This window comes from Candidatus Pristimantibacillus lignocellulolyticus, assembly GCA_023639215.1.
In the GTDB taxonomy this organism is placed as follows: domain Bacteria; phylum Bacillota; class Bacilli; order Paenibacillales; family Paenibacillaceae; genus Pristimantibacillus; species Pristimantibacillus lignocellulolyticus.
Genome location: CP097899.1, coordinates 3,371,374 through 3,486,716 on the forward strand (window position 1 = coordinate 3,371,374; position 115,343 = coordinate 3,486,716).

At 36.7% G+C, this 115,343-nt stretch carries 95 protein-coding genes, 2 pseudogenes and 1 riboswitch (2 of these 98 only partly in view); of the genes and pseudogenes, 73 read left to right on the forward strand and 24 right to left on the reverse strand.

Annotated features, from left to right (window positions below):
* Both NAG76_14300 and NAG76_14305 read right to left on the reverse strand, forming a co-directional pair.
* Window positions 1–1,266: the 5' portion of a HAMP domain-containing histidine kinase gene (locus NAG76_14300; protein ID URN93011.1), read on the reverse strand. 225 nt of this gene lie to the left of the window's left edge; the window shows 1,266 of its 1,491 coding nt (coding positions 1–1,266); the start codon lies at window positions 1,264–1,266; its stop codon lies beyond the left edge, outside the window.
* On the reverse strand, window positions 1,266–1,949 hold the full coding sequence (locus NAG76_14305) for a response regulator transcription factor (protein ID URN93012.1): 684 nt from the start codon (window positions 1,947–1,949) through the stop codon (window positions 1,266–1,268). Before NAG76_14305 ends, NAG76_14300 begins: the two co-directional genes overlap by 1 nt.
* A 178-nt stretch (window positions 1,950–2,127) precedes the next feature.
* Here NAG76_14305 and NAG76_14310 point away from each other — a divergent pair, with 178 nt between their 5' ends.
* From NAG76_14310 to NAG76_14355, 10 genes are all read left to right on the forward strand, one after another.
* Entirely contained in the window at window positions 2,128–3,417 is a 1,290-nt protein-coding gene (locus NAG76_14310) for a DUF445 domain-containing protein (GenBank protein ID URN93013.1), read from the forward strand.
* Window positions 3,414–4,739 carry a DUF445 domain-containing protein gene (locus tag NAG76_14315; protein URN93014.1) on the forward strand — a complete coding sequence of 442 codons (1,326 nt, stop codon included), beginning with the start codon at window positions 3,414–3,416 and terminating at the stop codon, window positions 4,737–4,739. Before NAG76_14310 ends, NAG76_14315 begins: the two co-directional genes overlap by 4 nt.
* A gap of 50 nt (window positions 4,740–4,789) precedes the next feature.
* Window positions 4,790–5,137, forward strand: coding sequence for a hypothetical protein (locus tag NAG76_14320; GenBank protein URN93015.1), 348 nt, complete (start codon window positions 4,790–4,792; stop codon window positions 5,135–5,137).
* Window positions 5,138–5,512: 375 nt separating this feature from the next.
* Window positions 5,513–6,457, forward strand: coding sequence for an ABC transporter permease subunit (locus tag NAG76_14325; GenBank protein URN93016.1), 945 nt, complete (start codon window positions 5,513–5,515; stop codon window positions 6,455–6,457).
* Between the two features lie 29 nt (window positions 6,458–6,486).
* Window positions 6,487–7,383 (forward strand): carbohydrate ABC transporter permease, encoded by an 897-nt coding sequence (locus tag NAG76_14330; GenBank protein ID URN93017.1) that lies wholly within the window; start codon window positions 6,487–6,489, stop codon window positions 7,381–7,383.
* Between the two features lie 277 nt (window positions 7,384–7,660).
* Window positions 7,661–9,448 carry an ABC transporter substrate-binding protein gene (locus NAG76_14335; GenBank protein URN93018.1) on the forward strand — a complete coding sequence of 596 codons (1,788 nt, stop codon included), beginning with the start codon at window positions 7,661–7,663 and terminating at the stop codon, window positions 9,446–9,448.
* A gap of 128 nt (window positions 9,449–9,576) precedes the next feature.
* Window positions 9,577–11,328: a histidine kinase gene (locus tag NAG76_14340; protein ID URN93019.1), complete on the forward strand. Its 1,752-nt coding sequence runs from the start codon at window positions 9,577–9,579 to the stop codon at window positions 11,326–11,328.
* Window positions 11,321–12,712 (forward strand): response regulator, encoded by a 1,392-nt coding sequence (locus NAG76_14345; protein ID URN93020.1) that lies wholly within the window; start codon window positions 11,321–11,323, stop codon window positions 12,710–12,712. The genes NAG76_14340 and NAG76_14345 overlap by 8 nt, the downstream gene beginning before the upstream one ends.
* Window positions 12,713–12,717: 5 nt before the next feature.
* A complete protein-coding gene (locus tag NAG76_14350; GenBank protein ID URN93021.1) occupies window positions 12,718–14,355 on the forward strand; it encodes an extracellular solute-binding protein in 1,638 nt (545 codons plus the stop codon).
* Window positions 14,356–14,886: 531 nt separating this feature from the next.
* Window positions 14,887–15,252 (forward strand): response regulator, encoded by a 366-nt coding sequence (locus tag NAG76_14355; protein URN93022.1) that lies wholly within the window; start codon window positions 14,887–14,889, stop codon window positions 15,250–15,252.
* Here NAG76_14355 and NAG76_14360 read toward each other — a convergent pair whose 3' ends face one another.
* Entirely contained in the window at window positions 15,253–15,915 is a 663-nt protein-coding gene (locus tag NAG76_14360) for a uracil-DNA glycosylase (protein ID URN93023.1), read from the reverse strand.
* 275 nt (window positions 15,916–16,190) lie between these two features.
* Between NAG76_14360 and NAG76_14365 the strand changes: the two genes are divergently transcribed.
* Window positions 16,191–16,622, forward strand: coding sequence for a zinc ribbon domain-containing protein (locus tag NAG76_14365; protein URN93024.1), 432 nt, complete (start codon window positions 16,191–16,193; stop codon window positions 16,620–16,622).
* A 5-nt stretch (window positions 16,623–16,627) separates the two neighbouring features.
* Window positions 16,628–17,623 (forward strand): RNA methyltransferase, encoded by a 996-nt coding sequence (locus tag NAG76_14370; GenBank protein URN93025.1) that lies wholly within the window; start codon window positions 16,628–16,630, stop codon window positions 17,621–17,623.
* 82 nt (window positions 17,624–17,705) lie between these two features.
* On the opposite strand, the gene NAG76_14375 is transcribed toward NAG76_14370, so the two are convergent.
* The 5 genes from NAG76_14375 to NAG76_14395 form a co-directional block, all read right to left on the reverse strand.
* Complete coding sequence (locus tag NAG76_14375; GenBank protein ID URN93026.1) at window positions 17,706–18,470, reverse strand: energy-coupling factor transporter transmembrane protein EcfT; 765 nt, start codon at window positions 18,468–18,470, stop codon at window positions 17,706–17,708.
* The gene (locus NAG76_14380) at window positions 18,436–19,989 is read right to left on the reverse strand and encodes an energy-coupling factor ABC transporter ATP-binding protein (protein URN93027.1); all 1,554 of its coding nucleotides are present in this window, start codon (window positions 19,987–19,989) and stop codon (window positions 18,436–18,438) included. The genes NAG76_14375 and NAG76_14380 overlap by 35 nt, the downstream gene beginning before the upstream one ends.
* Window positions 19,990–20,187: 198 nt before the next feature.
* Complete coding sequence (locus tag NAG76_14385) at window positions 20,188–20,760, reverse strand: ECF transporter S component (GenBank protein URN93028.1); 573 nt, start codon at window positions 20,758–20,760, stop codon at window positions 20,188–20,190.
* A 73-nt stretch (window positions 20,761–20,833) separates the two neighbouring features.
* A riboswitch (TPP riboswitch) is annotated at window positions 20,834–20,944 on the reverse strand.
* Between the two features lie 81 nt (window positions 20,945–21,025).
* The gene (locus NAG76_14390) at window positions 21,026–21,598 is read right to left on the reverse strand and encodes a TIGR00730 family Rossman fold protein (protein ID URN93029.1); all 573 of its coding nucleotides are present in this window, start codon (window positions 21,596–21,598) and stop codon (window positions 21,026–21,028) included.
* Between the two features lie 165 nt (window positions 21,599–21,763).
* Window positions 21,764–22,426, reverse strand: coding sequence for a hypothetical protein (locus tag NAG76_14395; GenBank protein URN93030.1), 663 nt, complete (start codon window positions 22,424–22,426; stop codon window positions 21,764–21,766).
* Between the two features lie 373 nt (window positions 22,427–22,799).
* Between NAG76_14395 and NAG76_14400 the strand changes: the two genes are divergently transcribed.
* The gene (locus NAG76_14400) at window positions 22,800–22,928 is read left to right on the forward strand and encodes an SHOCT domain-containing protein (GenBank protein URN93031.1); all 129 of its coding nucleotides are present in this window, start codon (window positions 22,800–22,802) and stop codon (window positions 22,926–22,928) included.
* 596 nt (window positions 22,929–23,524) lie between these two features.
* Window positions 23,525–24,190 carry a hypothetical protein gene (locus NAG76_14405; GenBank protein URN93032.1) on the forward strand — a complete coding sequence of 222 codons (666 nt, stop codon included), beginning with the start codon at window positions 23,525–23,527 and terminating at the stop codon, window positions 24,188–24,190.
* 180 nt (window positions 24,191–24,370) lie between these two features.
* Here the strand turns inward: NAG76_14405 and NAG76_14410 are convergent.
* Both NAG76_14410 and NAG76_14415 read right to left on the reverse strand, forming a co-directional pair.
* Window positions 24,371–24,517 (reverse strand): annotated as a pseudogene (locus NAG76_14410) (RNA polymerase subunit sigma).
* A 77-nt stretch (window positions 24,518–24,594) separates the two neighbouring features.
* Entirely contained in the window at window positions 24,595–25,398 is an 804-nt protein-coding gene (locus tag NAG76_14415; GenBank protein URN93033.1) for an AraC family transcriptional regulator, read from the reverse strand.
* A 124-nt stretch (window positions 25,399–25,522) separates the two neighbouring features.
* Between NAG76_14415 and NAG76_14420 the strand changes: the two genes are divergently transcribed.
* The gene (locus NAG76_14420) at window positions 25,523–26,731 is read left to right on the forward strand and encodes an MFS transporter (protein ID URN93034.1); all 1,209 of its coding nucleotides are present in this window, start codon (window positions 25,523–25,525) and stop codon (window positions 26,729–26,731) included.
* A 374-nt stretch (window positions 26,732–27,105) separates the two neighbouring features.
* Here the strand turns inward: NAG76_14420 and sigK (NAG76_14425) are convergent, their stop codons facing one another.
* Entirely contained in the window at window positions 27,106–27,615 is a 510-nt protein-coding gene (gene sigK / locus NAG76_14425) for an RNA polymerase sporulation sigma factor SigK (protein ID URN96846.1), read from the reverse strand.
* A 287-nt stretch (window positions 27,616–27,902) separates the two neighbouring features.
* On the opposite strand from sigK (NAG76_14425), the gene NAG76_14430 reads away from it, so the two are divergent.
* Complete coding sequence (locus tag NAG76_14430; protein URN93035.1) at window positions 27,903–28,529, forward strand: hypothetical protein; 627 nt, start codon at window positions 27,903–27,905, stop codon at window positions 28,527–28,529.
* A gap of 526 nt (window positions 28,530–29,055) precedes the next feature.
* The gene (locus NAG76_14435) at window positions 29,056–29,943 is read left to right on the forward strand and encodes a GIY-YIG nuclease family protein (protein ID URN93036.1); all 888 of its coding nucleotides are present in this window, start codon (window positions 29,056–29,058) and stop codon (window positions 29,941–29,943) included.
* Window positions 29,944–30,707: 764 nt separating this feature from the next.
* Here the strand turns inward: NAG76_14435 and NAG76_14440 are convergent.
* From NAG76_14440 to sigK (NAG76_14450), 3 genes are all read right to left on the reverse strand, one after another.
* Window positions 30,708–31,214, reverse strand: coding sequence for a hypothetical protein (locus NAG76_14440; protein ID URN93037.1), 507 nt, complete (start codon window positions 31,212–31,214; stop codon window positions 30,708–30,710).
* A 262-nt stretch (window positions 31,215–31,476) separates the two neighbouring features.
* Window positions 31,477–31,641, reverse strand: a complete 165-nt coding sequence (locus NAG76_14445; GenBank protein URN93038.1) for an ImmA/IrrE family metallo-endopeptidase — start codon at window positions 31,639–31,641, stop codon at window positions 31,477–31,479.
* A 421-nt stretch (window positions 31,642–32,062) separates the two neighbouring features.
* A complete protein-coding gene (sigK, locus tag NAG76_14450) occupies window positions 32,063–32,764 on the reverse strand; it encodes an RNA polymerase sporulation sigma factor SigK (GenBank protein URN93039.1) in 702 nt (233 codons plus the stop codon).
* Between the two features lie 212 nt (window positions 32,765–32,976).
* On the opposite strand from sigK (NAG76_14450), the gene NAG76_14455 reads away from it, so the two are divergent.
* The 7 genes from NAG76_14455 to NAG76_14485 all read left to right on the forward strand — a co-directional run bounded on the left by NAG76_14455 (window position 32,977) and on the right by NAG76_14485 (window position 41,273).
* Window positions 32,977–33,555, forward strand: coding sequence for a YhcN/YlaJ family sporulation lipoprotein (locus NAG76_14455; protein URN93040.1), 579 nt, complete (start codon window positions 32,977–32,979; stop codon window positions 33,553–33,555).
* Window positions 33,556–33,756: 201 nt separating this feature from the next.
* Complete coding sequence (locus NAG76_14460; GenBank protein ID URN93041.1) at window positions 33,757–34,671, forward strand: helix-turn-helix domain-containing protein; 915 nt, start codon at window positions 33,757–33,759, stop codon at window positions 34,669–34,671.
* A gap of 232 nt (window positions 34,672–34,903) precedes the next feature.
* Window positions 34,904–36,208, forward strand: a complete 1,305-nt coding sequence (locus NAG76_14465; protein URN93042.1) for an ABC transporter substrate-binding protein — start codon at window positions 34,904–34,906, stop codon at window positions 36,206–36,208.
* Window positions 36,209–36,277: 69 nt separating this feature from the next.
* On the forward strand, window positions 36,278–37,153 hold the full coding sequence (locus NAG76_14470; GenBank protein ID URN93043.1) for a sugar ABC transporter permease: 876 nt from the start codon (window positions 36,278–36,280) through the stop codon (window positions 37,151–37,153).
* 19 nt (window positions 37,154–37,172) lie between these two features.
* Entirely contained in the window at window positions 37,173–38,012 is an 840-nt protein-coding gene (locus NAG76_14475; protein ID URN93044.1) for a carbohydrate ABC transporter permease, read from the forward strand.
* 11 nt (window positions 38,013–38,023) lie between these two features.
* Window positions 38,024–40,753 carry a hypothetical protein gene (locus NAG76_14480; protein URN93045.1) on the forward strand — a complete coding sequence of 910 codons (2,730 nt, stop codon included), beginning with the start codon at window positions 38,024–38,026 and terminating at the stop codon, window positions 40,751–40,753.
* 205 nt (window positions 40,754–40,958) lie between these two features.
* On the forward strand, window positions 40,959–41,273 hold the full coding sequence (locus tag NAG76_14485; GenBank protein URN93046.1) for a phage holin family protein: 315 nt from the start codon (window positions 40,959–40,961) through the stop codon (window positions 41,271–41,273).
* Window positions 41,274–41,393: 120 nt separating this feature from the next.
* Here the strand turns inward: NAG76_14485 and NAG76_14490 are convergent, their stop codons facing one another.
* A complete protein-coding gene (locus NAG76_14490; GenBank protein ID URN93047.1) occupies window positions 41,394–42,599 on the reverse strand; it encodes an MFS transporter in 1,206 nt (401 codons plus the stop codon).
* 489 nt (window positions 42,600–43,088) lie between these two features.
* Between NAG76_14490 and NAG76_14495 the strand changes: the two genes are divergently transcribed.
* The 6 genes from NAG76_14495 to spoVAE all read left to right on the forward strand — a co-directional run bounded on the left by NAG76_14495 (window position 43,089) and on the right by spoVAE (window position 51,651).
* Window positions 43,089–45,431 carry a glycoside hydrolase family 95 protein gene (locus tag NAG76_14495; GenBank protein ID URN93048.1) on the forward strand — a complete coding sequence of 781 codons (2,343 nt, stop codon included), beginning with the start codon at window positions 43,089–43,091 and terminating at the stop codon, window positions 45,429–45,431.
* 157 nt (window positions 45,432–45,588) lie between these two features.
* On the forward strand, window positions 45,589–47,160 hold the full coding sequence (locus NAG76_14500; protein URN93049.1) for a response regulator: 1,572 nt from the start codon (window positions 45,589–45,591) through the stop codon (window positions 47,158–47,160).
* A 57-nt stretch (window positions 47,161–47,217) separates the two neighbouring features.
* Complete coding sequence (locus NAG76_14505; GenBank protein ID URN93050.1) at window positions 47,218–48,924, forward strand: ABC transporter substrate-binding protein; 1,707 nt, start codon at window positions 47,218–47,220, stop codon at window positions 48,922–48,924.
* A gap of 863 nt (window positions 48,925–49,787) precedes the next feature.
* Complete coding sequence (spoVAC, locus tag NAG76_14510) at window positions 49,788–50,282, forward strand: stage V sporulation protein AC (GenBank protein URN93051.1); 495 nt, start codon at window positions 49,788–49,790, stop codon at window positions 50,280–50,282.
* A gap of 1 nt (window position 50,283) precedes the next feature.
* Entirely contained in the window at window positions 50,284–51,300 is a 1,017-nt protein-coding gene (spoVAD, locus tag NAG76_14515; protein URN93052.1) for a stage V sporulation protein AD, read from the forward strand.
* Entirely contained in the window at window positions 51,301–51,651 is a 351-nt protein-coding gene (spoVAE, locus tag NAG76_14520) for a stage V sporulation protein AE (GenBank protein ID URN93053.1), read from the forward strand. It begins immediately after the preceding gene.
* 74 nt (window positions 51,652–51,725) lie between these two features.
* Here spoVAE and NAG76_14525 read toward each other — a convergent pair whose 3' ends face one another.
* Window positions 51,726–52,829, reverse strand: a complete 1,104-nt coding sequence (locus tag NAG76_14525; GenBank protein ID URN93054.1) for a hypothetical protein — start codon at window positions 52,827–52,829, stop codon at window positions 51,726–51,728.
* Window positions 52,830–53,944: 1,115 nt separating this feature from the next.
* On the opposite strand from NAG76_14525, the gene NAG76_14530 reads away from it, so the two are divergent.
* From NAG76_14530 to NAG76_14585, 12 genes are all read left to right on the forward strand, one after another.
* Window positions 53,945–54,901, forward strand: a complete 957-nt coding sequence (locus NAG76_14530) for a MoxR family ATPase (protein ID URN93055.1) — start codon at window positions 53,945–53,947, stop codon at window positions 54,899–54,901.
* A gap of 12 nt (window positions 54,902–54,913) precedes the next feature.
* Window positions 54,914–56,155, forward strand: coding sequence for a DUF58 domain-containing protein (locus tag NAG76_14535; GenBank protein ID URN93056.1), 1,242 nt, complete (start codon window positions 54,914–54,916; stop codon window positions 56,153–56,155).
* Complete coding sequence (locus tag NAG76_14540) at window positions 56,155–58,461, forward strand: DUF3488 and transglutaminase-like domain-containing protein (protein ID URN96847.1); 2,307 nt, start codon at window positions 56,155–56,157, stop codon at window positions 58,459–58,461. The genes NAG76_14535 and NAG76_14540 overlap by 1 nt, the downstream gene beginning before the upstream one ends.
* A gap of 179 nt (window positions 58,462–58,640) precedes the next feature.
* A complete protein-coding gene (locus NAG76_14545; GenBank protein ID URN93057.1) occupies window positions 58,641–59,165 on the forward strand; it encodes a YqeG family HAD IIIA-type phosphatase in 525 nt (174 codons plus the stop codon).
* Complete coding sequence (gene yqeH / locus NAG76_14550) at window positions 59,165–60,301, forward strand: ribosome biogenesis GTPase YqeH (protein ID URN93058.1); 1,137 nt, start codon at window positions 59,165–59,167, stop codon at window positions 60,299–60,301. Before NAG76_14545 ends, yqeH begins: the two co-directional genes overlap by 1 nt.
* A gap of 38 nt (window positions 60,302–60,339) precedes the next feature.
* On the forward strand, window positions 60,340–61,206 hold the full coding sequence (gene aroE / locus NAG76_14555; protein ID URN96848.1) for a shikimate dehydrogenase: 867 nt from the start codon (window positions 60,340–60,342) through the stop codon (window positions 61,204–61,206).
* A 291-nt stretch (window positions 61,207–61,497) separates the two neighbouring features.
* Window positions 61,498–61,791, forward strand: a complete 294-nt coding sequence (gene yhbY, locus NAG76_14560) for a ribosome assembly RNA-binding protein YhbY (GenBank protein URN93059.1) — start codon at window positions 61,498–61,500, stop codon at window positions 61,789–61,791.
* Window positions 61,792–61,827: 36 nt separating this feature from the next.
* Complete coding sequence (nadD, locus tag NAG76_14565) at window positions 61,828–62,415, forward strand: nicotinate-nucleotide adenylyltransferase (protein URN93060.1); 588 nt, start codon at window positions 61,828–61,830, stop codon at window positions 62,413–62,415.
* The gene (gene yqeK / locus NAG76_14570) at window positions 62,408–62,977 is read left to right on the forward strand and encodes a bis(5'-nucleosyl)-tetraphosphatase (symmetrical) YqeK (protein ID URN93061.1); all 570 of its coding nucleotides are present in this window, start codon (window positions 62,408–62,410) and stop codon (window positions 62,975–62,977) included. The genes nadD and yqeK overlap by 8 nt, the downstream gene beginning before the upstream one ends.
* An 84-nt stretch (window positions 62,978–63,061) precedes the next feature.
* Entirely contained in the window at window positions 63,062–63,415 is a 354-nt protein-coding gene (gene rsfS, locus NAG76_14575; protein ID URN93062.1) for a ribosome silencing factor, read from the forward strand.
* The gene (locus NAG76_14580) at window positions 63,412–64,332 is read left to right on the forward strand and encodes a S1-like domain-containing RNA-binding protein (GenBank protein ID URN93063.1); all 921 of its coding nucleotides are present in this window, start codon (window positions 63,412–63,414) and stop codon (window positions 64,330–64,332) included. Before rsfS ends, NAG76_14580 begins: the two co-directional genes overlap by 4 nt.
* Before the next feature lie 2 nt (window positions 64,333–64,334).
* Window positions 64,335–65,084, forward strand: a complete 750-nt coding sequence (locus NAG76_14585; protein URN93064.1) for a class I SAM-dependent methyltransferase — start codon at window positions 64,335–64,337, stop codon at window positions 65,082–65,084.
* 257 nt (window positions 65,085–65,341) lie between these two features.
* On the opposite strand, the gene NAG76_14590 is transcribed toward NAG76_14585, so the two are convergent.
* Window positions 65,342–65,563, reverse strand: coding sequence for a hypothetical protein (locus NAG76_14590; GenBank protein URN93065.1), 222 nt, complete (start codon window positions 65,561–65,563; stop codon window positions 65,342–65,344).
* A gap of 332 nt (window positions 65,564–65,895) precedes the next feature.
* Here NAG76_14590 and nrdI point away from each other — a divergent pair, with 332 nt between their 5' ends.
* The 6 genes from nrdI (at window position 65,896) to NAG76_14620 (ending at window position 71,864) form a co-directional block, all read left to right on the forward strand.
* Entirely contained in the window at window positions 65,896–66,255 is a 360-nt protein-coding gene (gene nrdI / locus NAG76_14595) for a class Ib ribonucleoside-diphosphate reductase assembly flavoprotein NrdI (GenBank protein ID URN93066.1), read from the forward strand.
* Window positions 66,242–68,326 carry a class 1b ribonucleoside-diphosphate reductase subunit alpha gene (gene nrdE, locus NAG76_14600; GenBank protein URN93067.1) on the forward strand — a complete coding sequence of 695 codons (2,085 nt, stop codon included), beginning with the start codon at window positions 66,242–66,244 and terminating at the stop codon, window positions 68,324–68,326. Before nrdI ends, nrdE begins: the two co-directional genes overlap by 14 nt.
* 43 nt (window positions 68,327–68,369) lie before the next feature.
* Window positions 68,370–69,326 (forward strand): class 1b ribonucleoside-diphosphate reductase subunit beta, encoded by a 957-nt coding sequence (nrdF, locus tag NAG76_14605; protein URN93068.1) that lies wholly within the window; start codon window positions 68,370–68,372, stop codon window positions 69,324–69,326.
* Between the two features lie 114 nt (window positions 69,327–69,440).
* Complete coding sequence (hprK, locus tag NAG76_14610; protein ID URN93069.1) at window positions 69,441–70,349, forward strand: HPr(Ser) kinase/phosphatase; 909 nt, start codon at window positions 69,441–69,443, stop codon at window positions 70,347–70,349.
* Between the two features lie 214 nt (window positions 70,350–70,563).
* On the forward strand, window positions 70,564–71,028 hold the full coding sequence (locus NAG76_14615) for a GyrI-like domain-containing protein (GenBank protein URN93070.1): 465 nt from the start codon (window positions 70,564–70,566) through the stop codon (window positions 71,026–71,028).
* Between the two features lie 32 nt (window positions 71,029–71,060).
* Window positions 71,061–71,864 (forward strand): PhzF family phenazine biosynthesis protein, encoded by an 804-nt coding sequence (locus NAG76_14620; protein URN93071.1) that lies wholly within the window; start codon window positions 71,061–71,063, stop codon window positions 71,862–71,864.
* A gap of 478 nt (window positions 71,865–72,342) precedes the next feature.
* Here NAG76_14620 and NAG76_14625 read toward each other — a convergent pair whose 3' ends face one another.
* Window positions 72,343–73,509 (reverse strand): GGDEF domain-containing protein, encoded by a 1,167-nt coding sequence (locus NAG76_14625; protein ID URN93072.1) that lies wholly within the window; start codon window positions 73,507–73,509, stop codon window positions 72,343–72,345.
* 174 nt (window positions 73,510–73,683) lie between these two features.
* Between NAG76_14625 and NAG76_14630 the strand changes: the two genes are divergently transcribed.
* Genes NAG76_14630 through NAG76_14640 form a run of 3 tightly spaced genes read left to right on the forward strand, consistent with a single transcriptional unit; the run spans window position 73,684 to window position 79,415 of the window.
* Window positions 73,684–74,811: a glycosyltransferase family 4 protein gene (locus NAG76_14630; GenBank protein URN93073.1), complete on the forward strand. Its 1,128-nt coding sequence runs from the start codon at window positions 73,684–73,686 to the stop codon at window positions 74,809–74,811.
* Between the two features lie 18 nt (window positions 74,812–74,829).
* On the forward strand, window positions 74,830–76,149 hold the full coding sequence (locus NAG76_14635) for a DNA repair exonuclease (GenBank protein URN93074.1): 1,320 nt from the start codon (window positions 74,830–74,832) through the stop codon (window positions 76,147–76,149).
* Window positions 76,146–79,415 (forward strand): AAA family ATPase, encoded by a 3,270-nt coding sequence (locus NAG76_14640; GenBank protein URN93075.1) that lies wholly within the window; start codon window positions 76,146–76,148, stop codon window positions 79,413–79,415. Before NAG76_14635 ends, NAG76_14640 begins: the two co-directional genes overlap by 4 nt.
* 57 nt (window positions 79,416–79,472) lie before the next feature.
* Here NAG76_14640 and NAG76_14645 read toward each other — a convergent pair whose 3' ends face one another.
* Entirely contained in the window at window positions 79,473–80,510 is a 1,038-nt protein-coding gene (locus NAG76_14645) for a hypothetical protein (protein URN93076.1), read from the reverse strand.
* Window positions 80,511–80,827: 317 nt separating this feature from the next.
* On the opposite strand from NAG76_14645, the gene NAG76_14650 reads away from it, so the two are divergent.
* The 5 genes and pseudogenes from NAG76_14650 to NAG76_14670 all read left to right on the forward strand — a co-directional run bounded on the left by NAG76_14650 (window position 80,828) and on the right by NAG76_14670 (window position 83,966).
* The gene (locus tag NAG76_14650; protein URN93077.1) at window positions 80,828–81,400 is read left to right on the forward strand and encodes a xanthine phosphoribosyltransferase; all 573 of its coding nucleotides are present in this window, start codon (window positions 80,828–80,830) and stop codon (window positions 81,398–81,400) included.
* Window positions 81,401–81,476: 76 nt separating this feature from the next.
* Window positions 81,477–81,803, forward strand: coding sequence for a hypothetical protein (locus tag NAG76_14655; protein ID URN93078.1), 327 nt, complete (start codon window positions 81,477–81,479; stop codon window positions 81,801–81,803).
* Window positions 81,804–82,138: 335 nt separating this feature from the next.
* The gene (locus NAG76_14660; GenBank protein URN93079.1) at window positions 82,139–82,354 is read left to right on the forward strand and encodes a hypothetical protein; all 216 of its coding nucleotides are present in this window, start codon (window positions 82,139–82,141) and stop codon (window positions 82,352–82,354) included.
* Between the two features lie 133 nt (window positions 82,355–82,487).
* Window positions 82,488–82,640 (forward strand): annotated as a pseudogene (locus NAG76_14665) (zf-TFIIB domain-containing protein).
* Between the two features lie 522 nt (window positions 82,641–83,162).
* Entirely contained in the window at window positions 83,163–83,966 is an 804-nt protein-coding gene (locus NAG76_14670; protein URN93080.1) for a divergent polysaccharide deacetylase family protein, read from the forward strand.
* Here the strand turns inward: NAG76_14670 and NAG76_14675 are convergent.
* Complete coding sequence (locus NAG76_14675; GenBank protein ID URN93081.1) at window positions 83,943–84,722, reverse strand: N-acetylmuramoyl-L-alanine amidase; 780 nt, start codon at window positions 84,720–84,722, stop codon at window positions 83,943–83,945. The genes NAG76_14670 and NAG76_14675 overlap by 24 nt on opposite strands.
* A 205-nt stretch (window positions 84,723–84,927) precedes the next feature.
* Here NAG76_14675 and NAG76_14680 point away from each other — a divergent pair, with 205 nt between their 5' ends.
* The gene (locus NAG76_14680; GenBank protein ID URN93082.1) at window positions 84,928–85,122 is read left to right on the forward strand and encodes a YqzE family protein; all 195 of its coding nucleotides are present in this window, start codon (window positions 84,928–84,930) and stop codon (window positions 85,120–85,122) included.
* 5 nt (window positions 85,123–85,127) lie between these two features.
* Here NAG76_14680 and NAG76_14685 read toward each other — a convergent pair whose 3' ends face one another.
* From NAG76_14685 to NAG76_14695, 3 genes are all read right to left on the reverse strand, one after another.
* Complete coding sequence (locus NAG76_14685; GenBank protein URN93083.1) at window positions 85,128–85,982, reverse strand: hypothetical protein; 855 nt, start codon at window positions 85,980–85,982, stop codon at window positions 85,128–85,130.
* 121 nt (window positions 85,983–86,103) lie between these two features.
* Window positions 86,104–87,030 (reverse strand): YqhG family protein, encoded by a 927-nt coding sequence (locus tag NAG76_14690; GenBank protein ID URN93084.1) that lies wholly within the window; start codon window positions 87,028–87,030, stop codon window positions 86,104–86,106.
* A gap of 132 nt (window positions 87,031–87,162) precedes the next feature.
* A complete protein-coding gene (locus NAG76_14695) occupies window positions 87,163–88,896 on the reverse strand; it encodes a DEAD/DEAH box helicase (GenBank protein ID URN93085.1) in 1,734 nt (577 codons plus the stop codon).
* Window positions 88,897–89,232: 336 nt separating this feature from the next.
* On the opposite strand from NAG76_14695, the gene NAG76_14700 reads away from it, so the two are divergent.
* The 8 genes from NAG76_14700 (at window position 89,233) to NAG76_14735 (ending at window position 101,725) form a co-directional block, all read left to right on the forward strand.
* Window positions 89,233–91,845, forward strand: coding sequence for an adenosylcobalamin-dependent ribonucleoside-diphosphate reductase (locus tag NAG76_14700; GenBank protein URN93086.1), 2,613 nt, complete (start codon window positions 89,233–89,235; stop codon window positions 91,843–91,845).
* Between the two features lie 1,061 nt (window positions 91,846–92,906).
* Window positions 92,907–94,670 carry an AAA family ATPase gene (locus NAG76_14705; protein URN93087.1) on the forward strand — a complete coding sequence of 588 codons (1,764 nt, stop codon included), beginning with the start codon at window positions 92,907–92,909 and terminating at the stop codon, window positions 94,668–94,670.
* Window positions 94,663–96,189 (forward strand): UvrD-helicase domain-containing protein, encoded by a 1,527-nt coding sequence (locus NAG76_14710; protein ID URN93088.1) that lies wholly within the window; start codon window positions 94,663–94,665, stop codon window positions 96,187–96,189. Before NAG76_14705 ends, NAG76_14710 begins: the two co-directional genes overlap by 8 nt.
* Window positions 96,190–96,203: 14 nt before the next feature.
* Window positions 96,204–97,160 carry an HD domain-containing protein gene (locus NAG76_14715; GenBank protein ID URN96849.1) on the forward strand — a complete coding sequence of 319 codons (957 nt, stop codon included), beginning with the start codon at window positions 96,204–96,206 and terminating at the stop codon, window positions 97,158–97,160.
* A gap of 614 nt (window positions 97,161–97,774) precedes the next feature.
* Window positions 97,775–99,070, forward strand: a complete 1,296-nt coding sequence (locus NAG76_14720; protein URN93089.1) for a hypothetical protein — start codon at window positions 97,775–97,777, stop codon at window positions 99,068–99,070.
* Window positions 99,071–99,074: 4 nt separating this feature from the next.
* Window positions 99,075–99,845 (forward strand): hypothetical protein, encoded by a 771-nt coding sequence (locus NAG76_14725; GenBank protein ID URN93090.1) that lies wholly within the window; start codon window positions 99,075–99,077, stop codon window positions 99,843–99,845.
* An 856-nt stretch (window positions 99,846–100,701) separates the two neighbouring features.
* The gene (locus NAG76_14730) at window positions 100,702–100,905 is read left to right on the forward strand and encodes a hypothetical protein (GenBank protein URN93091.1); all 204 of its coding nucleotides are present in this window, start codon (window positions 100,702–100,704) and stop codon (window positions 100,903–100,905) included.
* A gap of 85 nt (window positions 100,906–100,990) precedes the next feature.
* A complete protein-coding gene (locus NAG76_14735; protein ID URN93092.1) occupies window positions 100,991–101,725 on the forward strand; it encodes a hypothetical protein in 735 nt (244 codons plus the stop codon).
* 276 nt (window positions 101,726–102,001) lie between these two features.
* Here the strand turns inward: NAG76_14735 and NAG76_14740 are convergent, their stop codons facing one another.
* Entirely contained in the window at window positions 102,002–102,721 is a 720-nt protein-coding gene (locus NAG76_14740; GenBank protein URN93093.1) for a hypothetical protein, read from the reverse strand.
* 169 nt (window positions 102,722–102,890) lie between these two features.
* Here NAG76_14740 and NAG76_14745 point away from each other — a divergent pair, with 169 nt between their 5' ends.
* The 8 genes from NAG76_14745 to NAG76_14780 form a co-directional block, all read left to right on the forward strand.
* The gene (locus tag NAG76_14745; GenBank protein URN93094.1) at window positions 102,891–104,708 is read left to right on the forward strand and encodes a TniQ family protein; all 1,818 of its coding nucleotides are present in this window, start codon (window positions 102,891–102,893) and stop codon (window positions 104,706–104,708) included.
* 70 nt (window positions 104,709–104,778) lie between these two features.
* The gene (locus NAG76_14750) at window positions 104,779–105,432 is read left to right on the forward strand and encodes a TnsA endonuclease N-terminal domain-containing protein (protein ID URN93095.1); all 654 of its coding nucleotides are present in this window, start codon (window positions 104,779–104,781) and stop codon (window positions 105,430–105,432) included.
* Window position 105,433: 1 nt separating this feature from the next.
* A complete protein-coding gene (locus NAG76_14755; protein URN93096.1) occupies window positions 105,434–107,551 on the forward strand; it encodes a transposase family protein in 2,118 nt (705 codons plus the stop codon).
* 27 nt (window positions 107,552–107,578) lie between these two features.
* Window positions 107,579–108,622, forward strand: a complete 1,044-nt coding sequence (locus NAG76_14760) for a TniB family NTP-binding protein (GenBank protein ID URN93097.1) — start codon at window positions 107,579–107,581, stop codon at window positions 108,620–108,622.
* Window positions 108,623–108,753: 131 nt separating this feature from the next.
* Window positions 108,754–110,445 (forward strand): TniQ family protein, encoded by a 1,692-nt coding sequence (locus tag NAG76_14765; GenBank protein ID URN93098.1) that lies wholly within the window; start codon window positions 108,754–108,756, stop codon window positions 110,443–110,445.
* Window positions 110,446–110,986: 541 nt separating this feature from the next.
* A complete protein-coding gene (locus NAG76_14770; protein ID URN93099.1) occupies window positions 110,987–112,222 on the forward strand; it encodes a DUF5716 family protein in 1,236 nt (411 codons plus the stop codon).
* Window positions 112,219–112,863, forward strand: coding sequence for a DUF4194 domain-containing protein (locus NAG76_14775; GenBank protein ID URN93100.1), 645 nt, complete (start codon window positions 112,219–112,221; stop codon window positions 112,861–112,863). The genes NAG76_14770 and NAG76_14775 overlap by 4 nt, the downstream gene beginning before the upstream one ends.
* Window positions 112,860–115,343 carry the 5' portion of a hypothetical protein gene (locus NAG76_14780; GenBank protein ID URN93101.1) on the forward strand. Its footprint extends 879 nt past the window's final position, so only the first 2,484 of its 3,363 coding nucleotides appear in the window; it begins with the start codon at window positions 112,860–112,862; the stop codon falls past the right edge of the window. Before NAG76_14775 ends, NAG76_14780 begins: the two co-directional genes overlap by 4 nt.

A 115,343-nucleotide genomic window follows, 5' to 3' on the forward strand; every position in this document is an offset into this window, starting at 1 on the left:
GTCTTTAATAGCTAGCTTAACAAAATTGCCTGATTCAGATAATGTTATCGTAATTTCACCAAATTGAGCATCTGTATGTTGAATTGCATTTTGGACAACATTTAGAACGACTTGTTTAATTTGATTTTTATTCCCTTCTAGGTAGGAAAACGAGTTCGGAATTGTTGTTATTGTCACTTTACGATCTTCCGCCATCATCTCAAGCTGTATTTTCATATTATCTAGTAGCTGAGCCAGGCTGAACTTCTCAACAGAGTATAAGGACTGTTCCGTCGTAATATCTAGCTTAGCTAGTTGCAACAAGTTTTCAACTAACATAGTCATTCGTTTTGATTCTTGTTCCATTGTTTTTAGGGAAGATTCAAGATGTGTTTTGTTATTCTTTGCTCCTCTTTGAAGTACCTCAATAAATCCATATATAGAAGTTATAGGCGTGCGAAGTTCATGTGAAGCATCAGCTATAAATTGTTTCATTCGTTTATTGCTTTGCCGTTCAAGCTCGAAGGCATGATCAATTCTTTCGAGCATATTATTATATGCAAAAGATAATTGATCAATTTCATATTGTCGTTGATTGACGGGTAATTTCTCAGATAGGTTACCAGCATTTGTACGTTCTACTACATCGATAACATTCGTTAACGGGTTTAACGTTTTTCGCAAACTTGGTAATAACAGCAGAAATCCAGTTAGCAATGCCACAAGTGCAACTACGATAAAAATAGTTAACTGTGTATACAGTTGTTTGTGTAAAGAATCTAGCTCGATGCTAACTTGCAACATACCTTTATCTCGATTAGCGTTATTACGATGAAAGACAACCATCTTATCTGCGCCTGCACTGTCAGCATATATGTAATATTTTTCGAGCTGATGATTTTTGCTAGCCTCTAAGATTTGGACATAATCCTCACTTGCAATGAGGGGAGACAGCTCTTTCTCATCATCGGATATTATCGTTATGCTACCATCAGAATTAATATAACTAACTTCCATGCCTGGCTGAAACATAATTGGTCCAATTGGGGTTCGTTCACTATCATCTCTACGTCTAGTTAATTCGCCATTCTGCTTGAGAAACGACGAATCCGGTGGCCAGGCCATTATTTGAGAATGAATGGCATCAGCTCGGTTCTCATATAGAAAATCTTTCATAAACGTATATTGTAATATACCGATAAGTAGAAATAGAATCGCAATTATGATTAATGTAGTAGTGATTAATTGTCCACGTAAAGAGCGGAGGAAATACTTTTTAGTTTGCATTATACATCCATCCTATAGCCAGCACCTCGTAAGGTGCGAATAATCCGATGTTCTTTATCTCCCAATTTTTCACGAATAGCACGAATATATACTTCTACAATATTTTGTTCTCCTCCAAAGTCGTAACCCCATAATTTTTCTAATATAATCGTTTTACTTAGCACAGCACCGTTATGCAAAAGTAGTAATCTAAGTAATTCATACTCCGTAGGAGAGAGTTCTAATACTTGTCCATCGTAAGTGATCTCTTTACGCCGATCATCAAGGATGAATAGCCCATAACGAACTTCTCCTAATAAATTAGGAAACTGATTACGTACTCTCGCATGAATACGTGCGATCAATTCACTGAAGCTAAACGGCTTAATTAAATAATCATCAGCGCCTAAAGTAAATCCGTTCACACGGTCCTCTATGTCATCTTTAGCAGTGAGCATAATAATCGCAATTACATTTCCCTTATCTTTTAACGTTTTACACACATCAAAACCATTCATAACTGGCATCATCACATCAAGTATGACGACATGTGGCTTAAATTGTTCAGTTTTTTCGATTGCAATCATACCATTGGTGGCCGTTTCAATTGTTGCACCTTCATTCATTAAACCTAATTCTAAAAACTGGAGAATACTATCCTCGTCATCAACTATTAATATTTTTATTCCATTTAAATGACTCATATACTACGTCCTTCCTAAGCTTTCGCGATTTGTTCATGAAGCTTCATGTCATCTTTTTTGTGCTGACAAGCGAATGTTTTGAAGCATTATATTAGATGGTGGCTGATTTGTCGAAAAAAGGATAAAATAATAAGATCAATGATCGTAAGGAAGATCGAAACATCTAAGGAGTCCTGCTATGAGAACATGGAGTTTACGTCAAAGTGTTAATTTATCTATTGCTTTATCATTTATTGGATTGTTAATTGTCTATCCATTTCAACAAACATTTTTCGGGGGATTACTATTCGCAGCTTTTTGTGCTGCTACGATTGGTGGTCTTGCTGATTCATTTGCAGTTAGTGCATTATTTGGTCAACCTTTGAAAGTGCGGTGGCCAAATTGGTTAGGTACTAATATTATTGCTCGAAATCGAGATCGTTTAATAGACGAGCTCGTGGACATGGTTGAACAAGAGCTATTATCGACAGAAATGATTGTGAAGCAACTTAAAGATTATGATGCTGCTACAGTTATTGTTCACTATGTTGAAAGTACTGAAGGGAAACAAGCGATCAAAGATCTGCTTCGTCAATTACTAGTTGATCTGTTGAAAGTAAGTAACCCTGCCGTATTAAGCTTATCTTTAAATCGCCTTATTAATCAAGGGCTGCAACATAGTAACCTAACTCCAATAATACAACAGTTTATTACTTGGAGTGTGAAAGAAAAGTACGATCATATGATCATTGCAACAGTTTCCAAACAGCTACGAAAATTGCTAGAAAAGCCCGGTGTTAAACAGTTTCTACATGATTTTATTGGTACAGCATTGCGTTCATACGAACAGAATAAGAAGGGTAGACAATTTGTAAATGGGGTTGCTGGATTGAATGCAGATGAGCTAACTGAAAAGTTGCTGAAAATTGCTGACGATTTACTACTTGCCATTCAAAATGACGATCATCCACTGCAGAAAAAGCTTCAACTATATATCGTTCAGTTCAGTAATAGACTGCAAGAAGATGAGAAGTATGCCGCCGACATATCAAGAAAAATTGAAGTATTATTTGAAAAGTTAACATCTTCATTGTTAACAAAGGATATGATTTCTAATGTTCTTACTCAATTACGAGATCAACTAGATCGATCAGAGTATAAGAACGAAGAAGGCGCATTAGCGGCTTGGATCGACTCTAAAGTTGATGATCTACTTCTTTCACTAAGATTTCGCCAACAATTACTGGAACAATTCAATCATTATATAAGGAGTGCGCTAATACAATTTGTGGAACGTAATCATACATATATTGGACAATTAGTTCGTACCAAATTAGAACTATTTAATGTAGAACAATTGATCGCGCTTGTACAGGAGAAAACAGAAAAAGATTTACAATATATTCGTTTGAACGGTACAGCAGTAGGCTCTTTAATTGGAGTTCTCCTATATCTTATTCAGTATAGTATAGGGGGAGTGCTATCATGAAAATGCGTCGTAAAGCTAATATTAGTTTGTTGTTATTAGCGATTCTATTTGTAATATCTCTTATTCTGAAATGGACGCTTAATCATCCTTGGTGGTGCGAAGCATTACTATTTATTGCGGAAGCAGGGATGGTAGGTGCATTAGCAGATTGGTTTGCCGTTTCGGCATTATTCCGTCATCCACTTGGAATGAAATGGATTCCACATACCGCTATTGTTCCCAAAAATCGTGATAAATTAATCGACGGAGTCGTATATTTAGTCGAAGAACAGCTCTTAAACAAAGAAATGATTGAACAGCAACTGAACAAGATGAAAATGTCAGAAATTCTAATCTCATTTGTAGACCGCAAATGGGATAGTAAAAGTTCGGAACAATGGATTCAAAGCTTGCTCTCCAAAGTAGTTAGTTCCGTACAAAGTGAGAAGCTAGCTAACGGAGTTGCATCTAAAATTAATGAGAAAATTGAGGGAGCACCAGCAACTTCTTACATTGGTAAAGGACTATCCTATGCACTTGAGAAGCAATATGATCAATTTTTAATTGAAAAACTAATTGAATTGGCTCAAGAAAGAGTGCAACAACCGGATGTGAAACCAGCAATAAAAGCTTTATTAGAACAAGAAAAAGATAAAGCATTGGAGAAAAACGGTGGTGGATGGTTAGCGAAGACATTGTTTTCATTTGCTGAAGCAGCAAATGCCGTTAATTTTGATGATGCCGCTGATGTGCTATATCGTGATATCGTATTATTGCTAGTGCAATTGAAAAACCCGCAGCATGAACTGCGTGTTATGTTGTCGGAGCAATTGCAAAGTTTGGCCCAGCAACTTCAAGAAGCCGATCAAGATGTAGCAACGGTTATAGAGCATTGGAAACAACAATTACTACAAGAGATAACGATTTCGCCATTGTTACAGCAATTGATTGAATATATTCAAAGTCAATTAAGTGGAGCAAATGATACGCAAAAAGTACCATATCCAAAATTACAAAAATGGTTGACTAGATTGATGCGATCATATTGGGAGTGGTTCAAATCCGATATACAATCACAACAACTAGTGGAATCGAAGTTAAAGCATTTTCTAAGTCATCTTATTGAACATGAGCATGCTGTAATAGGGAAGATTGTGCGCTCAACTTTAGATACATTTTCTGAAGAGCGATTGGTTGAATTCGTGGAAGATAAAGTCGATATTGATTTACAACGAATCCGTGTTAATGGTGCATTAATTGGTGCGGCTATAGGTGCAGTACTTTACTTGCTACTACATGGCGTATATGAACCTCTACTTAACTATATGGGGATTATTTCATAGTCATATGCTCTGGATTATTTTCATATCATGTTCTGTAAGGGGATGATGATATGAAAAGTGAAGTCAGCCGATATTATCAATTGAAACAAAAACAAAAGTTAATAGAACAAGAATTGGCTCAATTGAAAGAACAAATATTAGCTAAAATGGCGGAAGAAGATAGTTCAGAGCAGATTATTGGTAGTTATAAAGTGAAACTTGTTACATCTGAACGTAAAGAATATCAGGAGAACTTACTGTTTAATGCTTTGCCTGATCCAGAACTTTGGCGTATGTTATCCAAACCTGATCAAGGGAAAATAACGGGACTTATTAAAGTCGGAGCTATTCAAGAAGATCAGCTTAAGGAGACGTATACGGTTCGACAACAAGTCGCGTTAATCATTGATAAGAAGTAAGAGAAAGTGCAAAACAGTTGCTCATATAACTCAAAGCGAGTGAAAAATGGTAAAAACCATTGTTCACTCGCTTTTTTTGTTTTTCCCAAGTTAGGGGTAGAAAAATGTTTGATTGATGATGAAATAAGTTGGTCAATTGCATACTTTTTTTACTCATTCACAGACAACTTTCCATCCCTCAACATAAGTAATAAAGCTTAAAATGAATTTATTGAGATAGAGAAAGCGCTTACTTAAATGCTTCCGATGTTACTGTTCATCATCAATGAAGTATGACGGGAAGTTAATGAAAAGTTTGGTGTATGCTTCCGATGCTACTTTTCATCACCAAGGAAGCATGACAAGTAGTTAATGAAAAGTTTAAGGAGGGTGACAATGAATCCTGCACTTGAAAGTAAAACGGTTCGAAAAAAGTTTACAATAAGCACGAAATATCGTTTATTGCTGTATGCGTCACCATTTTTAATACTCGTGTTTATATTTAGCTATTTCCCGTTATACGGTTGGACGTACGCATTTTTCAATTATCGTGTTGGATTTCCCTTATTGGATACTGAATTTGTTGGTTTTAAATGGTTTACCTCTATCATTAATAATGAATTTCAAGTAAAAGAAGTTACTAGAGTATTGAGGAATACTTTCGGCATTAGTACACTAGGACTTCTGACATCAATTTTGCCTGTTATCTTTGCCGTGTTACTCGTTGAAATTAAGACCAATTGGTATAAACGTATCGTACAGACGTTAACGACATTACCTAACTTTATTAGCTGGGTACTTGTGTACGCGATTGCATTCATGTTGTTTTCAGTAGATAACGGAATTGTTAATAAGTTAATGATCCAATTGGGCTTCCAGGACAAAGCGATTAATTACTTAGCTTCTCCAGATTTCATTTGGATTAAGATGACAATCTGGAATGTTTGGAAAACATTAGGTTGGAGTGCAATACTCTATATCGCTGCCATCACTTCGATAGACCAAGAATTATACGATGCAGCTAAGGTTGATGGAGCGGGACGTTTCCGGTTAATGTGGCATATAACTTTACCTGGGGTGATGTCAACATTCTTCGTACTGTTGTTGCTATCGATCGCAAACTTTATGAACAACGGTCTTGAGCAATACTTTGTTTTCCAGAACAGCTTGAATAAGGACTCGATAGAGGTTCTTGATTTGTACGTATATAACACAGGACTTGTCGGTTATAACTTCTCTTTTGCTACTGCTGTTAGTATGTTGAAATCATTTGTAAGTATATTCTTACTCTTTGTCGCGAATCAACTTTCAAAATGGGTAAGAGGGGAATCTGTTATCTAGTTCATCATTGTAGGAGAGGAGAACACCGTATGACTCATAAACGTAGCTTTGCTGATCGATTGTTTCAAATTTTGAATTACACAGGCTTCGGAATATTGACCTTCATTTGTATCTTTCCATTTTATTATTTATTCATTCAAACGATAAGCGATAATTCACTTAGTGCTAAGGGAGCTGTCACTTTCTTCCCTAAAGGTATACATTTCTCGAATTATATTGAGGTGTTGAAAGTAAAGGGCCTATCACATGCTGCATTAGTATCGGTTGCAAGAACAGTAGTTGGAACAATTGCTACTGTAATTGGTTCGGCATTTCTAGGTTATTTGTTTACAAAGCGTAAGATGGCTGCCAGAGTATTTTGGTACCGCTTCGTTATTATAACAATGTATTTTAATGCAGGAATCATCCCTTGGTTTATCGTTATGATGAATTTGAACTTAACAAACAATTTTTGGGCATATGTTTTACCAGCTATTATTTCACCTTTTAATGTCATTCTAGTAAAAACATTTGTTGAATCATTACCTGAGGCACTCGAAGAATCAGCAGAAATGGATGGGGCTGGTACATATATATTATTCACTCTCATCGTATTCCCACTTATTATGCCAATCGTTGCTACGATTGCGATATTCTCAGCTGTAAATCAATGGAACTCATTCATGGATACGGTCTTTCTTATGACAAATGATAAATACTATACTTTGCAGTTTGTACTATACAAATATTTGAATGAATCGAATTCATTAGCAGCAATTATTAAATCAGGTCAAGGTTTAGAAAATATTGATCTATCGAAATTGCAAACATCGACATCGGTGAGAACAACGGTTGCAATGATCGTAGTAACTCCAATTCTAGCAGTCTATCCATTCTTCCAACGTTATTTCGTAAAAGGGATTATGATCGGTGCAGTGAAAGGCTAACTCATTAATGCTTACGAAGTAAATTTTTATTACAAAAAAATAGTTTTAGCTACTCCTTTCGAAACAACTTTTCATAGCTAAGACGTTTATCAAGAATTATATAAAAAAGTTTGGGAGGTGGTTTTCTTAAAATAAACGTTCAAAAAGCAGGCTTTCGCAAACCGAGATTCGAATAAGCTACCTGTGTTACTTCAATCAAAGTCAGCTTTTTGAACTACCTCTCAGAGTGTAACGACAATGTCTTTGTGAAGTTTAAAATTAGAAGGGAGTAATAAAAATGGTAAAAACAAAGAGATCATTAGTAACGCTTTTAACATTCGTAATGTGTGTTTCATTATTAGCGGCATGTGGATCTAAAGGTAATGACCCGAAAACTACCCCTACTCCAGCTCCAAAGACTACCAATGAGGGTACTGAAGTAGAGCCGCCTGTTACACGTGATGAAATCACAATCGATGTTTTCTCTATGCTTTCGAATTTCTCAGGTGAGCAAACAGGTTGGTTTGCTCATACAGTAAAAGAGAAATTCAATATCAATCTTAACATCATCTCATCTAACCTTGAAGGTGGAGGAGATACGAAATTCCAAACGATGATGGCTGGTGGCGATCTTGGAGATTTAGTCGTATTCGGTGATACTGATGCTAAGTACACTGATGCGATCGCAGCAGGCATGCTACTTGATTGGAACAAAGATGGATTATTAGAACAATATGGTAAAAATTTACAGAAAAATGCACCAAAAGCACTTGAGAAAAATACAGCACAATTTGGTGGAGGTACTGCACTTTATAGTGTTGGTAATGATGTAGGTCCAGATATTGAAGGTCCTTCTGAAGCGCAAGAGCTTAACTATCACCCTAACCTTCGTTGGGATCTGTATGAAGCAATCGGTAAACCAGAGATTAATACGATGGAAGATTACCTTCCAGTTCTAAAAGCAATGCAAGAAGCTCAACCAGAAAGTGATAGCGGCAAACCAACTTATGCATTCTCTATGTGGGGTGACTGGGATGGTAATATGATGATGAACACTAAAGCTTGGGCTGGTATGCATGGTTTTGAAGAAGGTGACGGATTCAATCCAGGTGGTTTCACTTTAGTATCTGCGGATACAGAAGAAGTTCAAGCTATCCTTGATGAAAACAGCTATTATATGAGAGGATTAAAACTTTACTTTGATGCCAATCAAATGGGTTTAGTTGATCCTGATTCGATTACACAAAACTTCGGTGATGCAGTGAATAAAATGACGGATGGTCAAGTTCTATTCTCTTGGTTCTCATGGTTTGATGATTCTTATAAAACACCTGAACGTTCTGCAGAAGGTAAAGGTTTCCAACTTGTACCATTCAATGAAGCAAGATCGTTCTCAAATGGTTTTAATCCATACGGTGGTAATCGTGTATATGCAATTGGTTCCAAAACAGAACATCCTGATCGTGTAATGGAACTGATTGATTGGTTGTATACTCCAGAAGGAACGATGACAGCTAATTATGGTCCTGAAGGCATGATATGGGAAGTTGTAGACGGTAAACCAGTTTTCAATGACCTAGGCGTGGAAGCATTCCCATCTAACAAAACCCCAATGCCTGAACAATTTGGTGGCGGTGTTTGGGATGATGGACGTAATCAAATTAATAATTCTACATTCAAATTAACGATGATTAACCCTGAGAATGGTGATCCATACGATTCTAGTATATGGGCTTCTACTCTTGCTAAGGCACCTTCTAAAGTAGATGAAAATTGGAGGGCAGCTATGGGCGTTAATACTGCGGTAGAATGGTTCGTGAAAAATGATAAAATCGCGGTACAAAAAGCAATTTTTACAGGTAAACCATATGTAGAGATGAGCGATGATTTGAAACAAAAACAAGGTCAAATCGCTTCAGTAATTAAAGAGTATTCATGGAAATTGATCTACGCTAATGATGAAGCTCATTTCAACAAATTAAAAGAAGAAATGATCGGTAAAGCAAAAGGTCTTGGTTATGATGAAGTTGTTGCATTCAATAAAGAGCAACATAAAGTAGTATTCGAAGCTCGTAAAAATTCATAATTCATTAAAGAAGTATTAATAAAGTAAGGAAACTATCAAGTAGTTTCCTTACTTTATTTTAAACTGTTTCCATATTTCTCTACTTTGTTTACAATGTTAATAAAGTTTATAAATGAGGTTGCTGATGTATGAAGATCATAAATAGATTACAACAGTTGTTTAAACGTAGTACTTTACGAAGGACGCTTATTATTTATTTGTTAATTGCCTGTTTATGTCCACCTGCATTATTAGCAGGATATACATATTCTGCAATGCATTCTATATTGAAGCATAAAATTTCAGCAGGTATCGAAGCGAGTTTGAAGCAAGAAGCAATGGGGATAGAAAATCTACTTAGTAATATGGATTTTGTTTCGAAGCAATTTGCATTAGATGGTCAAACAGCAACTCGTATTAATGAATATATTCAATCAGAGAAATTAACTGAAAAAGCAAACCTCATTCAATATATTGACGATACATTCAATGTAGTTAACTTTACAAACCCCAATATAGGTTTAATGGTTTATTACCATGAAAATATGGAAAAATCTATACTGTTTAATAATTTATCGGTTAGAGATGATTTTAATCTTGATAGTCTACCATTATTTATTAGATATAATGGAACCGCTTACTTTGGGCCTCATACTACACAATACAAAAATAATGATAACATCGTGTTTTCATCTATTCGAGAAGTGCAAACTAGTAGTGAAAATTCAATCTATATTTATTTAGAATCTAATTATAATATGTTCCGCAAGATGATGAACAGTAATTGGTATGCTATGCCGGTTCATCATTACTTAATTTCTGAACAAAATGAAGTGCTCTACGCTGATGCTGGCGAGCCTCCTTTTGCACCAGAGTTATTAAATTGGCAGATGGTAGACAATGGGCTCGAACAGCTCGAAGGGAATTATATATTTGGTTACGAGAGTATTCAAGGTTGGAAGCTTGTTATTGCAGTACAAAAAGGCGAATACAATCATGAAATTAATGAATGGTTATGGCGAATGATTGCTTTAGTACTAGGATCACTCGTATTAGCATTTATTATTGCGATGATGATATGGCGAAAGGTGTATGGTTCCCTGCGACGCGTAAATTTAGAAATTGTACGTATGACAGGCGATCGAGAAGCACCTGTGAAAAATATAGGAATTGAAGAATTTGATTCTTTGCTTAACAATTTTGGGGTAATGAAGCGAACGGTAAATGAACTAATTGCAGAAGTTTCATTAAATGAACGTAAGAAATCTCAATTAGAAATCGAGAAGCTGCTAAGTCAGATCAATCCACATTTTTTGCACAATACATTGAATACTGTTCAATGGATAGCACGAGCGAATGAACAAGATGACATTGATAGAATCGTTACATTACTAGTAAAAGTATTACATTACAATATGGGAAAAGGAAGTCTTATCGTAACGATTTCGGATGAATTAGCTGCATTACAAAATTATATTGATCTTCATTATATTCGTTACGAAGATGAGCTACAGTTTGTAATTGATGTAGATGATAGAATAAAAACCATTCCAGTTCCGAGGTTTTTACTACAACCGATGGTGGAAAACGCAATTTATCATGGTAGAAATGATGGTACTAGTCTTATTACTATCTCAATCGTTCAACATTCTGAACTGACTTTGAAGCTAGAAGTTGGAGATAATGGTCCAGGTGTAGATGAGGTGACGATAGAACAAATATTAGAAGGTAGGTATGAAAGTTCCACTATTGGAATGGGGATCGGGCTTAGCTATGTACAACGTTTATTAGAACGCTTCTATGGTGACTCTAGTCATCTCGAAATTATAAGTAAGATTGGAGAAGGTACTCGTCTATCCGTCATTATTCCATTAACGCTAGAGGAGGAACATTATGATTAATGCACTTGTCGTTGATGATGAAAGAATGGTTCGAAAAGGATTATTATCTTTAACGAATTGGAATAAATATGGAATTTCGTTCATTGGTGAAGCGAAAGATGGTACACAAGCACTTCAGTTCCTTTCAAAAAATCATGTTGATGTTATGTTTGTAGACATAACGATGCCTATCATGAATGGGTTTGAGTTAATGAAGCGGGTACAAGAGCAACATTCAGAAGTTCAATTTGTAATATTAACTTGTCATCATGAATTTGATTATGTTCAGGAGGCGCTCCAGATCGGCGCTATTGATTACATCGTAAAAACATTACTCAATCGGGATAATGTGGATGAGACGGTAACTCGAATTTTATCACGATTAAAGCGAGATAAAGAAAAGAAAGTTCAAGAGCAAACCACTTTTTATGAGGGTGGTGTGTACTTGTTATTGAAAGGAACGACAAAGGTTGATAGTTACTATATGAAAGAGCAACTGCCTTCAAGTTTATCATTTAATGAGATAACTAAGCGTTTATTACAGCTTGAAGGTCATAATACAAAGGAAATCACCGAATTAGAACAAGCCAATATCATGCAATATGCAGTTATAATCACTATTGATAGCTGTCCTCAATGGCAACATGCTGAAGTGAAACAGTGGTTGAAAACCGAATTTTTAAATTATTATTTTTATGCTAAAGATCGTGATCATTTAAAGATCAGTGAGCATGAACTAGATCAATGGTTAGCGCGAAAAGATGAAGTGAACCAAGAACTAAAACTGAAGCGATGGATTGATGAAAAAGCCAAATATAGATGGTTACTATTCCCTCAAGAATGGATGCAATGGCAGCAGACTACACTTAATATACAACCTGACCCTACAACCCTCATTCAATTGGTCGAGGAATTATATACTCAACTAGTACTGACTATGAAATGGCAAGATGATGATTACGAGTCACCCCTACCCGTTCCAGATGTATCACAATGGAACAAAATTGAACGATGGTTGCTGCAATTATCACTTCATTTACGAGTTAGAATGACGGACTTAACTTTATCCCATGATGTTGTGATCTGTATGATAAAAGCGATTCAATATATGCATACGCAGATTGCTTCTGAATTGAATCAAAATGATATTGCACATCAAGTAGGAATGAGCAGAAGTTACTTTAGTCAATGCTTTAAACGTTTTTTCGGAATATCGTTTGGTGAGGTATTACGGAATTTGCGTATTGAAACTGCGAAACAGTTATTACTTAGTTCCCAATTCACAATTTCAGAAATAGCAAATAAAATCGGCTTTGATGATCACAAATATTTTAGCCGTACCTTTAAAACTCAATTAGGGGTATATCCAACAGAATATCGTTCTTTGCATTATGAGGAGAGGTGATAACAATGAAATCTATGAAACTCATATGGATGGTTTTAGCTTGTTCATTGTTTATTACAAGTTGTACAAATTCATCTAATAATGAAGCTTCCAATGTCAATGAAGAGATATATAAAGAATCTATTGTTTTAAGAGTACCTTATTCTTACTCGGAAATAGAATTACCTGAAGGTGATGTTGGGGAAGAGAATTTCATGTCTCGCTACATAAATGAAAAAACAGGAATTATTATTCAATACAGCTGGGATGCAAGTGGTGAAGAGCAATATAATTCGAAGATAGATCTTGCCATTAGAAGTAATGATTTGCCAGATATGTTCATTGTCAATCGCAAACAGTTATATTACTTAGTACAAAATGATATGATTGCAGATCTCACAGAAGTATATAAGGAGCATAGCTCTGAACTTGTAAAGTCGATTTACGATGCAACAGATGGCAAAGCACTTGAAGAAGCTACGATAGATCAGAAACTATATGCGCTACCTAATGTAGGAATAGAAGCAGATGCACCTACTTATTTGTGGGTGCGCCAAGATTGGTTAGATAAATTAGATCTTCCTGAACCTAGAACGCTTGCTGATATTGAGAAGATTTCCTATGCATTCACTCATGAAGATCCCGATGAGAATGGAGAAGCTGATACGTTAGGAATTCCGGTCGAGAAATCATTAGTATATCAAGATAAAACAGGTGTATTCGGCTTAAATTCTTTTTTCTCAGCGTTTCATTCTTTTCCGCAAAATTGGATTGTAAACTCAGAAGGGGTACTTGTGTATGGATCTATTCAAGAGGAAACGAAGCAAGCACTGGTTCGTTTAGCCCAGTGGTACGATAAGGGGATAATAGATCGTGACTTCATGATACGTAAGGATGCTAGTATACCGGTAACTGAAAATCAGATGGGTATAATGTTCGCTCCATGGTGGGCTCCTATATGGCCTTTGAATGGTTCGGTTTCTAAAGATACAAAAGCAGAATGGAATGTATTCGCAGTTCCATTAAGCGAGCAAGGAGAGTTTATTACAAAAACATCCCCAATAACCGACCGCTATCTTGTTGTACGAAAAAATTATAGTAATCCAGAAGTTGCAGTCAAACTATTGAACTTAACAACAAAACTCGAGAGACATGAAGGAATAGATGACGAGAGTAGCGAATCCATTCGAGCTACCGCTCAGCAAATGGGCATACAACTTCGTAATTATTTCCCGTTTGATCTTTTGTTAGATGATCCCGATGGTGTAACGAAACGTTACGATACGCTTATGCAAACGCTGAATGGTGATTTAGATCCAGCGACTCTTAATTCTGAACTAGCAAAACTATATGACTATGTTGTGAAAGAGACTGAGCAACCGAAGAAAGACATGGAGGCGTGGAGCAATACACAAGCATATTTATTGGGAGGGGAAATTTCTAAGGAGCCTATGATTATGGTAGAAAGCTATAATATAGAACATATTGAGGCTTATGAGGAGTATTGGGATAAGTTAATTGCGATCGAAATGGATTATTTCTTAAAAATGATAACAGGAGAATTACCTATCGATGCATTCGATCAATTTGTTGAAGAATGGCTTGATTCTGGTGGGGTGGAGTTGATGGGGGAGGCTACTCTACAGTATGAGTCTCAAAAATAGTGAAGAGGAAGTTCAAAACATCCACTTGTGATCACGATGTAATTCGCTGTAGCTTATTCGGCGTCGAAGATGCTCCCCATCGAAAGCCTGCGTGTGCTCACATACCCAAAACGTACGCTGTGCTACTCGTTTCCGCTGTGGGTCATCTTCTTGGAGCTGACAAGCGAACGTTTTGAACCTTTATAGAAGAGGAAGTTTAAAAAGCGGACTTTGATGACGAGGGGGATGCTAACGAAGCATATTCGACATCGAATATGAAGCTTACTTGGGAAGTATACCATAAGCTTCCGATGTATGTTTCTTGCAGAAACATTGTAGGGCCGCGTGTACAGAACACGTACACTTGCGCTTCCTCCTTCCGCAAGTAGCGCTCCATCTTCTCGGCTTGCGAAAGCCCGCTTTTTAAACTTTCATTTAAGAGGAAGTTCAATACATCTCCTCGTGATCACGAGGAGTATGCATATTAGTTTCAGTTTTTGTTCAGAACCATTAAATATACTTTAACAATGATTATCGAAGGGTGTGAGCAAGATGAAACGTATTATGATAGTCGACGATGCTTCTTTTATGCGCTTAATTTTGAAAAACATACTTGTAGATAACGGTTATGAGATCGTAGCAGAAGCAGCAAATGGGGAAGAAGCAGTTCGTTTATATGATATATATAAACCTGATATTGTAACGATGGATGTTACGATGCCTATTATGGATGGTTTAGCGGCTACAGAAGCTATATTAAAGCACAATCCTGATGCAAAAATAATCGTGTGTTCCGCGATGGGTCAACGAAATCTAATTATGCAGATGATCTCTGCTGGTGCGAAGGACTTCATCGTGAAGCCCTTCCAAGGGGACCGTATTTTAGCAGCAATTGAACAACTATTTGATCGTGTATAATTAGTTGTTCCAGTCGATAGGTTGATGACCTAATGAATTTAGATGTTCATTGATTTTGGAGAAAGGTTTACTTCCCCAAAAACCTCGATATGCAGCCAGTGGACTAGGATGTACAGATTCAATAATGATATGATGAGGAGCAATAAGCTGTTTTTTTTGTTGTGCAGGCTTACCCCATAATACGAAAATGATAGGCTCCTCTTTACTGCTTAACTTAGAAATGATAGCGTCAGTAAATAATTCCCATCCCTTTTGCTGATGAGAATTTGCTTCACCTGCTCGTACTGTAAGTACTGTATTTAGTAGTAAAACTCCTTGCTTTGCCCACTCCACTAATGAACCGTTCCCAGAATCGGTAATTCCTATATCACTATATCGTTCTTTCATTATATTACGTAAAGATGGCGGCAAGGGCATATCATTACTAACTGAGAATGCTAATCCTTCAGCTTGACCTTCTCCATGATAAGGATCTTGTCCTAATATGACTACTTTTGTTTGATCATAATCTGTTAATTGTAGCGCATAAAATAATTGATTGTTCGGAGGATATATTATATGCTTTTCGTATTCTAGTTCAATAAATTGTGAAAGCTGCTCAAAATACGGTTCGTTGTACTCAGATTGCAGTATTTTTCCCCACTGATTGTTAGGTAATTGCATAATTAATCTTCCCTTCTAATACTCTAAGGTGAACGATACTATAAGCTTATGGTAGAATCAACCCCTAGCGAAAGATGTGTGAATTAATCTTCCGAAGTTAAGTAGTAGCTATTTCAAGCAGTAATAAAAAGTTAGATAATGCTTTTGAGGTTACTTTTTATTACAATGTAGCTTAATCGAGAAGTAGATAAAAAGTTAGATAATGCTTTCGAGGTTACTTTTTATTACAATGTAGCTTAATCGAGAAGTAGATAAAAAGTTTAGGAGGAAGACATATGAGCCTAATTGATAAGATTAAAAGTGGTGTCTCTGAAGCAGGGCAAAAAGCGAAAATTGTGGTGGAAGTAAACAAATTACGAATTGTTAATGTCTCTAAGCAATCGGAAATTAACTCACTATATAAACAAATTGGTGAGAAGGTCACGCAATATGTGGATCAAAGTGTTGCTTTAGAAGCATCTTTGTTTGCAAGAGAATTAGAACAAATTGATATGTTGAAATTTGAAATAGAACAAAATAATCATCAGATTAATAATCTTAATGATGAGAAGACCTGTCCTCATTGCAAACATGATAATGCTTTTGATGCAAGAGTATGTACGCAATGTCATGCACCGTTTCCTATTCATGATGTCCCAAATATCGATAACAGCAATAATAGGGTAGAACTACTTGATGAGAATAATAAGTTAGACAAAAAGGAATAGATACCATGATCCAGCAAAACGAATCCAATATGACATGTGTATCCGAATTTATTTATCGGATTACTTGTCATGAGCAAGAAAGATCGTTATGTAGTATGGAGATGAGAGCATTATGGGGCGTTAGCTTTGATGCAGACCATTCTACGCTACTATTACGAAGTGATACCCGACATCATGTCAATCGGAGTCCTTTCGTCAAGTATCGGCTAGCGATATGGTGCGAAGGCTCTGATCTTGAGAATTTGCAGGAAAAGGTATCACAGCTACCTCAACTTACGCGAACGTATAAAGTTATTGCTCTCGATGTAATAGTTGACGGACAGGTAGAGCCAATTGCTTACCATGAACGACGTGTCATTGAGCAGAAGCTTGGGAGTCAAGTGAAGGGCGAAGTGAATTTGAAGCAACCTGAATTAATGCTTGGAGTTATTAAACTGGAGCATAGTTGGGTGCTTGGCGAACTTGAGTATCATGATCCGATCTGGCAACGACATAATGATAAACCACGGCATTATTCTACTGCATTAAGTACCAAGGTTGCTCGTTCTTTAGTTAATATTGCTGTGCCATCATTGAAAGAAGACATCCATTTCTTCGATCCATGTTGTGGTATCGGTACAGTATTAATGGAAGCATGTTCGCAAGGGATCCACGCTTCTGGTGGTGACATTAACCCACTAGCTGTCGTTGGTGCGCGAGAAAATATGGCTGCGTTTCATTATCATTGTGAATTACGCATTCACAACATGACAGAGATAGAAACGAAATATGATGTGACCATTGTAGATCTCCCTTATAATCATTGCTCAGTTCTGCCTGAGGAAGAGCGCTATCGCATGTTACAAGCATTATCGACAATGGCAAGTAGAGTCATTATTGTATCCGTTGAGCCAATCAGAGCAGAATTAATTCAACTTGGGTACCATATCGAGGATGAAGGATATATCGAAAAAACACATTTTAAGCGAGATGTATTTCTATGTACAACTTCAAGGTTATAAGAAAAAGCTGTCTTACGACTAAGCGATCAATTCCATGATCCTTTACACGTAAGACAGCTTTTATTAGGTTTATTAATAAGAACTAGCTAAAGGCAAAGGTTATTATGATGCTAATACAAACATAGCAGAGCAGAATCAGATCATTAATACTATATCTAGTTACATAATAAAAAGTTCTTTTCGCTTGAAATTGCTTGGCTTCCATCGAGATTGCAATTCGATGAGCACGCCGTATACTTTGCGCTAGGAGCGGGATTAAATATAATTTCATTCTTGTATAAATGGAACGAAATCCTTTATGCAATTGAACACGCCGTACGTTAAGCGCCTGAGTACGAATATTAATCTCTTCCATGATCATTGGAATTAAGCGAATACCAGCCATAAAGGCATATACGTATTTGGGAGGTAAACGTAATTGTTGCATAAGAGAATATAGTAATAATGTGGGTGAAGTTGTTAATAGTAGAATAAGACTAATAATTGCAATTAGTATAGATTTACTGCCAAGAAGAGTTGCTGACGCAATGCTTTCCTCGGAAATTTTCATAATTCCCCACTGCCACACAATATCTTTACCTCTTCCGAACAACAAGAGTGTAATGGCTGTTGAAATAGCTGAGATCATAATTGGAATATGTAACAAAGCTAATTTACGTAGAGGGAAACCGCTCATTGTCCATAGCAAAATACTAAAGCATATAAATAGTACAATGTACTGCATAGTATTTCGGCTAAAAAAGAGAAAGATCATTAAAGTCATTAGAATAACGAATTTGAGTGCAGGATTGACATTGTGTAGCCATGTCGACTTAGATGGTACGAACCAGTTCCAAACATTGTCCATCCGTGCCACCTCTTTCTGCGAGTCGTTCATTAATCGTAATCGATTGTAGACGACCATCCGTAATATGCCATTCCTCACTAGCAATTAGTGAAGCTATAATGGGGTCATGTGTAATCATAATGATGGTGATGCCTTGTGCGTTCATTTTCTGAAGTTCTTCAATAATTGTAAATGTATTGGCAGCGTCTTGACCAAAGGTAGGTTCATCAAGTAGTAGGATCGGACGTTGTTCCACCATAGCTGTTAATATACTAAGTCGGCGTTTCTGACCAACTGAACATTCGAATGGATGTCGATCTAATGGCATATTTAATCTGAATTGGGTAAATAAGTTCTGAATCGTCTGTTTGTCATCTTCATGAGCTGTACGCTCTTGCTGCTGCTTTCCCTTGATGTTATTGTCATTGGGCTGAGCAGAGGCAAGTTTATAGGAGTGATGCAACTCGTCATAGACAGTATCAGCGACAAATTGCAGTTCAGGACTTTGAAATACAAAAGAAATATGTTGTGGGACTGTAGTTTTTCTTGCTTTGCCTGTCGTGAGTGTCTGATTGTATATTTTATATTGCCCACTACTATCGATAAGTCGCGCTAAAGCAAGTAGTAATGAGCTTTTTCCAGCTCCGTTGGCACCTGTAATGGCAATCCAAGCTCCTTCGGTAATAGTAGCCTGCTCGACTCTTATCAGAGTACGACCACCTCGCGAACCGATAAATTGCTCTAATTCTATGATAGCTCTAGTATTTGCCCTAGTTACATAGTTATTTGAACTAGATTGATGTTTAGATAAATAAGTATGCCATATATTTGGATACCAAATCCCATATTGAAGCAGTAATTGCTGCTGAGTTTCAAAGATAGAAGAGGGGGTATCGTCAGCAACAATTACGCCTGATTCATTCAATATTACAACTCGATCAAACCAATCGAGAATGCCATCCACATGATGTTCAACAACTATGACAGTATGTTTCTGTAGACTTTTTCGTAAGCTTTCCCAAATTAGGTGCTTGCCTTCCGGGTCTAGTAGAGCAGAAGGTTCATCTAGAAACACGGTACGTGGCTCTAACAACAATACAGCTGCCAAAGCAAGTCGTTGCTTCATACCTTGCGATAGATTTCTAATTGGAGTATGCAGCGATGGGAGTTGTAGCCCTACGACATCTAGCACATGGTGCATCGCAGGTTCCATTAACTCACGTGCGATTTGACGATTTTCTAAGACGAAAGCAAGTTCCTCATCTACATAACTCATACAAAATTGTGTATCTGGGTCTTGAAACACAAATCCCCAATGTTCTGGGGTTTGAATCGATGCATAGCTCATCGGAACGGAGGAGTAGTTAGGAATAATACCACTAAGTACTTGAAGCAAAGTAGATTTTCCAGAGCCACTAGGACCGAGAATAAGAATCTTTTGTCCTTCAGGGATATGTATGCTGAAATCTTGGAAGATTAGATTCGGCTCTCCACTGAATTTCAGACGTAATTGCTCGACACTTACTGCGATATTAGACAAGTCTACCCCTCCATTTGATAATATTGTTGACTTTTCAATAAGCGGGCTTTCAGAACCAAGAAGATGGAGCGCTACTTGAGGAGGGAGGAAACGTAAGTGTACATGTTTGGTACACGCGTACCGGACTTCCCAAGTTCGTTTCATATTCGATGTCGATTAAGCTACAAAGCCAATCATAGTTATCAAAGTCCGCTAATGTTATTTACGCAACTGTTCAAATTCCTTCTGATCAATCGGACGCACCAGAGAAGTTACTTTCGTCTTTTCTAATGCAAGGACAATATAATAAGCAAAAATACCAGTAAAGATAAATGCACTAATAACACGTAATCCGTACTTCACGATTAAAGCCCAAGTTTCAAGATCGGCATAGCCATAACCAAGATCTAACATAAAACTTCCTAGACAAGATAGCACACCAGCAAAACCTGCAACGACTAGATTGTGCTTTTTGTATCGGAAACTAGCAAATACAAGTTCTGCAGCAAGTCCTTGTATAAATCCATACATTAATACTTCTAAGCCAGCTGATGCCATAATTGAGGATAGAGCAGCCCCTGCAACACTAGCGATTAAGGCAGCTCCAGGTTTACGTACCACTAAGTATGCAAATGGACCAACCATGAACCACATGCCATAGAAGAGTTGACGTAAAGTCGGAAGGATTGGCTTAATTACGTCGTAAAGAGAATTCCAAAAATGCATAATGACTCCGAATAAAATACCGATCATGATGATAACGACAACATCTGTAAGCTTTAATTTGTACATACTGCTAACCTCCAATAAGTTATGGTGGAAGCATAAAAAGACCGTCTGGTAATACGCAGACGGTCAGAAAAATTTCTTCTTGAACCCCATTCTCTACGCTGGTATTATCCAGTTCAGATCAACGGTCAGTAGCGGTACTAGCTACTATCTCAGCCTGATTCCTCAAGCACCCGGACGGTTTCATATGCAACTGTTTTATAACTTACTACAATTTCCCATAATATACAATAGTTTTTGATAGGAAAATTTCGATTATAGTACTAACCTAAACTTTTTCATATGTTTTCAAGCCAGGATGAATGAAGCTTGAGAACTGATTAAGTAGCTCTGCAGCATCGTTAGCTACAAGATTCATCTGGTTATACATTGGCTTCAAAAATTGTTCTTGCTGCATATGTTCGAAAAATGATAGGAGATGATCATAATAGCCATTTACATTCAACAGGCCACATGGCTTCTGATGTATACCGATCTGACTCCATGTAAATACTTCAAAAAACTCTTCCATCGTACCAGGACCACCTGGTAATGCAATAAAGCCATCGGCTAATTCGATCATCTTATGTTTACGCTCATGCATACTATCTACTTTAATAAGTTCTGTAAGACCATGATGCGAGATTTCCCGTTGCTCCAACAAGGCAGGAATTACACCTATAACTTCTCCTCCTTCTTGAAGTACCGTATCTGCTACAATCCCCATTATTCCAACGCTCGCTCCACCGTATACAAGTGTTAGCTTACGTCTAACTAATTCTTTGGCAAGGTTAATCGCTGCTTCACGATACACCTCTGTTGCTCCCATGCTAGAGCCACAATACACTGCAATTGTTTTCATATTAGTCCTCAATTCTATCTATATAAGTATCTATATCTTGTGTGATTATACTACTTTTATACGTAAATAGTCTATATATATGGGTAACTATTAATTCATACAAAAAACACCCTATAAAATAGACTGTTAATATCGTCTGCTTTATAGGGTGAAGTACCAAATATATTAGTTGCCTAGATCATCTGGATAAATAATCGTATCAAAAATTTCATCGGTAGTTATATCTTTAATATCAATGGTTACTTTCACTTTATCAGAAGCGACACCATTAAAGTTTTGATAATACATACTTTGGATACCGATTCCTAACGATGCGAAACCATCAAATCCACCTTCATAAGCAGCTTTATCAACGATTAATGTGAATTTATTAAGGTCATCATTGTATTTAACGTCCTTTATTGATGTGAAATCTTCACTAGTTTTCATCTCTTCAAGAGTAAGAATTACTTCTTCTTTCATTTCTTTCATCATTGCGCTATGAACTGATTTGGGATATGTATACGTAACAGATCCGTCATCATGTATTTTTGCATCTTTAACACCTTCACTTTTTGCAGCTGCAATAACTTCATCCATGTTCTGATCCTTGAACATGGAAGCGGGTAGAGTGATGTCTACCGTTAATAAATTTTTATCTACCTCGATAGATGAATTGCCCTCTGCGTCTGTAGAGGCATTATTTTCTGGGGACGGACTAGTAGTATTTTCCGCTGCAGGTTTATTGTACTGATTTGCGGTATTGCTATTGCCATCGGATGAAGAGCAACCTGCTAAAAGTAGAATAGAAGTAAAAATAGCAATTGTGACTTTGTTGAATTTTGACATTGATGATTGTACCTCCTATGTAAGATATTGGTTCATTGTATCATTATTTGATTTATTAGACTAGAAAACTAGAAAACTATTAAACTGTAAATCTATAATTTCCCTTCATTTAATACTAATACAGCAATTTTGCATGCAAAGTGTTTCTTTGATTGTAAAGAGAGTGAAGTTAAATGTAGAAGATATAATATTTATTGAAATTATGGTAAAATTTAATAGGTGTAGACACATATCAATATTACTTGACATGCGTAAAATTCTAATTGTCTACTTTGTTAGATATAACATAGCCTTCCTAAAGTAAAATGTTAGTCGAAAATTCACTAAATGAGAATATTAAATGATTAGTAACTTTGTAGGATTTATTATCACAATGGAAAGAAAAAAGAATAATCCATTAATATCTCAAGAAATTAATGGACTATACCAATTAAAAATTAATGGGGTAATATCTCAAGAAGAATTTGATGTTAAGAAAAAAGATTTGCTTGATAACTCATAGTGGTATGGACCTTGTCTAACACCAGATTTAAGCTGCGAATTTTCGTCTTTGGTTGGAAAAATACATATATCGAGGAAGTAACTCACCAACGCCTTCATTTAATACAATAATATCTGATAATACTATAATAGTAAGTAAGGAGAGACATATAATGAAAATACTAAAAAGTTTAATAACAATAGTGTTCTCTTTACTATGTTGTTGGATGTATTGGATCATTATTTATATAGGATTTGATCATTTCACATTTGAAATGGCTACAAACATCAGAGGATTAAGTTCGGCAAAAACAGTCTATGACATGTTTTTAATTAATATTGTGATGAGTTTATTGATAGCACAAATACTTACATTTATACAATACAAATTACTAGCAAGGAGTAGAAAAACTAGGGTAATAATAGTCTCTATACAACTTGTAGCAATTGCAATATTAATATATTTAATAAGTAATACACAGGTAGTTATTCCATTTATAAAAAATTGGCATATTTCAGTATTTTAAAAGCTATTTATTTTCACTTGATGACTCAGAAATTATGAGATGAGTTTAATAAAATATACTCAGTAGTTAAGCACTAGAGGTGAGGTGTGTAATGAAATTAGCATATATGATTGTAATTATTAAACGTTTATTAATAGCTATCGTTTTTATTAGTATTGTGGTTTGGGCTTATTACTATTATAGTGAAAAAATATTTTACATAAATGATATAAAGTATTCAGAAAACGCCCTGGAACCTAAAAACATCACTTACTATACAGCCAGTGGTGGTAATGAAATTAGACTTATTAAACATGAAGACTATAGAGAATTAGATATTTCTGGTAAAATATTTAAAATTGAAGAGACAAAGGTAGATGTACTAGAGAAGACATTTATTGTTACGTATCCAAGCGGAAAAACGTATACCGTAAGAAATTATAATAGTAACGATCTACTTTTGGCGTTTGACGAAAATGATGAAATGTATATAAGCACAGTAGCTTATTCTAACAATGGACCAATCTTTACATCAAACGAACAACATTATCACCCAAGTAGTTTGGTATCTGCTGCTTACGAAGAGTATCATGAACGGCAAGGTAATCTAATCATATTTATATTATCACTTATTCTCTTTGTACTTAGTTGGTTGTTGTTTAGTAATAAATCACTGCAAATGTTTATATTCCATTTATCATATGGTTTAGATGTCGTTGATCCAGAACCTTCAGATTTTTATTTTGCTACAACAAAATTAGGGGCGTTGGTGGCATGATTGCATCGTTTGTATTCTTCATTCAATCTTTAGGTTAGATAAGTTGTAGACATGTCTTATTAAAATGATAATTAAAAATACATATTATGAAGTAGAACAATACATGGATTAATATCAACCTCAAGACCTCAAAAAGCAGATATTGGACTGACTTAAATCCGGTATCTGCTTTAGTTTTATTTAATATCTCTTCCCCTTATATAACTCATGATAAAGCTTCATCAGCGCACGTTTCTCAATGAGCGAAACATAACTTCGACTTATCCCAAGATCCTTCGCTATTTCACGCTAAGTCCGCTCATCGCCGCCATTAAGCAGACCGAAGCGGTAATAACAACCTCTTTTTTACGATCATCTCTACTTATTGCGAGCATTTCCTCTTCGGTACAGTTGCTTTTACTATTTTAGCTTGTTATGGATTGACGGTATTGTTCGGGGGGAATACCAACATTTTTAATGAAAGCACGATAAAATTGGCTTGTACTAGAGAACCCTAATTCTATGCTAATCGCTATTACAGATTTATGTGTTTGCTTAAGCTGCTCTTGTGCCTTCTGGATCCGAAGTCTAAGTACATATTGATAGGGGGTAAAGCCTGTATTGGTCTTAAAGCAACGAATAAAGTGATAACTGCTTTGTAATGCAATGGCTGATAACTGCTCAATACGGATAGATTCAGTGTAATGAGCATGAATATAATCAAGCACCCTATTAATATGACGGTTATCTTGTTGTTGCAGTGTACTAAGTTGCTTGAAGGAGCTTGATTTCCCCCAGATTAAGCCGTGTACATAATGGAGTGCTTGGTGTTCTTTCTCCTCTAGTGCTAACCGATCAGAATCCCCAAAAGGAAAGAACGAGGAACTCCATTGATGAAGGAATGCTGACACTTCAGTTGGATCAAACTCATATTTATATTTAGGTTCAGGAAAAGAGGATGCCTCAGCAGGATACAGGCTATTATCATTGATTTGAAAAATAATAATGCCATCCTCAGAACCTTGACGGAAATGGTGCTGATCCTGGGGCGGGAGCAACAATCCTTCACCAGCTACTAGTTTTCTTTCCTTACTTTTATATGTGAAATGGCAATGTCCACGTATTGGAATTGTCATTTGGTAATGTGCTGGATGAACATGAGGATCATTGATGAAATTGCTCTCTATGCTGTGTAGCTCCAGTTGGGGGAAAATAATTTTCATATGCATAAATCAATCACCTCTCTGATATATAGCAAAAATCACGTGCTTTATCGCAATTTTGACGACGACAGTCTCCATCTTCTTTGAGTACACTTATTGTTATGATAAGACAAAGAGAGGATGTCATTCTATGACAAAAACAACAAGAACGGCCATGACCGTCCTGTTTGGCGTTAGTTTTGCACATTTGTTAAACGATGCGATGCAATCTGTCGTGCCTGCAGCATTTCCAATTTTTCAGAAAAATATGAATCTTTCTTTTACCCAGGTAGGATGGATTGCTTTTACGCTGAATATTACTGCTTCTATTCTACAACCGCTAATCGGTTATTGTACAGACCGTAAACCGATGCCGATGCTACTACCTATTGGAATGGTCTTTACTCTTTTGGGTATGATGGGTTTAGCTGTTGCGCCATCCCTTGGCGTTTTACTACTAGCATCTGCCCTTATTGGTATCGGCTCTTCTGTTCTTCATCCAGAATCATCACGGGTTGCACACTTGGCAGCGGGTAAAGGAAAAGGATTAGCTCAGTCCATCTTTCAAGTAGGAGGTAACTTCGGGCAAGCATTAGCACCTCTAATTATCGTAGTAATGATTTTACCGCTTGGTCAATCTAGTTTCCTATGGTTTACGATATTGGCACTCATCGGAATTATGGTGCAATATTTTATTGGGCGGTGGTATGGTAAGAAGGTGAAGGAGGTTGCAATCAGTAAACGTTCACTTAACGCAATAGCACCTCGTAAAGCCTTCAGTAAGTCCTTTATTGGGTATGTCATGCTTATTCTAATATTGATGTTGTTCTCAAAATTCGTATATTTAGCAAGTATGACGGGCTACTACTCTTTCTATTTCATGGAAAAGTATCAATTGCAGTTGTCTCGCGCGCAGATGTGTTTATTCGCTTTACAATTTGCAGGTATGGTAGGAACATTTATTGGAGGACCGCTGGCTGATCGCTTTGGACGTCAGAAGATTATATGGTTCTCAATTCTTGGTACTGCACCATTTTCCATTTTACTTCTATATGCAAATCCTGCGATGTCCATGATATTATGTGTCGTTATTGGATTAATTTTAATGTCTGGTTTCTCAGTCATTATCGTATATGCTCAAGAGCTATTGCCAGGTCATGTCGGTACGGTAGCTGGATTGTTTTTTGGAGTATCTTTTGGTTTAGCAGGTTTAGGCTCTGTTTTCATGGGATGGTTAATGGATTTATATGGAGTCTCTATAATTATTCAACTAAGTGCATACTTACCCCTACTAGGGATATTCGCACTGCTATTGCCTAAGGATTCCGTTATTATGGGTAGTGAACCGAAGAATGCTTAGTGTGTTTCAGCCATTTGTTTCAGATAATTTGCTATAGTGAGCATAAGTGAAGTAACTTTAATAAAAGGGATCGCTTTCAAAGCTCAGTTTAATAATGCAGAGAAAAACTGCATTAATGCATTTGACGCTTATGGATAGAAGTGACTTCAAATATTTATGGCAGCTTCATTTGGACTTCCCATAAATATAGAAAAGAAAGAGCCGGACACTATTTGATTGTGTCCGGCTCCTTCATGGTCAGTCTCTTACGAGGAAAACCATCAAGCAAAGATAATATCTATTTGATTTAATATCTTACTTTGTAGCTAGTGATAATGAAATAAGTTACCATAGATTTGGATATTAATCATCTCAATTGATGAAGCTTGTTACTTTTACCTTTTCCCCTTGTAAAACTCATGATAAAGCTTCATTAGCGCACGTTTCTCAATCCTTGAAACATAACTCCTACTAATCCCAAGATCCTTCGCTATTTCACGCTGTGTACGTTCATCACCGCCATTGAGCAGTCCGAAGCGGGTAATCACAATTTCCTTTTCACGATCATCTAATATACTCAAGTTTTTATATATTTTACTTTTTTCCATCTCAAGCTGCACTTGGTCAGCAATATCATCAATATCATTACCTAGAATATCTATTAGAGTGATTTCATTGCCTTCTTTATCTGTACCAATCGGATCATGTAAGGAAACGTCTTTACGAGTCTTCTTTAGGGATCTAAGGTGCATAAGTATTTCGTTCTCAATACATCTTGCTGCAAAGGTAGCGAGCTTCGTACCTTTACCAGTTTGAAAGCTTTCAATCGCTTTAATTAAGCCGATCGTTCCGATGGAAATGAGATCTTCTTGATCTTCACCAGTGTTGTCAAACTTCTTGAGGATATAGTCGAAGTCCGACGTAGCGCTTTTGTGCTACAGAAGCGTGTGCTGATAGTGAAGGTGGGGAAGGAGAGACGTAAGGTTTTGGTGGACAGGTAGTGAGAGGGAGCATTTCTTTCATTGTATACAGTAAGAAGTTATATATTCAATATATAACATTAATAGAAATTATGGTAAAATTCGATATGTGTAGACATTAATCTATCTTATTAGTCATGAGTTAAATTCTAATTGTCAATTTTATTAGATTAAATAATTTCAATATAATAATAAGATCGGAGCTTTAATTTATGAATGATTTTTGGATTCTAGTGAGTTCTATGGTTATTATTGGTTTATCTGGTGTTATATACGCAATTATAGCTTGTGTTCAATTAATTAATGATTACGAATACAGATTAGGAAGAAATCATTTTTATCAAGGCATAATTACGATTATGAAAAATAATAAAGATGACAGTGTATTTACTTCTGAGGTGATTACTTTGTACAAAGAAAACTCTAAACGCAATCCTAGAGTGGCTAAAAAATTTCCTACACTTGTTGAGTTATTAGATGATTTTGTATACAACTTAAATACTGTACCAGAAGTTAAGTGGAAAAAAAATTATAAAATAGAATATCCTAGTGAATTTCGTAGTAGATTATTAAATCTTACAAGTATTATTAAGAAAAAGAACCCGTATAATAGCTATTCGGGTAGAAATATAGGAAAAGTAAATACATTATTAGAAGATACTGAACTAAGTGATGATTTTAAAAATGCATTACATGAACTAATCGATGATTTAGAAGTTTATGAATATCAAAATCGAGATGGATATAAGTTATCAAAAAAATCATATTATTACTCTTTAATATTTGGAGTGGTTGGGGTAGTAGGTACATTGTTCACTGTGGCTTCTACTTTATTTTAATATATTTAGTTATTACGAGGAGGACAATTACTTCAGCTAACATAAGTTTCACGCTGCTGGCATAAGCCCTTGGTTGGAAGAAGCAATTACACAGAAGAATACACATCTACACAGTAACCCGTCTAGTAAAAGTGAGGACTAGTACTAGATGGGTTTCCGTCGTGAATCTTTGACGTTATAAGAAATACCAATTGAAATAAAATAGGAGTTATTCATGAAACTACTCGGCATTGATTTATCAGCAATTATTATTGCTCTTATAACTGCTTACACTGGATTTCAGTTTAACTCCAGATCAATGGGGAAACTGAATGAGGCTATATCATTTTAGCGAAGAAAAAAAATCTATCTTTAAGCCAAGAGTTAAGGGGAATAGAAAAGATATGCCACCAGTTGTTCACGGAGCGGCTACGTCGTGGTCATTTTAATGCTTTAGGCATTGTAGTAAATTCAGTGACAATTTCCTGTAGCAATATACATGAACGTTAGGTGAAACTCTCAAAAAAATATTTTCGAGGAGGTTACTATGAGAGGGAAAACAATTAAATTATATATAATGGGCGATAATTTTAAGCACTTAAAATCTGCAGAACTTAGTAATTGGACAGGAAAATCATTTATTGGAAACCGAAAACATGTTCAGATAATTCAAGGATTAGAAGAATTATCAGTTCCTGGTGTGTATTTTTTATTATCAGAATTAGAAGGCTCATTACTAAAGAGAATATATGTAGGTGAAGCTGATGAAGTAAATAAGAGAATCGCAGAACAATTTAAATCAAAGGATTGGTGGGACGATTTTGTAATATTTATTAGTAAAGATTCTAACTTAACTAAATCACACGTTAGATTCATTGAGAAAGAACTTTATGAACTATTAGCAAGAAATAATACAACAATTGAGCTAAATAACTCGAACACTCCACCTGGCTCTAAATTACCTGTTTCTGATTGTGATGATATGAATGATTATGTTGATAACCTTGTTTTTGTCCTAGGACAATTAGGAATAATTGATTTTACAAAGACTAAAAATATTCAAGATGAAATACTTAATGAAAAAGAATTAGATAATATATTTTTTATGAATGTATCAGGAAGAAAAGGTGAATTAGGTAAAATAGCTAAATTAGTGATCTCAGATAATAGTTATATTTCATTAAAAGGATCTTATGTAAAAAAAGATTCTACGAATAGCTTTGGTTCTCATAACTACTCAAAGCTAAGAAAAGAGTTTGAAATTAATAATTACTTTATATCTTCAGATAGTGATAGTTTTTATGAACTCACAAAAAATATAGAGTTTAATTCTCCATCAGCAGCTGCTGCTATTGTTCGTAATAGTTCTATTAATGGCAGAAAAGTATGGAAATTGGAGAATGGTATGAATCTAGATGAATATGAAAATCGTTAATACTGGAATTATTATCTAGGGGGCGTCATCCTTCCCCTAAGATAAGAGCTAAATTAGGTATTAGACTGTCGTTAACTATTGAACGTTAACTGCAAGTCTACATAAGGAATAAAGGGGATTGGAGATAGAAGTGGAGCATCGCTTTCATTTAATAATGGCTCAGTGTATCTTAAAGTTCTTATCACAAATGAAGATGTTCTCTTAGGCGGCGTTTCGAATCTAGAAGTTTCATTTAACTTTACAAAAGAAGTACCTATATTTTGTATGGCGACGTTGAAAAAAGAAAACTTATATATAGTATCAAAAATTGAAGAACTATATACATTTCTAAAATAGATGAAGAGTATATCGAAAAGTTAAGAAATGATTTTGGGAAGCATTTGATTTTTATGCATGCTAATAAATTTGTAGACAGAATTAAAAAGAATATTAAAAAAGGATATATAGCGAAATCCGTTAATTATATCGATCGATCTTAGTAAACCGGGAATAGGATATGATAGTAGTTCAAATAAAAATAATATCATGTATTTATTTTATATGTTTTCAGAAAACATATTAGATTATGAATTACTTCTAAAACAGACACAAAAATTACTGCCCTAAGAATTAAATAATCATATTGAGCAATTACTTCTAATATCTCAAGACTAGGGTTCTGGATGTTCTTTATATCTAAGTTGGAGATAGTAAAAATAATAATAAATGAGTAGAAAAGGCATTTCAAAGCATATAATGCTTTTTCCGTCAATAATGATATAAATTTAATTATTCCTATCAAACTCACCTCTAATTGTCCTATTTTCTAAGGTTTTACTTTCTGGTAAATTAGCTAGTTTATCTTCTAAAAAATTTACGATCAAAGCATTTATTGATTTTTGATGTCTATGTTGAGTAAAGGGTATCTTTATACCTAGTACTACTGCAATAATAAAAATAACAACAATAAGAAGTTCTAAAAAGAAATTAGAATATATATCAGAAACATATTTTAATAAAGATTGAATTCCGAGAATATATATTGATAAAGCTATTGTAATAATTGAAAATATAATAACATTACTATTTAGGTTTTCAGCTTCTGATTTATATTTGCCGATTAAATAGGATAGGTATTTGCTGAATGACATATTCTCTTTATAATTTAATGAAAACTCATTTTGAAGATCATTATCAAAGTCTTTTAGAAAATCGACTTCATCTTGAATGTCGAATATTTTATCACTTATCTTCCACGTATCATATTTTTTATTTTTTTTTCTCTTTTTCATTATTAAACTCCTTCAACTCAAGATTAGATCATGAGATTATTTAATTATTTTTAATCAATTTATCTCATGTGGTTTTATAGTTTATCATTGAAGATTCTATATATATATACAAACAAATTATTTGGTTTAGACTTTAGATGTATGACCTGTAATGGCAGACCACTAAATGCTGGAATTTATTGTAGTGTATATCCTTAATACATTAAACTGTCCTCTATTAAAAGCTCTACAGCAAACTGATTTGCTTCACGTTCTATTTTGTCTATGGATTGGAAATTGTTTTTCTAAGGAAGGGAACATTGACTTTAGGATGTAAAATATAATGTCCAAATTCATGTGCACAAGTGAAGCGTTGAAGTTGATACTCTAAGTTGTGATTAGTATGTATGACAGGGCAACGCTTATAGTTAGTAAAAAATCCAAGCATTTCACCCAAGGGCTCAAACAGAACATGAATGTTTATATGATAACCAAGTTCAAAGGGATTATTTGTTTGATGTCGTTAGGCAATCGTGGCAACGGTTTTTTTTGATCATCTCCGCACCCACCTCAAAGGTTATCTGTACCGATACAACTCTCTATATTTATTGCGGTAAATTTTTCTAGTTTTATAATTAATAAAAGTATAACACGAAAATAGTAAAAGTATTAACTATAGTAATGTGTTTTGTACAACTATTAATGGGCCCCGTCACCATTACTTTTGTGGATAACTCTAAGATTAGTACGAATTGTAATTACTGTTTGAATATAATAAGATAAACAAACAATTTCGTCCTAAAAAGTAAATCAAACTAAAGATGCAATTTAGCATCTTTAGTTTGATTTTTAGTAATAGTTATAGTCTTTTACCGCTTCCCCTTATAAAACTCATGATAAAGCTTCATCAGCGCACGCTTCTCAATCCTTGACACATAACTCCGACTAATCCCAAGATCCTTCGCTATTTCACGCTGTGTACGTTCATCACCGCCATTGAGCAGTCCGAAGCGGGTAATCACAACTTCCTTTTCACGATCATCTAATATACTCAAGTTTTTATATATTTTACTTTTTTCCATCTCAAGCTGCACTTGGTCAGCAATATCATCAATATCATTGCCTAGAATATCTATTAGAGTGATTTCATTGCCTTCTTTATCTGTACCAATCGGATCATGCAAGGAGACATCTTTGCGAGTCTTCTTCAGGGATCTAAGGTGCATAAGTATTTCGTTCTCAATACATCTCGCTGCAAAAGTAGCTAGCTTTGTACCTTTACCAGTCTGAAAGCTTTCAATCGCTTTTATTAAGCCGATCGTTCCGATTGAAATGAGATCTTCTTGATCTTCACCAGTGTTGTCAAACTTCTTGACGATATGAGCAACTAGTCGAAGGTTATGCTCTATAAGTATGTTGCGGGAGTCAGCATCACCAAGTGCCATCTGCGCTAGATGATATTGCTCTTCATCCTCCTTTAAAGGCTGAGGAAACGCATTGTTCTTAACATAGGATACTAATAAAGTGAGTTGCTTAATGAACAACGCTATTGATGAGAAAAAACCTGGCATATATCCACCTCCACATGCAAGTAAGGGCCAAGACTAATGATACTTAGCCTATATAGTCTGTTCTCTAATGTATGAGGGCGGATGCCTAGATGTGCATGTACCTAGTTAAAAATTCTTATAATTTCATTTGTTAATGCGAATTTATGGATAGCTTTGTCTTCGTATAGAATCACTTTCCTTAGCGCAATATAATCGCAGGAGGTGAGTTGTTCATGAATAAACGCATAGCGTTTGCTCTAATTTCTGCAAGCATTGTTCTAACAATGTCTGGATGCGGAATGAACTCAAAAAATGTTGATCACAACAAATCAAGAGTACAGTCCAATGGAAACCATTCCATATTAAATGGAAATATGGATGGTAACCGAAATGTTAACCCCAATGGTAACATGAATGGCATGAATGGAAACAATAATGGTAATTTGAATGGCAATATGGGGGTAAAGAGTAACTCGAATGATATTGTAGAAAAGATTCAAAACTCCATTCAGAAAGTAAATGGAGTAACTGCATCAACAGTTTTTGTTAATAAAGATGATGTAATCGTTGGTGTTGACTTGAAAGATAATGCTAAAAAAGCAGAAGTCGAAAAACAAGTCAAACGTGCAGTACAGAAAATTGATGGAAAGTACAAAGTTCATGTCACGAGCGATAAAAACATGCACACTCGTATTCAAGATATGAAATCTCAAATGACGCCGATGGACGGACATCCGGTTCGTGATATGGCGAAAGATGTTGGTATTTTAATTGAAGATATTGGTAAAGCAATTACTGCCCCTCTACGTTAATATTGGTTAAATTAACCCGCTAACTATTTATATAGTTTAGCGGGTTATTTCGTGTAGACATAAAAATATGCCATCATTTAGAGTGGTATTATTAGAAATGGATAAAGATATGATATAATCGATAGATGCTTGAGGATATGAATAAATTACATATCAATAAGTATAAGGATAAAATTGAAGAGCTATAAGGAGGTTAACTGTTTGAAAATTCTTCAACTTAATATGGAGGAAGCCATCCAATTTGCAAAAGTAATAGGTAACGAGCAGCGGATGAACATATTGAAAATTCTTAGCACTGGACCTCATAATGTGAATGAATTATCTGAAAAGCTAGGAATACCTTTCTCATCAACTGCGGTAAATGTGAAAAAATTAGAAGATGTTGGTCTAATAGCTACTGAACTTATACCAGGCAGAGGTACACAAAAAGTAAATACAAAAATTTTTGATCGCATAATAATTGATTTATTTACCGAAGATAAATTAACAGGGAAAAATAATATTAAGATAGATATGCCAATTGGTGAATATGTGGAATGTCAAGCTGAGCCTAGTTGTGGTCTAGTTGGCGTTAATGATTACATTGGCTTGCAAGATGACCCTAGATCATTCTACGAACCAGGTAGAAAAGAAGCGCAACTCTTATACTTCAGACAAGGGTATGTAGAATATCGTTTCCCTAATCGTATTCCGTACGGCAAAATATCTGAGGAAATTGAATTTAGTGCAGAAATATGTTCGGAAGCTCCATACCACAAACTAGATTGGCCTTCGGATATTACAGTATGGATTAATGAGATCGAAATAGGCACATGGACTTCTCCAAGTGATTTTGGTGGACTTCGAGGATTTAATACCCCTGACTGGTGGCAAACGTATTTTACTCAATATGGTTTGCTAAAACATTGGAAAATCAATGAACGAGGTAGCTTTGTAGATGGTACTTTGATTTCTAATGTTACAGTTCAAGATTTGAATCTAAATGTAAAGCCATATGTTTCATTTAGAATTGGCGTGAAACAGGATGCTGTCAATATGGGCGGATTAAATCTGTTTGGTCATAGCTTTGGAAACTATAGTCAAGGAATTATTATGAACTTGCGCCACAACGAATAGTGATACTTTATTTTTGTTTTTTATAACAACTTTTATAGTAATAAAACAACAATAATCGGTAGGAAACGCTACCAAATATTGTTGTTTTATTTTTTTATGTCGGAAAACCTGTTAATACAGAAGGGAAAAGCGTATTTATATCTTTATTACAATTTTACTTGATATAAAACAATATTTCATGTTACAATGTTTTTGTACTTAAAACTGATTACTTCTAGGGGGAATAGTTAGAATGAGAAAGTATAATAAGACAGTAGCGTTGTTGTTAGTACTATGTTTAACGTTGGTGGCATGTTCATCAGGAAATACTGGTAATAAGAAAAATGAAAGCACTTCCAATGGTGGAGGAGGTTCAACTAATTCAGGGACTGAAGTTGTAGACTTAAATTTCTGGGTACCATTCAGTGGAACTGATGGCGAGTACATGGAAAACATGGTAAAAGCTTATAACGAATCACAATCAGAAGTTAATGTTAAATTCATGAATAGTAACTGGGATAACTATTATCCTAAATTGCAAACTGCACTAGTATCTAATTCTGCTCCAGATGTAGCAGTAGCTCACGTATCTAAGCTAGCTAGCTTGATGCCAACTGAGAAGGTTGCAGTACTTGATGATTTGGCAACTGAAGCAGGTCTTGATTGGTCTACTTTCAGTGAGAATCAATTACAAGCAACAGTGATTGATGGTAAACACTATGCAGTACCATTGGACACTCATGCTGTTATTATGTACTTCAACAAAAAACATTTGAGTGATGCAGGTCTTCTTAACGAAGATGGCACAATTAAAATGGAGCAAACTGCTGAAGGATTCACAGAAATGCTTCGAGCATTGAAAAAGACACTTCCTGCTGATGTATCTCCGTTAATCATTGGTAGTAATAATGTGTTCACGTACTGGATCTGGTATGCACTTGTTAACCAACAAGGTGGTAGCGTATTCACAGACGGTCAACCGACAGTTAATACACCTGAAGCAAAAGTAGCTATGGAACTTATTAAATCTTGGATTGATGAAGGTTTAGCGCTTCCTGATATCGGCGATCAAAGTTACGATATTTTCAAAACTGGTAAAGCAGCTGTAACATTCTCAGGCGTATGGGCTACAGGTAACTTTGAAACGAATAAAGATCTTGATTTTGCAGCAGTTCCATTCCCACAATTGTTTGCTCAACCTGCAGCATGGGGTGATTCTCATACGGTGTTTGTTCCTACTCAAGATAATAAAGAAAAACAAGTTGCAGCAGTTAAATTTGCTGATTGGTTAGCATCTAATGGACACATGTGGGCAGTTGCTGGTCACGTTCCAGTGAAAACTACGGTACTAGAATCTGAAGCTTATACATCATTACCATACCGTTCATCTTATGCTGATGTAATTAATGATGTTGTATATGGACCTAAATTACAAAATCTTGGTTCAATTGAAGATACAATCCTAGAATCTCTAGTTGAAATTAACTATGGTATGTCTTCTGTTGAAGATGGTCTAGCAAAAGCACAGAAAAATGCAGAAACAATATTGAATAAATAATTATGTTGATGCGAATGGTGTGAAGCGTTATAACGATTCACACCATTCCTTTAAAGGAGTGAGATATCATTGAAACTTACAAGACTCCGTTCTTATAAATCGCTTATGGCTGCTCTTATATTTTTGGCGCCGTTTATGATTTTGTATGTATGGTTTTGGATTTATCCGATATTTAAAGGTTTTATTTCTAGTTTTAATAGCGGAATTTTTGGTGGCAAGCAGAATTTTGTAGGCTTGGATAACTATTCATTTATGTTATCTGATCCGAAGTTTTGGTCATCATTTGGAAATACCATTTACTTCATTGTTATATCGACACCGGCAATCGTAGTTCTCGGTCTTATACTAGCTTTATTAGTAAATATGAAATTAAAAGGTACAACCATTTTAAGAACAGTATACTTTATGCCTTTTATGTTATCTGTATCGGTTATGGGTAGTATCTGGATGTTTATATTACAATCTCGAACTGGGCTAATCTCAGAGATTACAAGATCACTTGGAATGAAAGAGATATCCTTCTTAGGAAGCTGGGAAATGGGATGGATGTCAATTCTCATTGCTACCATCTGGTGGACTGTTGGATTTAATATGATGCTATTTTTAGCTGGATTACAAGAGATACCAGAAGATATTTATGAAGCATCTGATATTGATGGCGCTGGTGGCTGGAAAAAGTTCTGGTACATTACAATGCCTTCATTAAAAGGGGTAACAGCTCTAGTTATTATTTTGCAATCGATAGCATCCTTTAAATTATTTGGTCAAACTTGGTTAATAACGAAGGGCGGTCCAGGTACTACGACAACTCCGCTCGTACACTATATTTATCAAATCGCATTTAGACAATGGGATATGGGTTATGCATCAGCGGTATCATTTGTACTGTTTTTAACAATCGCATTTATTTCACTGATACAATTTAAGTTTTTGATGAAAGATTAAGGAAAAGAGGTTGAATGAAGTGCTAATAATTCAACGAAGCAAGTTAAGTAGAATCATGTCTTACTTCTTTGCGTATTTCTTCGCAGCTATTATGTTATTGCCATTAATATGGATGGTATTGTCTGCGTTCAAAGAACCAGGATCTACTGTTACTGTTGTGAAAAATTTGATCGCACCACCCTTTACATTGGAAAGCTTCGCACGAGTACTGAAACCAGATGGAACAGCTATGATGTGGCGTTGGACACTCAACAGTGTATTAGTAGGATTAGTACAGACGGCGATTACTATAGTATTAAGTTCATGGGCAGCGTATGCGGTATCTCGTATCCCATTCAAAGGTAAAACATTCGTATTTGCACTTATTCTTGCCGGTATGATGGTTCCGATGGAATCTATCGTCGTTCCTCTATTCGAGATGATCGCCGATCTTGGTTGGGTTAATAGTTATAATGCATTGATCTGGCCGGGAATGATGTTACCACTTGCATTTCTAATACTGAAACAATTTATCGATCAACTGCCGAATGAATTGCTTGAAGCAGCGAGAATTGATGGTGCAGGAACATTCCGTATTTGGTGGTCCATTATATGGCCGTTATCAACTAGCTCAATGGCTGCTGTAGGGATATTCATTTTCATCTCTTCTTGGAATAACTTGTTATGGCCAATGTTAGTAGCTCAAGAAACATCGATGATGACACTACCAGTAGGTATCCCAACATTCCAAAGTACATTTGCCACAGACTTGGCAGTACCTATGGCATCGAATGTTCTAGCTAGTTTACCAGCGCTAATCGTATTTTTATTGTTCCAAAGAAATATTATTAAAGGAATTTCCATGACAGGAATTAAATAGCGGAGGATATTATGAGACAACAATATAATCTTAATGGATCTTGGGAGTTTCAAATAGATAGTAAAGACATTGGTGAGAGTAATCAATGGCAACGTAATGGATTGCCAACTTCTACTGAAGTCAATGTTCCTCATATTTGGCAAACGGACTTAGCGAATGTGCAATATTGTGGAGTAGCTTGGTATCAACGAAAGTTTCAGATCAAGCAACACGATAGTCAATTACGTACGCATTTATACTTTGGTGCGGTAGATTTTCAAGCTAGAGTATGGATTAATGATACGTATATTGGCGATCACGAAGGTGGTTTTACTCCATTCTCATTCGATATTACGGATGCGATAGAGTGGGACGTAGATAATACGATTACGGTGAGGGTATATGATCCTCAAGATAATGCAGAGATACCTATTGGGAAACAGGGAAGTTGGTATACGCGTATTAGTGGTATTTGGCAGGAAGTGTATATTGAACTTCGTCATGAACAGTACGTACAACAAGTCCATGTTCATCCCAATATTGATGTGAATGAGATTCAAGTTCAGACATCGATTTACAACATTGGCGATGCGGATATTAGTGTGGAATATGTAATTTACGAACATCAAGATCGTTCGGAAATTGTGGCAACGACTACTCATGCAATTGAGCAAGCGAATAGTAAAATAACAATCATGATTCCACAAGCGAAATTATGGTGTCCTGAGGAACCGAATTTGTATGACCTTGTTGTAAAAATTCTCGACAATGAAACCGGTGCAGTAATAGACGAGTTTGAGACTTATTTTGGAATGCGTAAAATTGATTTCAAAGAAGGTCAATTGCTATTAAATAATAAACCACTATTTGTTCGCGGAGCTTTAGATCAATCCTATTATCCAGACACTATCTATGTGGCTCCTTCAGATGAATGGATGCAGAATGAGATTAAACTCGCTAAAGAAATGGGATTTAACTTATTACGTAAACATATAAAAGTAGAAATACCTCGCTATTTATACTGGGCGGATGCTATGGGAATATTGATTTGGGCTGAACCGCCAAATACGGTGAAGTGGAGCGATCAAAGTAAAGCTCGTTTTACTAGTGAGCTGAATGGCATGATTGCTCGTGATATGAATCATCCCTCAATTATTATCTGGTCACTATATAATGAAGAGTGGGGACTAGAATGGGATTTGGCCAATGACCTTGATAAGCAAGCTTATGTACAGCAAATGTACTATGATGTGAAGTGTCAAGATCCAACTCGTCTAATTTGCGATAACTCTGGTTGGATTCATGTTAAAACTGATGTGAATGATTACCATCGATACTTTGCTTTACCGGAACAAATTAATGAGTGGAAAGAAGATATTCACGATTATATGGCTGGTCACCCTGAGCAGAACTATGTAGAAGGATATAAGCCAGATGGTCAGCCGATTATCATTTCAGAATTCGGTGTATGGGGATTACCTAGCGTTGAGAAGTTAAAGGCACATTACGGCGAAGAACCATTCTGGTTTAATAATCAAGGTGACGACACACATCGCGAAGATTTCAAATCACCGCCTAATGCATTCGCTAATTTCGAGAAATATCAACTGGATCGTGTATTTGGTGATATGGAGAATTTATCAATAGCGTCACAGAAAAGAATGTATCGTGCTGTCAAATCATTAATTGAAGAGATGCGCAAACATCCTGGCATTAATGGTTACGTTGTAACTGAATTTACCGATGTGGAGTGGGAAACTAACGGTTGGTTAGATTACACGCGCAACTTAAAATATGGAATGGAACATGCAGCGGACTTTAACGGTGGAATAATCGTTATGGCTGACGGCTTGAACCATAACTTACAAGTTGGTCAGCAGCAAGTTATAGATGTTATTATATCCAATCATGATCAAGTAAGCTTAAATGGAGTATTGCATTGGAAAATTCCGGGAACAGACATCGCAGGTTCGATTGCCATTCAAGAAGGAAATAACACTTATGTGAAGTTAGAAAACGTCATAATGTTTTCCGCACCTGACGTAGCAGAGGCAGGATTCTATTCCTTACAACTGAGCTTAATTAGTAATGGAGTTGTCTTAGCGAAAAATGAAGAGGAATTAACGATATCACCGGTTCAGAAACTCTCTAATGTAAAGGTGCATGCTTATCAGTTACCAGCTGCTTTTGGCCAATCTCTAGTTGAACATGGCGCGATACTGGTAGACTCTATGGAATCCGCTCAAATTGTATTATCAGCGAGCTACGATGCTACGATTCAGACATATTATAATAACGGTGGAAAAGTTATTTTCTTAGCTGAACAGGGTGATCATATCGCGGATAAAGGTCAATTTACGTTCCGTGAATTGGTAAAGGGCGAGAGCTGGGATCGTACATCTTCCTTTAACTATGTAGATGTAGACTTCTTTGAGAATGTTCCTCTGAAGCAAGAGATGGGCTGGGAAGTGGAAGGATTATATCCTGATTACATTATTCCGTTCAGTAACTACAACAAACTAGGTGGAACCATGGGAAGAATCGTATATATGTTTGGTAACGACCATATCCCTAGATCTACTCAAGTGATTTCTGGATATTTCCAAGGTTGGATTGGTCAAGCTGGTGGATCTATGATCGCTAAGAAAAGTGGAGATGCCAATCTGATTCTAACAACTTGGAAACTAATTAATACGTATGGACAACAACCTATTGCTACACAAATTGTACATGAACTTATTCATAACGGGATTAAAGCTTAAAGATTACAGAATATAACTATATGAAGCGTAATGCTTAACATGCAAAAGATCATGAGCAGTTGCTGAATAATACTCGGCAACTGTTTTTTTGTAATTAGACAATATTTATTCAGACAAGCTAGGTAATGCCCCGTTCATTCTCACAATCTATGAATATATTATTATGTATGATTAATGCATAAATTTTTCATCGGGGGTGAGCGCAATGGAATTTATTTTCGATAATGAGATATACCTTCTTGTGAAGCAATATATTGAACCAGAGATGCTAATTGTTGTTCCTACATTGTTGTTTCTAGGATGGATGATGAAATCCACTCCGAAAGTGCCTGATTGGCTAATCCCTTATATTAATACGGTAGTAGGCATTTTAGCAGGTATTGCAATGACTCCGTCCATCGTTGATGGTATTATTCAAGGTGTTCTAGTGTCGGCAATGTCCGTCCTTATTTACAATTTATATCGCCAGTGGAAACATAAAAAAGGAAAAGATTCTAACAGTGATTCTGATCAGATCTAATAAAATAATTGCCATAGAAAACAGCACCTCCATTCGTTAGTGAGTAATTAACGATTGGAGGTGCTGCTTCATATGCTTAATTCTATTTTCGGCTATTTTGATCGAAGTTACAAAACACCATTAATTTGAAGGTGCAGTCAAGTATTTACGCCCAGTTGTAGCTGAAAGGATAAAGCATAAGAATAAGACGACGCCTGCTAAAAGATAAGGATAATCAATATTAATATCGTACAGCATACCAGCAATAATTGGACCAAGAATATTACCAAGACTTGTGTAAGCTGAATTTAAACCAGCAACATAACCTTGTTCGTTCGTAGTCATCTTCGACATCAATGTACCTAAAGCGGGTCTAAGAATATCCATTGCCAAAAATACAAGGAAAGTTACTGCGAATATAAGCCAGTATTTATGGACAAATAGCGTTAATACAATGAATAAGGCTGATCCAAAGAGACAGGCAGTGATAACTTTGAATTCACCAAATTTGTTCAATATGGCGCCAAATGCGGTAGCTTGAATGACGGCGCCAGCGATTGAGCCGAATGTAATAATATATGCGATATCGACGGTACTAAATCCGAATTTGTCATTAACATATAGTGTAAAGACCGTCTCGAAATTTGCAAGCCCGAACGATGCGATGAAAATAATGACTAAACTCATGAAGTAAGGTTCTTTTACTGAAAGTGCAAGTTGTTTCCAAAGCGGTATGGAAGCTTTATCATCAGGTAATGATTCTGCGACATCTTTATCAGCAATTTCTACTCGAGCAGGTAAAAATATAAAAGTAATTATTGCAGCGATTAGTCCAGCAATTGCAGCACCATAGAATGGAATTCTTACGCCATATTGGGCTACGAATCCACCGATACCTGGTCCGATGATGAAGCCAGTTGTTATTGCAGCATTAATAAAGCCCATTCCTTGCGCGCGTTCTTCCTTAGTTGTAACATCAGCCGCATAAGCAAGTACTGCTGGCATTATTAAAGCAGCACCCACTCCTCCAAGCGCTCGTGCAATAAATAGTAAGGGTATATTATTAGATGCTCCAAATATCCATTCAGCTAATGCGAAAACAAGCATTCCGGTAATAATGACCGGTTTTCTGCCGAGACGATCTGAAATTCTACCAGCAATCGGTGAGAAGATGAGTTGAGAAATTGAAAAGGTAGCAACCATAAGTCCGATTTGGCTACCGCTTATATGCAATAGCTCCATATATTTGGGTAAGATTGGGATGACTAGTCCAATCCCGACAAAGACAATAAAAATGTTGATCATTAATAATAGGATTGACCCACGATTACGTAATAATAAAGCCATAATAAACCTCCAAATGATGTAAAAACTGAAATTAGGTAACCGCATGACTTGATATTGATAGCATGGACTTTTTCTGCATAATCATTGCAATAGTCGAAAGGTAAATATTGCAACAGAACTATACTCTACCGGTAAGCATATAATAAGCAAACAGTAGAGAGGGGGGATTATTGATGAAGAGAAGAACAGTGACTATCATTTCACTTGTTTTATACGGCATCGCTATTATTACGTTAATAACCTCTTATTGTCTCAATAAATAGTCTTAAGTACATTAATTCTTTGTGTGAATAACAAAAATTCCATAATATGCTCACAAATGTAATCTGATATGTTATTGTAAAATAAATCATATGATAACGCATTCATTTTTACCAGAAGTGGCATTACTAACTGGTTAACACATACAGCCTCGGATTCTATTGATCTGAGGTTATTTTATGTTCTAGACATATCAACAAAAATATTCTACAGGAGCTTGTGATAACTATGATAACCAATACATCCCTAACTAAATTATATTATGCACAACCTGCTACTCAATGGGAAGAAGCTCTGCCTATCGGTAATGGTCGCATCGGTGCAATGGTGTTTGGCAATGTGAACAAAGACAGATATCAATTGAATGAAGACACGTTATGGTCAGGTTTTCCAAGGGACACGAATAATTATGAGGCACTTCGTCATTTGAAAACATCACGTGATTTACTCCAGCAAGGGAAGTATTCTGAAGCCGAAGCGCTCATCGAAAATAAGATGCTAGCCGTAAATTGCCAAGCATATCAACCTTTTGGAGATCTATATATTGAATGGTTGAATGCACCAAGTGATGTTGTTCAATATGAGCGTAGCTTAGAACTATCAACCGCTGTTGCGACAACGTTAGTTGTTAATGGAAATAACACTTATACTCGTGAAGCTTGGGTAAGTGCAACGGATGATGTGCTATTTATTGCTTATCGTTCCCAAGGCGATACTAAACTTTCGTTGAAAGCAAGCTTTGATCTTCCTCATCCATCTAATGTTATCGTTGAAGATGAGAGTCTTATTGTGAACAGTAAATGTCCAATGCATATTGCTGATAATTATTTTGAGGATCATCCATTTGCGGTGCAATATGAAGAGGAATATGGAATAATATATCAATCTCAATTGCAAGCTCTCACAGATGGAGCAGTTATCGTGGATGAAGACAGAGTAACTGTTCACCATGCGACTAATGTACTTTTCGTTATTTCAATCGCAACGAGTTTTAATGGATTTGATAAGCAACCTCATCACAATTACGACGAGCTTTCACTTACAAATAAAGCGAAATTAGCAGCTGTTTCGGAATTGAAGTATGATCAACTTCTTCATTCCCATATTTCTGAACATAAGCGTTTATTCGATCGAGTTAATTTTCAATTAGAAGAAGATGAATTGATGCTTGAGATACCCACGGATCAACGACTAGAACGATATAAGCTAGGCGAGCAAGATTTGGCATTAGAAAGTTTGTATTTCCATTACGGAAGATACTTACTAATAACTAGTTCTAGACCTGGTACGCAGCCAGCTAATTTGCAAGGGATATGGAATCATCGAATTCAACCACCATGGAATAGTGATTATACAACAAATATTAATACTCAGATGAACTACTGGCCAGCCGAGTCAACTTCCTTAAGTGAATGTCATGAACCATTGTTACAAATGGTCGAACAATTAACAGTGACTGGCACTCGTACCGCACGTATACATTACAATGCAAATGGGTGGGTAGCTCATCATAATGTAGACATATGGAGAATGACTTCTCCAACTGCAGGTCATCCAAGCTGGGCATTTTGGCCAATGGGTGGTGTTTGGTTAACGCAACATCTGTGGGAAAGATACTTGTTTCATCCAGATCCGACCTATTTAGCTGAGCGTGCTTATCCTGTTATGAAAGGTGCAGCACAGTTTTGTCTAGATTGGCTAGTGGAGGACGAGCTAGGTAATTTGAAGGTAAGTCCGTCTACTTCGCCAGAGAACAAATTTATATATGATAATAACAACATTAGTAGTGTCGCGGAAAATTCTGCGATGGATATCACTTTGATTTCTGAATTGTTCCAACATATTATTGAAGCGACTTATATTCTTAATATCGATCAACAATTTAGCTCGAAAGTTGAACAAGCATTAGCAAAAATGCCGAAGCTGACAATTAACGAAGCGGGTCATATTCAAGAGTGGTCGACGAATTTTACAGAGCAAGAGCCAGGTCATCGCCATATGTCGCATCTATATGGATTGCATCCGGGAACTTCTATTAATACACCTGAACTTATTGAAGCAGCGAAGCAATCTTTAGCTAGTCGAATATCACAAGGTGGCGGTCATACAGGTTGGAGCTGTGCATGGCTTATTAATTTGTATGCACGACTTCGTATGCCTGAGGAATGCTACTCATTCATCCGTACATTGTTAGCTAGATCCACATATCCGAATCTTTTTGACGCACATCCACCGTTCCAAATCGATGGTAACTTTGGAGGGACTGCCGGTATGGTTGAAGCTTTAGTACAAAGTCATCTAGGAACGATACAACTACTTCCTTCATTACCGAAAGCTTGGGCAACTGGTGAGATTAACGGATTAACAGCACGTGGAGGATTTACGGTGGATTTGAAGTGGACTGATGGACAATTACTAGCAGCATCGATAGAGTCGCTTTACGGTCGACCGCTACGAGTGGTATACAACCAACCCATTATTATTATAGATGAAGCAACAGACCAGACCTACTCAGCAGAGCAATTGATTTCTACTTCTGCAGGTAGTCGATACACAGTTCACATAGGTTAGAATCTCAAGGGAAAGCAGTGACAGAGCAAGGTTGGATTTAGGTTATCGTTTTGTTCAACGTATGTTATGATACGATAGTGTTGATTGTTTAAGATATTGGACTAGTATATATAGATTAATCACAACGAGATATACAAGCAACTTGGAGGAGAACTAGATGTATAAAGTGATGATTGTTGATGATGAACCAATGATTAGACAAGGCTTGCAATCATTAATTGAGTGGAATGAGTATGGTTTTCAAGTAGTTGCTCTTGCTAGCAATGGAGTCGAAGCCATTGAATTATATAAAGAGCATTTTCCCGACCTTATACTCATTGATATTCGTATGCCAATCATGGATGGCATTAGAGCAATTGGAGAACTACGACAACTGGGCGCTAATTCACGAATTTTAGTATTGAGTGGCTATGGCGAATTTCAATATGCTCAACAAGCGATTCGTTATAAAGTAGACGGTTATGTAATGAAGCCTATAGATGAGCATGAGCTAATTATGTATATTGAGAAGGCAAGCAAAGAACTGAATCAATTACAGCAAGCACCCATTGTTAGTTCACAAACAATAGCATTGCTTCGTGAAGAATGGTTGAAAGATTTTGTAGAACATGAGCTGGAGGAAGCAGAGCTAAGTATAGATCATTGGAAGCGTCTTTTTACGCATCCATTTTTGCAAGCGAATATTGTTTTGGTTGATACATATAGTCGTGAGATTTCAACCACAACTCGTAATACGATTAAACAACAACTTTCTATCTTTATTGAAGACCAGACTTGGGGATATGTATTCTCCACAGATACTTATATTGGCATAATAATTAGTCAGAGCACGATGAATCAGGCGAAGAAAGAACATTTGAATAATATTATTGAACTTTCATGTAATCATAAAGCACAATTTGTAGCAGTAATGACATCTACACATACGGACTTAGTAGCATTGTATGAAGAAGTTATTCAATTGAAAAGTGCTTTGAAAAATCGTTTCTTTATGAATTCTAATAAGTTATTTAATCTAACTGATATTATTCATGCTCATGATGATGACAAGCCTAAGCTTCCATTGATGGTATTTATTGATCAGATGTCTCAAAAAATATTTTATGTGATGGATCTCGGAAACAAAACGCGACTGGATGAACTTATTGAACAAATAGCTGATTTATTGAGAAACTATTGTGATACGGAGCAACAAATGAAATCTAGTTGGGCCCAGTTGTTAACGATGGCTATAAAACGAATTTCTGCGATGCATCCACAATTACTACTTGAAGCAGATTTGAAGCTTGTTACACAGCTTTATTTGACTCATCATTATCAGCTGATGTTAGAACAATTGAAACTCCAATTAACTTCTTTAATGAATTGCTTAACCGTAACAGCAAGCACAAATACGACGGTGATTAAACAAATGATTGACTTTATTGATCGACATTATGCTGAACCGCTACGATTAGAGACGATGGCTGATCTATTTAATTATAATAGTGGCTACTTAGGTAAGATGTTTAAAAATCATACTGGTGTCAGTTTTAATACGTATTTGGATAATGTGAGAATTGAACAATCCATTGTGATGCTTCAAGAAGGTTACAAAGTACATCAAGTGGCGGAGCGAGTAGGGTATGCTAATGTAGATTATTTCCATAGTAAATTCAAGAAGTATAAGGGTGTTTCACCATCTGCGTATAAGCCGAACCCATTAAGTATATCATCAACTGATCAATAATTATATTAGAGCTCATTCGTAATATAATACTCACAGATAAATGGGAGGCAGTAATTCATGAAGAAAGTCTCAAAGGGACTTAGCTTGTTGTTAATGATGACGATGTTAATGTTAACAGCTTGTGGTAGTAACAGTATCAGCACCAGCACTAATAATGCTGTCACAACGAACAGTACCTCTGCTGCAAGTGAAGAAACGGATGAACCTTTTACCATTCTACTTGTCTCTGCTGATGTGAATCCTGATTGGGATAAGATGCAAAGCGAAGTTGGTAAAGCAATCTATGAGAAAACTGGCGTAACTGTAGAAATAGACTTCCCAGTTGATGGTTCTGATGCAGATATGTTCGCTTTAATGGTTGAAAATGATAAGTATCCAGATCTAGTAATACCAAATGATAATACGAGTCAATTGGTAGATGCTGGCGCACTTGTTGACCTTCGTCCATTGCTTGAAGAACATGCACCTAATCTTATGAAGGTTTATGGCGAATATCTTGATCGCCTTGAATACAGTGCTACTGACCGTTCTATCTATACATTGCCACTTGATGGTGTTAATCAAACTGATTATGAAGCTAATGGTGGATTCCAGCTACAGCATCAAGTATTAGAATTTCTAGGCTACCCGCAAATTAATACGGTGGAAGATTATGAAAATGCAATTAAAACTTATATTGAGCAGAATCCACAAACCGAAGATGGTCAATCTCGTATAGGTCTTTCCTTGAACGGTGGAGAATCGCAGTTTTTTATTTCTGTGACGAACCCTGCATTCTATGCAACAGGCGCACCAGATGATGGTGAGTTCTATGTGAATCAAGAAAATTATGAAGTTATGATGCATTACCAACGTACAGAAGAGCGAGAATACTTCCGTTGGTTGAATCATATGAATGATATCGGTCTACTTGACCCGGAATCTTTCGTACAAAAAAATGATGATTATCAAGCTAAAGTTGCTTCTGGTCGCGTACTTGGCCTAATCGATCAAGCTTTGAATTATCAAGTAGCAGAAAATGCTTTGAAAGCAGAAGGTAAACTGGATTCAACATATGCAAGTTTTCCTGTAACATTAGATGAAACGTATAAATCTGCATCATTCCAAGGTACTGGTTACATTGCTGGATATGGTATTGGTATTACCATTGATGCTAATGATCCAGTTCGTATTATTAAATATCTTGATTACTTAGCTTCAGATGAAGGTCAAGTGCTTGTTAACTGGGGTATTGAAGGTGTTCACTATATTGTAGATGATAACGGCAAACGTTCGATTCCTGATGAAGTTCAAAATATTAGAACAAATGATGCAAGTAACTTCCGAAAAGAATCTGGTATCGGTAACTATTGGATGTCTGCCCGTTATGGTGATGGCGTTCTAGATCCTTCTGGTAATCCTTATACGACTAACTTCTCTGATCAAATAGTAACAGCTTACACTGACGCAGATAAGAAAACGCTAGCTGCTTACGATGCTACAACGTATAAAGATCTATGGCCTACTGCTAAAGAGTTTTCAGAACGTGCATATGGTGCAGGTTGGACAATTAATTTTGACGCAGAGTCTGATGCAAATTTCATTTTCGATAAAGCTCAAGCTTTGATAAAGAACTATATTCCACAAGCGATTGTTGCTGACCCATCTGAGTTTGATATCATTTATGATGAATTTTTAGCTGAACTTGAGAAAGCCGGAGTAAGTATGATGACGGATGAATATTCTAAACTAATTAAAGATCGTATTGAGATTTGGTCTAATTAGTTTAATCTAATAGTAATAGATGAACTTATAAATTATAGCTGCTGAGAGGTAAGGGTGGTCAATCCATCAATACCTCTCAGCAGTTTTTTATTTAAAGAGGAAGTTCAAAAAGCGGGCTTTGATAACGATGATTAGCTTCTTAGTTTATTCGACATCAAATATGAAGCGAACTTGGGAAGTCCGGTACGCATGTACCAATAACGTACATTTGCGTTTCCTCCTTCCACAAGTAGCGCTCCATCTTCTCGGTTCTGAATGCCCGCTTTTTGAACCACGATTGAAAGAGTAAGTTCAAAAAGCGGACATTGATAACGATGATTAGCTTCTTAGTTTATTCGACATCGAATATGAAGCGAACTTGGGAAGTAAAGTATAGGCTTCCGATGTATGTTTCTTGCAGAAACATTGAAGGTACGCATGTACCAATAACGTACAATTGCGTTTCCTCCTTTCACAAGTAGCGCTCCGTCTTCTCGGTTCTGAATGCCCGCTTTTTGAACCACGATTGAAAGAGGAAGTTCAAAAAGCGTGCTTTGATAACGATGATTAGCTTCGTAGTTTTTTCACATCGAATATGAAGCGAACTTGTAGACAAATCTTAGTTCATTTGGTAAGTCAGTTAAATTTATTTACATAGAACTTGTAATTTTGTAAACAATATAACTAATCGTAGGTCATTGCAATGAGGTTGCTTGAGTGGAGTTATATGAAAAGTTTGGTTTATGCTTCCGAAGCAACTTTTCATTACAAAGCAGTTGTTCAAAGGAGCGAAATGAAAAGTTATGTTTATGCTTTCGAAGTAACTTTTCATTAACAAAGAAGTTGTTATGAGTAGCGAAATGAAAAGTTTTAGGAGGATTAATATGAGCAAACAGCGTAAAAAAACTGTTACAAAATATTCTAAGTCGAATATGAGTTCTAAAGAGTATCAAAGCTTCGCCAAAGCAAAAGAACCTCCACGTACAGTGCTAAAAAATTGTTTGATGGCGTTTCTCATCGGTGGAGCGATCTGTACTCTAGGTCAAGGTGTCACAGAACTATATATGTACTTCTTCAAAATGACTTCAGAAGAAGCGAGTAATCCTACTGTAGCTACATTAATTCTCGTATCGGTTATATTGACTTCGCTCGGAGTATATGACAAGTTTGCACAGATTGCGGGTGCAGGTTCTGCAGTGCCTGTTACTGGATTTGCAAATTCAATGGCATCAGCTGCCATAGAACATCGTAGCGAAGGTCTAGTACTTGGTGTCGGAAGTAATATGTTCAAGCTTGCAGGAGCAGTTATTGTATTCGGGACAGTAGCAGCATTTTTCGTGGGGATTGCCTATATTGTACTAGGTATAGGGGGGCATTAATATGTTGCGAGGACAGCAGTCTTGGTGGTTTGAGAAAGCGCCAAAGATTATTAGCACAGCTACAATTGTAGGACCTCTGGAAGGTCTAGGACCACTTGCTGATACTTTCGATGTGATCCATCCTGAATTAGATATGAATGAGAAGACATGGGAAAAAGCTGAACGTTTAATGCTTAACCAAGCGACACAAAAAGCACTATCGAAAGCAAATTTAGATTCATCTGATCTACAAATCTATGTAGGCGGAGACTTACTTAATCAAATCATAACGAATAGTTTTGTTGCCAGGGAGTTAGCTATCCCTTACTTAGGTGTTTTTGGTGCATGTTCTACATCAATGGAATCACTAGCAATCGTAGCACAGCTAGTAAGTAGTGGTGCTGTAAAATATGGAATGGCTGCTACAAGCAGTCATAATGCTACTGCAGAGAAACAATTCCGTTATCCAACGGAATATGGAGCTCAAAAACCGCCTACAGCACAAAATACGATTACTGGCTCAGGTGCAGCGATTGTTAGTTTGCAAGGAAAGGGACCTATTATTGAAGCGGCTACGATTGGTAAGGTCATTGATCTAGGTATTACTGATCCATTCAATATGGGAGCGGCTATGGCTCCAGCTGCGGTAGATACCATCATCGCTCATTTCAATGATCTTAATCGATCTCCCCTAGATTATGATCTAATTATTACTGGTGATCTAGCGAGTGTTGGGCATCCCATTGCTAAAGAGTTATTACTGAAAGAAGGTGTACCGATCAATCAAACTTCTTTTGATGATTGTGGTCTTCGAATCTACGATATAGAACAACAAGATGTACAGGCTGGGGGGTCAGGTGCGGGCTGTTCAGCTGTCATTACGTATGGTCAAATTATACAACAACTTACAGAAGGTAAATTAAAACGCGTGCTCGTAGTAGCAACGGGTGCATTGATGTCACCGATTTCCTTCCAACAAGGTGATACAATTCCTTGTATTGCTCATGCCGTTGCATTAAAAGGAATGGGGGTAGAGTAAATGATCTATTTTTGGGCTTTTGTCGTTGGTGGTGCGATCTGTGTAATTGGACAGTTGATGTTTGATGTTATGAAATTAACGCCTGCTCATACGATGGCAACACTCGTTGTAGTGGGTGCTATTGTAGATGGTTTTGGTTGGTACGAGCCATTAGTTGAGTTTGCAGGAGCAGGAGCAACCGTCCCAATTACGAGTTTTGGTAATGCGCTCGTACATGGTGCATTAACTGAGTTATTTGAGGTAGGGTGGATCGGCGTTATATCTGGTATATTCAAAGTAACGAGTGCCGGTATTTCAGCTGCGATTATATTCTCCTTCTTAGCGGCACTATTTGTGAAACCAAAAGGATAATTATAGCAATATTGTAGAAGGCTTCGTCCAAATTTCGCGTTATGCTGCGCAATTTGGACGAAGCCTTTTTTTACTTAAAGTACACCATGTTGAAATCCGATAAGAGTTTCGACGTTTCTCAGTATCAATTGTTCCAACTGTTGTATTCCTTCCGTATCGAGTGCGGGTTTCGTTAACGTCGCACGATCGAGCTGAAATTGTTTTGCTAAAGCTAATGCGACATTACCTTCAGTCATTTTAAGTTTATAACGAGTTGATATTTCTTGTAGTGAAGATGCAAATTTCTCATCCGTCCCTGCGGTAATACAAAGTTCATACATATCAATAATATGATCATTGCTTTCTGTAGGGAAGTATTCATGAGGTGCGGTACTATCAAAGATTGCAAAACCTAATTCTCGGCAGATGACCATGTCTAAGCTGTTCGGATCTAATCCACATTGATACACTTCAAGCTGATAATGTTGATCGATTCCTTTTTGAACAAGTTTGCGGAGTAAGGTTGATTTGCCAGAACCTGGTCTGCCTTTTATGAAATAACGTGTCAATCCCTCTGTTAAAACAGGGACGTAATCTATTGCTCCATCAGGTGTTGCGGCGCCAAGAAAACGATGAATCGGTGTTGAAGATGGCTGATTTCCGAGTGTAGGGAATAATTTTTGGGCTAACTGATCGGCAAATTGATTAGCTTTGTTATAATCCATAGCGTCGATATATATTTTTTCCCATTCGTCATGAATAACTAATGCTTGTTCATAGCTACGATATGCTTGTTGATGATTTTTATAGATTTGTTCACCAAGTGCATCTATTGCTGCTCTATGCTGATCGATTATTTCTAAATTGTAAAAGTCGTATACATTCAAAGTTATAATCGAACCTTTATAATCTGTCGTTTCGATCATGGATGGAGGTGCAGAACTAATAATACCTAATCCATATCGTGGCAATAGTATTGCTTGTAATTGCTGTGGTGATGACGGATGATGAACCAATTGAAGTTCGAGCAATTCGTTATTGCTCAATTGTTCATGAAGCCGATCCATAATCTCACCATTTTCAGAACTGAAAGGACCATCAATTATAATTAAGTACTGTAATTGTTTCATCGTTTCTGGAATGAGACTAATATGACCTCGTGAAGTATTACCCGATAAGAAGTAATGTAGTTGTGTCAAAGACTCACGCACCTTTCTAGGCAGTTGGGATAGAATAGTCTATTAATCAAGGCATAAATGTGTGCCTATTAGAGGAAGTTCAAAAAGCGGGCGTTGATAACGATGATTGACTTCGTAGCTTAGTCGACGTCGAAGATGCCCCCCATCGGAAGCCTGCGTGTGCTCACGTACACAAAACGTACGCTGTGCTACTCGTTTCCGCTGTGGGTCATCTTCTCGATTCTGAACGCCCACTTTTTGAATCTTTATTTTAATGGGAAGTTCAAAAAGCGGGCGTTGATAACGATGATTGACTTCGTAGCTTAGTCGACGTCGAATATGCCCCCCATCGGAAGCCTGCGTGTGCTCACGTACACAAAACGTACGCTGTGCTACTCGTTTCCGCTGTGGGTCATCTTCTCGATTCTGAACGCCCACTTTTTGAACCTTTATTTTAATGGGAAGTTCAAAAAGCGGGCGTTGATAACGATGATTGACTTCGTAGCTTAATCGACGTCGAAGATGCCCCCATCGGAAGCCTGCGTGTGCTCACGTACACAAAACGTACGCTGTGCTACTCGTTTCCGCTGTGGGTCATCTTCTCGATTCTGAACGCCCACTTTTTGAACCTTTATTTTAATGGGAAGTTCAAAAAGCGGGCGTTGATAACGATGATTGACTTCGTAGCTTAGTCGACGTCGAAGATGCCCCCCATCGGAAGCTTGCGTGTGCTCACGTACACAAAACGTACGCTGTGCTACTCGTTTCCGCTGTGGGTCATCTTCTCGATTCTGAACGCCCACTTTTTGAACCTTTATTTTAATGGGAAGTTCAAAAAGCGGGCGTTGATAACGATGATTATACTTACGTAGATTAGGTGGTATCGAATATGAAGTTTAGCAAGACTGAAACATTCATGATGTGACGAGCGTTTACATTTATATAGAAGTAATATATATAATGTCTAAATATACAGCTATAATTTTGTAAACTTTTACAATTTTAGCTTTTTCACCGAATATTAATAGGATTCCGAATAGGCATCACTTATAATAGAAAATAACATCATAGTTTATCACTCCACATTGCGAGACTGATTATCAAGAGGATAATAAAAAGTTTTGGGAGGTTATATTATGGGAGATTCGTCAATTGCGATGCAATTATGTCATAAAGTACTTCATCAGTTATCATCAGCAATCTTAGGAAAAGAATCAGAAGTTGAGAGATTACTTATAGCAGTACTCGCTGGAGGACATATATTACTTGAAGATGTTCCTGGTACGGGTAAAACTCAACTTGTAAAATCACTTGCTAATACAATAGGCGGTCAATTTCGTAGAATTCAATGTAACCCCGACTTACTTCCTTCAGACATCACAGGAGTTTCCATTTTCCATCCCGCACAGCAGCAATTTGTTTTCCGAAGTGGTCCTGTACATACGAATGTACTTCTCGCTGACGAAATTAATAGAGCAACAACGAAGACCCAATCTGCTTTACTAGAAGCAATGGAGGAAGGGTATGTGACCGTAGACGGAGAAGGACACAAGCTACCTGAACCATTTATATTGCTAGCCACTCAAAATCCGATTGAATTTGAAGGAACATATACATTGCCAGAAGCTCAGTTAGATCGATTTATGCTAAAGCTTCGTCTTGGTTATCCATTGCCACAGGATGAGCAAAAAATGATTCAACATACAAATCGCATTCATCCCGCTGATGATTTGAAGCCATTAATGGATATCGAGCAGCTTATTGCAATTCGAGAATTAGTTCAACAGGTACATTTAGATGATGTTGTTGCTGAATATATGATCAAGCTTATTAGCGCGACAAGAAATCATCCTTACTTGATGCTTGGAGCAAGTCCAAGAGCCTCTATCTCCTTAGCTAAAGCAGTGAAGGCTAGAGCGTTTTTACATCAAAGAAATTTTGTGCTACCTGATGATATAAAACTATTATTTCCTCATATTATTGGTCATCGAGTTCTATTAAGTATGGAAGCACGTCTGCAAGGCGTCAATATTAATCAAGTACTAGAGCAAATACTTACTACTGTCGATGTACCACTGTTTGTCCAGAGATAAGGGGGCAATCGGATGAATAGTAAACGAAGCTGGATTGGTTTAATCGTGCTCTATGTCTGTAGTCTGTTCTATTTTTTATTTCAAGGCGGAAAAACTTCTCTCATGCTATTTGGCATATTGAATGTGCTTTTGGTCTATTTATTTATTGGCTATTGGGGTGGAATTCGTCATATTCATGGTCATCGACTGATCGGCTATGAAGGACATCATCGACAACAGACTCAGATCGTGGCAGGGCATTCCCTGCAAATCACATTCAGCGCTCAATTTCCGCGTTTCATGCTTATGCCATATGTCATAGTGAGTGAAAAACTTATTCGACATGATGGTACGAAGCAATTATATGAAGGGACGATGGTCCCTGGGTTCCGTAATAAAGATCAGTGGCAATACATTATTCCTCATCTGAAGCGAGGGCAGTATTCGTTTGCTACAACGTCATTCTTAAGTTACGATGCATTTGGTCTGAAATCACATGGTAGAGAAATCTATATCAATAACACGATTCAAGTATTTCCACAAACGTTATCAGCAAAACAATGGACAGAATTACTTCGCGTTCATCTAGGTATCTATTCTTCCAATATGTTTTCTAAATATACGAAAGAGTCTACACAGCAAAACGGTATTAGAGAGTATATGCATGGGGATCGATTAAGTAAAATTCATTGGGCTGCCACCGCACGAACCGGTTCTTGGAAATCAAAGGATTTTGAGCGAGAAGCGATGAAGAAATCTATTGTTGTCTTAGATCGTTATGTAAAACCCTCTTCATCTAAAGACATAGAGCGATTACAGCAAAGATTTGAAATATCAGTATCAATGGCTGCTTCTATATTAGATTACAGCATGAAAAATGATTCGGCGATTGGCTTATTGTCTGTAGGAGAACAGTACTTCTATAATGCTCCTAGTACTGGCATGGCACACCATGTAGAAATGATGAATCATCTAATGACAGTAGATTCGGATGCAACGAGACCAGTTAGTCAGTTGCTACATAATAGGACGAAAGCTTTGCAAGGTAATAATGTACTATTTATTGTTACTTTCGAACTTAGTAAAGAGTTATTAACTTCACTCAAGCAAATTCGTGGTGAATCTACGTTGTTCTATATTGCTAGTCATTCGACAGCTGCAGAACAGCTGGAAGCGATAGCAGCGATAAGTGCATTTCGTATAGAAGGATATCAAGTTATAGAAATCAATGAATGGGAAACAACATTCGAAAGCTTAGAAGGAAGTGGGGCGTGATGAATGTGAAGGGTCATTATCTATGGCTGCAGCGTCTGACTCCGCTACTCGTTGCGTTGATGATTGTGAATGTGATTAGTGTTTTTCGTGGTTATTGGTGGAATGATACTTATCAAATCATATGGACATTACTTGTCATAACAAGTCTAATTCACTTTTTTGGAAGTACAAGATTACCAAGGTTCGTTTTGTATTTACTTGATCTCATAGCAATTGTTCCGATCGTGTTTTTAATCAGAAAGCATCGCTTTGTTCCAATTGCAGAAGATATTACACTATGGCCACGGATTTGGCATTTTGTACAAAGTCTGCACCCATTTATTGAAATTGCCCTTGCTGTGTTTGTTGTACAGATGATATTTAGTGCTTGGATTACAACAAAAAAGAGATTGTATATATTATTTGCATTTTCATTATTAGTTTTATGCGTGAAGGATTCATATTCCCCATTAAAGTTATCGCTGGAAATTGCATTGATCGTTGTATTATTTCTTGTATGGCATTCAATCATTCATTTTCATCATTTACAGCAGAAAAGTTCAAATAGTTTCGAACTGATATTCTATCGGCCGCTAGCTATAATTGCTCCGATGATTATCGTTATCGGGATGTTACTTATCATTGGTATGAATTTGCCAGCTAAGCCACCCTTACTAGAAGATCCATATGCACTATGGAAGCATTCGCGTGGTGAAAAGGTTGTGATAGGTAACGGTTTGGGTAAAGGCTATAATGGAAACATAAGTACTAGTTTGGATGGATCATCATTAAACTCAAGGACATCAGGTTATAGTAGAACGGATTCAGAGCTTGGTGGAAGTTTCGAATTTGATTATTCGCCAATTATGACTGTCAAGACGACACATAAGAGCTATTGGCGTGGAGAATCTCGTTATTATTACGATGGCACAGGCTGGTACGATACGTCCAATAGTTCCAATAGTAGTGATTCGTCTGAAATTATCCGAGTTGATAAAGCACTTACAGCTGAAGAACGTCCCTTAGCACAAACTGTTACTGTTGAGCAGCAATATAATTTTGTAAGAGAAGCACCACTACCAGTATTATTTGCAGCCGGTCAAGCTTCGAAGATAGTAGAGGTTGTTTATCGGGACAAAGTAAACCTTAATGAAGAAGTTACTGATGTGATAGAAATTACAACGGTAGGAGCAGGTGAATTACTTGATGGGACTACATGGAAACATTATGATTGGCGTATTGAACAACAAGGAGATAGTACAGAAGTTGGGAGAATCTCAACCTATAATGTGGAGTCCGAGGTTATTGTCATCGACCATGAAGCTTTGTCTGAAGCAACTGCCACGATAGCAGATGAGACTGCAATGAAAAATTATACTTCTCTGCCACCATCAATTCCAAATCGAGTTTCTCAATTAGCACATGAGATTACTGCAAATGCTAGTAGTGATTACGAGAAGGTGTTACTCCTTGAACAGCATCTGAAATCATCGTACAATTATACGAATACTCCAGATGAGACGAAATTGACGGGAAAAAGTCCAGACTTCGTAGATCAATTTTTATTTGAATTACAGGAAGGGTATTGCGACTACTTTTCAACTTCAATGGCAATTATGGCTCGTACACTAAACATTCCCTCGCGATGGGTGAAAGGTTTCTCATCGGGAGTAGGCGATCAATCCATGAGGGATCGATATCAGTATTCCAATATACCAGACATCGAAAATTTAGACACATCTGGTACGTATACAGTACGAAATGCGGATGCTCACTCATGGGTAGAGGTGTATTTTGAAGGCTATGGTTGGATTGCGTTCGAACCTACACCTGGATTTGCTTTTCCATATACGTATGTAGACGATAATATTAATCCATTGGAGAATTCACTAGATTTAGTTAAGACACCATTAGATACAGATGATATGGCTCAACAACAAAATGGTTTTGTAAACTCGATCAAATATGCAATAATAACTATTTTAGCTGCAGTAGTTATTATTGTTGGTGTGAAATACCGAATGGAGCTTCTTCAAGTCGTGAATCTCATACGATATCGAAAGTACACGATGAACGAAAGAGTTATTATAGAGACGACTGATTTTATTAACTATTGCTATCGAAATGGTTTAGCGGAAATTAACAATGCTACGTTACGTGAAACTGTATCGAATTGGAACTTTGGCTCAGCAACTTGGAGGAAAGATTTACAACAATTGCTACATTATTATGAGAAGGCATATTATAGTGGTGAAGTAATTGACGAAAAACAGTTGTCTGAAGTGAAAAATCTTATTAAACATTTGAAAAAGAATTGGTATTCTTGAAATTTTAGTAGTCATTTCGCTATATTTCTTCTATTATAATAGAAGAAGTAACAAATGAATGCGTTGACTTTTACACCCGTCCGCAAGTTTTTTCTTGTGGGCGGGGTTTTGTTTTGCAACAAAATGTCGTTGTATGTTATAGTTTCGTAATAAAGCATGAAGCTGGAGGAGTACGCTTAATGATTGAGTTGTTTTTACCTAAAATGAAAGTACAATCGATATATGATATTCCTTTGGATCGGCTCTACGAACAAGGGATTAGAGGAATTGTTACGGATCTGGATAACACTTTAGTTGGAGCACACGCTCCACTAGCTACCGAAGAACTTGTAAGATGGCTTGAAGAAGTATCTGCTAAAGGTTTCGAGGTTGTAATTGTGTCCAATAATAATGATAGTCGTGTCGGTAAATTTGCTGCGCCATTGCAGCTTCCCTATATTCATGCAGCTAGAAAACCAGCGCAACGCGCGTTTGTTAAAGCATTAAACATATTAAAACTAGAGCCAGCTAAAACGTTAATGATCGGTGATCAGATGATGACTGATGTGTTCGGCGGAAATCGGATGGGTATGTTTACGGTACTCGTTGCACCAATTGCCCCCCTAGAAGAAGGCATCATGACGAAAGTTAATCGTCGACTTGAACGTATCGTGATTTCAAGATTACGCAAACGTAGTTTATGGCATGAGGAGGAAACAAAATAGTGAGTCAAAGAAGTAATAAGCATGAGACTGATGGTCGTATTCATTGTGCTGGTTGTGGAGTAGCAATCCAATCAGAAAATAAGGAATTAATCGGATTTGTTCCGGCATCAGCATTAGATAAACAACCTATTATCTGTCAGCGTTGTTTCCGCATTAAAAATTATAATGAAGCTTCATCGGTAGCACTTGATCAAGATGATTTTTTACGTTTACTAAGCGGTATTGGTAATACGAATTCGTTAGTTGTGCATATCGTTGATATTTTTGATTTTGAAGGAAGCTTAATTTCTGGCCTACAACGTTTTGTAGGTAATAATGAAGTATTGCTTGTCGTTAACAAAATCGATTTATTGCCAAAAGTGATGAATATGAATCGTATTCGTAACTGGGTTCAACAACAAGCGAAGCAACAAGGACTACGTACAGTAGATATTGTACTTTGTAGTGCAAAGCGTAATATCGGATTTGAACGAGTGATTGAAGAAATAGAAAATTATCGAAATGGTAGAGATGTCTACGTTGTTGGTGCAACAAATGTAGGTAAGTCCACACTTATTAATCGTTTAATCTCCGATTATAGTGATCTTACTCAAGAATTGACGACTTCCCGTTATCCTGGAACAACGCTAGATGCAGTTCGAATTCCGCTTGATGATGGAAATGCGATTATTGATACGCCGGGTATTGTGTATGCAAGTCGTATGACTGAAATTGTTCCTCGTAGTTTCTTAGGAACGCTATTGCCGGACAAGCCAATTAAGCCGCTTGTATATCAGTTAAATGAGGGTCAAACATTATTCATGGGTAGTATTGCTCGTTTTGACTTTGTAGAAGGTGACCGTCAATCATTTACGTTCTATGTATCTAATGCGCTTAATATTCATCGTACTAAGCTAGAGCGTGCTGATGAGTTGTATGAACAACATCAAGGCGAATTGTTAGGTGGTCCTAGTAGAGAGGAACTCGCTGATATTCCTGCATGGACAAGACATACATTGCGTGTAAAACGTGGACAATACAATGATATCTATATTTCTGGCCTCGGTTGGATTCAAGTGAATAGTGATAGTGGTGCATTACTAGATATTTATGCGCCAAAAGGAATTAAAGTTGTTTTACGTGATTCAATGATCTAGCAGTTTCAGATGCAGATGAGGTGATCAATTTGGACGTTATCCAACAATTATTACAGTGGCAACAAGCTAATAATGGTAAGGCATTGTATTGTGTAATCGGCGATCCTATTAAGCAATCGAAGTCTCCACTCATGCTGGGTAGAGCGTTTGAACAATGTTCTATAGATGCAATATATGGAGCATTCCAAGTCTCGCCAGAGCAATTACCTTCATTCGTACAAGCAGTACGAGATCTTGGCATATTAGGTATGAATGTAACGATACCTCATAAGCTTCATGTGATGGACTTGCTTGATGAAATCGATGAGGATGCGCTGTGCTTAGGTGCCGTTAACACTGTAGTTAATCGAGATGGTCGATTGATCGGATATAATACAGATGGTATTGGATATGTTCGATCATTAAAAGAAGAAGCGATTGCTAATATTACAGGAAAGCAGATTGTTGTCGTCGGTGCGGGTGGTGCATCTAGAGGTATTATCTATGCCTTACTTCAAGAGAATCCATCAACAATCTATGTTGTTAATCGTACAGTTGCTAGAGCAGAGGAATTAGTTGCTTCATTGAATAGTACTGTGCCATTAATTGCAGCAGGACAAGATGAGCTTGAACAATTATGTAGACAAGCAGACATCGTCATAAATACGACATCTGTAGGCATGTATCCGCATATCGGTGAAACACCAATTGCAGGGGAATGGATGAAATCCGGAGCGGTAGCAAGTGATCTTATCTATAACCCACTAAAAACACAATTTTTACTAGATGCAGAGCAAAATGGTTGTGTTGCTCATGGTGGTCTAGGGATGTTCATATATCAAGGTGCGTTTGCTTTTGAATATTGGACGGATAAGCAGGCGCCTGTGGATGCGATGCGAGATGCAGTGCTCGCAGCATTACAATAAGAGGTAGTTCAAAACATTCACTTGTGATCGCGATGCGTATGCTAACGAAGCTTATTCGGCGTCGAATATGCCATTTCTTCGGTCGTTTCAGTGCTCACGTACCAATAACGTACGCTGTGCGCTTCACTTCCCTAGCTTCATGGCATCTCCTTGGCGCTGACAAGCAAAAGTTTTGAACTTTCATTATAGAGGTAGTTCAAAATCGCTGACTGTAATCACGCTGTAGTTTAGTCGGCGTCGAATATGCCCTCCATTTTTTTAATCATTACAATACGAAAGAGGTAATTATTTATGTTAACAGGAAAACAAAAGCGTCATTTGCGTTCATTAGCGCATCATTTAACACCTATTTTCCAAATTGGTAAAGGTGGAGCGAATGAAAATCTTATTCGCCATATTGAAGAGGCGATTGAAAAAAGAGAGCTAATTAAAATTTCTGTATTGAATAACTGTGATGATGATGCGAAAGAAATCGGAGTTGAGATTTCAGAAGCTTCAGGTACTGAATTAGTTCAAGTCATTGGTAAGACCATTGTACTTTACAAGGAATCTGTAGATTACAAAACGATTGTTCTTCCAAGATAGTTCAAATAAGTTAACACAGTAATTGGAGGTGGCATCATGCGCAAAGTTGGCATCATGGGTGGGACTTTTGATCCAATTCATATCGGTCATATGATTGCAGCAAGCTCAGCTATGGAAGCGGCATCCTTAGATGAAGTATGGTTTATCCCTACTGCCACTCCTCCCTTAAAGCCGAATGCGCCGCTTGCAACAGCAGAGCAGCGTATGCAAATGGTTCAGTTAGCAATTGCAGATCAATCTGCTTTCCGCGCACTAGATATTGAGTTAAGCCGTAGTGGCATCAGTTACTCGTTCGATACAGTAACTAGATTAATGAGTCAGTATCCTCATCATCAGTTCAGCTACATTATTGGTTCTGACCGTATTCATGATTTGCCGACATGGCATCGAGCAGAAGAGTTAAGATCATTGATTTCATTTATTGGTCTAAATCGCCCTTCTGATCCGTTGCAACTTGACTTACTTTCTAGTGAGTGGAGAAGTAAACTAACGATTGCATCTATGCCACTTATCGGTATATCATCTACAGAGCTCCGATTGCGTGCGGAACAGGGATTATCATTACAGTACTATGTTCCCGATTCGGTTGCGCAATTTATAAGGGGGAATCGAATTTATGGATAGGCAGCAGATTATTCAATCTGTAAGTGTGCAAATGCCAGAACGTCGCTGGATTCATACCCAAGGTGTGATGAGTAGTGCAATAGAGCTAGCGGAGCGTTATGGCGAGAGTCCGGAGCGTGCCGAACTCGCAGCAATTATCCATGATGTGGCAAAGTATTGGCCTGTCGCAGATCAAGCAACTTATATTAAGCAGTATTCACTTGATGAGCGAGTGCTTCATTACAATAAGGAGTTATGGCATGCTGAAGTAGGTGCATCCGTCGCGAAAGAACAATATGGTGTGCACGACATCGAGATATGTGACGCTATTCGTTATCATACTTCTGGCAGAGCCAATATGACCTTGTTAGAGAAAATTGTCTGGCTTGCAGATTATATTGAACCGAATCGTGATTTTCCAGGTGTTAATGAAGCGCGTGAGCTTGCAAAAGTTAGCTTGGAGAGAGCAATATTATTCGGTCTTGATCAAACCATCATATTTCTAATTGAAAGAGGGAAAGTGGTATACCCTGTTACTTTAGAAGCAAGAAATAATATCGTTCAACAATTGAATATGAAATAAATATTCATTTCAGCGGATATGAATTAAGTATTCAAAGTAGAGAAGTTATTCAAAATAGATATATACATTATTAGGAGGGTTCAAATGAAAGGACATGAACAAGTAAAAAAATTATTATCAGCAGTTATAGATGCAGCAGAGGATAAGAAAGCACATGATCTAGTTGCCCTAGATTTGAATGGTTTATCTTTAGTAGCAGATTATTTCGTAATCTGTAGTGGTAACTCAGATACTCAAGTATTAGCAATCTCAACAGAGATTCGTAAAACTGCTGACAAGCTTGGCTTTACAGTACGTGGTGTAGAAGGTGAAAACACAGCACGTTGGGTATTGATCGACATCGGAGATGTTGTCGTACACATCTTCCATCGTGAAGAAAGAGAATATTACAATATCGAGAAAATTTGGTCGGATGCGAAGGTTGTGGAATTAGTATGAGCTATGTAGCAGGAACTACTGAGCGATTAAAAATTTCTCGCGAAGTTTCTCCTTATGGTTATTTTCTTAACAATGGTGAAGAGGATGTATTGTTGCCATATACGGAGCTTGTAGGATCTAAGCCTCACGTAGGTGATGAGATTGAAGTTTTCATTTTCTTCGATTCAGAAGATCGTATTTGTGCAACAATGAACAAACCATTCATTTCATTGGATGAAATGGCACGATTAGTTGTAGCTGATGTTCATCCTAGACTAGGTTGTTTCTTAGAGATGGGTCTTGGACGTCAACTATTACTACCGTTAAGTGAATTGCCGGAGATGATCGAGTATCGTCCGATCGTAGGTGACGAAGTATTCGTATTCATGACTCATGATAAGAGTGGTCGTCAAATCGCTAAGCTTGCGCAAGAACCAGAACTTGCTCCACTTACTTTCCCAGCTCCAGCAACTTGGAGAAATCAATGGGTTGAAGGATGGGTTACGAAAAGTTTACAAATGGGTTCTTTCGTTGTCATTGATGGCGGTGTCGTAGGATTCGGTGCATATGGATTAATTCCGAGCACAGATCGTATTGAAAGTCTTCGTCTTGGTCAACGTGTTAAGGCCCGTGTAACGTTTGTTCGTGAAGATGGACGAGTTAATCTATCGATGACACAACAGAAGGAATTTGGACGTGTTGAAGATGCTGATCGTATATTAGCATTTATCAAAGAACGACCAAGTGGCGGTATGCCGTATTCTGATGCGACAGAAGCAGAACTTATTCGTAGTCGCTTTGGTGTGAGCAAAGGTGCTTTCAAACGTGCATTAGGCAAGCTGATGCGTGAAGGCATCGTTGTACAACAAGGTAGCTGGACTTATCTAACTGAAAGTGCACCAAAACCGAAAAACGAAAACACGGATGAGGTTGAATAATAATGGAATCATACGGTCAGTTTGCTACGGTGTATGATCGTCTTATGGCAGATATGCCATATGAAGAGTGGATCGCTTTCGCTGAAGCCGTATGGCAACAACACGGTAAACCGCAAAAAGTCGTAGATCTTGGGTGTGGCACTGGCAGTATTGCTATACCTTTAGCGATTAAGGGGTATCAAGTTGTTGGGATTGATCTATCGAGTGATATGCTAGCTGTAGCAGCGCAAAAGTTGGAGCAACAATCTTCGGTAGATGGTAATCTTACATTGCTTGAACAAAATATGAGTCAGTGGGAATTGTCGGAAAAAGTAGATTCGGTAATTTCATTCTGTGATTGCCTGAACTATATTGTCGATGAAGATGATCTACTGGCTACATTATCAGCAACGTATGACCAATTGAAGCAAGGCGGAAGCTTTATTTTTGATGTTCATCCGATTACGCGCTTTGAACAATACGCAGCGGATCAGCCATTTGTATATGATGAGAACGGAATTTCATACATGTGGAGTAGTGAATATGACGAGGATGACCATATTATCGAACATTTTCTTTCGATATTTGTTCAAGAGGCCGATGGTCGCTATAGCAGAATTGATGAGGAACATGTCCAACGAGCATATAGCTCTAAGTGGTTAGAAGGGGCATTACGCTCAGTAGGCTTTACTCAAATACATTTGTATAGTGATTTTCAGTTAAAGGCTGCTGACGACCACTCAACTCGTTTGTTCTTCGTTGCGATTAAATAAATAATTATTAGTAAATTAGCTTTTGAACTTCCACTTAAAATAGAGGTTCAAAAAGCGGGATTTCAGAACCAAGAAGCTGCCATGAAGCTAGGGAAGTGAAGCGCACAGCGTACATTATTGGTACGTGAGCACTGGAACGACCGATGAATGGAAGCTTCGCCGTCGACTAAGCTACATTAGCGTAGTCATCGTTATCAAAGTCCGCTTTTTAAACTACCATAAAAGGCTGTCCATAGTTTCCTATGGCACAGCCTTTCCTATTCTCTCAGTGCATCAGTCAATTTACTATGCATACTAGATATAGTGTTTCCCTTTTGGGCGATCGTTGTGCGTAATTTGTGTAAAGTAAGCTTTAGTTGCTCATTTTCAGCTGCTAGATGCTCTATGTACTTCACTAATTCAACATCTTGTATTTGGCTTGCTTGGTATAATTGTTCAAGTCTGTTAAGAGCTTCTTCAGTAGATAATATTGCTTTCATAAGCGCCTCCAAAACGATCTGTAAAATGTCACTATCACATCATAACGCTATCTGATAAAATAGTCGAGTGGCGAAATCTCAAGCCCCTATTGGGACGAGCGTTATGAAAATATTTTCATAGGCAAAATTGCAAAGAATATGACGAAATCTCATTGACTCCACCTATATATTGAGGTATGATTCTATTCATCGACTATATCTAGTTATGGGTATAGCAATCTAGCAGTTTAACTGCGTACACCATGGTTCTGACTACAAGCGCATCTGCCTGTCATGTATAGGGGGTAGAGCGCTTTTTGATTGGGATAAATGGTAGGGGGAGAGAGTGGGAAATGTTAGTTGTGTATGATTCTAAGACAGGCAATGTCAAACGCTTTGTGAAGAAATTAAATATGGCAGCAGTCTCTATTGATGAGATGCCCAAGGTGGACGAGCCGTACGTTCTTATTACATATACAACAGGCTTTGGACAAGTCCCGCAGAAAGTCAATGATTTTTTGCAAGATAACCACAATATGTTGAGAGGCGTCTCCGCCAGTGGTAACCGTAACTGGGGCACTGGTTTCGCCAAAAGTGCTGATACAATAGCTGAGACATACAATGTACCGGTCATTTCTAAGTTCGAACTTTCTGGCACAAATAAAGACACGCTACAATTCATGGAAAGGGTGCAAACCATTGAAACATATTGAACTAAATAATGAGCTCTTGCAACGCGGAGCAGACGGTTTCTACCAATTAGAAAAAGATAAAGAAGCAGTTGCAGCATTTATGGCTGAAGTTGATGAAAAAAGTGTTAAGTTTGCTTCTTTGAAAGATAAATTGGACTATCTTATCGAGAATGATTTCTATGACAACGTATATGACAAATATACATATGATCAAGTGAAAACAATCTTTGATCTTACTGAAGCGGCAAAATTTGAATTTCAATCTTATATGGCTGCTTCAAAATTTTATAAAGACTACGCTATGAAAACAAATGACAAGGCACAATATCTTGAGCAGTACCATGAGCGTGTTTCAATCGTAGCGTTGCATCTTGGCGAAGGCGATATCGAAAGAGCTACTCGTATTGCACAAGCAATGATCGATCAACGTCTACAGCCTGCGACTCCAACATTCCTCAATGCTGGTAAAAGTCGTCGTGGTGAGATGGTATCATGCTTCTTGCTTGAAATGGATGATTCCTTGAACTCCATTAACTATGTGCTTGGCACATGTATGCAACTTTCCAAAATCGGTGGTGGTGTTGCTGTCAACCTATCGAAGCTACGTGGTCGTGGTGAACCGATTAAAGGTGTAGAAGGCGCTGCAAAAGGGGTTATGCCTGTTCTGAAGCTAATGGAGGATGCATTCTCTTATGCGGATCAGATGGGGCAACGTAAAGGTTCTGGCGCTGGATATTACAATATTTTCGGCTGGGACGTTATCGAATTCTTAGATAGCAAAAAGATTAATGCTGACGAGAAATCTCGTATTAAGACATTATCAATTGGCCTTATTATTCCTAATAAATTCTATGAATTAGCAGCTCAAAACAAACCACTTCATGTATTTGGACCTTATTCCGTATACAAAGAATACGGTCAACATCTTGATGATATTGATATTGACGCTATGTACGATGAATTACTTGCTAATGACAACGTTAAGAAAAAAGTTGTTATGTCTGCGCGTGAAATGCTTACAAAAATCGCATCGATTCAACTAGAATCTGGATATCCATACATTATGAATAAGAGCAATGCTAACAAATGGCATGCTTTGAAAGACATTGGTTCTGTAAAAATGTCTAATCTATGTACTGAAATTTTCCAACTGCAAGAAACTTCAGAAATTAACGACTACGGATATGAAGATATCATTCGTCGCGATATAAGTTGTAACCTTGCTTCCTTGAACATTGTAAATGTAATGGAACGCAAAGAAATTAAAGATTCCGTACACGTTGGTATCGAAGCATTAACTACAGTAAGTGATCTTTCACAAATCGATAACGCACCAGGTGTTCGTAAAGCGAATGATGAACTTCACTCCGTTGGTCTTGGCGCAATGAACCTTAATGGCTATCTTGCGAAAAATAAGCTTTCTTATGAAAGTCCAGAAGCTCGTGAATTTGCAGGCGTATTTTTCATGATGATGAATTTCTATTCCATTGAGAAGAGTATGGAAATTGCGAAAGAACGTAAAGCAACGTTTAAAGACTTTGATCGTTCTGAATATGCAAAAGGTACGTATTTCGATCGTTACGTTGAAACGGATTTCCGTCCACAACTAGCACGTGTACAAGAACTATTCGATGGTATGCATATTCCAGGTCCTGCTGATTGGGCAGAACTGAAAGTTAAAGTACAAGAGCATGGATTATTCCACGCTTACCGTCTAGCGATTGCACCGACTCAAAGTATTTCTTATATTCAAAATGCAACGTCAAGTGTAATGCCGATTGTTGAGCATATTGAAACTCGTACGTATGCGAACTCAACAACATATTACCCAATGCCGTATTTAGCACAGGATAACTTCTTCTTCTACAAATCTGCTTACAACATCGATCAGTTCAAATTGATTGATCTTATCGCAGAACTAGGACAGCATATTGACCAAGGCGTATCTACTGTACTCCATGTTAATAGTAATGTTACGACGCGTGAACTTTCTCGTTTCTACATTTACGCAGCACAAAAAGGATTAAAATCCTTGTACTATACAAGAACAAAACGACTAACTATCGAGGAATGCACAAGCTGCGCAGTATAAAGCGCAGCTGTATTTCATCATAGTATGAAGGAGTATACTGAACATGAAAGCAGTAAACTGGAACCGTCCTGACGACGATTTTACTCAAACATTCTGGCAACAAAATGTTATGCAATTTTGGACGGATGAAGAGATTCCTTTATCAGATGATAAAATGGATTGGGAATTAATGACGCAAGATGAGCGTTCTTTATATAAAAAAGTACTAGGTGGCTTAACATTACTAGATACCGTTCAAGGCGGTGTTGGTATGCCGAAGATTTTGGAGCATGTGGAAGGATTACAACGTAAAGCAGTGTTAGGATTTATGGGAATGATGGAGCAGATTCATGCGAAATCATACAGTAGTATTTTCACAACACTAGCTTCTACTGAGGAAATTGATGAAATTTTCAAATGGGTAGAAAACAATCCACAGTTACAGAAAAAAGCTGGTATTATTGCAGAGTGGTACAATGGCATCGAGAACGATCGTGATCTTTATAGAGCGATGGCGGCTTCTGTTCTATTGGAAAGCTACTTGTTCTACAGTGGGTTCTTCTATCCTCTATATCTAGCTGGACAAGGCAGAATGACGAGTAGTGGAGAAGTTATTGACTTAATCTTGCGTGATGAAAGTATTCACGGATTGTATATCGGTGTGCTTGCGCAAGAAATTGCAGCAACATTCTCTCAAGAAGAGCAAGATAAACTTACACAAGAAGTTCTTGATCTATTGCTTGAACTTTATGACAATGAAGTTACTTACACGGATGCTTTGTATTCAGATCTTGGATTACAAGAAGAAGTTAAAGCTTATGTTCGTTATAATGCGAATAAAGCATTGATGAATCTTGGACTTGAACCTCATTTTGAAGAAGAAGCAATTAATCCAATCGTGTTGAACGGAATTAGTACTAGTACGAAACAGCATGATTTCTTCTCGAAAAAAGGAAATGGATATGTACGTACGTTGAACGTTGAGCCATTAACTGATGATGACTTTGTGTTTAATTTCTAAATTTTGTATATCGCAACTAGATTATAAGAAGCATCAAGTATATAATTAATAAAAAGAAACTCGCTCTCGTAGACAAATACGAGGGCGTTTTTTGCCACGATGGAGGTATTGGTGATGAAGGTAATAGAGGTTAAGGAACTCATTAATCAGTTTTCCTTGGAAGTTATCGCTGGTGCTAACGAGCTGCATCGCACAATTACGAAAGCAAGAGCATATCGACCGGGGCTTGAATTTGTTGGTTATTTTGATTTTTTTCCGCAAAAACACATTCAAATATTAGGCCGTAAAGAAATTACATATTTACATGGACTAACTGAGGAACAAAGAAATCATCATATTGGAAATATTGTAAAGTACCATCCACCTTGCTTCATTGTTACAGCAGGTCAAGATGGCTTGAAATATTTGAAATTGTATTGTGAAGAGGAAGGGATTCCACTACTACGAACAAGCGATGACTCAGCTACATTTATTGGAAAATTAGATCATTATCTATTGAAGCAATTAGCACCGGAGCAATCGATACACGGAATATGTATGAATGTATCCGGGATTGGAATTATTATTCGTGGTAAATCGGGCATCGGAAAAAGTGAAACGGCACATACATTAATTCGTCGTGGACATCGTCTAGTAGCAGATGATATTATCGTGCTGAAAAAGCTTAGTCAGCATGCACTGATAGGCTCACACAATGAGAAGACCAAAGAATTTCTTGCCCTACGTAGTGTAGGACTGATCAATGTTGTTCGTTTATATGGTCGTAAGGCATTTCAAGATGAGTCAAGAATTTCACTTGATATTGAACTAACACGTTGGCGTGAAAATGATCTCAATAATGATTTAGATCTTGAGCCAACATTTGTAGAGTACATGGGAGTGAAAATTCCACATCTAGAGATTCAATTACAGCCTGGACGAGATGTTGCGGGGTTAATCGAAGCAGCAGCAAACAATTGGTATTTGAAACAACAAGGTTATAGCGCAATGGAAGATTTCATGAAAAGACTTGAAAGTGAATAACTTTCATTTTCATATTGGATTATGCTACAATATTGACCGAGACTAGCTATAATATAGATATTGTTGTTAGGCTAACGCTTCCTAAGTACTTTTCATCCACTCGGAAGTTATATTAGGATGTTGATGAAAAGTTAAGTTATTGCTTCCGAAGTACTTTTCATCTACTGGGGGGCAATATAAGGAACTTGATGAAAAGTTGTAGGAGGAGTATAACATGGAAACTTGCTCAATTGTTAATAAATCAACGCTGCATCTTGTTGGAGTTCCTTATTGTGGACCATATTCATCTTTTCCAGATGAAGCGATTCGCCTGCAGACCGATTTTCTTGCAAGAAAGCATGAGCTCAATCATGTTATACAGTCGAATGTGATGTATTGTCCTTACTTTGGTAATGAGACATTTGCTACGTATTGGGCGTGTTTCGAATCCCAGTACAGTGAAGATCCACTACCACCGGGAATGGTTGCGATTACGATTCCAATGCATCGATATGCGTTAGTTAGTTGTTCATCCCAGCGGATCGGTGAAGGCTATGAGATGGTTAAAGCATGGATTCAAGAACATGGATATAAACGACTAGATCAAGCAGTTTCACTTGAAATTTTCTATCTTGAAGGTCAACATTTGGAGGAAGAAATTGTTGATATTCTTATTCCGATAGAGGATGAAGCAGAGTAGCGAGCAATAGTTATATTAAGGAGTTGCTAGAGATGAGCATTCCCTATGCGATGATTCATGCGTACGGAGATGGACCATTCACAGGTAACCCTGCTGCAGTACTTTTGTTAGAACAAGATCAATTCTCAGATCTACAACTGCAGCAGATAGCCGCAGAAATGAATGTATCCGAAACAGCATTTATATATAAAAGTAAAGAACTCAACCATTTTCATCTTAGATGGTTTACGCCACAAGTTGAAGTGGATTTATGCGGTCATGCTACGCTGGCATCAGCGTACTATTTGTATCATTTGGGTATTGTTCCAACAGATCAAAGTATCTACTTTCAGACATTAAGTGGAGCACTTATAATTAGTCTACATGATGGATTTTTGCGGATGAGGTTACCGCAAGAGATACCTGTAACTTGCTCGGCGCCATCTGATCTTATTACCGCACTTGGTGTAATCCCGCGAGCAATTAGTAAAAATCGGATGGATTATATCGTCGAGCTAACGGACGAACAAGATATTCGACAACTACAAGTGGAGTTATCATTGATAAAAGGTTTAGACGCGCGAGGGGTTGTGGTGACTAGTCGTGCAGATAACCCAGATATAGACATCGTATGTCGTACATTTTACCCACGTATTGGCATTGATGAAGATCCAGTGACTGGATCAGCGTTTTGTGCACTTGCTCCGTATTGGATGAAACGACTTAGAAATAACTCAAAACTAAAAGTAGTACAATTATCTTCTCGGGGAGGATTTGCCACATTACAACTTGAAGATGATCATGTCATTCAAGAGGGTAGTTGTTATCTTTGGTCTGAAGGCAGTCTACATATGTAGCTCGAGAGGGTTATATTAACTTCATGAGGCTGTGGCAGCCTACTAGTATTTTCTTACTAGCAAAAATATAAAGGGCATCTAAAGACTCAAGTAGAGTCGATTAGATGCCCTTTATATTTTCCAATGAAGGTTCGCTTTATCATTGATGTCGAACATACTACGGAGTCAATCATCGTATTAAAGGCATTGAAACAATACCCAGCAACGTGTACGGTACGAGTACACGAGCGGTCAATGTTCAGCACGAAGCTTCCAATAAAGTTCAAAAAGCGGGCTTTCGCAAGTCGAGAAGATGAAGTGCTACTTGAGAAAGGAGGAAGCGCAAGTGTACGTTATTGGTACACGCGGCCCTACAATGTTTCTGCAAGAAACATACATCGGAAGCTTTAGCTATTCTTTCCAAGTTCGCTTCATATTCGATGTCGAATATGCTACGTTAGCCCACTCATCGTTATCAAAGTCCGCTTTTTGAACTACCTTAATTTTGAAGTTTATTTTTGACTGCGGCAGGTAAAGAACGGTACCCAGAAACTTTATTTTTACCTGTAGATTTGGAATAATACATCGCTTCATCGGATTGTTTAATTAACAATGTTAGATTATCTGCTTCTTTTGTCGTACTGAAACCAACACTAACGGTAACGATCGTCTCTTGTTCGATTCTAGCGCGAATCCGTTCAGCTATCTGCATCGGCTTAATATGGTCAATGACGATCCCTCCGAGTAACTCTTCACCACCGTAGCGGCCAGCAATACCAAAAGGTGATACTTCTTCCTTCAAGATGGATGCAACCTGTTGTAATGCTTTGTCAGCCACTTGATGACCTTGCGTATCGTTTAGGTGTTTAAAGTTATCAATATCACAAAAGATGATAGCTACTTGTTTGCGCGTGATCATGGAGGTTAACTTTTTCTGGAAATATCGTCTAATATATAATCCTGTAAGTCCGTCAACGATCGAAGATTGATACGTCGATAGTAATCGTTCAAGTACCCATTCAAACAATAAGAAGAAGATAAGTGCGAAATAAATAACAGGCAATGAAATCACTAAGTAAAATAGCCAGCGTTGATCCATTTCAAATACGTACATATGTAGTAGATTAGCAAGCTCGTACATGAACATTACCATTAAGCTAACATAATATGGGGTTGTCATCTGAATATGACGAGTTACGACAAGCATAGTAATAATTAAGATGAACATGTAAAAATCCATAATCGGATAAGCATAGTACTCTACATTGTTATAAATGATAGAGTAAGGCTCAATGAACCAGTTAACGATTGTAAGTGTGACGGCTCCAAGTAGTAGCATAATGATCGGTGTTATTCTTATATTTGTCCCAACAGAATACAACCTCATCAAGACAAAATTTAAGATGATAAAGGAGATTAACTGTATACTTGTCGAAATAATATATAAGTAAGGCGGTATTGGCTGCTCATACCATACATCGAATCCAACAATGATTTGACGGATTAACGTAAGAGCAAGCGTTGCAACCAGGATAACATAAATCAGTTTATTCCGATAATTGGACATAATTCGTATTGCCATGACGATCATAAGTACAATAATAATACTACATGTCGTGATGGAAAAAAGTTCAATAAGTGCGTTATTAATTGAAAGGTTGTTCATTCATATATCCTCAATGTATAGTAGTAGTATGTCATAAACGAAACATATGTTCTAATATATCATAATTTTCGGAAATATTGTATGTATAATTAGAAACTTATGCTTCTGATACTACTTTTCATCTGCAAGGCGATTAATAGGTTTGAAAATGAAAAGTATAAGGAGTTGATACCTATGCAAATTTTACAAGCTTTGTTTTTCCCGCCGGAGCAACCGGGTGGAGTATCTTCAATGGTGCCTTATATTCAAGAACGATTCAATCAGATGGAATATGAGATGGAATTATTCTCTTTGCCGAAAAGAATTCGAAATAAAGGAACAGATGAGGTCATATTTCAGACTTTTGATGTGACGCCGTTTCTCGGGAATGAACTCGTAGATAAATATATTCAGACTTACCGTGATTATTTATGGTGGGTTAAGTTACGCGTTAAAAAGTCCTATGATCTTATTCATGCTCATCATCCGATTGCCGCTCTAGCTATGAGAGAGATATTTCCAGATACGAAGCTTATTCTGACACTACATTCTAGTTATGAGCGAGAGTTAATTCTGAACAATAAAATAAAAGTAAATGGAATCGAACATCAATTTTTAACGAGTATTTATCGTGAATTGGAAGATCGTGCTGATCGAATTTTGACGGTATCAGAAGCATTCCAAACGTATCTCAATAATTATGTTGATAACGCGAGTGGCATTAAAGTTATTCCTAATGGTTTTGATGAGAAGCGATTCCGTCCGATTGCCCATGAGAATGAAGTCGCTCAATTAATTTCAGTTTGTCGTCTCGTTCCGGCCAAAGGGCTAGATGTATTGCTGAAAGCATGTGCCAAGCTAAAAGAAAGAGGACATCCTTTTGTCTTGCATCTTATTGGAGATGGCCCGATTCGCAAAGAGTTAGAAACGATGGCACAAGATCTTGGATTATATGACGACATTATCTTCTACGGCTACATGCTTCATCCTGAAGAATTTATGCCGTTCTTTGATATTTTTGTACTACCATCTAGAGCGGAGGCATTTGGCTCAGTATTTGCTGAGGCAGCGCTTTGTCAACTAGCTCTCATAGGGACTGATGTAGGTGGAATATCAGAACAAATTGAAAATGGAATTAACGGATTACTAGTACCTGTGGAGGACCATTCTGCTCTAGCAGATGCGTTGGAAACAGTAATTATTGATCCAGATTATAGATATCAGCTTGCTAGAGAAGCATCCGAAAAAGCGAAGCGGGATTATTCTTTGCAACGTGTTATTGCACAATTGAACAAAGTATATCGTGAAGTTTCTCAGTACTAAGGAGTAGGTGGTGCTGAAATGGCAATTCCATTTCGCTTTATTCATGCCGCTGATTTGCATATTGACAGCCCGTTTAAGGGACTAACAACCGTTCCAGCATATGTGAGGGAGTCGCTTCTTGAAGCGACCTTCCTTGCATTTAAACGACTAATTGATACTGCAATCAAGCAGCAGGTACAATTTATCGTCGTAAGTGGCGATTTGTTTGATGAAAGTGATCGTTCCCTGAAAGCGCAATTGTTTCTCTTACAACAATATGAACGACTAAGAAAGTGTCAGATTAACATTTATATTATTCATGGAAATCATGATCATCTTGCAGGTCAGACTATACCATTCCCGTATCCTGACAATGTTTATGTATTTTCTAGTACTGAGGTAACAACGAAGGTAGTCACGAATGATGATGGTGCTATTCTCGCGTACGTACACGGCATATCTTATCCAACTAGACATGTGATGGATAATCTAGCTAAGGAATATAAGCACGAGCCAGAGCACGGCTATCATATTGGACTATACCATGGTAATGTGGGCAATGTTAGTGAGCATGATCCGTATGCGCCCTGTCATTTGTCTGATTTATTGGCGCATCAATATCATTATTGGGCACTTGGTCATATCCATAAGCGTCAAGTGTTACACCAATCTCCATATGTTGTATATCCAGGAAACACGCAAGGCAGACATCGCAAAGAGAGTGGCGATAAAGGATGTTATCTCGTCACCGTTAACGAGCAGCACGAAACAACAATACATTTTCTATCGTTAGCACCGATTAGATGGCTTCAAATCGCCATTGATGTTTCATCCATTGAGAACGAAGCACAATTTCTTGCAACGATTGAGCACCACACGTCAACGCTGTTAGCAGAGCAAATAGAGTGCAGCATACTACTTTCAATTGAGCTAACAGGTAGTGGGTATATCCATGAGCTGTTACAACAAACGGGTAATACAAGGCAGATGCTGACGCATATTCAAAGCATGTACGAAGATGATTCGAGCAGTGAGTGGTTATATATATACGAATTGCAACTACATACCCAAGTACAATATGATGAAGCGTTACTTCGTCAGGAACAAAGTTTTATCGGTGACTTCTTAACGTATTATGAACAATTAATAGTAGATCCAGAGCAAATGAAACAGTTATTTGCTGAAGCACAACAAGGGTTAATAACCCATCAAGGATTGAGTCGATATTTACGTCAAACGGCATCGACACAAGACAAGGTAACATTAGACGAGACTTCACAACAGGCTCAGCTAGCTGATGCAAAGCAAAAAGTATTAGAATGGCTCCTTCTCCATCAAGATCAAGGAGTGAGTATATGAAGCTATTAGAATTGAATATTAATGGGTTTGGTAAGCTACAAGATGTAACATTACAACTGGATGCACCACTTGTTGTAGTTTACGGACATAATGAAGCTGGAAAAAGTACATTGTTTCAATTTATCTATACGATGTTATTCGGATTTTCGCGAAAAAATCAAGTGGGTCGCTTTCTTGAGCCAGTGTACGGGGGAAGTCATGGAGGCAGTATCGTATTTGTTACTGATAATGATGAAATCTATCAGTTAACCCGATATCGAGAGCAGCATCAAGGTAAAGCGCAGCTTGCAAGAGCCCAGAAGGATCACAAGAACGAGCGTTACATCCCGATTACGACCTCCACTATTGTAGAGCAAGCTAATCTTGAACGAAATTTTCTATCTGGTATTAATGCTCGATTATTTCAGCAATTAAGTGCCATTACATTGAATGAATTACAAGCAACCAGTGTGATGACAGAAAGTGAATTGAGTCAATATTTATATCATGCAAGTTGGGAAAGTGGTAAGCAAGTTGCTGAGTTAGAGAAACAACTTATAGCGGAACAGGACAAGCTCTTCAAACCAAGAGGACAGAATCAACTGCTTATTCAAGAGCTTAAGCAATATGAACAACTGCAACAGCAATATAAGCAAGTGGAGATGGAACTTGAACAATATAATGCTGTTCAATTAGAAATAGAGCAATGCGATCGTCGTTATGAAGAGTTACAGGTACAACTTACAAAGCAACAAACCATTGTACAGCTGATGAATCGAGTAGTATCTCAGCGCGGATGGTGGTTAGAGCAGCAAGAAGTCAGTTGGCAACTTGAGCAGCTACAATATGTTCGAGCGATGCCTAATGGTTTTACACAACATGTAGAGCAAATTGTAGCTAGTGATCACCTAATTTCCAATGAGCTGATCCAATTTCAAGTTGCAGAAGAGCAATTAGAACTGCAAATAGCAGCAATTAACGTGAACGACGATATGATATCGCGCGCAGCAACGGTGGACCATTATATCCAATTAAGTAGTGTTATTACAGAACAGCAATCCCAATTAGCCATTCGCCAAGATGAACTGCAACAACTAGAACAAGTAATTGTAGAACTGCAACAACAGTTACCAAGTTATTGGACAAAGGAACAATTGAGGCAGCTTAATCCAACAGCTCAGCAATTAGCAGAATATGAACGATTATTATCGTCCATGCAGCAATTGCAATTAGAGCAACAGCGTCTAGGACAAGATCAAATGAAATATGATCAAGAATTACTAGCACTCGATCAGCAAATGATATTAACTAAAAACCAACAAGATCAATTAGATCAAGAGTTGAAGGCGGTTCGACTGAAACATCGTCTGCTGCCACAAACAAGAGCAGAACTACATGAAGCAACGATTATTCTTGATGAGGCTTACCGCCAATATGATTATGAAAGAATGAATGAGATATCCACAGAGCGTAATATCTCCTCACAAAGTGATTCAGTAATTACAAGCAGAAGTCATGGATCGAGTAGAACAAATAACAATAGTAGAGCTCAAGTTGCTAATAGAACTCATAACACCAATAGATCTAAGAGGAATCAATTTGTCTCTATGCGTATTATGATGCAATCTACTTTGTCCGTTATATTGGTGATATTAACACTATTAGTATCAACTAAAGTTATGCTAGCATCATGGAATAGTTGGCTATCACCTATTCTTATTATAGTGACGTTGATTGCAGTATTAATGACTGGGATGGTATGGTCTGGTAGGAACGGCAGGAAGGGGTTACGAAATAGTGAGACTGGCGACGATCAAGCTGAAGGAATGAAAGGCTTATATCGGGCGCTATCGCTTATTGTGGAGCTTAATCAACCAATTAATGATAGTAATTATTACGAACATCGCAGAGATTTGAAAGAGCAGATCAGCTTTTTACAATTATTATTACAGAAGCGAGAACAATTAGTGCAACAAGCTTTAATTGTGGAACAACAAGCCGAGCATTTGGAGTTAGATCAACATAGCATTGATAAACAGTTACAACAATTACAAGATCAACAAGATCAAGTTAATGAACAGTGGCTTCGCCTTGCCGAGCAGCTACAACTACCTTCACAATGTGAGTGTGACGATTTTCGAGAGGTTACGAAGCTGTATCGAAATATTCAACATCATTATTCCAACTATGATAAGCAACAAATGTTGATTGCCCAGTATGAAAAACAAATTGATCAATATGTAGATGATGTGTATGAATTAACCCAGGCCGTCTGGTTAGAGCCGTTACCTGAAGGATCACAACAACTTCAATTATCTAATATGCGAAGTCAGATTCAGATTCAAAAAGACAAGCTAGCGGAGCGGGCAGCGTTGCAGTTACAATTACAGAAATTACATGAACAACAACTCGTAAAGCAGCAAGAATTACAACAATTGCACAATCAGTTGGCGCAATATTATGAACAGTCTCAAACAACGACGATTGGTGAGCTGCTAGCTATTGTAGAGCATTTGAAGGCATATGAATTATGGCAAGTTCAATATGAGCGACTAGCACTACAGCGTAAAGCAGGCCTTACGGTTGAGGAAGTTGATGATTTGGATCGTATGTTCACTCAGTATGATGAGGACGGGATACGAGAAAAAGCTATATCCGAACAGCAAAGTTTGGATGATTTACACGCTGAGCAACAGCATATCATTGAACAAAAGGGAAGATTATTACAGCAGCGAGAACGGTTAGTTAGTTCAGATGAACATCAACAACTTCAATTAAAAAAGGAAGCAGTTATATCGCAAATTGAAGCATATGTTGCGCAATATATGAAGCTTTCTATAAGTAAATTGCTTATTAAAAATACGAAAGAGAAGTACGAACAGGAACGTCAACCTGCTGTACTTCTCAAAGCCTCACAATATTTTGCAAAACTAACGAATGGTTCATATACGCAAATTATTGGAAATGCAGAACGCGGGACCCTGCAGTTACGTGCTAGTAATGGCGCCTTAGTCGAAAGCGAATTGCTAAGTCGAGGTACTTCTGAATTATTATATTTATGTATTCGTCTAGCGATCCATGAGGCTGCGGTGAATCATATTAATTTACCATTAGTGTTAGATGATCCTTGTGTAAATTTTGATATGGTCCGATTACAGGCGGCTATGGAACTATTAAGCGAAGTTTCTAGAGATAGACAACTATTATACTTTACTTGTCATCCGTACACGAGAGATCAATTACAAGCGGTAGCGGTCGATGCTATAGCAGTTCAAATGGAAAGATAGAGTTGTAATCTTTAATTATTTGAAGTCAGTCGAATGCTGAATCAAGTTAAAATCTAGTCAGGTCAGTTTTTTGATAGCAATGAGTAAAAACCATCCTAGACTAATAAAACCAAATAACGGATATAGCGTCGAAAGTAGAACGCCAAACCCGATCTGACTTAGCAAATAGCACAGAATTAGAGTGAACATAACGATTAGATTAATGGAGAGCTTAGATCTTTCGTGAATCTGTAATGCTAACCCATACACATCAGCAAGTAAAGTAGTAAATACTTCAGCAAATATAATACAAATATAGATGACGTATACAACTTGACTAAGGCTTCTAGCAATACCACCCATTGGGATAGCAAATTGAGTAATTCCTGGCATATGTGCTGACAATGCGATATGTCCAACCATAAGCATGAAGCCGATTCCTAGACCACCTATGATGGAGCCCCATCTAATGATACTTGGCTTAGATGTTTGTGCTCCGATTGGAACTAGAACAGCTTGTGCTAGTGACAGATTGAAGGCTGTGTATAGGAATGGTGTACTAACTATCGTCCACAGTGGGAAATCGGTATGTGCACGTAGAAAGTTGCTTGTATAAGGTGTTTCTAACGTATCGAAAAAGATAATAAATGTGAAGACAAGCATAATGGGGACAACGATGGAATTTACAGCGATAATGGCAGTTAAACCTTTTCGTAGTATGAAGAAGCAGACGATACAAGTTGAGATTAAACCTAACTGATATGGCAAATCCCAATTTTCATAAAATACAGTCCCAGCACCTGCTAACATCACCGCTGATACACCAAGAAGGACGACAAGCATGAATATACTGATCCATGAGCCAAATCGTTGTCCAAATAAAGCAATGTTCAAATCTTCGTAAGATTTTGCCTTGATTTGATGGGCTAAAAGCATGACTTTATTACCAAGCCATATAAATAAGAAAGTAGCGCCTATAATTGCGACAGTTCCCCATTGGCCGTACTTAGTGAAAAATTGTAATATTTCTTGACCAGTCGCGAATCCAGCTCCAACAATCGTGCCCATATAAATTGCCGCGATCTGTAGCGATTTGATCCAATCTTGTCGATTCATAAGATTCCCTCACTTCAACATTCATTTTAAGAAGTAGTACCTCTATTGGAAGAGGTAGTTCAAAAAGCGAACTTTGAACATTCACTTTTATTATTGTATGAAGTGAAATAGACAAGCATGACAAGCATTGGATTTTTGTGCCAAGGTAATGAGATTTTGCTTGTAGGAAACAACCAAATATTTGTAGATGTGACGACTTCACTTGCTAGAAGAGCGATCCTGTGTTATTTTACGTAAAAGAGAAACTGGTGGGAATTCAAAATCATGAACTGATTGTAAACGATTTTGAACGTTTATTTGAATGCGGAGGGATTTATATGGAACAATTAAAACAAAGAATTTTAGAGGAATCTGCGATTGTAACAAATGATATTTTGAGATTAGATTCCATCATCAATCAACAAGTCGATCCTTCGCTAATAATGGATATGGGTAAGGAACTTGCTTCACGTTTTGCTAATGAGGGCATTACGAAAGTGTTGACTATTGAATCTTCAGGTATTCCGGCTGCATTTGCTACAGCATTACAATTGGGAGTACCATTAGTATTTGCTAGACGTAAACAAACCGTTATTAATGATCCAAACTCATATCTTGAAAGAGTACCTTCATTCACTAAAGGAATGGTTTCCGATCTTGTTATTTCCAAACAGTTTTTAAGTGAAACTGATAAAATTTTGTTCATAGATGATATTATCGCGAATGGTGACGGAGCTCGTGGTATCGTGAAAATTATTGAACAATCAGGTGCTGAGCTTATAGGGATGGGAATTGTTGTAGAAAAATCTTTCCAAGCAGGAGCAGATTATTTCCGCGAGCAAGGTGTTCGTGTGGAATCACTTGTGAAAATTGCATCTCTAAATTCAGGAGAAGTTATATTCAAAGATTAACTTCCAGTCGAATTTAGTTGTGATTAAGTTTGTTCATCTTATATAATAGAAGTAAGACCAAGGGGAGGCGTAAGCAATGGAACATATTACTGAACAATTCTTAAATGAAAAGATTACTAGTGCAAAAATTTCTTTCGAACGTGCACTAGATTGTAAGCATACAGAATTTGATGACTTATATCCTTATATGCTGGAGCATCCTCAATTTTTCTGGTATAAACGATACGTTGCATGGTCTGAATTACTTACAATTGTTAAGTTATGCAACGAATTATCAAGTGAATGGAAAGAACAGTTTACTGATAAGCAAGTTGACTATATTGAGAAACAGGTTATGTCTTCTCGGGTATTAGATGAATGGTACGAAACGATAGATTCCAAAGATCACGCAATTAATGAATAAATAGATTGAGAAAGTCTTAATGATACGCTTCGAAGCGTTCATTGAGACTTTTTTGTAAATGCAAACAAATCCTGTAACTTAATATGTGATGGAACGTAAATAAAGAAGTAACTTAAGTAGCTAAAAAAAGTTAGGTCAATGCTTACGAAGTAACTTTTTGTCATCAAGAAGTAGCTTAAATAGCTACAAAAAGTTAGGTTTATGCTTACGAAGTAACTTTTTGTCATCAAGAAGTAACTCAAATAGCTACAAAAAGTTAGGTCAATGCTTACGAAGTAACTTTTTGTCATCAAGAAGTAGCTTAAATAGCTACAAAAAGTTTTAGGAGGTTTGAAATGATATCTGAAGATCAGTTGAATGAATACCGTGTTTCAGGTGAAACGGTACGTGTAGTTCGTGATAATCTTGAAAGTAATGATGTTCAAGGTATTGTTGTTGCCTGGGACGATAGTTGTGTAATGATCCGTAAGAAAAGTAGACGAGTTGTTAAACTGAGCAGAGAGTATGTATATATTGCTGCAACAGAAGAAAGACCATCAATCGTGAATTAATTACTGATAATAAGCTTCTTGTCATATAAAAGTAATTTTAGGGGAATTTCAAAAAAACCTTGAAAACGAAGTACTGCTGGGAGCTTAATTGGCATCGAATAGGAAGCTAACCAAAAATTACAGGGGTGATTGTATGAAATGTCCAGTATGCGATCAAGTCACGTTACGAGAAGTTGAGAAAAGTGGAGTATTAATTGATATTTGTCCTAGTTGTAAAGGTGTTTGGCTTGACCGTGGTGAATTAGAGAAGTTAATGCAAAGTATTAATGAGACTCAAGAAGAATTTGAACAATTACAATCTCAAGTAGCTGCTCAACTTCCAAGAACTTCAATAGATCAATCTTACAATCCCAATGAGCAAAGGGCAAATCAACAATCTTTTAACCAACAGTCTTCCAATCAACAACAATATACTCAACAACCTTATAATCAACAGAATTATGGTCACGTTCAACCAAATTATCAACAACAGCATAATCAACAACCGAACTATCAACAGTCAAATTATCAGCAACCTTACAACAAGGATAGTTACAAACATGACGATAGTAAATATGGATATGATAAGTATGGCCGTCCATACAAGAAAAAGAAAAAAACAGTATTTAGTGTGTTTGAAGATTTGTTCTAATAATTGGACGAATTCTAGCTAAACCAATTAAGCTCCAGTGAATTAAATATTGATTATGAAGCAGGATCAGAGATGCAATATTATCTCTAATCCTGCTTCTTTTTGTATGCATACATAAGCTACTGGAAATAGGACAACATAATGACATATTTTGCGAATATGAAAGGTGACTAGATAATGAAGACGGGAAAAAGAATTTCAATTGGTATAACTGCACTCATGATCGCTTTGTCGTTCTATACGGAAGACCAAGAGAAAGTATATAGTGAGAACATAACATCAGGTACGCATATAATGGCAATTGTCATAGATGATCTAGGAAACAATATGGAAGGAACAGAAGCGATTTTAAAACTAAATATTCCAATAACGGTAGCGGTAATGCCTTTTCTACCTTCTTCAACACAGGATGCTGAAGCAGCGTACAAAGCTGGCCATGAAGTTATCGTCCATATGCCAATGGAACCAAACAAAGGGTTAAGGAAATGGTTAGGTCCTGGAGCTATAACAGCAGATCTAACAGATGAAGAAATACGGCAAAAAGTTGAACAAGCTATAGACAATGTTCCTCATGCTGTTGGAATGAATAATCATATGGGTTCAAAAATAACAACCAACGAACGGATTATGCGCGTCGTCTTACAAGTGTGTAAAGAACGTAATTTATATTATTTGGATAGTAAAACTGCATACAAATCCGTTGTTCCCAAGGTAGCTGCGGAGTTGGGAGTACCTTATGCTGAAAATCAGATGTTTCTAGATGATGTCGCTAGCGCAGAGCATGTACACAAACAAATGCAGTTAGCATATGCTCGTATGGAAAGTCAACAAATTACGGTCATGATTGGACATGTTGGTGCAGCGGGTAAATACACGTCAAGTGAAATACTGCGGGCAATTCCACAATTTGCACAACGTGGACAGCTCGTTCGTGTAAGTGAATTAATACTTCATAGCTTAATTGATCCAGAGATATTGTAACACTCCACTTGCAATTGCTGAAGCGATTTTTGACTGTTCACTACTTGTTACTAGCCGCTCGCGATCTGCAGCATTACTAATAAAACCTAACTCCACTAGCACTGCAGGAGTTTTTATGAATTTGAGCAAATAGAAAGTTTTTACTGGAACCACATGTTTAGATGTTCCAAATAAGTCATTCATAGGAGCTTGGATATTGTTTGCTAACAATGCACTTTCTCCTGTGTGCTGATGTAATACAAGTGGTCCGTTTGCTCTAGTATTAGTAGTAGCATTAACATGTAAGCTGATGAAGATGACATGTTCAATCTCACGAGTTAATCCCATACGTTGTGATAAATCTTTAAGATGTCGTGATGACGTTTTATGCCAATCATTTTCATCACTTAATGCATAATCATCAGTACGATTCAATATGGTTGGGATACCATTACTTTGTAAAATGGCGTATAACTTTTTGGCAACAGCCAAATTAATATCTTTTTCTAGAATATTTTGGTATGAAGCACCACCATCTATCCCTCCATGGCCTGCATCGATAATTACAGCTGTTGTAGGAAACATAATTTCTGTATATGGACCATCTACATTGATTAATCTCAATAATTCAGCATCTACGTTATGCAACAAAGTGCTATCCTCTTCAGCAACTACTGGTGAATTAATGTATGAAGCTTGTGTTGTATTGGAGGACCAGCTGATTATTGCTACGAGAGAACTTAGTAAAATCTTAAGTAGTAAGCTTTGGTTTTTCATGCTATTCCAGCCTCTCTTCGACCAATCAAGTCAATATTGCTATAGGATGGCTCGTATTGATTAGTTTCATTCATGAATGGTGACGGTAGGAAGGGGTCATACTGAAAGTATAAAGTTAAAAAAGATTAATTAATGCTTTCGAAGTGACTTCTTGCATACAGAGGGATTAATCAAACTATGCAACAATAAGATTAGGAGGTAATGGATGATGGGTAAGATAACAGGCCAAGAATATGTGCAGTATATAACAGAACAGTTTGTAGAGTATATCGAAACACCAGTTGCAGATCGTAGACAGGCAAAAAAAGAAGCCAAAGCTACAAAAGAGCAATGGCTACCGAAATGGTTTGGTGTCGGTGGAGCATCTCTGTTAATGTGGATAAAGAAAAAAGATCAATAATGGCATTACTGTGGTGCGTAAAAATTGCCTTGTTGCAGTAAATAATCAAATGGAATGAATCGTTTCAAATTTTCATCGTCTTGTTGTAGTTCAATATATAGATCAAATAATTCCCATTCGTGGTAACCTGTTACGGAGTAGATCGTTTCGATCTGATCACTCCAGATAGAGCTAGTATAACGTAATTGACTACCGAACTCGATCAAATTTTCAATCGAAGTATCGTTCTCGAAATCGGAATTCAGTGCTGTTGTTGTTAACCAAGGCATAACATCATAAGGAGCAAAATATGTTTGATATTCATAACCAGTTAATAAGGCATGCGAGAATACTAATCCATGCCTTATTTGTTTTTGTGCGGAAACTTTTGCAGCAATTAAATGTTTAGAGCTTATGTCATATTGTTCCAATGAAAATGGTTCGAAATACTGATTGGTCTTGTTCACTTGTTGCGATACGACCATATGCAATGGATCGTAATAACGTAATTGGTATCTATTAGAAGATAAGTATTGTAGTGAGTCATCCGATCCTAACCCGTACTCCCCGAGTACATAGCCACCTTTATCATCACTGTGTATAACCATATATCCGATGTTCCCTAATTTACTGTGCTGAATTAACATTAACCAACTATGCGTTCCCGGGCCGAGTGGAGATATCGTAAGCTCAGCTTCTTTCCAATTTGCAAAATCAGGTTGATTGGATAGTTCATCAACCCATAACTCTCCTTGATCTTTAACGGACAGTGCTTGAACTTTAGCATGAATAGTTACGGATGCGAGTATAGATAAATTACTACATAGCAGGAAAGCGATCATCACTCGAATGATCATTTTAAATAATGGATTTTTATGCATGATATCACCTCATTAGAAGTATAGTGGACAAGCTTCAAGAAGACTGTTATAAATTGTCATCAGTATGCATTGTCCTGAGTTCTATTTTTGCCGATAAGATGAATAAGTCGTCATATAGCCACTAATCAATGCCATCTAGATGAAATAATCCGCAGTTTATGACGGATACAGTGATTCTAGGTTCATATTGCCAACGAATTTCTTCTTCACGCTTATGAATGATGCTTCGTATATTCTCACGATGCTCATCATCTTGTGCATGTTCAATCATAGGTTCATAATAACTTGCTAATCTGGCAAGTTCTTCGGCTAGTCTCCCTTGAGCATCTTCTGCCCAGCGATAGTCATAATTTTTTAATTTACGCTCAATCGTTTGCTCCGCAATGGTTAAAGCTTTTGCATAAGCAATACCATTTTTTGCGATATGAATATTGGGCGGAATGCGAGGAGAGAGCTTAATCTGTTCTAGACGATCTTGAAATGACTCAACACAATGACCTGTTACAAGCGATATGCCAAGACTATGAATTTCTTCTCGTTTGCGGTCTGAACTGAACTCAACGCAGTAATTAACACCAAGCCATACAGTATATGGTCTGGAGGCATAGGGATGAAGTGCCTTTGCGCTTAGTTCTTGAAATAGGCAAACGTAGCTGCCGTTGTCTTGGGTCGATTGAAAGAGTTGCTCAAGACGACCAGAGCCATAATGAAGATGTTCTCTAGGCACACGTGCAATAGGTTTCGGGACAAGTCCGTACGCTCTTTCAAAGCTTGACTCCTCAACTGTTTTGGCTACTGGCTCTACAACCGGAGTGGATTCGACTAGTTCATTATATTTATCATCGTCGGTTACGAATAGAAAGCTCATCGTTTGTGGGGTTTCATTGACACGATCAATAAAGCTCCAATAATAATGTCGATTCGTTAATTCACGATCTGCTGCTGGAGATAGCTTTACTTTGAAATGATACGGCGATTTTTCGAGAATAGAACATTGCGTTGCTTCTAAATATCGCTGTACAAATCGATGAATCTCTTTGCTGTTCATAGTGACCCTCCTAAAACTTTTCATTGAACCTTCCGATGCAACTTCTCCGCAATGAAAAGTTGCATCGGAAGCAAAATCCAACTTTTCATATAACTACTATGAGCAACTTCTCAGTAATAAAAATTCTCAAGTTTACGGTTTGACTTGCTGTTTCAATTCGTGAATCGTACTTCCAATGACGTTCAGCTCTTCTTGAAGTTGCTTCTCATCTTGAGATTTTAGAATTGCCCTGGCAAGACGCTGTTCGATCGAACCGTCACGACTTTCTAATTTTTCAAGAATATGATCTAATCCACCGATAACAAGCTCAAAAAGGTTAATCTTCTCATGTAATAGATGCAAAATATGTTCCTCGATTGTTCCTTGTGTACATAGATTGAAAATATGAACATCATGCGTTTGTCCAAGACGATGAACACGTCCAATTCGTTGCTCCACGCGCATTGGATTCCAAGGAAGATCAAAGTTAATCATATGGTGACAGAATTGTAGGTTAATTCCTTCTCCTCCTGCTTCTGTTGCGATAAGTACTCTAGCATTTCCACGGAATAGATCCATCATCCAATCTTTTTTACCTCTGTTCATACCACCACGATAAGGTACAGCAGTGATGCCATGTGATTGGAAAAATTGTAAAAGATACTCTTGAGTAGCACGATACTCTGTGAACAATATCACTTTTTCCTCGCAATTTTGAATGAGTTCTAGTGCTTTATCAGCTTTTGAGTTAGAAGTAATGCTACGAATTTTCTCAACAATATCCCAAATCTGTGCTCGCAACGGTGATTCTTCGCTTGTTTTTTTGAACATATTGACGAGAGTAAGAAATACAGCATCACGACTACTACAAACTTCCCGTTGAAGCGTTACTAGAGATAACATGCTACTCATATCTATGCTGTCATCTTGCGCTCGTTGCTTTACAAAGTTCGTTACTGCATCATATAGTGCTTGTTCTTCAGCAGACAGTTGTAGTGTAATGTTTTTCACAATACGCTTCGTAAAATGGATACCTCCATCACCACGACGATTACGAATCATAATAGACGAGAGAACATCTTGAAGCTGGTCTTCATTTTTCGGAATTCGTTTATCGACAACATAGTTGCTAGTAAAATCACTCTGGGCACCTAGCTGACCTGGCTTTAATAGAGATATAAGATTAAATAACTCATCCAGATCGTTTTGAATCGGCGTTGCAGTAAGTAATAGACAATATTTTTTACTCAATTGAGTAGCAAACTGGTAATTAGTCGTTTTTTTGTTTTTTAATTTATGCGCTTCATCAATAATGATGAGATCGTAATCTGTTGCAAGTACCGTTTCACGATGCGGATCACGTTTAGCTGTATCGATAGAAGCGACAACAATATCGTAACCCCAAGTATGTGCTTTTTTTTGCGCGACAGCAGTGATACCAAATTTCTGATTCAATTCTCGTACCCACTGCAATACTAATGAAGCAGGAACAAGAATAAGCGCGCGTTTTACAAGTCCACGCACGATATATTCTTTCAATATAAGTCCAGCTTCTATCGTCTTTCCTAATCCAACTTCATCGGCTAAAATTGCTCTTCCGCCCATTTCATGTAACACTCGCTGAGCTGTATCCAATTGATGTGGCATTGGTTCTAGTGTGGGAAGCGAACGTAAACATTGTAGTTCTTCGAAACTATCTATAATGGTTGCTTGCTTAGCTTCCATCGCTAATTGGTACATAGCCCACTGATCCCATGGCCCATTATGTTCGATACGTTGTTGTAACTGTTGGAACCATTGTCGCTCGAAAGTCGTTTGAACCGCAGGATGAATAAGCTTATGGACGACTTCTTCTTCTGGCTGTGAGGGTATGAGACGATTGTTCATAGGTACTCCTTCAATATGTGATAATAAATGCTAGTGGTAGTTCAAAAAGAAGACTTTTTAATTTCTATTTCTAGTATTCCCCAAACATCAACAACATAATCTCTGCTTAAGTAGGGTAGCTTAATCGCTGGACCTAAGTGACATTAATCATTGACTCATTGATCTAAAATAGGTCAGATTTATAATGTTAAGCACTCTATTTATGGATAAAAAATATTCTATATGTAATTAATGTACCTGTAATAAAAATTTCATAAATTAAAATTTTAAACTATATATAGTGTGGTATAATCATTTTGTTACTACATATAGTAATGGAGAAGAGGAGTGACTGATATGAACCGGTTGGAAGGATTAAGTGAGAAAATATTTTTGGATAGATACGCACGTAAAAATGCAGAGGCTTCAAAAGTAGAAGTTGGTGACACTGTACTAGTGCTACTGAAGGATGATCTTGCATTTCCTGTAAAGGAAGCGGGCGAAATATTGTCACGTCAAGGTGATCAAGTTGAAGTGAAAATGCGCAATGGTGACGTTGTTCAATCCACGATTAGTAAACTTACTCATACGATAGAGAAAACTCCCAAAGAAATGTGGTCAAGACTGGCTGGCGCCATGTCATCTGTTGAAGCAGAGGACAAGCAAGCAATATGGCAAGAGAGATTTCAATATATATTAGATGATTGGAAATTAGTTCCTGGTGGACGTATTGCTGCTGGAGCAGGGGCAAGTGAAGAATTAACATTGTTCAACTGTTACGTCATTCCATCACCGAAGGATAGTCGTGGCGGTATTATGTCTACATTAACAGAAATGACAGAGATAATGGCTCGTGGTGGTGGTGTAGGTATTAATCTATCTTCATTACGTCCGAAAAGAGCAGTCGTTGTTGGTGTCAATGGGTCATCAAGTGGTGCTGTATCTTGGGGTGGATTGTTCAGTTATACAACTGGATTAATCGAACAAGGTGGTAGTCGCCGCGGTGCATTAATGCTAATGATCAATGATTGGCATCCTGATATAGAAGAATTTATTACAGTGAAACAGTCGATGGGTAAGATCACGAATGCGAATTTGTCGGTATGTGTGAGTGATGGATTTATGGAAGCAGTTAAACATGATAGTGATTGGGATCTTGTATTCCCTGATACGACAGAAGATGGATACGATGATCTATGGGCTGGCGATCTAACTGCATGGAAGGCACTAGGTAAGAAAGTAATCATTCATAAGACGGTTAAAGCACGTGAAGTATGGTCAGCTATTATTGAATCTGCTTGGAAATCAGCTGAACCCGGTGTTGTATTTATGGAACGCTACAATAATATGTCTAACAGTTGGTACTTTAATCCGATTATTGCTACTAATCCGTGTGGTGAACAAGGATTACCTGCATGGGGAGTATGTAACTTATCTGCTATAAATCTGTCCAAGTTCTATGATGAAGAGAATGATGATGTTGCTTGGGATGAACTTGCGAAAGTGACGAATTGGTCTGTACGATTCCTTGATAATGTAATCGACAAAACGCCATATCATTTCCCTGAGAATGAGCTTAATCAGAAGAAAGAACGTCGCATCGGTCTTGGATCAATGGGTCTCGCTGAATTGATGATTAAGCTGAAAGTTCGTTATGGATCACCGGAATCATTAGTTTTTCTAGATAAATTATATGGTTTTATCGCAAAAGCAGCATATCTAGCTTCAGCTGAAATTGCTGCAGAAAAAGGTAGCTTTACAGCGTTTGATCGTGAGCTGTATTTGCAAAGCGGATTTATGAAAAACATTATTGCTGAATTCCCAGAAGTACAAGCAGCAATCGAAGCAACAGGGATGCGAAACGTAACAGTAATTACACAAGCACCAACAGGTAGTACAGGAACAATGGTAGGAACTTCTACAGGAATAGAGCCTTATTTTGCATTCGAATATTATCGTCAAAGTCGTCTAGGATTTGATGTGCAGTATGTACCCATTGCTCAGCAATGGATCGATTCTCATCCGAATGAGGATTTACCTGACTACTTCGTAACAGCAATGACGCTTACAGCGGAAGATCATATTCGTGTTCAAGCAGCGATTCAACGTTGGGTGGATAGTTCTATTTCCAAAACTGCTAACTGTCCTAATGACTTTACAGTTGAGGAAACGGAAAAATTATATGAGATGGCGTATGAGCTAGGTTGCAAAGGGGTAACAATTTACCGTGATGGTAGTCGTGACGTTCAAGTATTATCTACCGCACCAAGCAAGGATGAAGCGAAGAAAGAAAAGGTTGTTACAGCAGAGCCTGAGACAGATGCGATTACTAGCTTAGCGAAACAAGCTGTTTCATTAAATAGTCTTTCTGATGGGCCAATTGGTGCAAGTGGTAAAGTAGTTGCTACTAATAATGAAGATCGTCAATATAAACGTCGTCCACAAGTATTGAAAGGAGCAACGTATCGCATGAATACGCCACTTGGTATGGCGTACATTACTATTAATGATCTCGATGATGTTCCTTCAGAAATTTTCTTAATCGTTGGTAAAGCGGGATCAGATGTATTTGCGATGGCAGAAGCGCTAGGCAGAGTTTGCTCATTGTTCTTACGTTATGGCGATCATGGTAATAAAGTTGCGTTACTCATTAAACATTTGAAAGGGATCGGCGGCACTGGTGCAATAGGATTTGGTAATAATCGAGTAGAATCGATTGCTGATGCAGTGGCGAAGGCATTAGAAATGCATTTACAAGCAAAAGATGTTGAGCCGGAATATGAACAAATGGAGCTTGCGGGGGAGTTTCTGACAGAGGATCTCGTACCGCATGCTGCCTCAAGTGCTGTGCATCAACATGGTGGAGCACATGATGGAATTGATCTTTGTCCGTCTTGTGGATCAGCGTCGTTGATCAATATTGAGGGATGTAAGCAGTGTAGCACATGTGGCTATAGTAAATGTGGGTGAGTAGTGTAATGTCTCTTTTTGAGTGAAGTTGTTTGTGATGGATCATGAAAGCTGCCAAAACGTCCACAACTGATGACAAAGGTGGCTCATGAAAAATGCTAAAATAGCAACGTATTCAACATAATGTATAAATATTCATTATATATTTATTTATGCAATAGGATGAATAATAATTCGCATGTATGCTTTACAGATAGAATAAATAATATATTGTTAATCCTGGTCTTTGGTGAAATTGATGGAGAATGATAAAATGATTTTATAACTAAGTTTGCGTCTAGAAACAAGCGGTCTTTGAGAGGTAGGCTAAACCTTATCTCGATTGATCGCTTGTTTTGTTATATTTGATGCTGACGAAAACAATCAAATAATAATCAAATCTCATAAAAGGGCAAACACGAAGGTAAATCGTAACATATCTAAGATGACAGGTAAGGTTGGCGAATTAAGCAAGTCCGATAAATCAATGCAACAGCAGTCATTCATAAGTTTGAGGACCTTATTAAAAATAAACATAGAAGAAGTTGGAAATAGATTTAAGAAGAGGTAGAATTTTGAATTAGGAACATGTTGAAAGTAAGTTATAAATGGAAGAAATACAATTAATTGCATATCTAATTGAATATTTAGAGTCTTTCATAATGAAACCAGGATTGGAACTTCATCATGATTCTAGAAATCACTTTCTTCAATGAAAAATTAACGAGGTTACGCATGCCTTAAAGTATGTAAGAATGGATGGATATTCTTAAATAAGAAGTCATTATATTGATATTGATATTGATTCCGTCGAATAGACGGAGTGGTTGAATATTTCATTCACATAGTATCATTATACAGCAAGATGCTCTCTGTACCTTAATGCGGTAAGGATTCAAATTTTCGTCTACCTAAAAAGTCGAACACTATATGATTGTGTTTGGCTTTTTCTGCTTTGTATGATAGTCTCTCGCGTGGACTAGATACAGTTTTATAAATGTAATATCTAATATTTTTCGGAAATATGTGGAAAAAAATAAAAAAATGAAATATCATTATCGTAAAAGGCACAGGAGGATACTATGAAGCTTACAAGTTTAATTGTGGAGAATTTTAGGAATTTTATTAAAACAGATATTAAACTAGCAAATCAAAATGTTATTTTTGGTATGAACGATATGGGTAAAACAAATTTAATGTATGCTCTTAGATTTTTGTTAGACAGAGATGTACGTAAAAATGGTTTTAGAGAGACTGATTTTTTTAAAAATCAGACTGATAAAGTAATTAAAATAACTCTTAGTATTGACTTGTCAGATCGTGATTCTAATGATGACTCTAAACATATCATTTCCAAAGTAGGCGGGGCCAGAACAAGTGACGAACTGGATGCCTTCTATTTCCAAGTAGAAGGCGTGTTTGACATGAGTGAAGGAATAGGGCTTCCTAAATTATTTTGGGGAAATAATTTTGATGAACTTGAGGAGATAGTCCAAGATGGAATAATTAATGTTTTGGACAAATTATTTAAAGTGGTCTATATAGATCCAACAATAGATTTAGATGCGATGTTCAAAAAAAATAGAAATAGACTATTTGACCAAACTAAACTTGATGAAAACGATATTGTTATTTCAAACGAAATAAAGGAGTTAGGAACGCAATTAAATGGAAAAATCAGCAGTATGAATTTAATTCAAGCTTTTCAAACAACGATTACTGAAGAATACAAAAAATTGAAAACGGAAAATATTAGCATTGAGATGAAATCAGAACTTTCAATTAACGGGTATTTTACGAACTTAATTCCTTATATTAAGAAGGATAATGACGACAACATATATCCAACATCTGGTGATGGCAGGAAGAAAATATTAGCTTACTCACTGTTAAATCACCTTATTAAATCCCAAGAAGGAAATAGAATTATTATATATCTCATTGAAGAGCCTGAAAATAGCTTACATAGGTCCATGCAAATTGCACTATCAAAACAGTTATTTAACTCAAAAGTATATAACTATTTCTTTTTATCAACGCATTCAGCTGAATTATTATATGAAATGGACAAGGCATCGCTAATTAGGATTTATTCTAAGGGTTATACAGAAAGTGAATCATACATTTACCAAGTGGATGACGAGTATAAAAACGTAAAAAAAGAACTTAATAGGTCATTGTCAACAGCCCTTTTTGCTGAAAAAGTACTCTTAGTAGAAGGACCGTCAGAAAAAGCATTGTTTGAAAAAATATTAGAAGAAGTTCATCCTACATTTGAATTAGATGGTGGTTATATTTTAGATGTATACGGAATAAAATTTAGACCATATGTGAAAGTACTTAGGGGGTTAAATATTACTGCGATTGTGAAAACAGATAATGATCTTAAAGCAAAAAAAGGTCAACCTAAAATCTTTGACTTAATAGGGCTCCAGAGATGTTTAAATCTATTAGATCTTGAATCAGAAGAGTCAGAAGTAGAAAGTCTAGATCCTGTAGAAATAGATTACTTCCTTGCTAATGGTAACTGGACGCGTACGATGAAAAATCAAATGATAAAAGATAAAAAATTAGCACTATACACCCAATACAACAATAAAATACAACAATTGGTAAATGAAGATATTTATCTTTCGAAACTCGACTTAGAACATGATCTCTTTGATGCTATTGATATACGGATGAAGGAAATACTAGGTTCTGATCCTATTAAGTATCTCCAAGACTATAAATTATTGAATATGATAGAATTGACAAACGAGTTAACTAAAGAAGATTGCCTTAAAATAATAAAGCATCCCCTCTTCAAAGCTTTAAGAAAGTTGGTGCCACATGAACTTGATTGATCAAGAAGCAAGAGATGGTATCTTGACCGATAATGGAAACATAATGGTATCAGCAAGCGCAGGATCCGGAAAGACAACAATAATGGTAAAGAAGATGGCAATTGAAATTGATAAAATAGCCGATCATCGCACAATTGCTGCAGTTACATTTACTGTTAAAGCAACGCAGGAAATTAAAAAAAAAGCATCAGGTCAGGTTAATAAACCTTTTGTTGTTATGACAAATGATTCTTTCATTGAACATGAAATAATTCGACCGTTTATCAAGGATGCTATCGGTAATGATTATGATAGTAATTACACGATTGAATATGGAAATGATTATAAATTTCAAGATTATGATTCGGGATTGGAACAATTAAGAATTAATAAGATTTTAGGTAGTTTTCGAGATATTAAGAAGAACTTTAACTTTAAACTTGCTCTTAATGTTTTAGGATCTTCCGTTGCAGCACAAGAATATATTAAATCAAAATATGCAATTGTTTTCATCGATGAATACCAAGATTCAGACGAGGATATGCATCGATTCTTTATGTTTTTGAAAAATAAACTTAATATTAAGTTGTTTATCGTTGGAGATTCGAAACAAGCAATATATTTATGGAGAGGTGCAAAAGAAAATATCTTTCAATTATTAGTAAATGAAAATTTTATAGTGTATGAACTTGTTAAAAATTTTAGATGTCATAAAGAGATTGAAAACTTTGCAAACATCTTTCATAACCCGAACTACTATTATAAAGCAAATGATGACGTAAAAAATGTGATTATTAAGGAATACAGTAGTAATAACCGCTCCGGTTTTTCAGGTTTTGTAGATGAGTTCGAAGATTTAGTTGATCAAGAAAAATTAGATTTAAAAAAAGAAATCACAATAATTGCAAACATTAATAATGATGCTCAAAGGATAGCTGAGTTATTAATGGAAGCCGGATATGACTTTGTTTTTATTCCTAAAACACCTATCGAAGATGGACTTCCAAATGGGAATCTATTGTGGGAACTTGCTTTATTTACAAAGAATCCTATTTATTCTATATATGATTTTATTGAAAAGACTGGGATTGACGAAAGAAGTCAGACTCGAATTGAAGTTTATCAGATTATAAGAGGACTCAAAAATAATGGTAAGTTATCACCAGAAATGGTGAGTTCAATACTTTCTAACTTAGCGTCATTTTTAGGTATTACTATTAATATCGATGAGTCAGAAAAATTCTACAAGAGTATTAGTGAAGGTAAGTATGAGATGGCTTTTCAAATAAATGAGAAAAAACATAAAGTAATGACTGTATTCGCTTCAAAAGGCTTGGAATTTGATCAGGTCATCAGTTTTTCTAAATATTATAAAATTCATGAAAATGAAAATTTGCAAAATCATTATGTATGTATAACAAGGGCGAAAGAAAAATTCATTATGTTTAATGACAATACAAATTATTTTAATTATCTACAGGAAGTTGCAATACAAGCTAATATTTTGGATATAAAAAAACTTGTTGAATACAAATTATAATAATGGAGGAGAATATTATTCTTATAAATAAACTGAAGATTCACGAAGAGTTTGTAGGCTTTTATTTGTTGAAAGAACTTGAGATAAAACAAACCAATACCATCCCTGCAAAAGACTATTTTGATATTGTACTTTTGGATTCAAGTGGTGAAATTTCGGCAAAGTATTGGGATGTGACCGCACAAGAAAAAGAAGACATTTTTCCTATGGAGTTAGTCAAGATTCAAGGGATCGTTCAAACTTACAGGGAAAAACTTCAAGTAAAAGTTACTAAAATTCGCAAAGCAGGAGATGACGATGGTATTTCTTTAACGGATTTCGTAAAATCGGCACCCATACGTTCGATTGACCTAGTACATACAATTAAGAATACAGTTAACGGAATCATTGATCGGGATATTAAAACTATAGTATTACATTGCGTTACAAAAGTTGAAGATAAGCTGATGGAATATCCAGCAGCTAAAACTCATCATCACGCATATTTTGCCGGGCTAGCATATCATATTGTCCGCATGTTAGAAATCGGGGATTTCATTTGTAAGCAACGACCCTTCTTAAATGACGACTTAATCAAAGCGGGAATAATTCTTCATGACATTGCTAAGCCTGAAGAAATGAATGCACAATTAGGTATTGTTACAGAATACAGTAATCAAGGGAAGCTTATTGGGCATATTGTTATGGCATCAAATTGGATTGTTGAAGCGGCTATAAAATATGACATTTCACTTGATTCTAATCAAGTACTCGCTTTACAGCACTTAGTTCTCTCCCATCATAATTTAGGGGAGTGGGGAAGTCCTGTGCAGCCTCAAATGGCTGAAGCAGTTGCACTTCATTATATTGATGTACTAGATGCTAAGTTACAAATGGTTGAAGATGTCTTAGACACCACATCCGAATCTGAGTTATGGACTCCTATAATCAGAGGTCTAGAGAATAAATCAATATTTCGTTTAAAACTTTAAATTACAAATACACAATAGCGTAGTTTAGAGATAATTGAAATTTAGGTTTTGATAAATGGATGATGAAACCAATTGTTTTAAATAAAAGCTTGACTGCCGTTAAAGTTCGGTCGTCAAGCTTTTATTGTTAGAGGCACATCGTATAAGGTTTGTGCATACTGAGCACTCCACACAGGTGGAGTCGGTAATATTGATGATTCGAAAATGAGATGTGACTACTGTTCAAAATATAAGTGTTGTCGGTTGAGAAGCAGTGTCTAAGATCCGCATTTACCTGTTTGGAGATGCTAATGATGCTTCGCACGATTGTTTGAAGGATGTGGTTCGTCTAGAGAGCGTCATAATTCATTTCAAGCTGCAAGCCAATTTGTTCATTTGTACGTTGGGTGTGGATTTAGTAATTCAATGGGTGCTGCGATACTGATTGTGTGAGAATATTGACTTTGCTATTTATGGGGCATTTTTTTAAAAAAATTTGGAGATTTTCTAGTAATTCGTGTTGGAATAGACTATCGTTGATATAGGTTACTTAACCTATCATCAATGTTTTATTAAAATTATTATTATGTTAATAGAGTTAGGAGAGGGAGAAAATCATAGATCTGAACATGATTTTGAGCACAATTGGAACAATTGCAACTATAGAGACTAGGATAAGAGAAGCAATTTCACAATATAAACATAAAAAAACGGTAAACAGAATAGAAAATATTGATGTGGAAATAAAGTTAAATCGATTAAAAGAAAAGAATGAGTATTTAGAAGAAAAGTTAGATGAGTATATAACAAAGCATGCTAGCTCTTTTAAAAATGTTAATCTTAACCAAGTGTTTTCGGCAGATGAAAAAGAAAAGTATGTTAGATCATTTTTTGAAAAAAATAATGACTTGATTATATATCAAGGTACCATTTCTGATATTTTGTATGATTATATTAATCAGATTGAAAAAAATTTAAGCGAATTACTAACAGAAGGCGAAAAGTTAATTGTGAAAAAAGTGAATCAATTAAGTGAACAAGTTAGAAACGTAGATCTAGGAATATCAAATTATACACAATTCGTTGAGTCCGTGAATAACAACATAGAAAGTATAAAGGAGGAAATGTTCAATTCAAATGTTTTTAAGGCTCCAAAATACAGTGAATCGATTATTGGTTTACTGAATATGATTTTTGTAAGAATTGAACAGAATACTGGGGAGAAATTATTAAAGAAGAACTTGCAAGCAAATGCATTACAAGCTGAAACTTTAGCAGATGTTGTTTTCAAAATTCAAAAAGCATTAAGTTCAATAGATAAAGATGAAATTGAAAACATTACAAAACAAAAGTTTGATAACGGATTGCAGGCATTACATTTTTATATTCAATATATTGCTACGGATTTTGCTAATAAGTTAAATTCGCTGTTTTCAGAAAGAATACAATTAATTATTGATTGTATTTATTGTTATGAGGATAAGGATCCCCAATACTATTTGGCACTAGGAGCAATGGGACTTCGAAATAATCATACTGATGAAAATATTTACTCTTATATGATGAGTAATTTGATGGATTACTTATCCCAGCTATTCATGCTATTGAAACATATGTGGAAAAATAGGGATTACAAAGTCTTAGAAGATGTAGCAGTCGAAGAAATGCAAAAACGATTGTGGTATCAAATACAGTCTTCTATCACAGAAAGTAATAGGGAATGGATAATAGAGATTGTTAATAATGATAATATTACAGATGTTGAGTTAGCAAAGATGTTTAATGTGTCAGTGAAAGATTTGCGTAAAGAGTTATATTCTGCAACAAAAACATTTTTATACCATAAATATGTTGATGACTATACCACAAGTCTGATTATTTATGACGATTACAAAAAAGTTATATCGAATAAATTAGGTATTGGGGTATAGAAAGATGAAAATTAAATTTGTTAATGTATGGGATAATAGAAGATGGGGATATATAGGATTTATTGTCTTACAGGTAGAGGAGACAGATAAGTTTTTAACAGAAAAGAATTTTAATCCAGGATACAAGTTTGTTATACAAGCATTGTACAATCATGTTGGGGCTGCTGGGGGACATACTTTTATACCGAGTCATAGGCAAGGAATACAAGAGAAATCAAGAAAAATCGATACAAATGAAGCAGATGTATTAGGGTTATACCTCTCAAATATAAAGGATATTTATGATATTCCGGATGATCTTTATACTAAAAACTTTTGGGGAATAATGAATACAAAAAGAGAAGATAATAAAGATGATACAGAATTAGAATGTCCATGCGATGAGTACTACAAGGTTGTATTTAAAAGGGAAATTAAGAGTTTTAATCATATGGCATCTTTATTTGAAAAACCAAGTGATTTGCTTAATGAAATTTTTGATGACGATCTGATAAATTCTATACAAAATAGTACAAGAAAGTTAAGAAACGAAATGATTCGAATGGGAGCTGACTTGAACGAAGAATCATTTCGAGTATACTATGGCTATGTAAATAAAAAAACTTTAGAAATAAAAAATGTATATTGGCAACTCGGCACGAGAAGTAACGAAGGAGTTATTAACAAGTACTTATGGACTCCTAATGATGAAATGCCAAGAGAATTATGGGATGAAGTGAAGCGAATCAACGAGGATCATGATGATATTTCGAGAGATGATGAGTTATATTATTAATAAGAGCGATGCACGAATCATTGAGGCTCACGCAATAAATGGACTGCAGGAATAGAATTATCTGTTTGAGCGTATGATATCAACCTTATGGTGTAATATTCATCCAGACTATCACGACATCATTATTGTAAACTCCTCACATGTGAAGTGCTGTTCACGCTTAGTTTGGAACAGAATTATTGAGTGAGAAGTTAATTTGGGATAGCCCTCTCTTCATTGTGAGGGCTTTTTTGTTGTTCTGGAGCGAGTAGGGGGATAGATTTTACATCCAAGAGCTGGATTGTACTTGCTGTATAAGGGATAACACTTCAGTACGTTATATACGGATAAGGTTGGGACGATACGATGAATATGATTCAATACATGGTATAATTTTACTTGGAGAAGTAAAGTGACGCAGTTTAGTGGTGGTTGTGGCATTGAAAATCCAAGTAGATATTTACAAAGTAGGTTCGATGATTATTATAATTAGATTGATTTCTATGACGAAAAGACTTTGTTTTTTAATGTAAGAACCAACCTGCCAAGAACCTTGAAATAATGGTGTGGGCTGCAAGTATTACACCGCAGTTTGATTGGAGTACATATGTTAATTTTAAGATGATTTGCGACTGAAAGATATTGTAGAAAGAAGAGAACAGATTCAGGGATTTGGGTTGTTAAGAATCGAAGAAGTGGTTGCAGAATCGATAGAGATAACTCCTCCTGATAGTGTCGGTGCTTTGGGACATTTTTTGGGTTTTGTATGTTCATGCAACATATTGAGTTAATACGCCCCCAAAAATAGCTTGCTAAAGCAAAGGTAGGGTTCAAATGTGGTCAAAATGATGGTTGTAAGAACATGGGAGGATATAACATGGAAAAGTTAACTCTAGAACAAAAAAAGTACATTATTGATACAGCAAGAAAAGCATATGAAAATGTATTTAAAGAGAAACTAGAGGAAGGTGATTTTTGGACAAGACAAATCTATTATAAAGAGAACACCTATGGCAAACCTAGCAAATTGAAAAGGAAATGTAGGCTTTTCAAAAGCCATTTTAGATTATTCTATGGTTAAGTAACGTTAATATTATAAAACATAAACATTTCCAGTGTAATGCTATAATGTTTAAAAAATGGAATGTATTGAAAGGGTGAATGGAATGATTTCTTTCAGGTCAGTTATTTTTGCGAGTGTTCTTTTAGGATTGATCAGTGGCTGCTCTACATCTGAATCTACAGAGATGGGCAGCCCAAGCGTCACACCGGCTACCACATCTGAGTCAACGCAGATAGTAGAGGGAAGTACGCAGTTTACGGAATCAAATGTATCTGCTCAGTTAATCCCTCCTCTAGCTGTAAAAAATGCTGAAGACGCGTTGATTCTAAAGAATTCATCTGAATCCCTGGTCCATCTAGAATGGAAACCATATGGACCTGATGTCATACTCCCAATGAACTTCGGCAAAGACAAAGTAGAGTTGATATTTGGATTGGATCATCCAAATGGTACGAAAATCTTGGCCATGTTTCCGGAAGAATCCGTTGCCTGGCCATTGGATATATCCATGGCTGACGGGGCGTCAGTTTTCGATGATTACGGAGAAATAACAGAAAACTACAAGATTCAGGCTACCCAATATGATTTTGATGATGATGGGCTGGGGGAACTTATTATCGCTGTGGGTGATGGGCTTTCCGATTTAAATGTTTGGGTGTTTTCTTATACGCATGTCGACAATCTAAAAAAGATCAATCCGTTTCTGCAAGAGCTCGCGACTACTGGCCAGTCCAATGTCTTATTAGATAAAAACGAAATATTGTTCCCATACGGGTCTCAGGGTCTTTTCGATTCTTATAAATATGTAGATCAAATGTTTATGAAGCCGGTGAATTGAAACATTAATAGGGTAAGGCTTAAGCAAACAAGGAGGGACAGTCCTTAAAGTTATTATTTTAATCATCCTTTGGATTGTATTATGTACAATTTCTCTAATTTGCAAGATAGCTAGTTGTGTTCTCAAAATAAAAAGATAAAGATAGTTTTCAAGTGGAAATTCAAGGTTCGTTTTCATATTAATTCAACTGGATAAAAACCGTGGATTGTTTTACGGTGTATAGCCGCGTCATAGACTTCTTTTTGAAGTCTATGACGCGGCTATTTTTTTCGCTGATCATTTTGTTCTTATTTTTTCTTGTTGTTTCCTGTAGGCTAACAAGCAGTCTTGAAGAAATTCTGCTTCATCCTCTGATAAGATTTCCTTTTTGTTGTTAAGTGAAGCGAAATTAGTAGTGATTTTGGAAATAGATCTATCATTGTCTGAATTATCTGTGGCATGCAATTGCTTATTACTTGAGTTATCTAAGATCATTCCAATGTAAAACAAGTTTATTACTACAAGCAATTTTAGTTTGTCTCGAAAATTAAAGGTTTCTATAGCATAAATTGCAAGAAAAGATAAACGATCCTCGTAATCAAAACTTTGAATATCGTTAGACTCGAGATTGTCAAGTAGTCCTTGTACATATGGATTATCAGTAACTTCTTTCTTGATGTTTACCAATAAATCAAACTTTTGCAATGTGGTTGCTTTAGAACGTATCACATCCAGGAAATCGTTAATGATATTGTTTAACTCTTCAATAGCTTTCTTTAATTCTTCCGGAGATTTGTCTATGTATCCGGCAATTATTAATGCTTCTGGATCACCTCCTGTAACCTCAGAAATAGCTCTTGAAAGTTCGTCAGATGCAGGAGGTTTGGCTCCTGTTTTTAACTTGCTTAGGTATGATCGATCAATGGAAATACCATTCTCTTGTAATCGTTGACAGATGACAGAAAGTGTTAACCCACTTTCTTTAATATAATTATTTAAAAGTCCAGCATAATTCATTATAAACACCCTCTCTAAATAAAATTCTACTATAAAAATGAACAATTATTCAACATGTGACTTTCAAGTGCAAGTTTTTATTGACATAGAATAGATATCGAAATACAATAGTGACTAATAAAACACTTTGTGACTGATGAGTCACAATCGGAAAGGGGGTCAACTTTAGGTGCTAATAAATCGTCCACAAACTATTTACGATGAAAGTCTGAGGGGATATATGATCAGATTGTCTGAATCCAACTATAATGTTCAAGAAACCTTTAAATTATATAAAGCAACAGGGCTTTATAAATATAACAAACCTAAAAATTTGATGGTACTTGATTCGGAATCTGATTTGAGTGAGTTGGCTGAATTATCAGGAAGAGACGTTAAACAACTCGAATTATTAACTTTTCAACCCTATTTACATAATGTCCTTTCAGTGAAATCGGCAACATTAAGTTACCATTTTGACCATTTCGGTACGTCTATGTATCGAAGTCAAGTATGCCCTCAATGTCTTAGAGAGCATGGATATATGAGAAAGATTTGGGATCTCACAGTAGTAACAACATGTCACATTCATAATTGTAAGTTGCTTGATCAGTGCCTTGCTTGCAACAAGATATTATCACCTTACCGTAAACGAATCAATTTTTGTGATTGTGGTTTTGATCTCAGAGGACTGCCAGATTTAGATTCACTGAATTTTGAAATAAGTAAACTTCTTCATGGAAAGTTGTATGACATAAAATCGAAGTCACCAAATGAATCAACGTTCTTTGATAATCACTCTTTTTTCACATGTGTATGTTTAATTTTGTGTTTTGCTGGTGTAATTTCAGGTGAATTTTATAAGGAAAAAAGACTCAAATATTCTCAACCGCTGCAAGATTCCAAAATGCCAGAGTTAGTTCAAATCGTATACGAGCTTTTTCAAGGTTGGCCTAGCAATTTTTATTGTTTATTGGATGCATATCGGATTGTAAAGAAAAACAATAAAAAGGTTTTTTGGAAGTTCCATAATTTAATATTTAATAAACTTAATTTTCCACATTATAAAAATATACAAGAAGCATACAAACAGTACTTCTCGAAATATGGAGATACAGGATATTGTTTTGTGGAAACTTTAACTTACAATAACAAAAAGTTTTTGGATTTACTGCAAATTAATGAAGAAGATTTCAAAAAAATATTAAAACCTTTTAATGGTATAAGTCAATCAGTGAGGAAAAGGGTAGTTTATCGTCAAAACAAAAACAATTTGAATCCGGATGACAAATTGGTAACAACACAGGTTATGATGGACAGTCTAGGAATATGTATTGAACAAGTTAATGCATTTAGAGAACGTGGGATTATTCAAGCAATTCGTGGCCCAGAAATAGATGGATTTAGAAAATGGCTATTTTCTAATAAAGCTTTACAACAACTTCTAAATACTCTTAATAAAAGAGTTATTTATAAGATAGATGATAATGAGTTACTGATAGATATAAAACAGGCAAAAAAAATTGTGTCAACTTGGGGATTAACATTTTGCGATTTAATAGAGGGAATTTTGAATGGTGAAATACGAACGTATTCACGAAAAAAAGATAGCGGACTTAAAGAATTAAGATTTGTAAAAGATGATATCATGAAATTTTTAAAAAAAGACAATATGAATGTCAATGAGATTTCAAGAGAGCTGAAAGTTTGTAAAAAATATATTTATTCATGGACACAAAAAGGATATCTGATCTCTAGTTCATTAAGTAGTGGTGCGGTTGTAATAATAAACAAGACAGATTACTTGCGCTTTAAGAAGACATACATAACAGGAAGTGAGGCTTTAAAACAGCAGACACGAGTCAAATCTGTTGAAAGTTTAGTCAGGTTTCTAAGGGAAAGAGACATTGAGCCGGTTTCTGGGCCAAAAGTTGATGATGGACATGGATATCTATTTAAGAGGGATGAACTTCTTTATTATTGGTTAAGCCAGATGAGGGAAAAATAAATTAGAGATTAATAGGTTTATAGTTTACTAGAGTTGGAGAATCTAAGAACTATAGGAAGGAGGCGAAATCATGAAGAAGCAACCCGCCAGACGCATTAAACCTATCAAGGGTAGGCATTATCGATGGAAAATTCCGCTTCTTAAGAACAATTGCATGATTCATTGTGAAAGCCGGTTAGAACGAAATTTCGTTCGTTTGCTTGACTTTGATCGTGATGTGCTACAAGTGGAATCGCAGCCTGTAGGTCTATTATATTATTACAAAGGAAAAAACAGAAAATATTATCCAGATTTCAAAGTCATAACTAGCGATGGACATGTTCGAATAATAGAGGTAAAACCAAAGTCAATGACGCAAAAGCCAGAGAATGTCATCAAATTTATTATTGGCCGTATGTATTGCGAATTGCAAGGCTGGGACTATCATATCGTTACCGAAGAACAGATTTTCCGTGGCTATTTTCAGGAGAATTTAGATAAACTCCGGGCTATGGGCCAGGAATGGACGGAATTCAATGATCTGGTTTATGTTCTTCACACTTTGCAGAATACTGGTTCCTCCACCCTTGAAATGCTTCAATCGAACTGCAATGATCTGGACGAATCAACGTTTTATAAATGTATTTATAAGCTCATTTATCATCAAAAGGTTTATACAGAATTAATAACTGAAGAACTTGGTGAAGAAACTATGGTTTCCATTCAAAATGAAGAGGTGAATTGAGATGCAGGGATTTGCTATATTACCAGGACTACGGTTTATGTGGAAGGATAGAGAGTTTCTCGTCAGGAAAAATTTACTTCATGACGAAATTGAAGTGACCAATTTGTCTTACAACTTGGTTGAAATATATTCTGTAAACGAGTTGCTAGAAGCTTGGAACGAAGAGCAGCTAATTGTTAAACGGGATTATTCCGTGAAAGAAGCAGAAGTAACACAACATGATGTCGACATGTATAGCAATGATGAATGGAACGTCATAAATAAACGATATAGGATATTAGAGCCTATCTTACAGGGAGAAGTAAAACCTAAAGATTATGTAGGCTATATTAACTCTCTCCCCGGTGATTTAAGGACATTTGTCTCCTCTGTGTCTACATTATACCGATGGAAGAGACGATGGGATGAAACTCACGATAAACGAAGTTTGTTGCCGCGAGACAATCTGAAGGGATCCAAAACATTTAAGATCCCGATAGAAATACAACTTATCATCGAGAGATTATTGAACAAGTATGATAAAGAGGGACTTGATGTATCCAATCGAAGAATACACATGGAAATGAAGGAGGAACTTAAAAAGCTTAATGAGACTCGACCTGAGGATGGTAAAATCACCCCGTGTGGAAAAGCAACAACCAACCGGGTAATTCAACATCTAAGGAAGACGTACTTAAAGGATCGCGCTAGACATGGTACCGTTCAAGCAAATTTAAATAAATATGGCTCTACAGCTGAAGTATATGTAGAAAGGCCACTTCAGCGGGTGGAAATTGATTGGACCCCACTTGATCTATTTGTAGTCGATACTCTGAATTCCAAGAAGGAACGATTTCATTTAATTCATGCCGTTGATAAAGCAACTGGTTATGGACTAGGATATGAACTGTGGTTGGGAGAACCAAACGCAAAAGCAATAAAGCAGTGTTTACTTCATGCCATGCTGCCCAAAACGCATATTCGAACGTTATATCCAAGACTTCAACACGATTGGACAGCATATGGCAAGCCGGAAGTAATCGTAGTCGATAACGCCAAGGTGAACGATGCAGCGGATTTGGAAGAATTTTTTGGGCTAATTGGTATTGAAGTTCAGTTCTGTCCTGTGAAAGCCGGGCACCAAAAGGGGACAATTGAGCGCATGTTTCGAACCATGAATGAAAAGATTTTCCACAGTATTCCCGGTACCAGCTTTTCAGATCCTAAGATGCGCTCTCTCTATGACTCTACTGGAAAAGCGTGCCTAACGCTTAAGGCACTACATGAAATTATTCATATTACTATGGTTGATCTTATCGCAAATGATTATAGCCTTTCACGTGGGGGAACACCAGCATTCTTATGGGAGCAAGGACTTAAAGACTGTAGAGTGCATAGAACGCTCCCTATGCAAAAGAAGGATCTAATTATGCTATTATCAACCGGAATCGAATATCGAAATATTACGAACAAAGGTATTGAACTGGAAGGCCAATTTTTCCAAAGTACGGATTTGATGCTGTTATTGGATCAAATGAAGCGTAAGAAGAGAGATACAAGTGTCCGGATACGGTTTAACCCTTCGGATATGCGAACAATTTATGTATTTAATGAAGAAAGTGACCAATATCTCGAGGCTAAACCTGTTCGAAACAGTCTACGAAAGAAACATATCGATGAAAATCATCCGGTTCATTGGGCTCAATTGAAATATCATTGTCATCGGAAAAATAAAGAATATAACGAATTTGACACAACGCATTTGGTGTATGCTTATCAGAATGTGGAAGCTATTGTCCAAAACAGTCGGAAAGAAATCTCTCAACTAGAGAAATTACCCGATGATCAGAGAGCCGTTGAACATTATAAGCATCTTTCTTCAATCCAACTACTTCATGAAGCTCAAATAGCTCCGGAGAAACTTGAAACATTAAAATTTTTAGGTGAGATATCACCGATTGTAGAGGTTCAATCTATAAGGACGGCAAAGAGGGGAAATGGGAATTTAAAATCAAATGATACGATTTCTCAGAATTTCGCGAGTTTAGCAGTAACTGAAGTAATCAAAGCAACTACTGATTTACCTCCATTACTTTTCGAAGATGAGTTGGATGATGATTGGGGAGTTACATTTCGTTAAATATACTTTGCAAGAGAGGGAAGACGAATGAAATCAACTACATTTAGTTCACTCAATGGAATAGCACTAACTTTCAGTGAACCTGAATATAAAGAAAGAATTGAACATGTTAAGAAAATCATCGTGAGGCATCCGCAATATGAAGAAGTATATAACGAACTCGAGGAAGTGCATATCACTTCGCAGGGATCTGTACAAGCATCACAACTCAATCTAAGTGGCCGGACAGGTGCTGGGAAAACAACCATAGTAAAGCAATACGTAGAGAGGCATCCAAGAAAGTTAACAGATACGGGAACAATCATTCCGGTATTGTATGTAAAGGTTCCGCCTCGATTAAAAACTCCAAAAGCCTTAGCATCAAAAATTTTAGGGGAGATGGGCGATTTATTCGCAAACTCAGGTACTGATGAGGAGTTGGGCAGAAGTATCGTTCAATTTGTTCGTGATTGTCAGACAGAAATGATCATCCTTGATGAATTTCAACATTTGATCGATCGGGATACCCTTAATGTTCTCGCTACGGCATCGGATTGGCTCAAGTTACTTACAGAAGAGTTAAATATTCCAGTTATCTTATGTGGACTACCAGAATCGAAAGATATCTTTGAATATAACGAACAGATAGATGGGAGATATCCGAGAAGAATTATATTGGAACCATTTGGTTTTGAAGAGCAAGCACAACAGAAAAAATTCCGATTATTCTTAAAAAAGCTAGATGGGGAAATGCCATTCTCAGAATATTCGAACCTTAGCGATCCAATGTTAGCATCTAAAATCCATTATGTAACTGAGGGGGTACCACGCTATATTAAAGATATATTAATCGAGGCGACAAAAACTTCATTAAAACGCGGAATTGATTACATAAATGAGGATTCACTTCATGATGCCTTTCATCGGCTAACTCGTTCCAATCAAAGATATGCTATTAATCCATTTGGGGACGCACGATTTAATTACTTTGACGCTATAGAGATCAAAAGAAAAAAAGAGACTGCATTTATTAATTCTCAAAACGACAATTCAAAGCGGAATAACAAGAAGCAAACAAAAAAAACTTCATAATTTACTACATCTCCAAACACCTGTAACCTACAGGTGTTTTTGTTTTTAAAAGATAAATATTACATTTTTATTCTAGTATTGTATCGTATCATTGCGGGAATACTAGATTCATAGAGAGGAGATAATAGTACATGTTGATTAATAGGCCGAATCGTTATACGGATGAGAGCACGTCTAGTTATTTATATAGATTAAGCAGAGCCAACTATAGACCGATTGGTGTATTGCTAGCATTCTTTAGGATTTCAAGAGCAGAATGGTTAAAGAATATGTTTTCGGACAAACAGCTTTCCTATATTGCATCGCATATTAATAAAAAAAGTGATTTGTATCAGGGAACCTACCATAATTTTCTGAATTTAATGGGCCACAATAACGATTCACATCTGTTGAGCAATCGAATGAAATATTGTCCAGATTGCTATAGAGAGAACGCATATCATAGAACAATTTGGGGTTTTAAACCGATAACGATCTGTTTACGGCACGCTTCAAGATTAAGGGATACTTGCCCAAACTGTCAGAAACCAGTTGTCATGGATCAGTTCATGAACGGCTTTTGCAAGCAGTGTAAATACGTTTACCATCAAACAAAGTCACTATCGATCTCTAGTGACTCAATAGAATATGAACTGCAAAGTGGGCTTCATGCAGCACTAATGCATGAAGCTAAAATGTTTAGAAATATTGGCGGATTAAACCTAAACCAATTCTTAGTTTTGGCCTATCATTCCTTTCACTTGCTGGAAGAATTGCCATCATTCCTCAATGAATCTAAAAAACAGATCAGAATTTTTCATAACCGTCGTGGTGGCATGCAGCAAAATGAATTATTAGCAGAAGCCTATAATCATGTTTTCTGGATGTATCATGACTTTCCATATCGGTTTCATCTCGTCTTATCTGAGTTTTTAAAGAAGCCAAGAAGGAAGCTGTATGTACAGAAGAAAACGTTCGAAGCTTTATTTGATTTAGAAGGTTTTGATTTAATCAAAAATGAATATGAACTATTTTGGGTTAAGGAGTTGGAGAACGGCACTGTTCGAAAGGATCTGTCGATATTTAAACAGAATCAAGATTTATTGCTTTCAAAAAGACATCTACGAAAAGAAGAAGTTAAGCAGCTTACAGGAATGTCTTATCCAAAATTAGAGTCACTTCATGAATCTGGTCAAATTAACATTATGTCACGACAAAGGGGGAAAACTACCCAACATTTTATTGAGAAATCTACTATTGACCATCTGAGTAAGGAGAAACAAAACTACATAAATAAGAGAGAGGCAGCACAAATTTTAGGTATTCAGAGGAATTCTATTTCTCAACTTGTTAAGGAAGGGCTTTTGGATGAAGTTCAAACTGCATTTAGTCAGCAAAAGCTTATTCTGAAGGAAGAGGTAGTAAGTTTATTAAGAAAATCACGAGGAAGGCTAAATCCTATTATGGACGGAATCAAGTATCAACAAGTACTGATTAAGTACACTGTAAACGGATTAACTATTTCGAAGCTATTAAAATTTATTCATCGAAAGGTCTTGATCCCAAAATTATTGATTGCTAATGGAAATTTATCGAACACTTGGTTTCGGGAAGAAGAGTTACTACGATGTGTAGAAATCTTAAAACAAGAAAAGCAAATGACTAATGGGATGTATATGCATGACGTTATGCACTATCTGAAAATTGGAGAAAGTAAGATGAAGAGATTAATGGAAAGCGGGCAACTGGCACCGGACAAAGTAATCGTATGGAAAGACGGTAGAAAACGATATTTATTCAGTAAAAGTAAAGTGGCTGTTTTTAAAAAGAATATGTCTAAGTAGGTAACTCGTTAAAAAGGGAAGGAATCAGGAGTTAATAAATTCCATCAATTAGAAGCATATTGGTGATTGCTTGAAAATATAAAACTAACTAACCACTAATGTGATGCTATTCTATTAGATTTGTTATAAATGGTGATCCAAAACAAAGAGGAAAGTGATAAAACGTGCACTTTCCTCTTTGTTTTTGGATCTTATGGAAATCAATGTTTTATGTTCTTTTCTCGCGTAAAAAAAGGAAATAATGGTTAAATTGTCGAAATGTATAATATGTGATTTGAATCGATCTTGGGTTGTTGAAATACCTAGAAAAAATTACAACCCAATGAAAAACGACACAAACACTATAAAATTTCCTATATCGTATCTGAAGAATAGAAAACTGACAAAAGGAGGGGGTCTGGTGCCCCTATTTGATATAATTCCTGATTCCTTCTTCTCCCTACTATCCTCCAAACATCGACATATCTATTTGAGGGCTCTTTTTGTTGTTCAGGAATGCTTTCAACGAGAAATAACCGTTCGCAAGGATGATTTGGTATCTATGCTGATATCATCTCTTGAAGATCAGATATATTACTACGACGGCGAAGAAAATGAGTTGCTTGAGACGAACGTCTCTGAGCGGGCGCATGCCCTTTTAAGAAAATTCCGGGAAACGAGATGGCTAGAATTGGAGCAGGTCTCCAATTCTTTTGATGAACACTATATCATCCCGGATTATTCCTTAAAGATTATTACTGTGCTAAAGGATATTAATGATGATCAGCAGAAGGATTACAATTCGATCGTTTCATCTACCTATTTCACATTAAGAGGTGTTGAGCAAGAGAAAGGGGAGTACGCATACGATGCTCTTGTTCAAACCCACCGGATGACGTTTGAACTCCGTGATAACTTAATTCGACTATTGAATAATATGCGCCGATACCATCTCATGGTCCAAGAAATATCTGAAGCCAGCGGTATTCTTCAACAACATTTTGATATATATCAAGATGCTGTCAATGAGAGGATCTACCACCCACTCAAAACATTTGATAGTGTAGATCGTTTTAAGGTCAGCATTACCCGAATTTTGCGTTCTTGGGTGATAGATGATCAATTCATTGAAACGATGTCTTCTCGATCGAGAAATTCGAATAAAGCTTCTGTTCAAGAGGAGATATTACACCAAATCAACGAAATTATCGATATCTACACGGTTGTATTGCCTAGGCTAATTGTTGAAATTGATCGTAAGCACAATGCCTATATACGGGCTACAGTTCAAAGGTTTCAGTATTTAACGAATCGTGATCGCGACTTTAAAGGTCGCTTAATTTCAATATTAAATCAAACTAGAAAATCAAAATCCATTGAGTTTATAAATGAACTTAATAAATTTCCTTTCTTCAAAACGGAATTTATTAATGAAGAGTCGTTATTTAAAGGGCACAAACGGAGACAACTCCATGAGCCCGATGATGTGGATGATCCAGAACTAGATGAATCTCTTATGAATCAGGAGATCAATCATTTAAAAGAAAAAGCAAAGAAGGCAATTACACGCAAGAAAGTAGTTCAATTTATCGAGCAACTGCTTGAAACTCAGAATGAACGATCCAGTCGGGATCTAGTGTTAGTTGACATGGATGATTTTCTTAGCACAATTATGTCCGTTATTATTAGCGACGAGAACGACATTCCTTTTGATGTTGAATTTCTTGAAGGTGATGTTCTCATTAACGGATACCGAATTCCGAATATGTTGTACAAGAAGGCGGGTGAATCCCATTGAAGTTCCTAGAAACATATGTGGGTTTTAGTGAATCAGAAAAAGAGTTGTTCGCCAAAGTTATTAATGTCCTTCTGTCTCATACATTTGTCGTGAGAGACAGTATAAACCCCAAAACTTATTCTATTTCGACGAATCGTGACTTTCATTTCATTGCTCGCTATCAAGATGAGATTCAGGAATATCTCTTGTTGTCTGGATGGAAACTGGAAATCGATGAGGTTTATGGTTTCTGTTCTGTTTCCAATACCTTTGGGAGTCAAAGAAAAACCTTGGATAAACTGGAGACCGTGATACTATATGTTCTTCGATTGATTTACGAGGAAGACCGTGAAAAGCTTCAGCTAAGTCATTATGTGATAACATCTATAGGCGAATTAATGGGGAAAATTGAATTATTCCGACTATATGAAAAAATACCAAAAAAAACTCATTTGAATGAAGCACTCCAAACTCTCAAGTACTATCACATAATTGAACGGATGGATGGGAACGACATGAGTGAAGACTCACGCATAGTCATCTTACCAACTATTTTGCAACTCATAAATAATGAGAAGCTTCGGAACCTAGAATCGTTGATAATAGAATCAAATGACGCAGAAGACTTATCTGTAGGGGAAGAAATGGAGGGATTGCAATGAAACTCTTAAATAGGGTTTACATCAGACATTGGCACCATATTATCAACCAAACAATCCCTTTTTCTATGCTGAATTTTTTAACTGGTAAAAATGCGGCCGGTAAGACAACCTTTATTGATGCATTGCAGTTTATATTAATTGGTGATAAAAGAGGTAGTTATTTTAATAAGGCTGCTAATGAGAAGGCTGATCGCTCATTGAAAGGTTATCTCTTTGAACTAACTGGTTATAATGACAACACCTCCAGTTACGTATATAAACGTGAAGGAAAGACCTTTAGCACGTATTTAATGGCTGAATTTCATGACACCAAGCTTGATTCCTTTTTTACCATCGGAGCGGTATTTGATTGTTATAAGGATCTAGATTACGAGATGAGATACGTCGTGTTCGAGGATAAGTTGCCTGATCATGCTTTTACCCAAAACAATAAACTCATGAATTTGGATATGCTAAAGTCATACTTTCAGCAGAATTACCCTATACAGACTTGGGAAATGGTCGAGTCACCCGAACGTTACCAACAATTAATGAAAAAACTTTTTGGGCCTATTAAATCTAATTTTACTGAGCTATTACGTAAGGCCGTACCATTTTCACCAATAATGAACATAAAGGAGTTCATTACACATTTTGTTTGCAATTCACAGGAAAATATCGACATTGAGCATTTGAGAGATAATATTCGACATTATAAAATATTGGAACGCCAAATGATTCAAATCAAGAAGCAGATCCAACAACTTGAGCAAATTGAGGAGAAATATCAAGAATATCTAGGCTACATCAATCAAGAGCACCTCCATCAGTATTACTTAGATCAGGCAAATGTAGATAAGAAAAAGGAAGCAATTGAACGCTGTCTATTGGCTATTCATGACAACAAAGAAGCGATTCAGTTGGAGGAAGATCATCAAAGGAGCTTACATAGCCAAATCGCTCTAAAAAAGTTGGAGTTATCGACATTAATTGAATCAAATGCCTCTATAGAGAGTGCGTGGAATAACCTTAACCAGCGTTTTACCATTGCGAAAATGGAACTAACCGCCTCTGAATCTGCTAAGCATAAGGTGGAGAACACGATTGGACTGCCACTTAGAAAGTGGAAGGCGCTGATTTATGAAATACGTTCATATAGTTCTGAACTTTCTATTTTATCCGAGTTAGAGAATGCGGTTCATCATTTTTCTCATAATTATGAGAACACCCCGTTCGCTTTCAAATATGAAGAAATCAATTTTCTAAACAATGTGATGAAAGACTTTTTATCAGAGATTAGACTAGAAGTAGCGTCCCAAGTCAACCAACTAAACACATTGAAACAACAATTCCAAACTATCGAGACAAAATTAACTTCATTACGAAACGGAATCAAAGAATATCCCGAACTGGGTGTATCTGTTTTACGAGATGAGATCATTGCGAGACTGAGTAAGAAGTATCAAGAACAAGTGCATATATCCGTTTTTTGTGAGCTATTAAAGATTAAAGACCCTGTTTGGACAGATGCAATTGAAGGGTACCTAAACACTCAAAAGTTTCATTTAATTGTAGACCCGAAATATTTCAAAGATGCATTAAATATCTATGATGAAATCAAACATGAGAAAAAACTCTATAATATTGGTCTTGTTGATGTGAAAAGGATTATGGCAGTCCACCCGCGCACGATTGAGGGTAGTTTATCCGAGGAGATCATTACTGATGACCCATTTGCAAGAGCTTATGCAGATTTCTTATTAGGCCAAGTCATGAAAGCTTTTCACGTTAATGAATTCGAAAAATATAATCGCGCCATTACTCCAGGATGTATGTTGTATCAGGGGTATGTCGCCCGGCAACTTCATCCCAATTCATACAAAACTCCATATATTGGACGGGACGCCATTTTGGTGCACATTCAACAATGTGAAGAGCAACTTGATGTATTACAAACTGAGATGGATCACCGTAATGAAAAATTTAGAGTTTATCAAGTTTGGTCCAACCGTGAACCGTGGAGTACCGCTGAATTATCGAGTTTGTTTAGTACTGATTCAACAATAGGTTATCTTCAGTTGGCTGTACTGTTTGTAGAACTTAAACATAAACTTGAGGCGGTGCAAAGCGAACTTTTACGTTTTGATCAAAAGGAACTCCTCAATTATCAGGATGAAAAACAATTTCTAGAAGCTCGAATTCAGGAAATGGAAACTATCATTTCTGATAATGACAAGAAAATAGGCAGACTTAATCTAGCATCAGAAACGCTTGCACAGCAACGAATTGATGGTGAAACCGCTGAAATCGAATCCAGAAAATTGGTCGAATTATCATACCCACTACCGTGGCGAACTGAACTTGGTGAACCCTCATATAACGAGGTGCTTAAAAAATGGGGAAGCTTAAATAAAATGATATCTATAATCGTTCCAATTATGGATGAAATTAGAATGAACAAGAAAGAAGGATTTGATAAGGTCGTTCAGCTGCGGGATCAA

Bases quoted from the DNA above. Each gene is read 5' to 3' on its own strand.
- NAG76_14305 (URN93012.1), bottom strand. From the start codon at position 1,949: ATGAGTCATTTAAATGGAATAAAAATATTAATAGTTGATGACGAGGAT.
- NAG76_14310 (URN93013.1), top strand. From the start codon at position 2,128: ATGAGAACATGGAGTTTACGTCAAAGTGTTAATTTATCTATTGCTTTA.
- NAG76_14315 (URN93014.1), top strand. From the start codon at position 3,414: ATGAAAATGCGTCGTAAAGCTAATATTAGTTTGTTGTTATTAGCGATT.
- NAG76_14320 (URN93015.1), top strand. From the start codon at position 4,790: ATGAAAAGTGAAGTCAGCCGATATTATCAATTGAAACAAAAACAAAAG.
- NAG76_14325 (URN93016.1), top strand. From the start codon at position 5,513: ATGAATCCTGCACTTGAAAGTAAAACGGTTCGAAAAAAGTTTACAATA.
- NAG76_14330 (URN93017.1), top strand. From the start codon at position 6,487: ATGACTCATAAACGTAGCTTTGCTGATCGATTGTTTCAAATTTTGAAT.
- NAG76_14335 (URN93018.1), top strand. From the start codon at position 7,661: ATGGTAAAAACAAAGAGATCATTAGTAACGCTTTTAACATTCGTAATG.
- NAG76_14340 (URN93019.1), top strand. From the start codon at position 9,577: ATGAAGATCATAAATAGATTACAACAGTTGTTTAAACGTAGTACTTTA.
- NAG76_14345 (URN93020.1), top strand. From the start codon at position 11,321: ATGATTAATGCACTTGTCGTTGATGATGAAAGAATGGTTCGAAAAGGA.
- NAG76_14350 (URN93021.1), top strand. From the start codon at position 12,718: ATGAAATCTATGAAACTCATATGGATGGTTTTAGCTTGTTCATTGTTT.
- NAG76_14355 (URN93022.1), top strand. From the start codon at position 14,887: ATGAAACGTATTATGATAGTCGACGATGCTTCTTTTATGCGCTTAATT.
- NAG76_14360 (URN93023.1), bottom strand. From the start codon at position 15,915: ATGCAATTACCTAACAATCAGTGGGGAAAAATACTGCAATCTGAGTAC.
- NAG76_14365 (URN93024.1), top strand. From the start codon at position 16,191: ATGAGCCTAATTGATAAGATTAAAAGTGGTGTCTCTGAAGCAGGGCAA.
- NAG76_14370 (URN93025.1), top strand. From the start codon at position 16,628: ATGATCCAGCAAAACGAATCCAATATGACATGTGTATCCGAATTTATT.
- NAG76_14375 (URN93026.1), bottom strand. From the start codon at position 18,470: ATGGACAATGTTTGGAACTGGTTCGTACCATCTAAGTCGACATGGCTA.
- NAG76_14385 (URN93028.1), bottom strand. From the start codon at position 20,760: ATGTACAAATTAAAGCTTACAGATGTTGTCGTTATCATCATGATCGGT.
- NAG76_14390 (URN93029.1), bottom strand. From the start codon at position 21,598: ATGAAAACAATTGCAGTGTATTGTGGCTCTAGCATGGGAGCAACAGAG.
- NAG76_14395 (URN93030.1), bottom strand. From the start codon at position 22,426: ATGTCAAAATTCAACAAAGTCACAATTGCTATTTTTACTTCTATTCTA.
- NAG76_14400 (URN93031.1), top strand. From the start codon at position 22,800: ATGGAAAGAAAAAAGAATAATCCATTAATATCTCAAGAAATTAATGGA.
- NAG76_14405 (URN93032.1), top strand. From the start codon at position 23,525: ATGAAATTAGCATATATGATTGTAATTATTAAACGTTTATTAATAGCT.
- NAG76_14415 (URN93033.1), bottom strand. From the start codon at position 25,398: ATGCATATGAAAATTATTTTCCCCCAACTGGAGCTACACAGCATAGAG.
- NAG76_14420 (URN93034.1), top strand. From the start codon at position 25,523: ATGACAAAAACAACAAGAACGGCCATGACCGTCCTGTTTGGCGTTAGT.
- NAG76_14430 (URN93035.1), top strand. From the start codon at position 27,903: ATGAATGATTTTTGGATTCTAGTGAGTTCTATGGTTATTATTGGTTTA.
- NAG76_14435 (URN93036.1), top strand. From the start codon at position 29,056: ATGAGAGGGAAAACAATTAAATTATATATAATGGGCGATAATTTTAAG.
- NAG76_14440 (URN93037.1), bottom strand. From the start codon at position 31,214: ATGAAAAAGAGAAAAAAAAATAAAAAATATGATACGTGGAAGATAAGT.
- NAG76_14445 (URN93038.1), bottom strand. From the start codon at position 31,641: ATGCTTGGATTTTTTACTAACTATAAGCGTTGCCCTGTCATACATACT.
- sigK (URN93039.1), bottom strand. From the start codon at position 32,764: ATGCCAGGTTTTTTCTCATCAATAGCGTTGTTCATTAAGCAACTCACT.
- NAG76_14455 (URN93040.1), top strand. From the start codon at position 32,977: ATGAATAAACGCATAGCGTTTGCTCTAATTTCTGCAAGCATTGTTCTA.
- NAG76_14465 (URN93042.1), top strand. From the start codon at position 34,904: ATGAGAAAGTATAATAAGACAGTAGCGTTGTTGTTAGTACTATGTTTA.
- NAG76_14480 (URN93045.1), top strand. From the start codon at position 38,024: ATGAGACAACAATATAATCTTAATGGATCTTGGGAGTTTCAAATAGAT.
- NAG76_14485 (URN93046.1), top strand. From the start codon at position 40,959: ATGGAATTTATTTTCGATAATGAGATATACCTTCTTGTGAAGCAATAT.
- NAG76_14490 (URN93047.1), bottom strand. From the start codon at position 42,599: ATGGCTTTATTATTACGTAATCGTGGGTCAATCCTATTATTAATGATC.
- NAG76_14495 (URN93048.1), top strand. From the start codon at position 43,089: ATGATAACCAATACATCCCTAACTAAATTATATTATGCACAACCTGCT.
- NAG76_14500 (URN93049.1), top strand. From the start codon at position 45,589: ATGTATAAAGTGATGATTGTTGATGATGAACCAATGATTAGACAAGGC.
- NAG76_14505 (URN93050.1), top strand. From the start codon at position 47,218: ATGAAGAAAGTCTCAAAGGGACTTAGCTTGTTGTTAATGATGACGATG.
- spoVAC (URN93051.1), top strand. From the start codon at position 49,788: ATGAGCAAACAGCGTAAAAAAACTGTTACAAAATATTCTAAGTCGAAT.
- spoVAD (URN93052.1), top strand. From the start codon at position 50,284: ATGTTGCGAGGACAGCAGTCTTGGTGGTTTGAGAAAGCGCCAAAGATT.
- spoVAE (URN93053.1), top strand. From the start codon at position 51,301: ATGATCTATTTTTGGGCTTTTGTCGTTGGTGGTGCGATCTGTGTAATT.
- NAG76_14530 (URN93055.1), top strand. From the start codon at position 53,945: ATGGGAGATTCGTCAATTGCGATGCAATTATGTCATAAAGTACTTCAT.
- NAG76_14535 (URN93056.1), top strand. From the start codon at position 54,914: ATGAATAGTAAACGAAGCTGGATTGGTTTAATCGTGCTCTATGTCTGT.
- NAG76_14540 (URN96847.1), top strand. From the start codon at position 56,155: ATGAATGTGAAGGGTCATTATCTATGGCTGCAGCGTCTGACTCCGCTA.
- NAG76_14545 (URN93057.1), top strand. From the start codon at position 58,641: ATGATTGAGTTGTTTTTACCTAAAATGAAAGTACAATCGATATATGAT.
- yhbY (URN93059.1), top strand. From the start codon at position 61,498: ATGTTAACAGGAAAACAAAAGCGTCATTTGCGTTCATTAGCGCATCAT.
- nadD (URN93060.1), top strand. From the start codon at position 61,828: ATGCGCAAAGTTGGCATCATGGGTGGGACTTTTGATCCAATTCATATC.
- yqeK (URN93061.1), top strand. From the start codon at position 62,408: ATGGATAGGCAGCAGATTATTCAATCTGTAAGTGTGCAAATGCCAGAA.
- rsfS (URN93062.1), top strand. From the start codon at position 63,062: ATGAAAGGACATGAACAAGTAAAAAAATTATTATCAGCAGTTATAGAT.
- NAG76_14580 (URN93063.1), top strand. From the start codon at position 63,412: ATGAGCTATGTAGCAGGAACTACTGAGCGATTAAAAATTTCTCGCGAA.
- NAG76_14585 (URN93064.1), top strand. From the start codon at position 64,335: ATGGAATCATACGGTCAGTTTGCTACGGTGTATGATCGTCTTATGGCA.
- NAG76_14590 (URN93065.1), bottom strand. From the start codon at position 65,563: ATGAAAGCAATATTATCTACTGAAGAAGCTCTTAACAGACTTGAACAA.
- nrdI (URN93066.1), top strand. From the start codon at position 65,896: ATGTTAGTTGTGTATGATTCTAAGACAGGCAATGTCAAACGCTTTGTG.
- nrdF (URN93068.1), top strand. From the start codon at position 68,370: ATGAAAGCAGTAAACTGGAACCGTCCTGACGACGATTTTACTCAAACA.
- hprK (URN93069.1), top strand. From the start codon at position 69,441: ATGAAGGTAATAGAGGTTAAGGAACTCATTAATCAGTTTTCCTTGGAA.
- NAG76_14615 (URN93070.1), top strand. From the start codon at position 70,564: ATGGAAACTTGCTCAATTGTTAATAAATCAACGCTGCATCTTGTTGGA.
- NAG76_14620 (URN93071.1), top strand. From the start codon at position 71,061: ATGAGCATTCCCTATGCGATGATTCATGCGTACGGAGATGGACCATTC.
- NAG76_14625 (URN93072.1), bottom strand. From the start codon at position 73,509: ATGAACAACCTTTCAATTAATAACGCACTTATTGAACTTTTTTCCATC.
- NAG76_14630 (URN93073.1), top strand. From the start codon at position 73,684: ATGCAAATTTTACAAGCTTTGTTTTTCCCGCCGGAGCAACCGGGTGGA.
- NAG76_14635 (URN93074.1), top strand. From the start codon at position 74,830: ATGGCAATTCCATTTCGCTTTATTCATGCCGCTGATTTGCATATTGAC.
- NAG76_14640 (URN93075.1), top strand. From the start codon at position 76,146: ATGAAGCTATTAGAATTGAATATTAATGGGTTTGGTAAGCTACAAGAT.
- NAG76_14645 (URN93076.1), bottom strand. From the start codon at position 80,510: ATGAATCGACAAGATTGGATCAAATCGCTACAGATCGCGGCAATTTAT.
- NAG76_14650 (URN93077.1), top strand. From the start codon at position 80,828: ATGGAACAATTAAAACAAAGAATTTTAGAGGAATCTGCGATTGTAACA.
- NAG76_14655 (URN93078.1), top strand. From the start codon at position 81,477: ATGGAACATATTACTGAACAATTCTTAAATGAAAAGATTACTAGTGCA.
- NAG76_14660 (URN93079.1), top strand. From the start codon at position 82,139: ATGATATCTGAAGATCAGTTGAATGAATACCGTGTTTCAGGTGAAACG.
- NAG76_14670 (URN93080.1), top strand. From the start codon at position 83,163: ATGAAGACGGGAAAAAGAATTTCAATTGGTATAACTGCACTCATGATC.
- NAG76_14675 (URN93081.1), bottom strand. From the start codon at position 84,722: ATGAAAAACCAAAGCTTACTACTTAAGATTTTACTAAGTTCTCTCGTA.
- NAG76_14680 (URN93082.1), top strand. From the start codon at position 84,928: ATGATGGGTAAGATAACAGGCCAAGAATATGTGCAGTATATAACAGAA.
- NAG76_14685 (URN93083.1), bottom strand. From the start codon at position 85,982: ATGCATAAAAATCCATTATTTAAAATGATCATTCGAGTGATGATCGCT.
- NAG76_14690 (URN93084.1), bottom strand. From the start codon at position 87,030: ATGAACAGCAAAGAGATTCATCGATTTGTACAGCGATATTTAGAAGCA.
- NAG76_14695 (URN93085.1), bottom strand. From the start codon at position 88,896: ATGAACAATCGTCTCATACCCTCACAGCCAGAAGAAGAAGTCGTCCAT.
- NAG76_14700 (URN93086.1), top strand. From the start codon at position 89,233: ATGAACCGGTTGGAAGGATTAAGTGAGAAAATATTTTTGGATAGATAC.
- NAG76_14705 (URN93087.1), top strand. From the start codon at position 92,907: ATGAAGCTTACAAGTTTAATTGTGGAGAATTTTAGGAATTTTATTAAA.
- NAG76_14725 (URN93090.1), top strand. From the start codon at position 99,075: ATGAAAATTAAATTTGTTAATGTATGGGATAATAGAAGATGGGGATAT.
- NAG76_14730 (URN93091.1), top strand. From the start codon at position 100,702: ATGGAAAAGTTAACTCTAGAACAAAAAAAGTACATTATTGATACAGCA.
- NAG76_14735 (URN93092.1), top strand. From the start codon at position 100,991: ATGATTTCTTTCAGGTCAGTTATTTTTGCGAGTGTTCTTTTAGGATTG.
- NAG76_14740 (URN93093.1), bottom strand. From the start codon at position 102,721: ATGAATTATGCTGGACTTTTAAATAATTATATTAAAGAAAGTGGGTTA.
- NAG76_14750 (URN93095.1), top strand. From the start codon at position 104,779: ATGAAGAAGCAACCCGCCAGACGCATTAAACCTATCAAGGGTAGGCAT.
- NAG76_14755 (URN93096.1), top strand. From the start codon at position 105,434: ATGCAGGGATTTGCTATATTACCAGGACTACGGTTTATGTGGAAGGAT.
- NAG76_14760 (URN93097.1), top strand. From the start codon at position 107,579: ATGAAATCAACTACATTTAGTTCACTCAATGGAATAGCACTAACTTTC.
- NAG76_14765 (URN93098.1), top strand. From the start codon at position 108,754: ATGTTGATTAATAGGCCGAATCGTTATACGGATGAGAGCACGTCTAGT.
- NAG76_14770 (URN93099.1), top strand. From the start codon at position 110,987: ATGCTGATATCATCTCTTGAAGATCAGATATATTACTACGACGGCGAA.